This is a genomic window from Mycobacterium sp. SMC-2 (genome assembly GCF_025263485.1).
Classification (GTDB): domain Bacteria; phylum Actinomycetota; class Actinomycetes; order Mycobacteriales; family Mycobacteriaceae; genus Mycobacterium.
This window is the reverse complement of the sequence record NZ_CP079863.1, coordinates 1,432,970-1,545,240: the sequence shown is the minus strand read 5'-3', so window position 1 is coordinate 1,545,240 and position 112,271 is coordinate 1,432,970. Positions and strand designations below refer to the sequence as shown.

Genomic DNA, 112,271 nt, shown 5'->3' with positions numbered 1-112,271 from the left:
TCGACGCGCTGGCGGCCGCCATCGGTAGCGGCGGCGCGCCGACCATGGTCTCGGCGGCCGACCACCTCGACGCCGCCGAAACCCTGGCCCGGCAGCGCGATGGCGAGGCGGGATCACGGGCCCAACCGCGCCCCGATACCCGGCCATTCCTCACCGCGGTACACGCCCTCCGGCAAATCGAGCGCGCCGTCGTGACCGCGGCCACCAACCTCGGCGGGCGCGAAACCGCCGGCGCAGAATTCCACACTGACGGATTTCAGAGGCCGGGTAGGCAGGCCGGGAAATAGCAGGGCTGATTGGGCCCCTGAGCCTTTCGCACCAAGTCGAACAGCGCAAACATGGTTTGCAACAGCCGCAGTTCCACCCCGGGCCGTTGCGCCGGCGGAAGGTTTTGTACGTCGTTGGACACCGTCGTGGCCTGCTGCTGCAGTTGCGCCACCCGTTGCTGTCGTTGCGCCGGGGTGAGGTTGTCCCAGTTGTCGTGCAGGTCGGCCACCTGCCGCTGCAGCTCCGCGACTTCCGATTCGGGGTCGGACTGCGGGGCCGGGGGCGGCTGCAACGGGCGGACGTGGCTCGGGATGGGCGCCGCGGTGACCTCGGCCTGCGCGCAACCGGCCGTCGCCAGCGCGCCGGCGGCGAGGGCGGCCGCCACCATCGCAATGGTTTTCATGGAGGCTTCTTTTCTTCAGGTTTCGGCTTTATGGTGCTGGCAGTAAGACACGCCGGCTTTGCTACCGATCCCAATAGTCGCCAGGAAAAATCCGATGGCCACACCGAACCTCCCGCCGGGTTTTGATTTCACCGACCCCGACATCTACGCCCACCGGCTGCCGGTGCGCGAGTTCGCCGAACTGCGTGCCACGGAACCGATCTGGTGGAACGAGCAGGCGCCCGGTGCGGGCGGGTTCGGCGACGGTGGCTACTGGGCGGTGACCAAGCACCGCGACGTCCGCGACGTCTCGCTGCGCAGCGACGTCTTTTCCTCGGCCACCAAGTCGATCGTCCCCCGGTACCGGGAAGAGTTGGCGGCGGGCCAGATTGAGGCGGGGCGGGCGTCGATGATCATGATGGACAACCCCGAGCACAGCCGGTTGCGCAAGATCGTCTCGCGGGCCTTCACGCCCCGCGCGGTCGAGCGGCTGCGTGCAGAACTGTCCGAGCGGGCGCGGCGCATCGTCACCGAAGCCGCGGCCGCCGGTTCCGGCGACTTCGTCCGCCAGGTCGCCTGCGAGTTGCCCCTGCAGGCCATCTGCGGGCTGCTGGGGGTCCCGCACGAGGACTACGACAAGCTGTTCGACTGGACCAACAACATGATCGGCAGCGACGACCCGGAGTTCGCCGACAACGACGCGCTGACGTCTGCGGGCGAGTTGATGTGGTATGCAATGCAATTGGCCGCGCGAAAACGGGAAAATCCGGGGGACGACATCGTCACCACGCTGATCCGGGCCGACGCCGAGGGGCAGCGCCTGTCGGAGGCGGAGTTCGGCATGTTCGTGGTCACGCTGGCCGTCGCCGGAAACGAGACGACCCGCAACTCGATCACGCAGGGAATGATGGCCTTCACCGACCACCCTGCGCAGTGGGAGGTGTTCAAGGCGCGGCGGCCCAAGACCGCGGCCGACGAGATCATCCGTTGGGCGACACCGATCACGGCGTTTCAGCGCACCGCGTGCGAGGACACCGAGCTCGGCGGGGTTCCGATCAGCAAGGGTCAGCGGGTGGTGCTGTTCTACCGCTCGGCCAACTTCGACGAAGAGGTCTTCGACGACCCGTATGCCTTCAACGTCTCGCGCAGCCCGAACCCGCACGTCGGCTTTGGCGGGACGGGAGCGCACTACTGCATCGGCGCGAACCTGGCGCGCATGACGATCGACCTGATGTTCAACGCGCTCGCCGATCACGTGCCCGACCTGGCCCCGCTGGCGAATCCCGAGCGGCTGCGGTCGTCGTTCATCAACGGCATCAAGCACTGGCAGGTCGATTACCGGGGTTCGCGCGGCCTGGGTCAGCAACGAGTTTGACAACGCGGGTGCGAGCGTAGAGGCCACCATGAGGATCGCCATCAGCGGTGCCGGCGTGGCCGGGGCGGCGCTCGCGCACTGGCTGCACCGGACCGGCCACACGCCGACGCTGATCGAGCAGGCCCCACACTTCCGCACCGGCGGCTACATGATCGACTTCTGGGGCGTCGGCTACCAGGTGGCCAAGCGCATGGGCATCGAGGGGCCGATCCGCGCAGCGGGTTACGAGATGGAACGGCTCCGGTCGGTGGGCTCGCGCGGCGAGGTCAAGGCGGACGTCGACGTCAACGTCTTTCGCCGGCTCCTCGGCACCGACTTCACCAGCCTGCCGCGTGGCGACCTGGCCGCCGCGATTTACACCACCATCGAGGGCAAGGTCGAAACGATCTTCGGCGACAGCATCGCCTCCGTCGACGAGCACGACGACGGCGTCCGGCTCACCTTCGACAGCGGCGGCACCAGGGAATTCGACCTGGTGATCGGCGCCGACGGACTGCATTCAAATGTGCGCCGCCTGGTCTTCGGGGCGGAGCGACAATTCGAGCACTATCTGGGATGCAAGGTCGCGGCCTGCGTGGTCGAGGGCTACCGGCCACGCGACGAGTTGGCCTACGTCACCTACGCCACGCCCGGGCGGCAGCTGGCGCGTTTCGCTCTTCGCGGCGACCGCACCACGTTCTTGTTCATCTTTCGGGCCGAACACGGCGACCCCGGTGTGCCACCAAAAGAACAGTTAGGCAACACCTTTGGCGACTGCGGCTGGGAGGCCAACGGCATGCTGGCTGCGCTCGACGATGTGGACGACCTGTACTTCGACGTCGTCAGTCAGATCAGGATGAACAAATGGTCGCGCGGCCGGGTGCTGTTGATCGGCGATGCGGCGGGATGCATTTCGCTGCTCGGCGGCGAGGGCACCGGCCTGGCGATCACCGAAGCCTATGTGCTGGCCAGCGAACTCACGCGCGCCGGAGGCGACTACCGCCGCGCCTTCGACGCCTACGAAACGCGCCTACGCCCCTTCATTGCGAGCAAGCAGGGCGGCGCGGCCCGCTACATCGGGTTCTTCGCCACCCGGACCCGATTCGGGCTGTGGTTCCGAAACCTGGCGCTGCGCACGATGAATTTCGGTGCCCTGGCAACGCTTTTCGCGGGCAGCGTGCGTGACGACTTCGAGCTGCCGGACTACGGCATCTAGCTACCGGGCCGGTGTCCGTGTGGCCCCGGGCACTGTGGCGGGGACGTCTCTGATCGCCCTCACGCGAATGCGAGCGCCGCGATGCGGCACCAGGACAACGAATTTCAGCTTCTGGCGTTCATCGGCCGCCCCCGTCGTGCACAGCTCGGCGCGGCGCAGAATCTCACGCAACACCACGCGCATCTCGACCATGGCGAAGCCGGCGCCCAGACAGCGGCGGTTGCCGCCGCCGAACGGGAACCAGGTCGTCGGGCTCAGCGTGGCGCCCAGCATGCGGTCGGGGTCGAATCGGTGCGGATCCGGGTACACCGACGCGCTCGTGTGCACCAGCCCCATTCCGGGCGCCACCATGACCCCGGCGGGCAGCCGGTAGCCGGCCACGTCGGCCGGCCCGGTGAGCACCCGCCCCACGTCGAAGACCACCGGACGGATCCGCAACGTCTCCTTCACCAGCGCGTCGAGATACTCGTCGCCGGCCGGATCGCCCGCCGCGCCGGCCTCAGCGGCGGCCACGGCCTTGGCCAGCACGGCCGGGTGGCGGGTCAGTCGCTCGAGCGCCCAGGACAACCCGTTCGCGGTGGTGTCGTGCCCGGCCACCAGCAGCGTCATCAGCTGATCCCGCAGCTCACGGTCGGACATCGTGTGCCCGTCGTCGCCGGCGCGTACCAGCATGGCCAGCACGTCGGTGCGGTCGGCCAGGTCGGGGTCCGCGCGACGCTCGGCGATCTCCGCGTAGAGCAGGCGGTCGGCTTCGGCCATTCGCCGACGCAGCCCTCGCCACGGGAGGTGGCGCTGCAGCTCCGGCTTCGCCAGCGCCAGTGTCGCCCACGAACCCACGGTGAGCAGCCGCGGCATGATCGCGCGGAGCGCCGCGAGCCGGGCCGGGTCCGTGGCGCCGATGACCGTGCGCAGGATCACCTCGAGGGTGATCTCCGCCATTTTGGGGGCGGCCGCGAAGCTCTTGCCCACCGGCCATCCGGCGACGTTCGCCGCGGCGATCTCGGCCATCAGCCCGGCTTGGCGTGCGACGGCGTCGCGATGAAATGGCGGCAGCATCAGACGCCGCCGATCCCGGTGGACGTCTTCGTCGATCACCAGAAGGGAGGTGTCGCCGAGCAACCCGCTGAGCATCGAGTTCGCTTCGCCGGCATGGAAGACGCGCGGATCGCCGGCAAACACCGTCTTGATGTCGGCCGGGTCGGCCAGATACACCACAGTGCCCATTCCCGCGACGCGCAGCGTGAACACACTCCCGTAACGACGGCGGCAGGCGGCGACGAAGTGCGACCCGCGGTACAGCATGAGCGCCGCCTGTACCGCCCGGGGCAGCCGGGGCCCCGGTGGAAGCGCCGTACGTGCGGCTTTGCGCATCGCCGTAATCTTATGACCGGCTTGCGTGGTGAAGCTATGCCTCGGATGACAGCCGCAGCCGGGTGGCCGCCGTTTGGTGGCGCTCGCCGTTAGCGATGAAGTCCTCGATCAGCTCCACCACCTGGTTCGGCGCCTCCACCTGTGCGAAGTGGCCGACGTCGGGCAGGATTTCGAGCCTGGCGTCGGTGCGGGCCTCGTGCGCGGCGTACGCGTGGTCCACGGGGATGATGCCGTCACGCTCGCCCCAGATCGCCATGACCGGTAGGTTCTCACGCAGCCGCAGCCTGTTCAGCGCGCTGACCGCCTGCCCGCGGTAGTCGACCACCGAGCGCAGCGTCCGCAGAAACGACTGGCGCGTCTCGCCATCGGCCAGCGACGAGTAGGCACTCCATAGCTCGGCCCCGCGCGGCGACCGGATGCCCGCGCTTGTCAACCACGTCCTGAGCCGGTTGCCGACGGACAGGACGGGCTTCGGCGCGATGATCGGCAATACCAGCTCCGCCCCGGGCGCCGAGAGCAGCCGCAACACCCAACCGACGTCGGGACCGAGGCCGCCGCTGCTGATTAGGATCAGCCGCTTGGCGTAGTCGGGATGCTGATAGACGAACTGCATCGCGACCCCACCGCCGAGCGACTGACCGACCAGGGTGGCCTGGCTGACGCCGAGTTCGTCGAGCAGGTCACGGAGCCAGACCGCGAAGGCGCCCAACGAATAGTCCGTGCGGGGCTTCGCCGATTCGCCATGGCCGAGCAGGTCCGGGGCGATGACCCGGAATTTCTTCGACAGCGGCGGTATCACCGACCGCCACGTCACCGAACTGCCCGCCATGCCATGGATGAGCAGGAGCACCTCACCGTCGCCCTCGTCACGGTAGGCGACCCGATCGCCATGCAGCTCGAGATACTTCAACTGGCCCATTGGCCATGGGTACCCGCTCTGGCGCTCGTTATGGCCGCGCCGGGACAAATCGTGACGGAAACCGCTTCCGGCCCCCACGGTGCCGGAGACCTCAGCGATGATTTAGTCCATGACCGAACCGGTTGCCGCCCGCGTGGCCGTCTACCTCGACTTCGACAACATCGTGATCTCGCGATACGACCAGGTTCATGGCCGCAGCTCGTTCCAGCGGGACAAAGCCAAGGGCCTTGAGCATTATGCCGAGCGGCTGGACCGGGCCACCGTCGACGTCGGCGCGATCCTCGACTTCGCGTCGTCGTTCGGGACCCTGGTGCTCACCCGCGCCTACGCGGACTGGTCGGCGGACATCAACGCCGGGTACCGCGGGCAGTTGGTGGGCCGCGCGGTCGATCTGGTGCAGTTGTTCCCCGCGGCGGCCTACGGCAAGAACGCCGCCGATATCCGGCTGGCCGTCGACGCGGTCGAGGACATGTTCCGGCTGCCCGACCTGACCCACGTGGTGATCGTGGCCGGCGACTCCGACTACATCCCGCTGGCCCAGCGCTGTAAGAGGCTCGGCCGGTACGTGGTGGGCATCGGGGTGGCCGGCGCGTCGAGCCGGGCGCTGGCGGCCGCCTGCGACGAGTTCGTCATCTACGACTCGCTGCCGGGCGTGCCGGCGCTGCAACCCGCGCCCGCGGACGCCGGCGCCGAGGCGAAGCCGGCCAAGCGTCGGGCCGGGCGCGCCAAGGCGGCGCAGCCCGAGGAACCGGAGCCACCCGATCCGCAGGCCGCCGCCACCGCGCTGCTGACGCGCGCGCTGCAGATCGGCCTGGAGAAGGACGACGCCGATTGGCTGCACAACTCCGCGGTGAAGGCACAGATGAAGCGGATGGACCCGTCGTTCAGCGAAAGGTCTTTGGGATTCCGGTCATTCAGCGATTTCCTGCGTTCGCGATCCGATCTCGCCGAGCTGGACGAGACATCGACAACGCGGATGGTGCGGCTTCGTGCCCCAGAGTGAAATCGCCTCGGGGTCGCGCTGGCTCACCCGCAACGTCCGGGTGCTCTCCGGGGTGTCGTTCCTGCAGGACACCGCCAGTGAGCTGTTATATCCGCTGTTGCCGATCTACCTGACGGCCGTGCTGGGTGCGCCGCCGTCGGTGGTGGGAGCCGTCGAGGGCGCGGCCGAGGGCGCGGCGTCGCTGACAAAACTCGCCGCGGGACCGCTGGGCGACAGGTTTGCCCGGCGCCCGTTGATCGCCACCGGTTACGGGATGGCCGCGCTCGGGAAGGTCATCATCGCGGCGGCCGCGGCGTGGCCGGGGGTGCTGGCCGGTCGCGTCGTCGATCGGCTGGGCAAGGGCGTTCGCGGCGCGCCCCGCGACGCACTGCTGGTGGACGACGTGGACGACGCCCTGCGTGGCCGGGTCTTCGGCTTCCACCGCGCGATGGACACCTTTGGCGCCGTCTTCGGTCCGCTGCTCGGGCTGGCGGGTTACGAGCTGCTGGACCACCGCATCCCGCCGTTGCTGTATGTCGCGATAGTGCCCGCTGTCCTGTCCGTGGCGCTCGTCTTTCTGGTGCGCGAGCGCGGCCGTCACGCTCCGCGAGCGCAGCGGCAGTCGATGTGGGCCGGCGTGGGCTCGTTGCCCCAACCGTACTGGGGGGTGACTGCGCTACTCGTGGTCTTCAGTATGGTGAACTTTCCGGACGCCCTCTTGTTGTTGCGCCTCAACGAGATTGGCTTCTCGGTGGTGGGCGTGATCCTGGCGTATGTCGGATACAACGCGGTGTATGCATTGGCGAGCTACCCGGCCGGCGCGCTCGCCGACCGCATCGGCAGGCCGGCGTTGTTCGGCCTCGGCCTGGCATTCTTCGCGATCGGCTATATCGGCCTCGGACTGACCACCGACACCGTGACGGCATGGCTGCTGATCGGCGCCTACGGGATGTTCACCGGGTGCACCGACGGCGTCGGGAAGGCCTGGATTTCCGGGCTGGTCGACCAGGAGCATCAGGCCAGCGCGCAGGGCGTGTTCCAGGGCGGCATCGGACTGGCCGTGCTGGTGGCGGGGTTGTGGGCGGGATTTTTGTGGGGCTCTAACGGCCAACTGCCACTGCTCATTTCGGGAGTGACCGGCGGCGTCTTCGCCGTGGCGCTGATCGGCGGCCAGCTGCTTCGCGTTGTGCAGCGCAGGTAGCGCGCCCGGGTGCGGTGGCGGTGGCCACACATACGTTCTGCTTTGTATGGCCGACGCCGTTGGGCCTGCCGCCGTCGTTGACATTCAACCCGGCTCGGCCATACATTGTGCGAAAGTTGTCGCGAACCTCGGCGCGACCTTGAGGAGACCCTCATGACCGTCGGTACCGCTCCCACAAGCGTTTTCGACGCCGATCTGCCGACGCTGGACTACGGCCCCGAAGAAACCCCGGCCGACGTCTATCCCCGCCTGCAGGCGGCGCAACGGCGCGCTCCCGTCGCCATCGGACCGCACGGACCCGAAGTCCTCTCCTACCGCCTGGTCCGCTCCGTTCTTCGCGACGCGCGGTTCCAGATCCCGCCCGGGATCAATCTGCTCGTCCAGGGCGTCACCTCGGGCCCGCTGTGGGACAAGGTGACCAACAGCCTGCTGTGTCTGGAGGGCGACGCGCACCATCGGCTGCGCAGCCTGACGTCCAAGGCGTTCACGCCCCGCGCGACCCTGCGGCTGCACGACACGATGGCCGACGTGATGAACGAGCTCGTCGACAGCGTCATCGACGCGGGCCGCTGCGACGTCGTCACCGACCTCGCGCGCCCCTACCCGGTCCCGATCATCTGCGCATTGCTCGGCGCTCCGCGCGAGGACTGGCAACAGTTTTCGTTGTGGGCGGACGACGTCTTCAAGGCCTTCAGCTTCAGCGTCGACCTCCGGGAGGTCGAGCCTGTCGTGATGCGGGCGTGGGGCGAACTCGACGACTACGTCGACGACATGGTGGCGCGGCGGCGGCACAGCCTGACCGATGACCTGCTTTCCGACCTGATTCGCGCCGAGGACGACGGCGACCGGCTCAACACCGCGGAACTGCGGATGCTGGCCGGCGGCCTGCTGCTGGCGGGGACGGACACCACCCGGAACCAGGTGGCCGCCTCGGTGCACCTCCTCTGCGAGCACCCGGGGCAATGGGGCCTGCTCAAGGAGCACCCCGAGCTGGCGATGCGCGCCGTCGAGGAGACCATGCGCCACTCGCCGATCGCGTGCGGAACCGTTCGCCTGGTGGCCGAGGACGCCGAGCTCGACGGCTACCTCTTTCCCGCCGGCACCATGGTCCTGGTGAACACCGCCGCGGCCAACCGTGACCCGGCGGTGTACGACGACCCGGACCGGGTGGACATCACGCGCGAGGCGGCGCCGCCGATCTTGACCTTCGGCGGCGGTGTGCATTACTGCCTGGGCGCCAACCTGGCCCGGCGCGAGCTCGCCGAGGCGCTGAACGTCATCGCAGGCCGGCTGCTCAACCCGCGCGTCACCGGGCCGGTTCCGTGGAAGCCGATGGTGAGCCTGAGCGGCCCGAAGAGCCTGCCCATCGAGTTCGACCGATAGGCGGGCGGGGGCTCCGTGTGACGAAGAACGCCTGACGCAAGTCGCGGTCGGTCCCGGCCCGCTTTACGCTCGTTGGTCACACGAACTTAACGGGGGTGTTGATGAGCGCGTTTGCGGGGCAAACCGTGCCCAAATATGGGCTTGCCCTTGTCGCGTCGGTCGCCTGCCTGGGGGTCGCGTCCTGTTCGGAAACCGCTTCCCCGCCCGCGGCGACGCCGACTACCTCGACCTCTTCGTCGAAAACCGCCACCAGCTCCGTTCCCTCGCCGGCGGCGATAACGGGTCCGCTGGAAAAGGATTGGAAAATCTATGGCGGAACGGCGTACTTCGGTTGTCCCGAGAAATTTGCGTTCGGCAAATCCGCACTCGAGCAGATCCGCCCGAAAGTCTTCGATCCGAAGACCGGGCAATACGTCGCTCCGGCCGTTCCGGCGGTTGCCGCCGGCGAGAACCTCGTCGGCGCCATGTGCGCGCTGACGGGCACCGCCGACGACATGAAGGTCGTCTACATCGTCACGACCGTCAAAACCGCCCAAGCCCAACAACCGGAGGTCACCAAGTCGACCGCGTACGCCTTCGACTCCAAGGCGGGCCAACCGCTGACCACCAAAGAGCTGCAACCGCCGGCCCCGGACCTCAAGTTGACCCCGGCGCAGGACTGGGGGCTGTCCTCCACCGCCGCGGGGGTGGCGTGGATCAAAGCCTTCACCGACGGGCACGCCCCCAATTCGCCGCCGCGGACCGTGCTCCTTTCCGGCGCCGACCTGTCGATGCCGTGGAACGACCCGCAATCCGCACGCGCCTGGCAGGACGTCCTTGCGTTCCAGCGCAACACCGACCCCGCCAAGACCTCGGGCGCCGAGCTGCGCCGGCCCAACGGAGAGACCATCTATCAGGACAACGACATCGGCAGCGTGGACGCCGAATTATCCGACGGGCCAGACAAACTGGTGAAGATCACGCACTGGGATTCCTACAATCCGCCGGTGCGGTCGACCATGTTCTACGACCTGAACGCGAAGGCCGTCATCAAGATCGGCGACTCCGATCGCATCCCCGGTGGCGGGCTGTCCGCGACGTTGTCCGACGGGAAACTGTTTGTCGACGGCCATGATTCGGACAACTCGCCGTTCGGCTTCGGGGTGTGGAACCTGCGCAGCCAGCAGTGGGATTTCTTGAAGACGCGGGATGAGGCGAAGCAGATGTCGATCGCCAAGGTGGCGTTCTTCGAAGACCACCTCTACATCACCAAGGCCGGCAATACGTTTGCCGTCCTGGCGCTGCCCGCCACCGATCCGGTTGCCACCACCTGGTCCGTCCGCCCGTTCGCGCGGATATCGGGCTGGACTCTGGTATGCCGCGGCGAGAATGCCGCGGCGCTGAACGGCGATTGCAAGGACATCGTGATGGTGCAAGACCAGGACGGCCACTTCCCCGGCCCCTGGTCCTGAACTTTTCTCACCCGTTGATCGGGGAATCGGCCTTCGGTGACCTTGGCCCCTACTGAATGGTCGAGCGAATGTCGATGCTCTCGGTATGCGTGGCAGACGACCGGAGCTGCTGCTCGACCAACTTCGTGACGAGCGCGGCCGGCGCGTTGTGCTCGTCTCGCACTGTCTGCTGAACGAGAACACGCGTTACGCCGGCGGCGCAACGCGACCTGGCGCCGTGCCGGAGGCGGTCGAGGAGCTGATCAGCGCGGGTTACGGGATCCACCAGCTGCCGTGCCCCGAGCGGCTGGCGTGGGGCGGGGTACTCAAGCCCCACAGCCTGCTCCTGTACTCCTCCAAGGGAGGCTTGCTGTATCCGCTCCGCGGTCCATTGCTGCGCGCGTTCATGCTCTGGACCCGCCTCGTCTATCGGCGACTGGCACGGCGGGTCGTTCGCGACGTCGCCGACTACGAGCGTTCCGGGATCACGGTCGCCGGCGTGGTCGGGATCGGCGCCTCGCCATCGTGTGGGGTGACCAGCACGTTGGATATGCGGGCCTCGCTGGAGGTGGTCGCGGCCTGTCCGGCCGCCGCCCTCACTCGCGACGTCATGAACGAACGGGCCGTCCTGGGATGCCGCCGTAAGGGTGAGGGCCTGTTCATCGCGGCGCTCGATCGACAGTTGCGCCGCCGGGGATTGGAAGTTCCGGCGCTCGAGCACGACCTCGCGGCGGAGCTTCGCGGTTCGCGGCAGGCGCTGCTCGTCGCGCGGCCGTCGCGGACCCTGGGCAGAAGGGACCGTTAGTTCGGGACGGGCGCCCGTACACGTCGCCGGCGGCACCAGTTCAGCGTGCGATCAGGGCGTCCAGTTCCGGCGTGTCCGTGCCCGTTAGTCGTCGGTGCATGGCCCAGGCGATCCTGGCGCCCTGGGTCTTCGCGCGCTCGGCGATGGGCCCCTCGAACATCGCATCGACCGTGTCGTTCCACACCACCAGCCATCGCACAAAGTGCCGGCCGCTCAACGGAGTTCGGTGATGGACATGCCGGTGGGCCCGCAACGCGCTGCCGCGGTAGAGTCCGGCACCGAAGAGCGCGGTCTCCCAGAAGTCGGCCATCACCGGAATGTGCGAGTCCAGGCCCCTGTCGCGCAACTCGGCGAACGGCTCGCCAAGGGTGTCGTCGAGCATCACCCGGCCGTAGAACCGGCGCAACAGCGCCTCGATATCGGAGCGGTCGGCGAGGTCGGCGACCGCTTGACCGGCCTGCGCGTGCGAGTCAGTCATGCGCGATCACCCGGGCAAGGCACAGTTCGGGTTCGACGAAAGGTTCGAGCTCGGCCCGCATCACCGAACGTGAAGAAGCTGAATCACCCTTGCGGGCAGCAGCATTCGCGAGCAGGCCGCGCAGCATTCCGTGGTGCATGGCGCATGCCACCTCGGGATGCGCGCGGGCCAGATCCCGGACCGGGCAGCTGTGTAGCTGGATGGTCCGCTGCTCGCCGCTCGTCGATGTTTCCGGCTGGGTGAGCTCGGGACCGAATCCCATCCGGTCAAAAACTTTCGCAATCATCGACGCTCGCTCCTCGAGGGCCGTCCTGGGTTCGGCGCCGTCTGAAACCTGTTGTCTCGCCGCATCGTCACTCATGGTGCGGTCGGCCCATCGCCGCCCGGCGGCTTCGGCGCGGCGACGACGCTCGGCGACGGTGTCGCCCAGTTCGAGCGCCAAGATCTCGGCCAGGGTGCGATAGTCCAAGCGCTCCCGCACCGCGAGGTACCCGGTGCGGGGACGACCGACACCGGCCCGCGCGATCCGGATGCGCTCGACGACTCCGTCACCACACAACGCGTCGAGGTGGAAACGCACCGTCGTCTTGTGCAGTCCCAACCGGGCGGCGAGTTCGGCCGCGTCGACCGGCTCGTCGTGTTCACGCACCAGTTCAAGAACGCGTTGGCGCTGCCGGTTGCGACCCGCGCGGTGCGGCTGCACGGCCCCGTCCCCTTAGTGGTCGTCCACCCATACGTCCTCTCGACCTGTTGCTTTTTACCTATTTAAAGGATATTATTCATTAATAATAACACCTGGTCGTCAGGCTAAGTCGTTACCGGGTCCGAGCAGGGAAGGCCCCAGCCATGAGCACTCAATTCCCCGATGCCGAGACGCTCAACGCGGTCCTCACACTGGCCACCCGGGCGCCTTCCATCTACAACACGCAACCCTGGCGGTGGCGGGTGGACCGAACGAGCCTGCACCTCTACTCCGACCCGCGCGTCCAGTTGCCCAACACCGACCCGGACGGCCGTGACGCGATGCTGAGCTGCGGTGCGACGCTGAACCATTGCGTCGTCGCGTTAGCGGCGACGGGGTGGCATGCCGAGGTGCATCGCCTACCCGACCCGGATGACCCCAGCCACCTCGCGGCCATCGAGGTGTCCCCCCGTACCCCCGATCACACCGATGTCGCGCTGGCGGAGGGGATCTCGCGACGCCGGTCTGATCGGCGAATTTACGGCGCCTCTCCGGTGCCGGCGAGTGACATCGCCGCGATGGTTGATCTCGCCACCCGGATGGGGGTCATCTTGCGCCCGGTCGACGCCATGGACAAGCTGACCAAGATCGTGAAGCAAGCTGCGCGGAATCACGCCACCAACCGTGACTACCTCGTCGAGCTCACCATGTGGAGCGGGCGGTACGGCTCGAGGGCGGGTGTCCCGTCCCGCAATATCCCGGAGCACGACTGCAGTGTGCGGATACCCGGCCGCATCTTCGCCGGACCCGGGCTGGCGCAGCCGCTGGGAGCCTCGCCCGCCGCAGACAACGCCGCCATCCTGGCGCTGGGCACCGAGGCCGACGACCGTCTGGCTCAGCTCCGCGCCGGCGAAGCGGCCAGCGCGGTACTGCTGACCGCGACGAGGTTGGGACTGGCGAGTTGCCCGATCACCGAACCCCTGGAGATCCCGACCACCCGGGAAGCGGTCCGCTCCAACGTGTTCGGCGTCGACGGATATCCACAGATGCTGATCCGGGTGGGCTGGGTGCCGGTCAACGTCGATCCGTTGCCGCCAACCCCGCGGCGGAGGCTTTCCCGCGTGGTGGAATGGTCGAAGGAGTCTGAGCAATTAGCGCGCATCGGGTGAGTAGCCGACCGGCCAGTCTCTCGCCGCCTATGCGGGAATTCACCGTCCACCGCAACGGTATTCACCTCTGTTACGAGTGCATCGGCCGCGTCGGGGAACCGTTGCTGTTGATCAGCGGCCTCGCGGCCGACAAGCATTATTGGCACGACGAATTCTGTGCGGCCTTGCTACGGAACGGATTTCACGTCGCACGGTTTGACAACCGCGATTCGGGTCGGTCGACCCACCTGGACGGGGTTCGGGCTCCGTCCCGGCGGAGGGCACGGCGCGATCCGGGCGCCCCCCCCTACGGGCTCGAGGACATGGCCAAGGACGCGGCCGCCGTCCTCGACGCGCTGGGCTGGGCCTCTGCTCACATCGTGGGGCACTCGATGGGCGCCATGATCGCGCAGACACTGGCCATCGACCACCCCACGCGAGTCCGCTCGCTCACCTGCGTCAGCGCGACGCCGTCACCGGACATCGGTCGGCTGAGCGTGATGACCATGCTGCGCCTCTCGCGGACCGTTCCCGGCGTGCTGGGTGGACAACCACCGCGCGGACCCGCCGAGGCGGGCGAACGGCTCGTGCGCCAGCACCGCGTCATCGGTTCGCCCGGCTATCCCCGTGACGAAGCCTGGCTGCGTCACCTCGGCGAACTGATGTATGCCCGGGGAGGATTCGATCCGGCCGCGCGGGCCCGCCAAGCCGCCGCGATGCTGGCCCACACCGACCGCCGACCTGACCTCGCCAGATTGCGCATCCCCGCCGTCGTCCTGCACGGCCGGGACGACCGGCTGATCCGTTGCGCAGGCGGACGCGCGATAGCCGAGGCCATTCCCGACGCGACGCTGGTGCTCCTGCCGGGTATGGGCCATGACCTGCCAAAGCCGCTGTGGCCCAGCATCATCGAAGAGATCAGAACCGTCGCCGATCGCGCCGGGGGCGACACGTGCGCACATCGTTGACCGTGGCTCTGGCCAACGCACCGACGACCGTCTAGAGTTTACACAAATCGAGGTTGTAAAAACTGACCCCCTGGGTCCCGGACGAAGGAGTCGTCGTCGACCATGACCATTGCGGAGCGGAGCACGCAGACCCGGTGGGAGGGTCCGCTGGCGTCGGGGGAAGGAAGGCTGTCGAACGGCAGCAGCGGAGCGCTGGACGGCCTGCCGTTGACCTGGGCCGCCCGAACCGAGCAGCCCGGCGGAAAGACCAGCCCGGAAGAGCTGGCGGCGGCGGCGCATTCGTCGTGTTTCGCGATGGCCTTGTCGTTGAAGCTGGGCGAGAACCACACCCCGCCACAGCGACTGGACGTCGTGGCCACCGTGACCCTGGATGCTGTCGACGGGGTCCCGACGATCACGTCTTCGCGGCTGAAGGTCACCGCGCAGGTCGCCGGCCTGGACGCCGAAACGTTCGCGGCCGTGGTCGACCAGGCCGCTGAGTTGTGTCCGGTGTCGCGATTGTTTGCCGGCGCCGAGATCAGCGTCGACGCCACGCTCGACGAGCTCGAATCGTCCCGCGCGGCGCACTGACGGGCAGGGGCATCACGATGGCCGACCCGGTGTTGTCTGCCGCGTTGGAGCGCGAGCATTACGAAATCGACTCTCAGATAGAGGATTTCATCCGGGAGCTCGACGGTGGCAGCGTGCGGGCCGACGCCTTGACGGTGGCGCTCGACGCGCTGCGCCGGCACATCTATCTCGAAGAAACGTTGCTGTTCCCGCCGATCCGTGAGGCGGGAATGGTCATGCCGATCTTCGTGATGATGCGTGAGCATGGTGAGCTGTGGCAAACCATGGACACCCTGACGCGCCTTCTCGCCGAGGGCGCCGACGGCCGGCAACTGGAGCACACCTGCCGTCAGCTGCTGGATCAACTTCAGCGGCACAACTCCAAAGAGGAACCCATCATTTACCCGCACGCCGACACCGACCTGCCACCGCAGGCCAGCGCGGAATTGAGCCGGTTCATCCGGACCGGCCGGACCCCCGAGGGATGGGTGTGCCAGCAGGCGGGTGCGCAGCATATGCAACCTGCCGAACTCGCATCGAAGGAGGATTCTCATGCGCGTCGTGGTAGACCGTGATCGGTGCGAAGGCAATGCCCTCTGCGTCAAAGCCGCGCCCGAGGTGTTCGCACTCGACGACGATGAGTACGCCGTGGTGATCGCCGACCCGGTCCCCGCCGAACAGGAGGCGCTCGCCGAGAAGGCCATCGCGGACTGCCCGCGCGCGGCGCTGTCCCGCAAAGACTAGGCACCGCCGCGTCGGCGGCCGCCTACCACTTGGTCAGCCGCAGCCGCCACGCCTCCGGCCCACGCTGCTCGTAGTCCACGCCGATCCCGCCCGCAGCGCGTTGGTCGAGTTGGCGCAGCAGGGGAACCGGATCGTGCGGCGCCACCAGCACCAGGGCGCCGCCCACCGGAACGGCGTCGAACGCGCCGAACACGGTGGCGTGCCGGATCGAGTGCGGCACGTCGCGGACGTCGAGCACGGGATCGTCGGTATCGGTTTCGCCGCAGCCGCAGCTGTGCGCCGGCTCGGCACCGGTCGTGGCGTGGTGGTGGCCGAGGAGTTCGTGCATGCCGTGGGTCACCTCGACGAGGGAAACCTCGGGGTCGGCGGCCACGATCGGGAGGATCCGCTCGTTCTCGTCGGTGAGGTGCGCGTCGAACAGCACCCGCAGGGCGTGGCCGGACGCGGCCGCCCGCAGCGGCGGCTCGATGCGGATGCGCTCGACGAGTGAGCCGATGATGCGGTGCACCGCGACCATCGCTTCGACCAGGGGCCGCGCGCGCTCGGTGCGGGCGGCGGCCGGGTACAGGCGCTCCTCTTCGGCGGTGGCGTGCGGCAGCAGCTCGCCGGTCAGGAAGGCCAGGGCGCCTTGTCGCGCCGGCTCGAAGTCCGCACCGCGCTCGACCGCCCACAGCATCGCGTCGGTGAGGACCGCAAGCCGCCCGGCGAGCTGCGCGTGATGACTCTTGATGGCGTCGACCGCCTCGGCGTCCGCGGCTGTGGACGCGACGATCACATCGTTGGCTGGCATGTTGGGTTCCCTCTCGGCGCGCTGTGCTGACGCGAATGTGACTCATTTCCCTATGTGCGTCGCCTTCCAATTTACTACAGTTATTTCCGTGAAAAAAGATCTGGCGGTGTTCGGCCCCGAACCGGCGCCGACACTCGGGGTCCCGGTGCCGCTGTCCGGGCAGCGGCTGCGGGTGCTGGAGTACGTGCGGGCACACTCCCCCGTCCGGGTCGCCGACGCCGCCACCGGTCTCGACCTGCACCCCAATACCGTCCGCGAACACCTCGACGCGGTCGTCGACCTCGGGCTTGTCGAGCGCTCCACCGCGGCCGCCCTCGGACGCGGGCGGCCGGCCACGGTGTATCGGGCGTCGGCCGCCGACCCCGCCGTGGCGATTCGGGACTACGCGGGCCTGGCGACCGCGCTGGCCGGTCACCTCGCGCGCACCAGCGCGCACCCCGAGCGCGACGCGCGGGCCGCCGGCATCGAGTGGGGCCGCGAACTGATCGACGAACACAGCCAAGCCGGCGGCGATCCGCGGCAGTCCGTACTCGAGGCGCTGACGCGCCTCGGCTTCGCACCGGACGACGAGCCGGAGACGCCGGGCGCCCACCGGGGCATCGCCCTGCGGTTCTGCCCCTTGCTCGACGCGGCCCGCCGCTATCCCACCGTCGTCTGTCAGGTCCACCTCGGCATCGTCGAGGGCATGCTCGAGCGACTCGGCGCCCACAGCGTCGGGGGACTCGATCTCATTCCGTTCGCCGAACCCGGTGCCTGCCGGCTGTTCCTGCCCGATCCCGTTGTGCGACATGATGACTGACCGCCGAATCCCGCCCCGGGCACTGCTGCTGGTGCCCGGTGGGTTCGCGCTGCTGGCCGGGCTAGACGCCGCTCTGGTGCTGCTCGGGCTGCCCGCGCCGATCGTCACCACCCGGTTGACCGAGGTGCACGGCATCCTGCTGGTGCTCGGCTTCGTCGGCACGCTGGTCGCGCTGGAACGGGCCGTGGCCGCGCATCGGTGGTGGGCCTACCTGAGCCCGGTGTGCCTCGGCACCGGCGCGGTGGTACTGGTCACCGCGGCACCGGAAAACCTCGGCGGGCTGCTGCTGCTCGCGGGGTCCGCGCTACTGGTTGCGGTGTACGTGCCGCTGTGGCGGCGAACCGCCGACGTGGCGGTGGTGGTCCAGGTCGCCGGCGCCGTGCTGGCCACCGGCGCGGCGCTGCTGTGGGTGGGCGGCGTTCCGATCCCCGACCTGTTGCCCTGGCTGTCGGGTTTCTTGATCCTCACGATCGCCGGGGAGCGCCTCGAGCTCGCCCGCGTGGCGATGCTCGGCACCCGGGCCGAGGCGCTGCTGGTTGCCGTGGCGGTGGCGATGGTCGCGGGCACCGTCGCCGCGCTGTTGTGGCCGATGGCCGGGTACCCGCTGCTGGGCGCGGCGCTGTTGGCGCTCGTCGTGTGGCTGGGCCGGTTCGACGTCGCGCGCCGCACCGTGCGCGCGACGGGACTGACCCGCTACATGGCGGTGTGCCTGGCCGCCGGTTACGGGTGGTTGCTGCTACCGGCGTTGACCTGGTTGCTGGCCGGCCGGGTCCGTTCCGGCGGTGGCTACGACGCGGTGGTGCACGCCGTGATGCTGGGGTTCGTGCTGTCGATGATCATGGCGCACGCGCCCGTGATCCTGCCGGCCGTGCTGCGCCGCCCGCTGCCCTATACCCGTTTCATGTATGGCCCGGTGGCGCTGTTGCACCTGTCGCTGCTGCTGCGGCTGGCGGTCGGCGACGCGCACGGCGTCCACTGGGCACTGCAGGCGGGTGGCGTGCTGAACATCGTTGCCGTGCTCGGATTCATCGCTGTCGCAGGCTATTCCGCGACGCGGGCGGAGAGCCGGGTGCCGGCATGAACCGCTCGGGATGGCACCTGCGCGCCGGGGCGGTCGTGTTCGCCTGGCTCGCCGCACTCGCCGCGGTGGCGGTCGCGCACCGCTTCGTTCCGCTGTCCGGCTGGCTGCTGATCCATCTGCTGGGGCTGGGCGCGGCCGGCAACGCGATCCTGATCTGGAGCCGGCATTTCGCCGATGCGCTGTTGCGCCGGCCGCCGGACCCGGCGCGAACCGCGGAAGTGGCGCGCATCGCGGCGTTCAACGCCGGCGCCGTCACGGTGGTCGCCGGCATGCTCGGCCGGTGGTGGCCGGTCGTGCTGGCCGGCGGTGTCGTCGTCGGCGTCGCCGCCCTGGCACACGGGGCGAGCCTGCTGCGTCAGCTGCGCACCGCGTTGCCGGCCCGATTCGGCGTCACCGTGCGCTACTACGTCGCCGCGACGGTGTGCCTGGCGATCGGCGCGGGACTCGGGGTGGCGATGGCGAATCGGGCGCTGCCCGGCGGGGACCACGAGCGGTTGGTCGTCGCGCACGCCGCGCTGAACCTGTTCGGCTGGGTGGGACTGACCGTGCTCGGCACGCTGGTCACGCTGTGGCCGACGATGTTGCGCACCCGGATGGCCGACGGGGTCGAGGTGGCCGCTCGCCGCGGCCTGCCGGCGCTGCTGGCCGCCCTGGCGGTGGCCACCGGCGGCGCGGTGGCGGGGTCACCACCGGTCGCCGGCGCGGGCGCCCTCGGCTACCTCGCCGCCGCCGGGTTGGTCCTGCGTCCGCACGTCGATGAGGTTCGCCGCAAGCGGCCGGGCGACTTCGCGACCTTGTCGGTGCTGGCGGGTGTGGCCTGGCTGATCGGATCGCTGGCCTACGCCGCAGTCGCACTGGCGCTTTCGCCGACCTGGCCGGCGGCGGTGGCGGCGGCCGGCGACCTCACCGCAGCCCTGCTGGCGGGATTCCTGGTACAGGTGCTGCTCGGGTCGCTCACCTACCTGACCCCCGTCGTGCTGGGCGGGCGCGCCGCCGCCCTGACGGCCGGCACCGAACTGGAGCGCGGCGCTCCGTGGCGGCTGACCGTCGCCAACGCCGGCCTGCTGCTGTGTGTCCTGCCCACGCCCAGCCTGGTGCGGGTCGGCGCGTCGATGCTGGTTCTGGTGTCCTACGCGGCCTTCCTGCCGCTGCTGGTTCGGGCGGTGTGGCGGGCGCGCCGGGAGCGCGGCACTGGTCCGGGGCAACCGCAGCCGGCCCCGCCGCGGCGACGGCTCGGCACCGCCGCCGCCGGGCTCGGGGTCGTCGTGCTGGCGGCCGCGGCCGGGGTGGCCGCCGACCCCGCCTCGGCCGGCATCGGCACCTCGCCGCGGGTGGCCGTGGCCGCGACCGGGCACACCACGGAGGTGTCGGTCCGCATCCGGGGCATGCGCTTCCTGCCGGACACGGTCGAGGTTCCGGCCGGGGACCGGCTGCGGATCACCCTCGCCAACACCGGCACCGACCAGCACGACCTCGTGCTGTCCAACGGCACCCGCACGGGCCGCACGCCGCCGGGCCAGACGGCGGTCCTCGATGCCGGGGTGATCGGCTCGGACCTCGACGGCTGGTGCGCGGTGGCCGGACACCGGCAGATGGGCATGACGTTTTCGGTCCGGGTGACCGGCGCGCCCATGCCCGCAATGCATCCGGATCACCACGGTTCGGCCCCCGTCGCGACGATCCCGCCAGGCGACATCGCCCGCAGCCTGGGCGCCGACCCGGCGCCGGGATTCGCGCCGCGTGACGCCACGCTGCCGCCTGCAACGGCCGATCACCGGATAACCCTGCCGGTGAGCGAGATCCAACGGGAGGTCTCCCCCGGGATCACCCAGCGGCTGTGGACATTCGGCGGCACCGCACCCGGGCCCACCTTGCGGGGCAAGGTCGGTGACGTCTTCGAGATCACCCTCGTCAACGACGGCAGCACCGGGCATTCGATCGACTTTCACGCCGGGGCGCTGGCCCCCGACGCGCCGATGCGCACCATCCAACCCGGCGAGCGCCTGGTGTACCGGTTCACCGCGACGCGAGCGGGCATCTGGCTCTACCACTGCTCGACGATGCCGATGTCCCTGCACATCGCCAACGGCATGTTCGGGGCGGTGATCATCGACCCGCCGGACCTGCCGCGCGTCGACCGTGAGTATCTGATCGTGCAGTCGGAGATGTACCTCGGGGCGCCGGGTGGCTCGGCCGACGCGGACAAGGTCGCCGCCGACAAGCCCGACCTGGTGGTGTTCAACGGCTACGCCCGGCAGTACGACCACGCGCCGCTGGCCGCTCGGGTCGGCGAGCGGGTCCGCATCTGGGTGCTCGCCGCCGGACCGAATCGGGGCACCTCGTTCCACGTCGTCGGTGGTCAGTTCGACACCGTGTGGTCCGAGGGCGACTACCGACTTGGCGGCAAGGGGGACCAGGGTGCCGGCGGCGCCCAGACGCTCGGCCTGTTCGCGGCCCACGGCGGATTCGTCGAACTGACCTTCCCCCAGCCGGGCCGATACCCGTTCGTGTCACACGCGATGGTCGACGCCGAGCGCGGCGCGCACGGCATCATCGAGGTGGCCGGGCGTTAACCGCTTTTGGCGACGGTCAACAGGACGACGGAGTCTTCGACGGCGTGCAGGCCATGCCGGCTGGGCGGGATCACCAGGTGGTCGCCCGGCGTCCCGTCCCAGCTCGTCTCGGAGGCCGTCAACCGGACGCGCCCCTGCAACACCTGCAAGGTGGCCTCGCCGGGGCTGTCGTGGTCGGAGAGCGCCGTTCCGGCCGTCAAGGCGACCATGGTCTGCCGCAGGGTGTGTTCATGGCCCCCGTAGACCGTGTGTGCACTTCGGCCGCTGGCGGCCCGGTGGGCGGCCGCCAACTGCTGGCGAGCAAGAGCGACGAGCGAGATCTTTTCCATCTGGCTACCCCTTCCTCGCCAAAGCATAGGACGCGCCGCAACACCACTGCGATGGAGGCAACGGCCGCACCAGAACGCCCGGCAACCGATGGCCCCCGGCATCAGCGAAACCAATTCCCGCGCAAGTCGTTCCGCGGGGCTCCGATGATCTCAGGCAGTGCTCGAATAGCGCTCGGCACGGATCTGTTCGCGAGGCACGCCGGCCGCGGTCAGCGCGGCGTAGGCCGCCTCGATCATGGGCGGCGGTCCGCACACGTAGACATCGGGGCTTTCGTCGAGCAGTCCTACTTCGGCCGCCGCGAGATCCACGGGATTGCCCGTGGCGCCGGTCCACCGCGGATCCGGTTCCCACACCATGGTGTCGGCCCGAAAGTCGGGTATCGACCCGGCGAGTTCGGCGAGCTCGTCCTGGCCGAAAACCTCCGTGTGACGGGTGATCCCGAAGAACAGCCGGGCGCGCTGCGGGTCGCCCCACTCGGCCATTCGGCGCAGCATCGACAGCAACGGCGACAATCCCGTCCCGCCGCCGAGGAACCAGCGGGGCCGCAGGCCGTTCTCGGCCAGCGTGAACGATCCCTGCGGGCCGGAGACGGTGAGCACGTCGCCGACGGCCGCGTTCTCGGTGAGGTATTGCGACATCAGGCCGCCGGGCAACAGCCGGATGTAGAACTCCAGCTCCCCGTCCCAGTTCGCGACGTTGGCCGGCGAGTAGGCGCGTCGGGCATCGCCGCCCGGGACGGTGATCCGCACGAACTGGCCCGAATCGAAGTCCGCGGACGAGCCGTCCAGCTCGACCTTCAGATGCATCACTTCCTCGGCGACCAGCGTCAAGCCGGTGACCCGGGCCTGTTGCTGTGTCGGCGGCGCGGTGACGACCTGGCTACGGTCGTAGGGCAGCTCGATGCGGCAGTCGCTGCGAGGCACGCTGCAGCACAACAGGATTCCACCCTGGCTCTCGGGTACTTCGACGACGTCCGGATCGTGCTTGCCCATGTCCACCTGTCCGCCGGAGAGCACGGCCGAGCATGCCCCGCACCCACCGGTCTGACAGGTCGACTTCAGCACCATGCCCGCCTGTTCGGCAGCGGCGAGCACGGTGGTCTGCGAATCGCACGAGATCCTCGACTCCTGGCCATCCTTGGTGACCAGGACGACCTCGTGGCCCGACAACTCGGTGTCGGCGGGCAGCGCGATGGTCTCGGTCATCAGGCACCCGCCATCGCGTCGGCCAGGTCCTGCGCGGCATCGCCGATCGGTTTGAGCGCGAACCGCTCGACGAGGATGTCGACCACGGCGGGGCTCAGGAATGCCGGCAGGGTCGGTCCGAGCCGAATGTTGCGGATCCCCAGTGACAGCAGCGTCAGTAGCACCGCTGCGGCCTTCTGCTCGAACCAGGAGACGAACATGCTAAGCGGCAGGTCGTTGACCCCGCAATCGAACGCGTTCGCCAGCGCCAACGCGATCTGCACGGCCGAGTAGCTGTCGTTGCACTGGCCGACATCGAGCAGGCGGGGGATGCCGGCGATGTCACCGAACTCGTGGGTGTTGAACCGGTACTTGTTGCAGCCGAGCGTGAGCAGCACCGTGTCGTCGGGCGCCTGGTCGGCGACGTCGGCGTAGTAGTTGCGTCCCGGTGCGGCGCCGTCGCATCCCCCGATGAGCAGGAAGCGTTTGATCGCACCGTCTTTGACGGCCTGGATCACGGTGTCGGCCACCGACAACACCGCGTCGCGCCCGAATCCGGTGGTGATGGTTTCCGACGGCACCTCGGTGCTGAATCCGGGCAGGGACCGCGCGGCCTTGATGACCAGGGAAACGTCAGCGACATCGAGGTGGCGGATGCCCGGCCAGCCCACCGGCCCCGTGGTGAAGATGCGGTTGCGATAGGCCGGCTGCGGCTCGATCAGGCAGTTGGACGTCATCACGATCGGGCCGGGGAAGGCGGTGAAGTCGCGCTGTTGATCCTGCCAGGCGCCGCCGTAGTTGCCGGCGAGGTGACGGTAGGCGTGCAGCCCGGGATACCCGTGGGCGGGCAGCATTTCGCCATGGGTGTAGACGTTGATCCCGGTGCCCTCGGTGGCCTCCAGGATCTTCTGCAGGTCGTGTAGGTCGTGGCCCGACACCAGGATGGCCTTGCCGACAACGGGAGTGATCCGCACCGGCGTGGGCACGGGGCTACCGAAGCTGCCCGTGTTGGCCGCGTCGAGCAGCTCCATCACCTCGAGGTTCAGCGAACCCAGCTCGAGCGCGTGGCCAAGCAGGTCGTCGGCGTCGCTGGGTGCGCCGGCCAGGAACGCCAGTGCGGATTCGATGCCCGCGTCGGTGTCGTCGGTGCGGTAGCCCAGGGCGTGAGCGTGGTACGCATACGCGCAAACCCCTTTGAGGCCATAAAGATTGAGGTTCCGCAGGCCGACCACGTCCGGGCCGAGCAGGTCCAGGCCGGCGTCCACACCTACGGCGACGCCTTGGGCGACCACCTCCGCGACCGTGGTCGCCGGAACGAACCGGGCGGGGCCGCAGAGGTTTTCGGGTTCGATGCCCGCGGCCCGGGCCGCCGTCTCGTAGGCTGCCTTCGCCTGGTCGCGCATGTCGAGGGCGGCGGAGATCAGGGCCATGAATCGGGTGGGGTTGAAGTTGACGTTCGTCAGCGTGGTGAACAGGTCGAAGCTGGCGTGCGCGGCGAATCGCGGGTCGGCCGCTCCGAGCCGGCGGGCTTCCTGCGCGTATTGTCCGATGCCCAAATTGATGTGGACGAGCACGTCCTGCAGCGCCGCGGTGCTGGCGTCCTTGCCGCAGTTGCCCTTCGTGCTCGCGCACCCGAAGGCCAGCAGATTCGGGCGGTCAGGCGAATCGGTGCGATCGGTCTGTTCGCACTGGTAGCAAAACATTGAGTCTCCTCCGGCGGCGGTGAGCAAGTGACGCGCTCACGCTACGAACCGGCGGAGACGAGGGGTTTGACCTAGATCAAGTCCCGGCTGTGGGTGTGATCACAACGTCGAGACGCTGCGGGCATAGGCATCCAACGCCGCGACATCGGGAATCTGCACCACCGCGCCGTCCGCGCGGATCAGCCCCTTGTCGGTGAGGGCGCGCATGGCACGGGAGAAGGTCTCCGGCGTCATCCCCAACCGTGACGCCAGCACCTGCTTGAGCGCGGGCAATTCGATGCTGGTCGCGGGTTCCTCGGCGCTCGCATCGTTTTCGCCGGCACCGGCTCCCCCGCCCACGTTGTAGGTGCCCGCGCCCACCGCCCCCAGAATGTAGGCCACGATCCGCTGCGTCGCGGATTGCAGGGACAGCATGGCGATGTCCTGGATCTTGCTTTGCAGCCGTCGCGCCATCGACGCCAGCATGATCCGCGCCATCGCCGGGTCCTCCTCGAGGACCCGATCGACCGCCTCGGCGGGGACGAATACCAATTGGGTGTCGGCAAGTGCGGTGGCATCCACCGGGTAGGGCTCGCGCACGAACATCACGGCATGGCCGAAAGCGCCTCCCGGCCTAATGATTTCGACAACCTTCAGGACGCCCTCCGAATTGGAGACGGAAAGCTGCATGAGGCCCTCGTGCACCAGGTAGAACCCGGTCGACGGTGTTCCTTTGCGGAACAGCACCTGCCCCGCGGGCAGGAAGATGTCACGGCTCTGGTCAGCCAGGAAGTCGACGTGGGCGGCGTTCAGCCCGTCGAACATGGGGGCCAGCGCAATGTCCTGGCGCAGGCGGGTCACAACCGCGCGTCGTCGATGATCCGGACGCCGGTGACCATTTCGGGCTGGATCGCGATGATCGTGTCCATCGTCATGTTCACCCACGGCTGCAGCACCCGCTCGTAGCGCGCGATTTCCGCGGGGTCGGTGATCGTGGTCGCCCAGCCGGTCACCACCACACTCCAGCCGGTCCGCCGCTGGGCATCGAGGTCGTCGGCCTCGTACGCCACCACGACACCGGCCTCGCTGCTCTGTCGCACCACCGAGGAGACCGTGGCGGCCAGGCGGGTGCGCACGATGACGCGGCCCCCGTCGACGAGGTGGTTGACCACGCGGATGGCCGGCAATGCCCGGTGGTTGAACACCACCCGCCCGTGGTCGACGCTGGCCAGCAAGCGCATGGCTTCGTCGTGATCGAGTTCGACCACCTCGCGGGCGAGGACGGCGCCGCCGCCCTGGCCGCTCACGCCGTACCGCCTGCGTTGATCGATTCGGGCGCACACATCACAGCGCGGTCTCCCTTTCTTCCCACGTCTCGGCACTTACTTCTGGCGACGCGGTAGCTTGTCTCACCGCCGCCGCTCCCAATAGGGCCGAACGTCACTACCCCGGTGTGGCGCGCGTCACTGGCACAAAGCCACGCTCGCGCGGGCCGGTCCACTGACCTATTATCTGCGTATGCATGCAGGTATGCGGGCAGCGCCGAGATGAGCGTGGCCGGTGGGCACGACCACGACCGCCACGACGGGCATGAGCATCCCCATGGAATTCGCGGCATCGCGGGCCAGCTGCTCCCGCACAGCCACGACGCCGCCGACAGCGTCGACACCGCCCTGGAATCCAGTGCCATCGGCATCCGGGCGGTCAAGCTCAGCCTCATCGGCCTGGCCGCGACGGCGGCCGTGCAGGTGGTCATCGCCGCCGTGTCCGGATCGATCGCGCTGGCCGCCGACACCATTCACAACTTCTCGGACGCGCTGACCGCGGCCCCGCTCTGGATCGCGTTCTCGGTCGGCCGACGCCCGGCGACCCGGCGCTACACCTACGGCTATGGGCGGGTCGAGGACATCGCCGGTCTGTTCGTCATCGGCGTGATCGCCCTGTCGGCGATCGTCGCCGGCTACGAAGCCGCGCTGCGGCTCATCCACCCCATCGCCGTCGAGCACGTCGGCTGGGTTGCCGCGGCCGGCGTCGTCGGCTTCCTCGGTAACGAGGGCGTCGCAAGCTACCGGATCCGGGTCGGCCGCCGGATAGGCTCCGCCGCGCTCGTCGCCGACGGCCTGCACGCGCGAACTGACGGATTCACCTCGCTGGCCGTGCTTTTCGGAGCCATCGGCGTCGCCCTCGGCTACCCGATCGCGGACCCGGTGGTCGGCATGACCATCACGGTGGCGATCGTGGCGGTGCTGTACCGCGCCGTGCGCGATATCTTCCGCCGGCTCATGGATGCGGTGGACCCCGAGCTCGTCGACACCGCCGAGGCATGCCTTGCCGCCCGGCCCGGTGTCCGCAGCGTGCGGAGCATCCGGATGCGCTGGATAGGGCACCAGCTGCACGCCGACGCGGAACTCGACATCGATCCCGACACCAGCCTCGAGGACGCCCACCGAATCGCCCATGACGCCGAACACGAACTGACGCACGCGGTGCCGAGGCTCAACAGCGCACTCGTGCACGCCTACCCGGCGCACGACAACTGAGGGGCCATTTCAGGCGTCGATCACCAGGCGATCGCCTTTCGCCCGCGACACGCAGACCAGTATTTCGCCGTCGCCCTCCGCGGTGCGGCCGCGCCGATCGACTTGGCCCGCAAGTACTTTCACCTTGCAGGTGCCGCAGAAACCCTGCTGGCACGAGTACGCGGTCGTCGGGTCGCCGTCGAGCATGACGTCCAGCGCCGACCGGTTCGCCGGCACGGCGAGCACGCGCCGCGAACGCGCGAGTTCCAGCTCGAACGGGACACCGTCGACGACGGGCGGCGGGCCGAACCGTTCGTAATGCAGCGGCGCGTCGGCGTGTTGGTCGCGCACCGCCCGCACCGATTCGAGCATCGCGGAAGGGCCGCACACGTAGACGGCCGTCGTCGGCCCGGCATCCGCGAGCAGTTCCGCGGCGGTGGGGATGCGGCCGCGCTCGTCGTCGGCCCACACGGTGACCCGGTCCGGCGCCACCGCCAGCAACTCGTCCAGCAGCGGCATGTACTCCCGGCTGCGGCCGGCATACACGGCACGCCAATCCATTCCGTGCTGCTGGGCGAGCCGGACCATGGGCAGGATCGGTGTCACGCCGATGCCGCCGATCACGAACAGCACCTCGCGCTCGTCGGTGACGAGATAGAACGCGTTGCGGGGGCCTTCGAACTCGATCGTGTCACCCACGTCGAAGGTGTCGTGCATTTCGATCGAGCCGCCGCCACCGTCGGCGATCCGGCGCACCGCGATGCGGTAGTCGGCGCGCCGCCCGGGGGGACCGCACAGCGAGTACTGGCGGCGGCGGCCCGAGGCCAGCCGAATGTCGATGTGCGCCCCGGGGGTCCAGACCGGCAGCAATCCGCCTTGCGGGTCGGCGAGCGTCAGCGCGACCACGTCGGGCGTGAGAACTTCGCGCTTGGTGACCACCGCGCTGTTGGTCCGCCGCACGGGCACCACCCGCGACGGGCTCCATCGCGACGCCGAAGCGAAACCCCCGAACAGGGTGCCCACCCCCCACAACGCCGTGTAGAGGCGGTCGTGCTTGCGCCGGCCGTACAGGTCGGCGGGCCTGCTACTCCAAATCGTCGCTGCCACAGCCAATGTCCTACACCTGCCGGATGCCGGTGACCTGGTCGACCCACTCGGCCGTGAGCTGGGCGATGACCTCGGGATGGGAGGACACCACCCAGTGCCCGCCGTCGATCTCGACGACCCGCCCGTTGGGCGGTATCGCCCCGGTGAACCGCTGCAGGGGCGGCGACACGAAATAATCCTTGCGCGCGACCAGGACCTGCACGGGAACTTTGGTCTGCGGCAACTTTTTCCCGGGCGCCAGGAACGGCGCCGGCATGTTGGCGCGGTACAGGTTGAGCCCGTTGAGGTAGTCGCGCGCCGACCGGGTGGTCGCCGCGCGCCGCCGGCCGCCGCCTCGGGGCCGCCCGATGAGTTCGACCGCGGCAAAGACCGTCACGCTGACGCGGGACCAGATCGCCAGCTCCGGTATCCCCGGGCACAGGAAGAACCAGATGTACGACGACGCCAAAGCCTGCTTGAGCACGTCGAATACGCCGCGGGGTGAGCGGGCGGACCGCAGGAACCTGCCCGCGTAGTTCAGGTGGGGACCGGAGATCGACGTGAACGAGGCGACCCTATCCATGACCGCGTCGTCGGTGACCGCGGCCCACGCCTGGATGGAACCCCAGTCGTGCGCCAGCAGGTGGATCTCGTTCACCCCGAGGCTGTCGATCACCGCGTCGATGTCCGAAATCAGTTGCGGCAGACGGTATCCCGAGCGCCGCGCCGGCTTGGACGAATCACCAGAGCCGCGAACGTCGTAGGCCACGAAGTTGTAGCGGCCGCTCAGCGCGTCGGCAACGCCGTCCCACACGTGGTGGTTGTCCGGGTAGCCGTGGATCGCCAAGATCGTCGGGCGCCCTCGGTCGATCTCCGAGCGGGCATGGACGGCCAGCGATACGCCGTCAGAGGCGATTACGTTGGTGGACCGAGTCATTCGCGCATACCCCCGGAACTCAGTGTGCCGCGCGGGCGGCGGGTGATCGGGCCAGGTAGTCGACCGCGCGGCCCACCCCGCCCAGTTTTGAGGGGTGGAAGCTCGGCGTGTAGTAGGCGCCGACGACCCGCAGGAACTGGAAGGGCCCGGGCACCAGGCCCCGCCGCGCGGCGCTGAAGTAGTCGCGCCAGCGCGGTTTGGTGCCCGGCGGTAAGTGCGGGTCGACCGAGTACATGAAGCGCACGCCGCGGATGAACAACCACAGCAGCGCCGGCGTCACGAGCAGCTGGGTGCGCACCTGGCGCCAGTACCCGGCGCGCAGGTGCTTCATGGTGTCGAACGCGACCGCCTTGTGTTCGACCTCCTCCGCGCCGTGCCAGCGCAGCAGGTCCAGCATGGTCGGGTCGGTGCCGAACGCGTCGTGTTGCGGGGTGTCGAGGATCCACTCGCCGAGGATGGCGGTGTAGTGCTCGAGGGCGGCCACCATCGACACCCGTTCGAGCAGCCAGCTCTGCCGTCGCCGCCGGCCCCACCGCGGCCGGTCCCCGATGAGTGGGGAGAACAGCCAGGCCATCTGGTCGGTGAACGGCGTGACGTCGACGCCCTTGGCCGCGAAGTGGTGCAGCACCCCCGAATGCGCCTGGGAGTGCATGGCCTCCTGACTGATGAAACCCTGCACGTCCAGCCGCAGCTGGTCGTCCCTGATCAGGGGCAAGGCGTTCTTGAACGCCTCGACGATGAACTCCTCGCCGGCCGGCAGCAGCAGGTGCAGCACGTTGCAGAAGTGGGTGGTGAAGGGCTCGTCGGGCACGTAGTAGAACGGCAGCCGCGCCCAGTCGAAGTCGACGTCACGCGCCTGCAGGACGATCCGCTCATGGTCGAGCGAGGCGTCATGCGGACCCGTCGCCTGGTCGTCGACGGTGAACATGTGGGACCCCCTCGGGTGGTTAGGCGCTGCGGTGCGCCTCGGCCTCAGCCTCGGTGATCAGGCGCTCACTGCGCAAGAACCGGACGAGATTCTCGACCGTTTCCGTGAGCGCCGGCTCACGAAGGCGCACCGCGGCCAGCGCGCGCGCACGTTGGTAGTGGGTGTTGCCGTAGCGCTTGTCCCGCATCGCCGCGATCTTGCCCGCCGATCGGGTGAGGAAATCGACCAGCGGGTAGACCGGGTCCCGCGTCGTGCACCGGCGGTTCATCTCGGCGGCGAACGATCCGATGTCGTGGTAGACGAAGCGGTAGCCGTAACGCTCGGACAGGATGCGGGTGATGTCGGTCAGGTTGTAGTAGTCGTCGGCGGTCATGTTGAAGACCGTGCCAGCCTCGGCGGGCAGGTCCAGCAGCGCCACGATGTGGTCGGCGATCAGGTCCGCCGGCAGCAGGCTGAGCTGGTTGAGCGCGTTGGCGGCGATGCCGTGCTCGATCATGAACGCCACGGTGCGCACCAGGATGTCGTCCTGGCTGCCGAAGCCCGCGCCGGTCGGTGAGATCAGCGACGGCCGGAAGATGCGCACGTCGAGCCCCTGCCGCTGGGCGGCGAAGGCCAGCTGCTCGGCGACCCACTTGGTCTGCGAGTAGCCGAAGTCCAGGGCGTTCATCTCCAGGTTGGCGTCGGCCTCCCCGACCACCGGCTTGACGCTCCACCCGTAGATGAAGGTGCTGGACACCAGGTGGAAGGCCTTGCGGTGCGCGGTCATGGCCAGGCGCAGCAGCTGGTGCGTCCCGATCACGTTGGCGGGCCGCAGGGCGTCGTAGGTCCTGACGTAGTTGACCAGGGCGCCATTGTGGACGATGGCGTCGACGCTCTCGGCCAACCGCCGGAAACCCGCCTCGCCGAGGCCCAGCTGGGGCTCGGCGAGGTCACCGCAGACCACCCGCACCCGCTCGCGGACCTCGGCTTCTAGAGCCCGGGACCACAGCCGGGCCTTGCGCAGCGACGCGACGATCCGGTCCAGCCCGTGCGCTTCGTCCGTGGCGCGGATCAGCGTGTGGACGGTGAACGACGTCCGCTCCAGCAGGCCGGCGACCAGGAACGGCCCCAGGAACCCGGTCGCGCCCGTCAGCAGGATGTCGGTCGGCGCGCCGGGCCGCGCCGGGGGCAGCGCGGGCAGGGGAAGCCGTGCGTCGGCGCGCATCCGCGCGGTTTCGTAGGCCTCGTAGTCGGCCGAAATCTGGTCCAGCGCCTGACGCAGCGCGTCCAGCGGCCGCCCGGACCCCGCACCGAATTGCCGGATGAGCCGGAAGAATTCGGCCACCGTCAGCCGCTGCAGCAGCCGCGTGTTGACCTCCTCGGCCAGCTCCCCGGCGCCATGCTCTTCCAGCAGGCCCTGCAGGTCGGCGCGCAGCTCGGCCAGCGCCAGGGAGTCGATGCCCAGATCCGCGAAGGAGCAGTCCTCCTGCCCCGTGAGGTCGTAGCTCTCGATCAGGTTGCGGAACCGGTCCAGCGGGCCGAGGTTCGCGTCCGCCCGGTCGTGCGGCTGATGCGCGTAGGTCGACAGCACGGGCAGCTTGCCCTCCCGCCAGAGCTGGCGCGTGGCGGAGCGCCTGATCTTCCCCGAGGTGGTCTTGGGAATGCTGTGCGGCGGTACGAACGCGATGGCGTGCGGGTCGATGTGGCCGTGCCGGCGGATGGCGCGCGCCAATGCCTTGCCGTCCGGCAGCGCCTGCTCGTCGCGGACCTCGGCCACCACTGTCAGCCCCTCCCGGTCGTCGTGCTCCACCGCGAAGGCGGCGACGCAGCCGCCGCGGACCTGCGGGGCCGACCGCTCCACGATGCCCTCGATGTCCGAGGGATAGCAGTTCACGCCGCGCACGATGATCAGGTCCTTGCTGCGGCCGCAGACGAACAGCTCGCCCTCGTACAGGAAGCCGAGGTCGCCCGTTCGCAGGTAGGTGTGCTCGGTGTCGCCGGGGATGCGGGCGGCGAAGGCCTCCGCCGTCAGCCCGGGGCGGTTCCAGTACCCGCCGCCCTTGGACGGCCCGTCCAGCCAGACCTCGCCGACCCGGCCCTCCCCGAGCGCCTGCCCGGATTGCGGGTCGACGATGCGGACCACGTTGCCGTCGATGGGCTTGCCGCAGCTCACCACCGGGGCCTGGTTGCTGTTCTCGGGCTGGGCCTTCTCGACCCGCGCGAGATTCTTCTCCAGCGCACGCTTGTTCAGCGCCAGGGTCTGACGCCCGCGCAACGACACGATCAGGGTGTTTTCGGCCATGCCGTACGCGCCGGTGAGCGCGTTGGGCTCCAGGCCGTAGGGGGCGAAACGCCGCCGGAAGCGCGCGAACGTGCTGGCGCGCAACGGTTCCGCGCCGACGACGATGTTCTGCAGGCTGCTCAGGTCGAGCCCGGCCAGCTCGGACGTGGGCAGCTTGTCCTCGCGCAGGCAGAGCTCGAGGGCGAAGTTCGGCACCGGCGTGTGGGTGGCGCGCACGTCGCTGATGAGCCGCAGCCAGGCCGACGGCCGCTTCAGGAAGTCCAGCGGCGACATCGCGTGCGTGGTCCCGCCCACCAGCAGGATGAACAGGTAGGCGGAGATCAGGCCCATGTCATGGTGTTGCGGGAGCCAGCTGACCAGCACCTCACCACCCGTGAACGCCGAGGCGTTGGCGATCACGTTGGCGTGGCTGACCACGACGCCCTTGGGGTCGCTGGTGGAGCCGGAGGTGTATTGCAGGAAGAGCACCGGTCCGGGCGTATCGGGGACGGGGGCGCCGCCGAATTCCTGCGTGCCGTCGGTTGCGTACCAGGGCAGCTCCGGGGGGCGCTGGGCGTCCGGCCAGGGCGACCCGCCGTCGAGGTGGTTGAGCAGCAGGCGGTAGTCGTACTCGAACTGCTTGGTCGACAGCACGGCCTTGGCCTGGCAGTCCCGCGCGATGAAGCCCAGTTTCGCCAGCCCCGACTCGAACGACATGGGCAGCGGCGGGCTGACCGGCACGGCGATCACGCCGATGCGGGCGCAGGCGTAGAACGCCGCGACCATTTCGAGGCCGGGCGGGTAGATCAGCAGCGCGCGATCGCCCGCACGCAGTCCGGCCTCGGCCGACAGGTAGGCGGCCAGCTCGCGCGTCCGCTCGGAGAAACTCCGGTAGGTGTAGTGCTCCAGTTCGCGGCCGCCGTCGTCGACGAAGCGAAAGAGGGTCTTGTCCGGTGTCCGGGCTTCCCGCATGTGCAGATGATCAATCAGCGTCTCCATCGCCGGAGGCACCCCCTCTTCATTCAATTGATAAGCCCAATGTAACGCCGCCAATGGATTCCAGGCAAAGCGCGGAAGGCAATTTTGGGCACTCCACATTAATTTCACAGCTTGGGTGGAAACTACTTCGCCCGTTGCTTGGTGATCTGTCCGCAATTACTGATTTCAGTAACGATGCTGCGCGCTTAAACAGTGCTTTTAGTGATTGCCCGAGTCCGTAAAGGCGCGGATACTGATTTCCGTATTTGCGCGAATTCTGAATTGTTGACTATAAATGGGACGCCATTCCCGCGTCATTTCATCGCCGCACCGCAAAGGGATATCCGGAAAGGCGGTGAGGGCGCTTCCGGGGTCACGCTCACGGGGAGTGCTGATCTACTGAGATGCGGAGTCAGCCGGTCTGGGCGACGCGGATGCGCGGGCCCGCCCGGGCCACGAGCCGGGTGATACCAACGAACCGTTCGCCGTCGATGATCGGCGAGAGCGGCTCCCCTTCGGCCTCGATGGTCATTTCGCGTCCGTTGACGTCGCGCACCCGGCGACCGCGGAGGGTGCCGTTGGTCAGCGCCGCGGGAAGCTGCGCGACGATGCTCGACGGTCTTACCTCGCCGGCCTGGAAATGCAGCGCGCCGGGATTTTCGGCCTTCGGGAAAAGCCGGAACGGCCCACCGATCCGCAGGTCGATTGCGCCGGCGTGCAGCAGCCGGTGCGTGCGCGTCGGAACCTCTTCGCCGTCGATGACCACCCGCGCGCGCGTCGGCGCGAACAGCACGGACGCGTAATTGGAGTCTTGCGAGCGGCCGACCTTGGCGGCCAGGTAGTCGCGGAACGAGCGGCCGATCACGCGGGCGACCTCCCCGCGGCCATGGTCGGGCTTTCCGTAGTACATGTCGTAGAACCGGTTGCCGACGCCCCCGGCGGCCAGGCCGAAGCACAGGCGATGGAAAGCGGCGCCGTCGGCGGTTTCGCCGTCGAGTTGCAAGGTGTCGAGGCGTATCTCGCTCGGGAGGCGGTCGTTCTCCGCGGCGGCCGCCAGTGCGCGGATGATGGCGTCGGGCCGCCCGCGCACCCGAGCCTTGCGGGCGACGGCGTTGACGCTGCCCCCGTTTGTCGGCACGAATGTCGGCCACCGTTCGGGATCGCTTTCGCACCGCTCGATCTCGTTGATCAACCAGTGCAGCGCGCCGTCGCCGCCGTCGCCGACGAGGTGAGTGACCCGCGGACGGAGCCGGTCCACGGTCTTTCCAAGGTCCTCGATCGAGGCGGTTTCGCACACCTCGCCCCAGGGGCCGACGATGCGGCGCAACTCGGTGACGCGGTCACCGCGCGCACCGCGATTCCTGCGCGCGAGCGGATTGACGATGACCCCTAGATACATCCGTGACGCTCAGGTGACGTTCCGCCGGCCATCCCACGCACGATACCTGCGGCGTTCTGGTGGGCGAGATCACGTAGTTAGGGTGGCTGAATGGCTGGTTGGACCGCAGCAGACCTGCCCTCCTTCGCCGGACGCACCGTCGTGGTCACCGGGGCCAACGCCGGACTGGGCGAGGCCACCGCCCGCGAACTGGCGCGGGTCGGTGCCCGCGTCGTTCTGGCCGTGCGCAACACGGAGAAGGGCAAGGCCGCCGCCGAACGGATGACCGGCGACGTCGAGGTGCGCCAACTGGACCTGCAGGACCTGGGCTCGGTGCGGCGCTTCGCCGACGAGATGGCCGCCGTCGACGTGCTGGTAAACAACGCCGGCATCATGGCCACCAAACATGCGGTGACCGCCGACGGCTTCGAGGGCCAGATCGGCACCAACCACCTCGGCCACTTCGCGCTGACCAACCTGCTGCTGCCCAGGCTCACCGACCGGGTGGTGACGGTCTCCTCGCTGATGCACCACTTCGGCTACATCAGCCGCAAAGACCTGAATTGGCGGTCCCGGCCGTATTCGGCGTGGCTGGCCTACAGCCAGTCGAAGCTGGCCAACCTGCTGTTCACCAGCGAACTGCAACGGCGCCTCGAGACCGCCGGTTCTTCGCTGCGCGCGCTGGCCGCCCATCCCGGCTGGTCGCACACGAACCTGCAGGGCAACTCGGGCCGCAGATGGGGCGACGCGGCGGTACTGGCCGTCGACCGCATCGTCTCCACCGACGCCGACTTCGGCGCCAGGCAGACGCTGTACGCGGTGTCGCAGGATCTGCCGGGCGACACCTTCGTCGGCCCACGATTCGGTCTGTACGGCCGCACCCAGCCGACGTGGCGCAACTGGCCGGCCAAGCGGGCAAGCACCGCACAGGCGCTGTGGGACCTTTCCGAGCAACTCACCGGCACCGAGTTCCCGCTCTAGATTGGTGAGCAACCAGTGACGCGCGTTCGGCGCGAGGAGGTCACCCATGTCGAGCACTGATGTGGCGGCGGTCCTTGCGCTCTGCGCCGCGCTGGCGTCGGCGATCGGCAACGTGGTGCGCCAGCGATCCGCACAGGAGGTCACCGACAAACCGGTCGGGCACCTGGCGCTGTTCGGCATGCTGTTGCGCGATAGGCGTTGGTGGATGGGCGGTCTCGGGGACATCGCCAGCTACGTCTTGCTGGCCGCCGCCCTGGACAGGGGTTCGGTCCTGCTGGTGATGTCGCTGCAGGTGACCGCGCTGCTGTTCGCCCTGCCGATCTACGCGCGGATGAGCCGCCACCCGGTGACCCGCGGGGAGTGGCTGTGGGCGGTGCTGTTGACCACGGCGTTGGTGGTCGTCATCGCGGTCGGCGACCCCGCCGGCGGCCGGCAGCGCGCGCCGGCCGAGGTGTGGCTGATCGTGGCCGTCGTGATGGGCCCGCCCCTGCTGCTCGGATTGCTGGGCGCCCGGGTCTGGTCGGACCGCCCGGTGGCCGCGCTGCTGCTCGCGGCGGTGGCCGGCTCGTTGCTGGCGGTGTTCGCGGTGCTGATGAAGGGCGTCGTCGACATCCTGGAGCGCAACCCTGCAGAACTGTGGCGCTCCCCGGAGTTGTACGGCTGGGTCTTCTGCGCGGCGGCCGGGATGATCTTCCATCAATCGGCGTACCGCGCCGGCGCGTTGACCGCCTCGTTGCCGACGATCATCGCCGCCAAGCCCATCGTGGGCGCGGTCCTCGGGATCACCGTGCTGGGCGAGACGCTGGACGCCCACGGCGCGGATTGGATTGTGCTGGCGGTGGCCGCGGTGTTGGTGATCGTCGCGACGGTGGGCCTGGCCCGCGGCGAGGCCGCGACCGTGTCGGCGGGCGCGGGGCGTGATGTCAGAATCGGCGACGGGCCGAAACCGGTGAAGCCTGCGCTCTGACGAAGATTGGTGGCAGGTACAGGATTCGAACCTGTGAAGCTTTCGCGACGGATTTACAGTCCGCTCCCATTGGCCGCTCGGGCAACCTGCCGCCAGACAGGTTACAACGAGGGGGTAGACAAAGCACAAACGGCCATCACCGGATGAAGGGACGTATCGAATGGCGGACTCATCGTTCGACATCGTCAGCAAAGTCGAGCGCCAAGAGGTCGACAACGCGCTCAACCAGGCCGCCAAGGAGCTGGCCACCCGCTTCGACTTCCGCGGCACCGACACCACCATCGCGTGGAAGGGCGACGAGGCTATCGAGCTGACGTCGTCCACCGAGGAACGCGTCAAGGCGGCCGTCGAGGTCTTCAAGGAGAAGCTGATCCGTCGCGACATCTCGATGAAGGCGTTCGACGCCGGCGAGCCACAGGCGTCCGGCAAGACCTACAAGGTCAGCGGCACCATCAAGCAGGGCATCAGCAGCGAGAACGCCAAGAAGATCACCAAGCTGATCCGCGACGAGGGACCCAAGAGCGTCAAGACGCAGATCCAGGGCGACGAGATCCGCGTCACCAGCAAAAAGCGCGACGACCTGCAGGCCGTCCAAGCGCTGCTCAAGCAGGCCGACCTGGACGTCGCGCTGCAGTTCGTCAATTACCGGTAGCCCGCGGCCGCGAGCGTAACCCCACTGCGAAATCGCACTCGTTTTTTCGCAACCCCGTTACGCTCGCGCTCGAGGAGTGGCCCCACGGATTACTGGCCCGGCCAACCGGTCGGTGCCTAATCTAGTGACCAGTCCCACAATGTGAGCGAGGTTCGCGATGACCCCTAGCGAGGCCGACTACTCCGACGTCATCATCGTGGGCGCCGGCATCTCCGGCATCGATGCGGCCTACCGGATCGGCGAGCGCAACCCGCAGCTGACCTACACCATCCTGGAACGGCGCGCACAGATCGGCGGCACGTGGGACCTGTTCCGCTACCCCGGCGTGCGCTCGGACAGCAGCATCTTCACGCTGTCCTTCCCGTTCGAGCCGTGGACCCGCAAGGAGGGCGTTGCCGACGGTGTGCACATCCGCGAGTACCTGACCGCCACGGCGCGCAAGTACGGCATCGATCGCCATATCCGGTTCAACAGCTACGTCCGCTCGGCCGACTGGGACTCGTCCACCGACACGTGGGCGGTCACCGTCGAACAGGACGGCGCGCGCAAGCTTTACCGCGGCCGGTTCCTGTTCTTCGGCAGCGGCTACTACGACTACGACGAGGGCTACACCCCCGAGTTCCCGGGCATCGAGACGTTCGGCGGCGTCGTGGTGCATCCCCAGCACTGGCCGGAAGACCTGGACTACACCGGCAAGAAAATCGTGGTGATCGGCAGCGGGGCCACCGCGGTCACGCTGCTCCCCTCGCTGGCCGAGCGGGCCGCCAAAGTGACCATGCTGCAACGCTCGCCCACCTATCTCATCTCGGCTTCGAAATACGGCAAGGTCGCCGCCGTCGCGCGGAAAGTGTTGCCGCGCAAGCCCGCTCACCTGACCGTCCGGATGTACAGCGCGCTCACCGAGGCGGTGTTCTTCGCCCTGTCCCGCAAGGCGCCCGGGCTCGTGCGCTGGCTGCTGCGACGCAAGGCGATCGCCAGCCTGCCCGCCGGTTACGACGTCGACACCCACTTCAGGCCGCGCTACAACCCGTGGGACCAGCGGATGTGCCTGATCCCCGACGCCGACCTGTACAACGCCATCACCGCCGGGCGCGCCGAGGTGGTCACCGACCACATCGACCATTTCGACGCGACGGGTATCGCGCTCAAATCCGGCGGGCACCTCGACGCCGACATCATCGTCACCGCCACCGGCCTGCAGCTGCAGGCATTGGGCGGGACCGCGATCAGCCTGGACGGCAACGAGATCAAGGCGAACGACCGCTTCGTCTACAAGGCGCACATGCTCGAGGACGTGCCCAACCTGTTCTGGTGCGTCGGCTATACCAACGCATCGTGGACGCTGCGCGCCGACATCACCGCCCGGGCCACGGCAAAGCTGCTGGCGCACATGGCCTCCCACGGCTACACCCACGCCTACCCGCATCGCGGCAACGAGCCGATGACCGAAAAGCCGTCCTGGGACATCAACGCCGGTTACGTGCTGCGCTCGGCGCATGCGCTGCCGAAATCGGGAACCAGACGGCCGTGGAATGTGCGGCAGAACTACCTGGCCGACGCCATCGATTACCGCTTCGACCGCATCGAGGAGGCCATGGTATTCGGCCGGGCATCCGACCGGGCACTCGCCGGGTGAACTGCTTCTAAATCTCCGGTGTCGGCAATACGCTGATCGCCATGGCAGCTCAGATGCGCGAACCCAACGTCGTTGTCCTCGGTGGCGGTTCCTGGGGAACCACGGTGGCGTCCATCTGTGCGCGCCGCGGGCCGACGCTGCAGTGGGTGCGCTCGGAGGAGTCCGCAACCGACATCAACGAAAACCACCGCAACAGCCGCTACCTCGGCAACGAGGTGGTGTTGAGCGACACGCTGCGCGCCACCACCGACTTCGCCGAGGCGGCCAACTGCGCCGACATCGTCGTGATGGGCGTTCCCTCGCACGGCTTTCGGGGGGTGCTGACCGAGCTGGCCAAGGAACTGAGGCCGTGGGTGCCGGTGGTGTCACTGGTCAAGGGGCTCGAGCAGGGCACCAACATGCGGATGTCGCAGATCATCGAGGAGATACTGCCCGGACATCCGGCCGGCATCCTGGCGGGGCCGAACATCGCGCGCGAGGTGGGTGAGGGCTACGCCGCCGCGGCGGTGCTGGCCATGCCCGACCAGCATCTGGCGACCCGGCTTTCGGGGATGTTCCGTACCCGGCGCTTCCGCGTCTACACCACCGACGACGTCATCGGGGTCGAGATGTCCGGGGCGCTGAAGAACGTCTACGCCATCGCCGTCGGGATGGGCTACTCGCTGGGCATCGGGGAAAACACCCGCGCGCTGGTGATCGCCCGCGCGTTGCGCGAGATGACGAAGCTCGGCGTGGCGATGGGCGGCAATCCCGAGACCTTCCCGGGCCTGGCCGGCCTCGGCGACCTCATCGTCACGTGCACCAGCCAGCGCAGCCGCAACCGTCACGTCGGTGAACAACTCGGCGCGGGCAAGCCGATCGACGAGATCATCGCCTCGATGAACCAGGTCGCCGAGGGCGTGAAAGCGGCCAGCGTGATCATGGAGTTCGCCAACGAGTTCGGCCTCAGCATGCCGATCGCCCGGGAAGTCGACGCGGTGATCAACCACGGATCGAGCGTCGAGCAGGCCTACCGGGGCCTGATCGCCGAGGTCCCGGGGCATGAGGTGTACGGTTCGGGCTTCTGACGTGGGCGCCTGACGCCGCGTATGTCAATTCTTTGCATTCCATATGGGGGCCGGCCCTTCCGCTTGACCCGGGGTTTGCCAGCAAATACCGTCGACGCAGCAGCCAGTGTTCCCGGCCGTGCCACCGTGGGCCCGGTCGGCTCGTAACCGTTTGTGTGCCAAGAGTTTACGCCGACGTAATGCAGCGCAACATGGGGCGATATCGGAACATCCCCCGCTAACACCTGACGAGGGACGCGACCGATGCAAAACATCCAACAGCTCGACAGCCGACCTGACCTTGAGGGCGAGCCCTCACGCAACGACCGGGCGCGATCGATCATCCGCCACGACCTGCCGTCGTCGCTGGTGGTGTTCCTGGTCGCCCTCCCGTTGTCGTTGGGGATCGCGATCGCCTCCAACGCCCCCGTGCTGGCCGGCCTCATCGCCGCGGTCGTCGGGGGCGTCGTCGCCGGCGCCATCGGCGGGTCGCCGCTGCAGGTCAGCGGTCCGGCGGCCGGTCTTACGGTCGTGGTCGCCGACCTGGTGTCCGAGTTCGGTTGGGGCGTCACGTGTTTGATCACCATGGCCGCGGGTGTCGTGCAGGTGGTGTTGGGACTGAGCCGCGTCGCCCGGGCGGCGCTGGCGATCTCGCCGGTGGTCGTGCACGCCATGCTGGCCGGCATCGGCATCACGATCGCGCTGCAACAAGCGCACGTGTTGCTGGGCGGAAAATCCAAGAGCACGGCCTGGCACAACCTCATCGGGCTGCCGGGTCAGATCATCGGCGCGCACCGGCCCGGCGCCATCCTGGGCGTACTGGTGATCGTCATCCTCGTCACCTGGCGGTGGCTTCCCGCCAAGGTGCGCCGCGTTCCGGGGCCGTTGGTCGCGATCGTGGTCGCGACGCTGGTGTCGATCGTCTTCCCGTTCGATGTGCGCCGGATCGACCTCGACGGGTCCCCGCTGGACGCGCTGCAGCTGCCCGACCTTCCACACGGCAACTGGGGTGCGGTGGCGATCGGGGTGATCACCGTCGCGCTCATCGCCAGCGTCGAGAGCCTGCTGTCAGCGGAGTCGGTCGACCGGATGCATAACGGGCCCCGCACCGACTTCAATCGGGAGTTGGTCGGGCAGGGCGCCGCCAACATCGTGTCGGGCACCGTCGGTGGGCTGCCGATCACCGGTGTCATCGTCCGCAGCTCGACCAATGTCATTGCGGGCGCCAGATCGCGCGCCTCGGCCATCATGCACGGCGTGTGGATCCTGTTGTTCACGGTCCCCTTCGCGGGGCTGGTCGAAGAGATTCCCACCGCCGCGCTTGCCGGGCTGCTCATCGTCATCGGCATCCAGCTGCTCAAGCCGGCCCACATCGAAACCGCGATGAAGCACGGCGATCTCGCGGTGTACGTGGTGACCGCCGTCAGTGTCGTCTTCCTCAACCTGCTGCACGGGGTGTTGATCGGGCTGGCGCTGGCCATCGCGCTGACCGGTTGGCGGGTGATCCGGGCCAAGGTCGAGGCCACGCCCGTCGATGGCGAGTGGCAAGTGCACATCGAGGGCGCCGCGTGCACGTTCCTGGCGCTCCCGCGGCTGACGCGCGTGCTGGCGTCCGTTCCCGCCGGACCCGTTGTCACCGTGGATGTTTCGGTGCATTACCTGGATCACGCGGCGCACCAGGCGATCAGCGACTGGCGGCGCCAGCACGAGGCCAACGGCGGCACCGTTCACATCCGGGGAAGGTTCGAGACGGGCCACCATTCCTCTCGCAAGAATGCGAGTGCGGTCCTCGAAGCTGAAAGGCCCGCTGCCTGATCGTCTAGTCGAAGCCGGACAGGCCGAACGTGCTGCTCGGCGTCCGCCCGCTGAGTTTCTGAACGATCCACTGGTTCATCGGCACCCCCTGCTCGGTGGCTTCCAGCGCAAGGCGGGCATGCAACTCCGGCGAGGTTCTGACGAGGATCTTCCCGCTGTAGCGGCGTTCGGAAAGCGGTTCTGGAACGGAGTCTCCGCAGGCACGCAGGCCCTCCACATGCTCCTTGACGGCCTCCTCGATGGCGGCCACGGCTTGTGGCGCGGTTGGCGCTTCGCGCCTCATGTACGGCAATTCGACACACACGCCCAGGTACTCGTTGTAGTCGGGCAACCACTCGGCGCGGTAGGTGTAGCGGTTCACGCGGGATTTGATAGCACGGGCGCTATCGAATCCGGGAGTCACTCATCCCCAGCGAGGACCCCGCGCTCCAGGATGTGGCGGTCCGCGGATTTGATAGCGCGGGCGCTATCAAAATCGGCAGCCCGCACATGCTTGCGGAAAGGCACTGCAGGGCATGCGGCTGTGCGCAGATTTGATAGCGCAGGCGCTATCAAATCTGGCCGCGCGCCATCGCCTCCAGCCGGCGAATACGGTCCTCGATCGGCGGGTGCGTCGAGAACAGGGACCCGATTCGCTCGCCCGCGCGGAACGGGTTGGCGATCATCAAGTGCGCCTGGCTGGCCAACTGCGGCTCCGGCGGCAGCGGGGCGGCCTGGACCCCACCCGAGATCTTGCGCAGGGCCGACGCCAGCGCCAGCGGGTCGCCCGTCAATACCGCGCCCGATTCGTCCGCCTGGTACTCGCGTGACCGGGACACCGCCAGGCGCACCACGGTGGCCGCGATCGGGCCCAGCAACGAAACCAGTAGCAGCGCAAAAGGATTCCCGCCGTCGCGGTTGCCACCGAACATGCCGGCCCACATGGCCATATTGGCCAGAGCGGTGATGACCGACGCCATCGCGCCCGCGATGCAGGAGATGAGGATGTCGCGGTTGTAGACATGGGACAGCTCGTGTCCGAGCACCGCGCGCAGCTCACGCTCGTTGAGGATCCCCAAAATGCCGGTGGTGCAGCACACGGCGGCGTTGCGCGGGTTGCGGCCGGTCGCGAAGGCGTTGGGCGCGTTGGTGTCGCTGATGTACAGCCGGGGCATCGGCTGGTGTGCGGCGGTGGCGAGCTCGCGCACGATCCGGTACATCATCGGCGCCTGCAGTTCCGACACCGGTTGTGCGTGCATCGCGCGCAGCGCCAGCTTGTCGCTGTTGTAGTACGTGTAGACGTTCATCCCGATGGCGAACAGCACCGCCAGGTACATCGCCGTCCTGCCGAACAGCGAGCCCACAAACACGATCAACGCGGACATACCGACCAACAGGGCGAAGGTCTTCAGCCTGTTGGCATGGGGATGCCAGGTCATCGGTGTCCTCCTTGGGAAGACTCAAGCACGCTCAAGTATTGACTACTACAGCCAATTGAACGCCCGAGAGGACGTTTTGGGTTCCCGGCTAGCCGTGCCGGCTGATGGTGTAGTCGACCAGCGTTTGCAGCGCGTGCCGGCCGGGGACGTCGGGCAACAGGGCCAGCTCGTCGCGGGCCTGCGCCGCGTATTCCGCCAGCGTGCGCTTGGCCTTGGCCATCCCCGGGGACGCCCGCAGCAGGGCCAGCGCCTCGGCCACCGCGTCGTCGTCGTAGATGGGCCCGGCCAGCAGCTCGGCCAGCCGGGCCGCCTCGGGTCCGGGTTCGCGCAGCGCGTAGAGCATCGGCAGGGTGTGCACGCCCTCGCGGATATCGGTGCCGGGCAGCTTGCCGGACTCGTGCGAGTCGCTGTCGATGTCGATGATGTCGTCGGAGATCTGGAAGGCGGTGCCCACGATGCCGCCGAGCCGGCTGAGCCGCTCGACCTGCTCGGCGCCGGCGCCCGAGAACATGGCGCCGAACCGGCCCGCCGCGGCGATCAGGCAGGCCGTCTTCTCGTAGACCACCTTCAGGTAGTGCTCGATCGGGTCCGCCCCTGCGGCCGCTCCCGTCAGGCCGCGCGTCTCGCGCATCTGCCCCGTCACCAGCTGGGCGAACGTCTCGGCGATCAGCCGCACCGCCTCCGGTCCCAGCCGCGATACCAGCCGCGACGCGGTGGCGAACAGGTAGTCGCCGGCCAGGATCGCGACGTTGTTCCCCCACCGGACGTTCGCGGTGGGGGCGCCGCGGCGCACCTCCGCCTCGTCCATCACGTCATCGTGGTAGAGCGTGGCCAGGTGGACCAGTTCGATGACCGCGCCGGCGATGGTCACCTCGCGCGCGTCCGGGTTCGGCCCGATCTGGGCGGACAGCACGGTGAACAGCGGCCGGAATCGCTTGCCGCCAGCCTTGAAAAGATGGGTCAGCGAGTCGGTCATCACGTCGTCGGCGCTGCCCAGCTCGGCGTCCATGAGCTGCTCGATTCGCTCGACGCCGGCGCGCACGGTCGCCGCGAAGGCGGCGTCGCCGAAGTCAACGCCCGCCACCACCGTCGCCGGAGTCCTCACTCGACCAACATACTGGTGGGCGTGGAGACCCGAGCCGACCTGGTGGTTGTGGGCGCCGGACCCGCCGGTTCGGCGGCCGCCGCGTGGGCCGCGCGCGCGGGCAACGATGTGCTGGTCATCGACTCGGCCAGCTTCCCCCGGGACAAGGCGTGCGGTGACGGGCTGACCCCGCGCGCGGTCGCCGAGTGCGAGCGGCTGGGCCTGGGCGATTGGCTGGACACCCGCATCCGGCACCGTGGCCTGCGGATGAGCGGGTTCGGCGGCGAGGTGCAGGTCGGCTGGCCGGGCCCGTCGTTCCCCTCGACCGGCAGCGCGGTGGCCCGACTCGAGTTGGACGACCGGATCCGCAAGGTCGCCGAGGATTCCGGCGCGCGGATGATGTTGGGGACGAAAGCCGTTGACGTGCACCATGACTCGTCGCGGCGAGTGGTGTCGCTGACGTTGGCCGACGGCACGGACGTGGGCTGCCGGCAGTTGATCGTGGCCGACGGCGCCCGGTCCTCGCTGGGCCGCAAGCTGGGCCGGCGTTGGCATCAGGAGACGGTGTATGGCGTCGCGGCCCGCGGGTATCTGGCCACTCCGCGCGCCGATGACCCGTGGCTGACGTCGCATCTGGAACTGCGCTCCCCCGACGGCGCGGTGCTGCCCGGATACGGCTGGATCTTCCCGCTCGGCAACGGCGAGGTGAACATCGGCGTCGGGGCGTTGTCGACGTCGAAACGGCCGGCCGATCTGGCGCTGCGACCGCTGATCAACTACTACACCGACCTGCGCCGGGACGAGTGGGGCTTCGCCGGCCCGCCACGGGCCGTGGCGTCGGCGCTGCTGCCGATGGGCGGCGCGGTGTCCGGGGTGGCCGGGCCGAACTGGATGCTGATCGGCGACGCCGCCGCCTGCGTCAACCCCCTCAACGGCGAGGGCATCGACTACGGGCTGGAGACGGGGCGCCTGGCCGCCGAGCTGCTGGACTGCCGCGACCTGTCACGGGTGTGGCCGTCGCTGCTGCAGCGGCACTACGGCCGCGGGTTCTCGGTGGCGCGCCGGCTGGCCCTGTTGCTGACCTTCCAGCGCTTCCTGCCCGCGACGGGACCGATCGCGATGCGCTCCCCGAGGCTGATGACGATCGCCGTACGGGTGATGGCCAACCTGGTCACCGACGACGACGCCGACTGGGTGGCGCGGGCCTGGCGGGGCGGCGGACGGCTGTCCCGGCTGATCGATCGCCGGGTGCCGTTCAGCTGACTGAGCGACGCCGTCGACGTCCGCAAAAGGCCTTTCCGCCCTGGTCGCGGCCGCGGGCAATATTCCGCGCGCCCAGAACGGGAGGTGTATAGTCCGGCTAATGAGGGGAACCAAGCTGGCTACCATCGGCGGCCTGGCCGCCGCCGCGATCGCGCTGGCCGCGCCGGCGCTGGCCTCGCCGCCGCCGTCCAACGACTACGATGCCCCGTTCAAGAACACCGTCAACGGCTTCGGCATCTATCAGCCGCAGGACCAGCTCGCGTGGCTGGGCAAGATCACCTGCGACCGGATCGGCAGGGGTGTCGACGGCGACCCGTACAAGTCGGCCACTTTCATTCAGCGCAACCTGCCGCGGGGCACCACCCAGGGCCAGGCGTTCCAGTTCCTCGGTGCCGCGGTCGACCACTACTGCCCCGACCAGATCCCCTTCGTGCAGCGCGCCGGTACGCACTAGGTCGTTCTCAGCGCAGGGGCTTGTACCCCGCGTGTAGCGCCACGATGCCGCCGGTCAGGTTGCGCCACCGCACCGCCGCCCATCCGGCCCGCGAAATGTCGCGCGCCAGGCGGGCCTGGTCGGGCCACGCCCTGATCGACTCCGCAAGATAGACGTAGGCATCGGGGTTGCTCGACACCGCTCGGGCCACCCGCGGCAGCGCCCGCATCAAGTACTCCTTGTAGGCGGTGGCAAACAGCGCGTTGGTGGGCGTGGAGAATTCGCACACCACCAGTCGGCCGCCCGGACGGGTGACGCGGGCCATCTCGCGCAGCGCCGCCTGCGGGTCGACGACGTTGCGCAGCCCGAAACTGATTGTGACGCCGTCGAATACGTCGTCGCCGAACGGCAGCCGGGTGGCGTCGGCGGCGACCTTGGGCACGTTGCGCCCGGCGCCGGCCGCCAGCATCCCGACCGAGAAGTCGGCCGCCACGCACCATGCCCCCGATTTTTGCAGCTCGGCGGTGGACACCGCCGTGCCCGCGGCAAGGTCTAGCACCTTCTGGCCCGGCCCGATCGCCAGCGCCGACCGGGTGGCCTTACGCCAGTAGCGGTCCTGTCCCAGCGACAGCACGGTGTTGGTCAGGTCATAGCGGCGCGCGACGCCGTCGAACATCGACGCGACGTCCCGGGGGTCCTTGTCCAGCGCCGCGCGACTCACGATCAAGACGCTACCCGGTCAATACTGGCGGTATCTTCGCTGGACGTGTTCCTGGCGGACCCGGATCTGCTCTCGGCGTTCCTCGGCAGAGACGACGCGACTGGTCTCGGGAAGGTTTTCGCGCACGCGCGCCAGCGGGACCTTGGTGACCGACGTTTTCGGCAACTCAGCCGGCGGCGTGGAGTAGGTCCACCGCAGGGTGAGGAACCCCGCGGAATGGCCCGCCGTGTCGAGCCAATTCGGCACACCGGGGTCGGTACCGGCGACCACGTAGCGGAATGTCCCGTCCGTGTCCGGCTCCGACTGAAATCCGTTGAGGCTGCAGGTGTGGTTGGCATAGTCGAGGGATTCGCCCCACAGATTGGACAGGTGAAAGCCCATATAGGCCGGCTGCACCGGCACGACGACTTCGACGACGAGGGCTTCGTCGGCTTGCAGGTCGTAGACGCCGCCGGAGTAGACGTTGGTGCTCTGGCCGCCACCCATGGCGAGGTTGGCCAGCGCGGGTTCGTTCAGGGCGTTGCGCGGCATCAGGGTGAACCCGTCGCCGTTCTTGTCGCCGTGTGCCTCCAGAACGACGTCGTAAAACTCGTTCCAGAACCTCATCTGGTTTTCGACGATGGTGCCGACGCGACGCATGTTCCTCGCCGCGGCGTCGGGATCGACCACCGCGGGCCTGGCGCCCTCGCTGCCGATCCGCACGATGTGCAGGTCCGGCGAGACCTCGTGTTCCCAGTCGTGAAAGAGCATGCGGGCGATGAGGAAACGCGCCGTCTCGGCACCGTCGGTTGTCGCGGTGGCGAGGAAGTTTCCCGTGTGGCCGGTCGGCCGTCGGGGGCCAAGGAGGATCTCGAACCGGCCGTCGTCGTCCACGGCGAGGTCGGAGGAGTCCAGCACGCCGGTGACGACGCGGCCACCCGGCGCGAGCTCGGCGAGGCTGCCGGTGTCTCCGGCATAGACGCTGTGTGCTTCGAAGATGATGTACTGCGGCGCTTTGCCGGCGAGCCGGCCATCCACGCGGTAGCTTTTGGCGCCGTCGATCGACGCCGAAAGGTAGAGGGCGTCCGCGTTGTCGATGGTCGCTTTGTCGAGGGGCTGGATAGCGCGCCGGAAATAGGGGAAATCGGGATGCTCGCAGAAGGCTCTTTCGATGCCACTGAACACGAAGCCCAGCAGGTAGCGGTATCCCTCCGCGAGTCCCTGCGCGGTGATCGGCGGCGCATGCAGCTCGGTGGAGTCCACCGCGTGGCGGGCCCGGTTCAGCGCGTCGATCATGTCGCCCCAGGCGGCGCGGAGCGCCGCTTGGCTTGGTTCAGTGGGCATGCGCGTCTTCTCCTTCGGTGTCCCAGTGGTATTGGTCGAACAGGCCGGCCAGCCGGGTGTGGATCTCGTCGGGGTCGAGGCCGAATTCGTCGAGGCTGTAGCGGTGGGCCGACTCGTGCCCGCCGCGGGCCGCGGCCTCGTCGAACGCCGCGGCGGCTACCGGGCCCAACTCGAGGTCCAGCTCCCGATAGACCCTTCGCATGGTGACCTGGGGTTGCCGGACCAGCTCGCGGTAGTCGACGACGCTCGATCGCACGTCGGGATGTTTGGCCAAGACGTCGAGCGGACGCTGGTAGGAGTCGATCGACTGATCGGCAAGGACACGCAGCGAGTTCGCGATCAGCCGCTCGTCACGTCCACGCAGGCGCCACTCGGTCTGCAGCAGCTTGAGCAGGCTCGGGATCGTCTCATACGGGTTACGCAGGGGCACAACGAATCTTGCGTCCGGAAACGTCTCGATCAGCGCCTCGACGCGACCGCAGAAGGTGGGATTCTTGCTCAGGTGGGTGCCCCCGCCGTTGGCCGCGATCTGGCGCCGGACACATTCTTTGTAGAAGCCCATGGCCCGGTGCCGCTTGCGGTCCGGCCACTCGTCGACGTAGTAGAAGTCGAGCTCGCCCATGAACGGGAACATCAGTATCCAGAATCCCGAACACAGCGACCACGTCAGAAACGCATCGTCCTCCTCCGGGACGAAGAACCCGGTCTTGTGCATGTCGTCGGTGGGGGCGAACCGGCGCTCCTCGATCTCGTCGAGGCGGCGTCGCAGCCGGTTTCCGAAGAGCGCGGCGTCGACGCGAAAAAGCAGGTGCAGCAGCCGCTTTTCCAACAGCGACGGGAAGAACAGCTCATACATCAAGGGATAGCTGAACTGCGGGTCCGCGGCCATCAGCCGGTGCAGGTAGGTGGTGCCGCTACGGGCGTGCCCGACGCAGAATGTCGGGGCCGTCACCCGCGTGCGGCGCAGCGATCCGAACAGCATCGGATCGAGCGCGAAGCACACCGCGTGGATTGCCGCGATGGCCGGCACACCGACCAGGAAGGCAAAGTAGCGACGCCACCGCTTCGATGCGGGCGGGTCTCGGCGCAGCAGCCGAAGCATCGTCCGGTAGTTGGGCCAGTCGAAGTAGAAACGCGCTCCCGACATGAACGCTCCTCAGTGCGAGCCGGTTTCGGACCGTGTGCGCTTGGCCGCGCGCCGAATCGCGGTGCCGAACCCCGGTCAAAAACTATCCGGAGTTACTTGACTATGTCAAGCAGTTGCCGATACGGTCATGCCCGTGCGGGTCTTGGGTTTGGCGGGCGCCGGGAGTCGTCGGTGACGGCCACCCGCAAGCTGGATTCGGTGGACTCGATCAGTGCCACGCTGGCGCGAATCGTGCGGCTCAGCGTCAGTCGTTCCGCGTTCGCGCGTCAGGCCTCGGCCGCGGATGCCGAGCTGTCGCAACCCTCTTACATTCTGCTTCGCGTCTTGATCGACGAGGGACCACTGCCGATCGGGCGCCTGGCAGGCATGGCGCACATGGACCTCGGCATGGCCACTCGCCGGGTGCAAGCCCTGCTCGACGCCGGACTCGTCACGCGACGCACGGATCCAAGCGACGGGCGGGTGTCGATCATCCACGCGACCGCGGCCGGTGAACGCTCCGCAGGAGCGTTACACGAGGTGCGCAGGGATCACCTGGTGCGTGCGCTTTCGGGCTGGTCCGCGGCCGAGCTGCGGCACTTCGATCGGCTCTTGACGAAGTTCCTCGCGGACACGACGAGGACACCGATCGACGGAGGCTAGCCTGACGCGCGTCGCCGTCGCAACGAGGAATCCCGCGCCCGGGCGAACGGCGACAGCACCGCCTCGTAGTGGCCGAGCAGCTCGTCGCAGATGACCGACCAGCTGCGGTGCAGCACGCTGCGCCGGGCGGCCGGCGCGTAGCGGTGGCGTTCGTCGATCAGATGGGTGACGGCCGCGGGCAACTTCGCCTCGAACTCGTCGACGCCCAGTAACAGACCGGTGCGCCACGGCGTGACGAGGTCACGTGGGCCGCCGGCGTCGGGGGCGATCACCGGCAGCCCCGACGCCAGCGCTTCCTGCACGACTTGGCAAAACGTCTCGTGCTCGCCGGTATGCACGAAGACGTCCATGCTGGCGTACGCCGCGGCGAGTTCGTCGCCGTAGAGCGCACCCGTGAAAACCGCGGTCGGCATTGCCTTTTGCAACTTGCCCCGGTCGACGCCGTCACCGACGATGACGAGCTGGACCTCGTCGCGCGCCGCCAGCGGGATCAGCCGCTCGACGTGTTTCTCGGGAGCCAACCGGCCCACGAAGCCGACGATGGGCTTGCCGTGCGGCGACCATCGCCGCCGGAGGTCCCGGTCACGCGCCGAGGGGGCGAACCGCAGCACGTCAACCCCGCGCGCCCAGTGGTGTACCCGTGGGAATCGATGTGCCACAAGCGATTCCATCGTCACACTGGACGGCGCCAGGGTTCGGTCGGCGAGGCTGTGCAGATGCCGGAACCAGGCCCACGCGGCCCGTGCCGTCATCGGGACGCCGTAGCTCGCCGCGAAACCCGGTACGTCCGTTTGGTACACGGCGACCGTCGGCACCCCCAGCCATCGAGCCGCCTTCACCCCGCCGTAGCCCAGTAACGCCGGCGAGGCCAGATGCACGACGTGCGGGTCGAATCCGCGTAACACGCTCACCATCCGGGGCATCGGGACCCCCAGGGGCAGCGTGGTCACCTTCGGAAACATGCGCGACGGCACCCGATGCACGCGAATCCCGTCGTGAACGCGATCCGCCGGGGTCACGCCGGGCGGGGTGTCCGGGGCGATGACGAGGGCCTCGTGACCCGTAGCGCGCAGGTGCTCGAGTACCCGGAGCACCGAGTTGCTGACACCATTGACTTCCGGCAGGAACGATTCGGCGACGATGGCAACGCGCACGACACCACAGTGTCAGCGCCGACTTTCGACAAGGTTGCCTACGGGCATACGTCGCGCGAAATCTGCTGGTCGGGCGTCGCGCGGCGATCCAGCAGCTTGTCCAGCAGCGCCAGGCCTACCAGGAGGACGGCCGCCACCAGCCAACACACCACCGCGATGGAGCCGGCCGGGATGATGGCCAGCCCGGCGTTGCGGTGCTGCACCCGAACCAGATTGGGATCGTTTTTGTTGTACTCGACGTAGATCCGCATTCCGGTGGCAAGGTGCGACGGGTAGAGCACGCCGAGCTCCGGGCGATAGGTGACGCGCTCGGGTGTGACGAATTCGATGGTGGAGCGCCGCGGCCCGGCGCTGAGCACTTCGGCATGCGCGACGCCCATGTTGTGTTGAATCGCAAGGTCGTTGCGCCAGGCGCCGGCGACCAGCAGGATCGACTGCAGCGTGACCAGGCCGGTGACGATGAGCACCGCGATGCGGGCCCACCGCAACACCATCCTGGCCCGGGTGTTCGGCCGCTCATCACTGCGTCCATGAATCAAGATGCGCAGCAATGCTTTCGGCGCCCTCACAAGGCGGCCTTGATGGACGCGTGCAGCTCTCGCAGCGACGACCGGTCGGCCTTGACCTCCAGCACCCGCATACCGGTTCCCGGTTCGTCGAGGGCCGCGCCGAGCTGGTCGGCCTCGATCTGCCGGCTTTCGACGTGGTAGGCGCGGCACAGCGCGCCCACGTCGACGTCGTGCGGCGTCCCGAAGATCCGCGACGACACGTCGGAGAACCGCGGGTCGCCCTGCTCGAGCAACTCGAAGATGCCGCCGCCGTTGTCGTTGGAGACCACGATGGTCAGCCGGCGCGGTGTCGGCTCGGTGGGGCCGATCAGCAGCCCGGAGCTGTCGTGGACGAACGTCAGGTCGCCGATGAGCGCGACGGTGCGTCCCTCATAGGCGAGCGCGGCCCCGATCGCGGTGGAGACCGTGCCGTCGATGCCGGCGACCCCGCGGTTGGAGCGGACCCGGATGCCGTGGGTGTCCAGGCCGACCAGCGCCGCGTCGCGGACCGGGTTCGACGCCCCGAGCACCAGCTGGTCCCCGGGGCGCAGCGCGTCGGCCACGGCCGCCGCCACATGCAGGCCGGTGGTCAGCGGGTGCGCCCTGAGCTGGCCGCGCACCGCCTGGTTCGCGTGCCGGTTGACCTCCGCGCAGCGCCGCAGCCAGGCCGGATTCGGGTTCCCGGTGGTGACCGCCCGCGTCCCGGTGGCCTGGGAGTTGCCCGAGACGTCCGGCCAGCGCGGGCCGGTGGTCAACGCGTACACCGGCACCTTGGGATCGGCCAGCAGCGCCGACACCGGCCGGTGCAGCGTCGGGCGGCCGAGCATGATCACCTGATTGGGGCGCAACAGCGGCAGGGCCAGCGGGTGCAGCGGGTTGGCCGGGGCGGGTGCCGTGGGCTCGGCGACCGTCGGCAACTGCGCGAGGTTGGGATGCGCGCCCGCGCCGTGTCCGGCGATGACGACGGTGTCGGGCGACAGGTCGATGTCCAGCGGCTGGTCGAACGTGACCGGCGGCGTGTAGGTCCACGGCCGTCCGCCGGACCGTCCCTGCGGGATGGCGGCGCCGTGCGGCTCCGGATCCGGCACCAGGGGTTCGCGCAGCGGGATGTCGAACTGCACGGGTCCGGCGTTGGCGGTGCGAGATCCCTTGGCCGCCGCCAACACTCGGCAGGTGGCCGACCGCCAGGTGGCGTTGAGGGCGTCCAGCCGCTCGGGTGCGTCCTCGGCCAGGCCCAGGCTGATCGCGGCGCGGACCTGGGTGCCGAAGTAGCCCAGCTGCTCCATGGTCTGGTTGGCCCCGGTGCCCAGCAATTCATAGGGCCGGTTGGCCGACAACACGACCAGCGGCACCCGCGCGTAGTTGGCCTCCACCACGGCCGGCCCGAGGTTGGCCACGGCGGTGCCCGACGTCATCGCGACACACACCGGGGCGCCGGCGGCGATCGCCAGCCCGATGGCCAGGTAGCCCGCGGTGCGCTCGTCGATGCGCACGTGCAGCCGGATCCGACCGGAGCGATCGGCGTCCTCCAGCGCGAACGCCAGCGGCGCGTTACGCGACCCGGGGCACAGCACCACGTCGCGGACGCCGCCGCGAATCAGCTCGTCGACGACGACGCGCGCCTGTGTCGTCGAAGGGTTCACTTCTACAGCCTGTCACAATCCGCCGAGCGGGCTACGTGCCGGCGAAGAACTTCAGCGCCGCCTCGTTGACGGCGTCCGGCCGCTCGAAGAACCCGAGGTGGCCGGCGTCGGGGATCTGCACGTAACGCCCGTTGGGCAGCGCGTCGGCGACCTCGCGCCCCAGGTAGGGCGGCGTCAACACGTCGTCGGAGAAGCCGATCACCAGCACCGGCGCCGCGATGCTGCGGTAGGCCGACAACCGGTTGGTGTGCGGGGCGACGTCCAGCTGGCAACGCGTTCCCGGGGTGGACTTGTTCGGCCACATGGAAAACATCGCGATCCAGTCCGCGGCGGCGACGTCGTCGTTGAGTGTCTTGTGCGAAAAGTTTTCCAGCAGACGGATTTTCGCGTCGTACGAGTTCGGCAGCTGAACGGCGGCGTCGAGGAGTTCGGCCTCGGCGTCGCGGAAGAACTGGCGGGTCTTGTCCATGCGGCCGCGGGTGCCCATCAGCACCGCCGAGCGCACCAGTTCGGGCCGGGCGAGCATGAGTTCCTGGGCGATGAACGCGCCCATCGACATCCCGACGATGCGGGCCGGGGCGGCGTCCAGTCCTTCGATCAGCGCCGCGGTGTCGGCCACCATGGTCTGCGTCGTGAAACCCTGCGCGTTCTCGGTGGCGCCGATGCCGCGGTTGTCGAACGTGATGACGCGGTATCCGGCCGCCAGGAACGCGGGCACCTGATACGGCTGCCAGGTCCGGCCGGCGCCGCCGTGGCCGCTGATGAACACCACCGCCTCGCCGGAGCCGCGGTCTTCGTAAGCCAGGTTGATCACTCGGACGACGGTACAACGAGCGGGTGGCAGGCCTTAATCCGGTCGATCCACCACTGCCGCCGCTCCGGGGGCGCGGCCAGCGCCCGCAGCCGCGCCGGATCCGGCGTGACCGGCCCGACCGGCAGGGTGCCGTCGACGAGCGCGGGGACGTCGGCCACGTCGTCGACGAACAAGCCGCCGGTGCCCAGCCCGCACGCGTGGCGCAACACCGGCAGGGCCGCCGCGGCGGCCAGCCCGGCGGCGATCCCCACCGCGGAGTCGATGGCGCTGGAGACCACGACCGGGATGTCGATCTGCGCGGCGATCGAAAGCATGGCCGAAACACCGCCCAGCGGAGCGACTTTGAGGACCGCGACGTCGGCGGCCCGGGCGCGGACCACCGCGAGCGGGTCGTCGGCCTTGCGGATGCTCTCGTCGGCGGCGATCGGCACGTCGACCCGCCGGCGCAGGGCGGCGAGTTCGTCGACGGTCGCGCACGGCTGTTCGAGGTATTCCAGCGGGCCGTCGGCGGTCAGGGCGGCCGCCGCCCGCACCGCCTGCTCGACGCTCCAGCCGCCGTTGGCGTCCACCCGCACGGTCGGCACGAGCTCGCGCACGGCGTTGACGCGGTCGACGTCGTCGGCCAGCGTCTGGCCGGGCTCGGCGACCTTCACCTTGGCCGTGCGGGCGCCGGGGAACCGGGCCAGCACCTCGCCCACCCGGGCGGCGTCGACGGCCGGAACGGTGGCGTTGATCGGGATACGGTCGCGCCGCGGCGGCGGCGGCCGGCGGTAGGCGGCCTCGATGCCGGCGGCCAGCCAGTGCGCCGCCTCGGGCGGCGCGTATTCCAGGAAGGCCCCGAACTCCCCCCAGCCCACGGGGCCCTCGATCAGCGCGACCTCCCGGGTGGTGATGCCGCGGAACCGCACCCGCATCGGCAGCGCGACCACGTGCAGTCGGTCCAGCAGGTCGCGCAGCGTGGGGTTCACGCGCCGTAGACCTGCCGGCCCGCCAGAAACGTCGCCCGCACCTCGAGGTCGGCTATCCGCTCGGGCGCCACGGTCCGCGGATCGGCCGACAGCACCACCAGGTCGGCGTACTTGCCGACCTCCAGCGAGCCGATCACGTCGTCGGCGAACAACTGCCAGGCCGCGTCGATGGTCTGCGCGCGGATCGCCTGCTCGACCGTCAGCCGCTCCTCGGGGGCCAGCACCCGGCCGCTGGGGGCCTTCCGTGTCGCGGCCACGCTGATGTTGCGCAGCGGCTCCTCCGGCGTGACCGGGGGGTCGTTGTGCAGCGAGATGCGCATCCCGGTGGCCACCGCGGAACCCGCCGGCATCCAACGGGATCCGTGTTCCGGGCCGAACAGGCCGTCGACGATGATGTCGCCCCAGTAGTGGATCTGGTCGACGAAGATGCTGCAGGTGACCCCGAGGCCGGCGGCCCTTCGGAGTTGATCGGGCCGGATGGCGCCGACGTGCTCGAGCCGCAGCCGGTGGTCGTCGCGCGGGTGGCGGCGCAGGGCCTTTTCGTAGACGTCGAGGATGGTGTCCGCGCCGGCGTCGCCCTGCACGTGGCAGGCCATCTGCCAGCCCAGCGGTAGATAGGCCTCGACGATTTCGGTGAGCTGTTCTTTCGTGTAGTTGGCGCATCCGCAGGAGCCGGGCGGCACGCCGATGGTGCGGGTGGCGGCGGTGTCCAGGTACGGGAAGGACAGGTCGATGTTGCCGACCCATGGGGAGCCGTCCACCCAGATCTTGATGCCGACCTGGCGCAGCATGTCGTCGCCCTGACCGGGGGTGGCGTCGGTGGACATCTGAGGATTGGAGATCTCGTAGGTTCGCAGCCGGACCGTCAGCTCGCCGCTCAGTTGGGAGACCACCGGCCGAAACGCCGGGTCGAAGGCCATCTCCGAGCAGGTGGTCAGGCCGGCGCGGTTCAGCCGGGCGCATTCGGCGCGCAGCATCGCCGGGTACTCGCCCGGCTCGATGGCGCCGCCCAGCAGCGGGAAGACCGCGCCGGTTTCCTCGGCGGTGCCGTCCAGTTCGCCGTGCGTGTCGCGGCCGAATCGGGCGCCCTTGGGGTCGGGGGTGTCGCGGGTCAGGCCGGCGCGCCGGGCGGCGTGCGAATTGAAGTAGGCCTTGTGCCCGGAGTTGTGGATGATGACCAGCGGCCCGTCCGGCGCGGTCTCTTCGAGCCAGGCCCGCGTCGGCTGGGGCAACCCGGGCTGCAGCAGCGGGTCCCAGCCGTTCAGGTAGGCGCCGGCCGCCCCCCGCGTCTTGGCCTCGCGGCGCACCGCGGCGACGACCTGATCCGCGTCGGGCAGCGTGACGGGCCGGATGTCGACGATCCGGTCCGACAACGCCAGGGCCTCCATCAGCGGATGACCATGGGCCTCAACGAATCCCGGCATGACGCAGCCGTCGCCGAGGTCCACGGTCCGGGTCTTCGGGCCGGTCAGCTTGGCCACATCCGAGCGGCTGCCGACGGCCACGATGCGCCCGCCGGCGACGGCGAGCGCCTCGGCGGTGGGCCGCGCGTCGTCGACGGTGAGAACCGTTCCGGTGACGACGAGATCTGCATCGCCCATGTGCAGGGATGCTAGTGGCCCGAGGTGGTGGCTGACCGGAATTGCAACACGTTCTAGTCTTGCCCCATGAGTGACGATCTGCTGCGCCATCCGATTCATTCCGGGCACCTGACGGTCGGTGCGCTCAAGCGCAACAAGAACAAGCCGGTGCTGCATCTCGGCGACACCACGCTGACCGGTGGGCAGCTGGCCGAGCGCATCAGCCAGTACATTCAGGCGTTCGAGGCGCTCGGTGCGGGCACCGGCGCGACCGTCGGGCTGCTGTCGCTGAACCGGCCCGAGGTGCTGATGATCATCGGCGCCGGCCAGACCCAGGGCTACCGGCGCGTGGCACTGCACCCCCTCGGCTCCCTGGATGACCACGCCTACGTGCTGGGCGACGCCGGCGTGACGTCGCTGATCATCGACCCCAACCCGATGTTCGTCGAGCGGGCGCTGGGCCTGCTGGAGAAGGTGCCCGGCCTCAAGCAGGTCCTGACCATCGGCCCGGTCCCCGAAGCGCTGGGCGGTTCCGCGGTGGACCTGGTCGCCGAGGCCGCGAAGTACGCGCCGAAGCCGTTGGTGGCGGCCGATCTTCCGCCCGACCACATCGGCGGGATGGCCTACACCGGCGGCACCACCGGCAAGCCCAAGGGCGTGCTGGGCACCGCGCAGTCCATCACCACCATGACCACCATCCAGCTCGCCGAGTGGGAGTGGCCGGAGAACCCGCGCTTTTTGATGTGCACCCCGCTGTCGCATGCCGGGGCGGCGTTCTTCGTGCCGACGATCATCAAGGGCGGCGAGCTGGTCGTGCTGACCAAGTTCGATCCGGCCGAGGTGCTGCGGGTGATCGAGGAGCAGAAGATCACCGCGACCATGCTGGTGCCTTCGATGATCTACGCGCTGATGGACCACCCGGATTCGCACACCCGCGACCTGTCCTCGCTGGAAACGGTCTACTACGGCGCCTCCGCGATGAACCCGGTGCGGCTGGCCGAGGCGATCCGCCGGTTCGGGCCGATCTTCGCCCAGTACTACGGGCAGTCCGAGGCGCCGATGGTGATCTCGTATCTGGCCAAGAAGGACCACGACGAGAAGCGGCTCACCTCGTGTGGGCGCCCCACGCTGTTCGCCCGCACCGCGCTGCTGGACGCCGACGGCAACCCGGTGCCGCAGGGCGAGGTCGGCGAGATCTGCGTGTCCGGGCCGCTGCTTTCCGGCGGGTACTGGAACCTGCCCGAGGAAACGGCCAAGACATTCAAGGACGGCTGGCTGCACACCGGCGACATGGCGCGCGAGGACTCCGACGGCTTCTGGTTCATCGTCGACCGGGTCAAGGACATGATCGTCACCGGCGGCTTCAACGTGTTCCCGCGCGAGGTCGAGGACGTCGTCGCCGAGCATCCGGCCGTCGCGCAGGTGTGCGTGATCGGCACGCCGGACGAGAAGTGGGGCGAAGCCGTCACCGCGGTGATCGTGCTGCGGCCCGACCATCCCTCCGACGAGGAGTCGGTGGCGCGGGTGACCGTCGAGATCCAGTCCGCGGTCAAGGAGCGCAAGGGTTCGGTGCAGTCGCCCAAGCAGGTGATCATCGTCGAGTCGGTGCCGGTGACCGCGCTGGGCAAGCCGGACAAGAAGGCCGTGCGCGCCCAGTTCTGGGAGGGCGCCGACCGCGCCGTCGGCTGAGTCCTCTGGTGCCGAGCGCCCGGCTGTGCGGGCGCTCGAAGCCCAGCGCCCGGCCAGCCGGGCGTCGGGCGCCTAAGTGGTCGCGGGGTAACGTCGCTGGCTATGGGAAGCGGCAAATCGGTCAAGCCGCCGTGGTGGCTGAAGCCGGCAAACAAGGTCTTCATCGGAATGTCACGGCTGGGAATGAGTTTCGGCGGCGAGAGCCCCGTCGTGTTGACGGTGGCCGGCCGCAAGTCCGGTGCGCCGCGCTCGACACCGGTGACCCCGATGACGGTCGACGGCCGGCAGTACGTCGTCGCGGGCTTCCCGGGCGCCGACTGGGTGGCCAACGCGCGGGCCGCGGGTGCGGCGACGATCGCGCGCGGCCGTCACGTCCACAAGGTGCGGATGGCCGAGCTGTCCCCCGAGGACGCGCGGCCCATCCTGCGGCTCTTCCCGACCGAGGTGCCGACGGGCGTCGGCTTCATGAAGCGGGCCGGACTCGTCACCCAGGGCCGCCCCGAGGAGTTCGAGGCCCTGGCCGGCCGTTGCGCCGTGTTCCGCCTGGACCCGGTATAGGAGTTCGAAAGCCTTGACTGACAATCCATTCGACGCGCAGGCCTGGCGGCCCGTGGACGGGTTCGACGGCCTGACCGACATCACCTACCACCGCCACGTCAGCGACGCGACGGTGCGGGTGGCGTTCGACCGGCCCGAGGTGCGCAACGCCTTTCGCCCGCACACCGTCGACGAGCTCTACCGCGTGCTCGACCACGCCCGGATGTCCCCCGACGTCGGCGTGGTGCTGCTGACCGGCAACGGCCCGTCGCCCAAGGACGGCGGCTGGGCGTTCTGCTCCGGCGGCGACCAACGCATCCGCGGGCGCAGCGGCTACCAGTACGCGAGCGGCCAGACCGCCGACACCGTCGACACCGCCCGCGCCGGCCGGTTGCACATCCTCGAGGTGCAGCGGCTGATCCGGTTCATGCCCAAGGTGGTCATCTGCCTGGTCAACGGGTGGGCGGCCGGGGGCGGGCACAGCCTGCACGTGGTCTGCGACCTCACCCTGGCCAGCCGTGAGCACGCCCGATTCAAGCAGACCGACGCCGACGTCGGCAGCTTCGACGGCGGCTACGGCAGCGCGTATCTGGCCCGCCAGGTGGGACAGAAGTTCGCCCGCGAGATCTTCTTTTTGGGCCGCGCGTACACCGCCGAACAGATGCACCGGATGGGCGCGGTCAACGCCGTCGTCGACCACGCCGGCCTGGAGCAGGCCGGCATCGAGTGGGCCGCCGAGATCAACGCCAAATCCCCTCAGGCGCAACGCATGCTGAAGTTCGCGTTCAACCTGCTCGACGACGGGTTGGTGGGTCAACAGCTGTTTGCGGGCGAGGCCACCCGACTGGCGTACATGACCGACGAGGCCGTCGAGGGCCGCGACGCCTTCCTGGAGAAGCGGCCGCCGGACTGGAGCCGGTTCCCGCGGTATTTCTAGGCCGATTCAGGGGGCGGTTTGCAGCTCGTCCACGCGCACCGGTGGGTCGGGCTCCGACATGGCGCGGGTGACCTCGTCGTCGGGCATCGACATGAGCGTTTCGTAGTTCGCCATGACCATGTGCGGCTTGGACCGGTCGATGGGCGGGTTCGGCACCCGCCCGCCCTCGTCCCGGTAGCGCGCCGGCGCGCGCATGGCGCCCAGCTCGTCGTCGTCGATGCCGCACAGGGCGACGACTTCGGGATCGATCCACGCCCGGTCGTCGATCGGCGCGGCGGACGTGGCGATCTCTAGCGACAGGCACTCGGGTCCGGCGAAGTAAATCGACTGGCACATACCGTGATCGAGCGGGCCGAACACGTTGACGCCGCGGCTTCGGATGCGGTCCCTCAGGGCCAACAGGTCCTCGAGGGTGTCGACGTTGAAGGCGACGTGCTGCATGGTCCCCGGCGCGCACGCACCCGCGGGGTTACCGGCGTGGGTCGCGCCGAGCTCGGTCGGGATGTCCTCGATCGCCGGCATGTGCACGAAGGCGATGTAGCAACTGTCGTTGAGCTTGACGAACGCGTGCTTGGCGCCCGTGACGCCGTGCATCCAGTAGAGGGCCTTCAGCTCGGCTCCGAGCACGTCGGTGAAGAAAGTCAGCTGCGCCTTCATATTTGCGGTCGAGATCGCTAAGTGGTGGACACCGCTGGCCAGTCCCATCAGAAGCCCCAATCGTGAGGTGGTGGGCTAACGGTACGCCCGAAATCCGCGTCGGTGACCCGCTCTGCCTAGACTCGCCACGGTGAGCAAGAGTCCGCTTGGCAGGTTCAAAGACCAGCTCGTGCTGGCGACCATGCGACCGCCCGCGTCGCCGCAAATACTGGTCAACCGGCCCGCCATCAAGCCGGTCGACCTCGACGGCAAGCGCATCCTGCTCACCGGGGCGTCCTCGGGCATCGGCGAGGCCGCGGCCGAACTGCTGGCCCGCGAGGGCGCGACGGTGGTCGTCGTCGCCCGGCGACAGGAACTGCTCGACGCGCTCGCGGAACGGATCACCACGGCGGGCGGCACCGCCCTCGCCATGCCGTGCGACGTCTCCGACATGGAGGCCATCGACGCGCTGGTCGCCGACGTCGAAAAGCGCCTCGGCGGCGTGGACATCCTGATCAACAACGCCGGCCGGTCCATCCGCCGGCCGCTGGCCGAGTCGCTGCAGCGCTGGCACGACGTCGAGCGCACCATCGTGCTCAACTACTACGCGCCGCTGCGGCTGATCCGCGGGCTCGCGCCCGGGATGCTCGAGCGCGGCGACGGCCACATCATCAACGTCTCCACGTGGGGGGTGCTGTCCGAGGCGTCACCGCTGTTCGCGGTCTACAACGCATCCAAGGCGGCGCTGTCGGCGGTGAGCCGCGTCGTGGAGACCGAGTGGGGAAACCGGGGCGTGCATTCGACGACGCTCTACTACCCGCTGGTGGCCACCCCGATGATCGCGCCGACCAAGGCCTACGAGGGCATGCCGGCGCTCACGTCGGAAGAGGCCGCCGAATGGATGCTGACCGCGGCCCGCACCCGGCCGGTGCGCATCGCGCCGCGGATGGCGATCGCCGCCAAGGCGCTGGACACCTTCGGGCCCCGCTTCGTCAACGCGCTCATGCAGCGGCAACGCATCCAGCCCAACCGCGAAGACGGTGGCTGAATCGGCGCATGTGATAGACACGAGGTCGTGGAGATCCTGGCCAGCCGGATGCTGCTCCGGCCGGCGGACTATCAGCAGTCGTTGACCTTCTACCGCGACCTGATCGGGCTCGCGATAGCCCGCGAATACCCCGGCGGCACAGTGTTTTTCGCCGGTCAGTCGTTGCTGGAGCTGGCGGGCTACGGCTCACCGGACCACTCCCGGGGTCCCTTTCCCGGCGCGCTGTGGCTGCAGGTCCGCGACATCGAGGCGACCCAGGCCGAGCTGCAAGGCCGCGGCGTGGCGATCGCCCGCGAGGCGCGCCAAGAACCGTGGGGCCTATTCGAGATGCACGTGACGGACCCGGACGGCATCACGCTGATCTTCGTTCAGATCCCGCCGGGCCACCCGCTGCGCCGCGACACCCGGGGTGAATGAGAGACAAAGTCCGGTTAACTGAGAGGTAACATCTGGCGACGAGTCTTAGTACATCCGCGATTCGGGTCTTGCTGCATTCGACAATGGAATCCCCCTACCACCAGAATCGGGCGCTGTGAACATCCAATTGTTCCTTCTGATCATTGTCGTAATCACGGCACTGGCCTTCGATTTCACCAACGGATTCCATGACACCGGCAACGCGATGGCGACCTCCATCGCCAGCGGCGCGCTCAAGCCCAAGGCGGCGGTCGCCCTGTCCGCGGTGCTGAATCTGATCGGCGCGTTCATGTCCACCGCGGTCGCCGCCACGATCGCCAAGGGCCTGATCGACGGGCACATCGTGACGCTGGAGCTGGTTTTCGCCGGCCTGGTCGGCGGCATCGTGTGGAACCTGCTGACCTGGCTCCTCGGCATCCCCTCGAGTTCCTCACACGCCTTGATCGGCGGCATCGTGGGCGCCACCATCGCGGCCGTCGGCGCGCACGGGGTGATTTGGAAGGGCGTGGTGTCGAAGGCGATCATCCCGGCCGTCATTTCGGCGATCCTGGCCATTGCGGTCGGGGCCGTGGCGACCTGGCTGGTCTACCGGATCACCCGCGGCATCCCGACCAAGCGCACCGAGGCCGGATTCCGGTATGGCCAGTGGGGCTCGGCGTCGCTGGTCTCGCTGGCGCACGGCACCAACGACGCCCAGAAGACGATGGGCATCATCTTCCTGGCGCTGATGTCCTACGGCTCGGTCAGCAAGGACGCCTCCATGCCGCCGCTGTGGGTCATCGTCGGCTGCGCGCTGTCGATGGCGCTGGGCACGTATCTGGGCGGCTGGCGCATCATCCGCACCCTGGGCAAGGGGCTGGTCGAGATCCAGTCGCCACAGGGCATGGCGGCCGAGTCGTCCTCGGCGGCGGTGATTTTGCTGTCCGCCCACTTCGGCTACGCGCTGTCCACCACCCAGGTCTGCACGGGCTCGGTGCTCGGCAGCGGGCTGGGCAAGCCGGGGGGCGAGGTCCGCTGGGGCGTCGCCGGCCGGATGGGCGTCGCCTGGCTGGTGACGCTGCCGCTGGCCGGGCTGGTCGGCGCCGTCACCTACTGGATCGTGCACCTGATCGGCGGGTACCCGGGCGCCATCGTCGGCTTCGCGCTGCTGATCGCGGTCTCGGCCGCCATCTACATCCGGTCGCGCAGGGTCAAGGTGGACCACAACAACGTCAACGCCGAATGGGAAGGCAGCCTGACCGCCGGACTCGAAGGTCCCGACAGACAGCGGCCGCCCTCGGACGCCGGCCCCACGGTCAACACCGCGCCGCCCCGGTTCGACTCCGACGACCCCACGATGAAGGCGAACGCCTGATGAGTCACTTCAGCGACTGGTTCAACTACCAGGCCTCCTTGAAGATCCTGCTCTTCGCCATGCTGGCCGGAGCCGCATTGCCGGGGCTGTTCGCCCTGGGGCTGCGATTCCACGCGGTGGGTGCCGGACAGGCCGGCACCGACGGCGGTTCGGGACAGAAGAACCCGGTGCTGCTGGCACTCGCCTGGGCGATCTATGCGGTGGTGCTCGTGGTGATCGCCTTCGCCCTGTTGTACATCTCCCGGGACTTCATCGCCCATCACACCGGCACCGCCTTCCTTGGGGCCAAACCCAAGTAGCATCGACTGATGCCCACCGCGTTACCGAGCCGGACACCGGGGGGAGCTGTACCAGCGTGAACGGATTTCTCAGTTCCATCGTCTCGTGGCTGCGCGCGGGATACCCGGAAGGCGTCCCGGCGACGGACACCTTCCCGGTGCTCGCGCTGCTGGTCCGCAGGCTGTCCAACGACGAGGTCAAAGACGTGGCCTCCGAGCTGATCCGGCGCGGTGAGTTCGACGACGTCGACATCGGGGTGCTGATCACGCAGATCACCGACGAGCTGCCCGCGCCGGCCGACATCGAGCGGGTGCGGGTGCGGTTGGCGGCCCAGGGCTGGCCGTTCGACGACGCGGACGAGGTCGGGGACCCCGCATAGCCGTACTGCGCGCACTCACCGTCCCGCCGGGATCGGCCGTCTCGTCGCTGTTGCCGGCCCTGGAACGGGTGCTGGATGGCCGCGACTCGGCGCTGGTCGCGCTGGCGCCGTCCGCGGACGCGCTGGGGGCGGCCCTGCGGGTCGGGGAAGACATCGACGACGACGTGGCCCTGGTGGCGACGACGTCGGGAACCACGGGTGCGCCCAAGGGGGCCCTGCTGACCGCGGCCGCGCTGACGTCCAGCGCGGCGGCCACCCACGACCGCCTCGGCGGCCCGGGCAGTTGGCTGCTGGCGCTGCCGCCGTATCACATCGCGGGGCTGCAGGTGCTGGTGCGCAGCGCGCTCGCCGGGTCGGTGCCCGTCGAGCTGGACGTTTCGGGAGGCTTCGATGTCGCCGAATTGCCCAGCGCGATAAGGCGATTGGGATCCGGACGGCGGTACACGTCGCTGGTCGCCGCGCAGCTGGCCAAGGCGCTCACCGATCCCGCCGCCGCGGCCGCGCTGGCCGAACTGGACGCCGTGCTGCTCGGCGGCGGCCCGGCCCCGCAGGTCGTCCTCGCCGCCGCGGCTGCGGCCGGCATCGCGGTCGTCCGCACCTACGGGATGAGTGAAACCGCGGGCGGCTGCGTGTACGACGGCGTGCCGCTGGACGGCGTCCTGGTCCGGGTGGCGGCCGACGGGCGCGTCGTCCTCGGCGGCGCGACCCTGGCCAAGGGCTACCGCAACCCGGTGGATCCCGACCCGTTCGCCGAGCCGGGCTGGTTCCGCACCGACGATCTCGGCGTTGTCGACGACGCGGGCGTGCTGACCGTGCTGGGGCGCGCCGACGATGCGATCGGCACCGGCGGGTTGACCGTGCTGCCGCAGCTGGTCGAGGCCGCGCTGGGCACCCATCCCGCCGTCGCGGACTGCGCCGTCTTCGGCCTCCCCGACGACCGGCTGGGTCAGCGGGTGGTCGCCGCGATCGTGGTCGCCGAGGGCCGGCCGGCGCCGACGCTGGACGCGCTGCGCGCCCACGTGACCCGCACCCTGGACGCCACCGCGGCGCCGCGCGAGCTGCACGTCGTTGGCGCTCTGCCGCGGCGCGGCATCGGCAAGGTCGACCGGGCGGCGTTGGTGCGCCGCTTCGCCGGTTCGGCCGGTCAATAGGCTGGTCCACCGTGAGGGTGGCACGTCGGGAGTTATCGGCCGTCGCGGTCGGGGTGGTGCTGGTGGGTGCGGCGTTCGTGCTGCCGCGGTTGCACTGGGGCGTGCGGCCGCGGACGGACGTCGGCCAGGAGCGGTTCGGCACGCACGCCGGGGCGGCACCGATTTTCGGCGCCTGGGAAATCCACGCCAGCTGGGGCACCGGGCCGGCGATCGCCATCGCGGTGGCCGCAGTGGCGTGGGGACCAATTCTGGCGCAACGGATTTCGTGGCGCGCTCTGACACTGGGCACTTGGGCCACCGCCTGCGGGTGGGCCTTCGCCCTGGCGATGATCGACGGCTGGCAACGCGGCTTCGCCGGCCGGCTGACCACCCGCGACGAGTACCTGTCAGAGGTGCCGGGCATCACCGACATCGGGGCCACGGTGCGCACGTTCGCGAGCCGGATCGTCGACTACCAACCGAACTCGTGGACCACGCACGTCTCCGGGCACCCACCCGGGGCGCTGCTGACGTTCGTCTGGCTGGACCGAATCGGCCTGCACGGGGGCGCCTGGGCCGGGCTGCTGTGCCTGCTGGCCGGATCCAGCGCGGCGGCCGCGGTGCTGGTCGCCGTCCGCGCGCTGGCCGACGAGCAGACCGCGCGGCGCGCCGCGCCGTTCGTGGCCGTGGCGCCGACGGCGATCTGGGTCGCGGTCTCCGCCGACGGCTACTTCGCCGGGGTGGCGGCGTGGGGCATCGCGCTGTTGGCCGTGGCGGTGCACCGGCCGGTCCGGTTTCCCGCCTTGACCGCCGGCGCCGCGGGCCTGCTGCTGGGCTGGGGCGTGTTCTGTAACTACGGGCTGATGTTGATGGGCCTTCCGGCGCTGGCGGTGCTGGTGTCGGCCACCGACTGGCGCGCGGTGCTGCGGGCGCTGGGCCCGGCGACGCTGGCCGCGGTCGCGGTGGCGTCCACCTTCGCGGTCGCCGGGTTCTATTGGTTCGACGGCTATAACCTTGTGCAGCAACGCTATTGGCAGGGCATAGCCAAGGACCGCCCGTTTCAGTACTGGAGCTGGGCCAACCTGGCGTCGGTCGTCTGCGCGATCGGGTTGGGCAGCGTCGCCGGCGTCAGCCGGGTGTTCGATGCGGCGGCCATCCGTCGCCGCTCCGGGTTCCACCTGGTGCTGCTGGCCGTGCTGGCCGCCATCGCCTGCGCGGATCTGAGCATGCTCAGCAAGGCCGAGGTGGAGCGGATCTGGCTGCCCTTCACGATCTGGCTCACCGCGGCGCCCGCGCTGCTGCCCGTCCGGTCGCACCGAATGTGGCTGGCACTCAACGCCGCCGGCGCCCTGCTGGTGAACACCGTCATGGTCACCAACTGGTGATCGAGCGTGCGGGCTTTGGGTGTGCGCTGGCGGCGGCGTTTCGCCGATTTCTCCGCCCAGGGCTCACACGCAGAGCCAAGGATTCACACGCAAAGCCCCGGCTGTGCTCGGCTCACAGTCCGGCCGCGCGGGTGACCTTCGCGAACCGGCTGGCGGGCCCGCACGCCTCGCGCACCGCGGCCACGTCGCCGATGACGTCGATGTCCCCCAACCGCGGGACGAGTTTCGCGTCAATTCCGTTGCCACGCAACGCGTTCAGTGTGAGGTCGCCGGTGTCGGGCTGCGACATCGGGACGGTGCGCAGGCATTCCGCCATGGTTGGCGCGGCCACCCCGAGCACCCACCAACCGCCGTCGTGGGCCAGCCCGAGCACCGCCGGCGCCGCCAGGAGCCGCCGCGCACAATCGGCCAGCAGCTCGGCGGTCACCTGGGGCGTGTCCATCCCGATCTGCAACACCGGATAGCCGTCCGCGGCGTCGGCGTGCGCGTTCGCGAGCCGGTCGGCGAAGTCGTGACCGCGCTGGCGAATCACCGTGAACGACCGCAGCCGTTGGCGAATCTCGGCCGCGCCGGCCGCGGCGCCCAGGTCGCCGGTGAGCGCCACCACCCGTTTGGCCACCGGCGCGGCGGCCACCGCGTCCAGCGTGTCCAGCAGTGCGGCCGCGGCGATTTCGGCGGCGACGAGCTCCCCGACCGTCGCCGCGAGCCGCGTCTTGGCCCGGCCCGGCTCCGGCGCCTTGGCAACCACCAGCAGCGTCACCGGCAGGACGCTCACGAGATCACCTTCCAGAAGTCGAGGATCGCGGTGATGCTCCCCCGCAGCGAACCACTGACCTTCGACTTGCCGCCGGTCCGGGGACCGTAGCTCACGTCGAGTTCGGCCACGCGCCAGCCGGCGGCCGCGGCGCGCACCAGCAGCTCCAGCGGATAGCCCGACCGCCTGTCGACGACGCCCAGGTTCAGCAGCGCCTCGCGCCGGGCCACCCGCATCGGCGCGATGTCGTGCACCGGCAGTCCGTGGCGGGTGCGCAGCCGCCAGCTCATCACCACGGTGCCGACCCGGGCTACCCATGGCCAGTGCAGCCCGGCCACCGGCCGGCGCCGCCCGACCACCAGATCGGCGCCCTGGTCAAGCGCGGCGACCAGCCGGGGCAGGTCACCGGCGTCCATCGACCCGTCGGCGTCGATGACCGCCACGATCGGGGTGGTCGCGGCCACCACGCCCGCGTGCACCGCCGAGCCGTATCCGGCCCGCGGCTCGGCGACCACCTGGGCGCCGTGCCGCAGCGCGACGGCGGCGGTGCCGTCGGTGCTGTTGTTGTCGACGACCAGCGCCCGATATCCGGCGGGTATGGCGGCCAGCACGGCCGGCAGCGACTCCTCTTCGTTGAGACAGGGCAGCACCACCGTGACGGCATCGGACATGGACGCCTCAGGACCCGTGCTGGGTGTGGGGCTGCCGCGGGACGAGCGTCTGCTGGGTCTGCGTGTGCTGCGGCGCCACCGTCGTCGGGTGCGTGCTGGGCGGCGCTACGGTTGCCGGCGTCTCGGTCGACGTGAACGGCGTCTTGGAGCTCGTGGGCGGTTCCGTAGTCGTCACGTGCGGCGGTGTCGTGGTCGTCGGCGTTGTCGTGGTCGGCGTCGTGGTGGACGGCGTTGTCGTGGTCGGCGTCGTGGTCGATGTCGTTGTCGTCGGCGTCGTCGTGGTCGTGGTGGGCGTCGTCGTGGTCGTAATCGTGGTCGTCGTCGTCGTGGTGGTCGTCGGCGAGTTGTACGGCGGTGTGGGGTAGCCGGGGTTCCATCCCGGCACCGGAACGATGACCGGGACCGGAACGGGCACAGCGGGATTCGGGTTGGGCACGAAACCCGGCGTGCCGGGCGGCACCGGGGCGGCCGGCCCGCCCGCGCCGGGCGAGGAAACCCGCGCCGGAAGAAGACCGTTGGCGTCCGGGACGACGCCGCCCTGGAAGCCGGCGTTGGGGTCGTCAGCCGGGGGCGGCGGCACCGGCGCCTGCTGCTGCGTCGGCAACAACGGCATGAACTTGCCCGGCGCGGCGTTCTGGTGTCCCACGACCGGCTGCTGACTCGCGGCGGGACGGACCGCGATGGCCACCGCGGCGGCCAGCGACGCGAATCCGATGATCGCGAAGGCGATTACGGCGTTGCCGACCAGCAACGATCGGCGACTGAGCCGCGAGGGGATGGCCTCGGTCTCGTCGAAGTCGTCCAATTCGTCGAATTCGGCGCCGTACTCGTCGCCGGTGAAAGACCCGGCATCGTCGGTCATCGAGTACGCCAGCTGTGGTTCCTCCACGTCCGGCGGGGGCACGACGGTCGTCTCGTCGCCGGTGGGTCCCACGGCAGGCGCCATCGCGGTGGCATCCCCGGCCGACAATGCCTGCGCCGCCGCGGCCATGGCCGCGCCGCGGGCGAGCGCAAAGGCGGGGTCGTCGGCCACCTGCACCCGCATGGTCGACTCGCCGCGGAACTGGTCGGCGACCCGGGCCAGCTCGGGGGAAGCGCCCACCAGGTACACCTCGCCCGGGGCGTCCGGCCGGGCGTTGAGCTGGGCCATCATCGTGTCGAACGCCGCCGTCGCGTCGCCGGCGAGCGACTCCTTGGCCAGCACGGTCGGCGGGGCGTCCCGGTCTTCGGCGGAACTTGGCACCGACAGGGTCGCCGTCGCGCCGTCCAGCACCAGCGCGGCACCGGGTCGGCCGACCGCGCGCATCAGGGCGGCCACCGCCTGCGGCTCCGAGAGCACGGCGACGTTGGAAACGCCGGAATCTTCCAGCGCTTGCCGGAGTTCGCCGGCGCGCGAATCGTCGCTCCAGCACACCCGGGTGCCGACCAGCCGGTGGTTCTCATCGGCCAGCAGCCGATTGGTGCCGACCACCGTCTCGGTCAGTTTCCCGACCGGGTCGTCCTCGAGATCGACAACGGATTGGTCGATCACGTCGGCGCCCCGTGCGCCCGGCCCGGCAAGGGCCAAGCGCGCGACCGGGCCCGTGACCGCGACCCCCAACACGACGTCCATCCCGGTTCTCCTTCGGCTGGCTACCCCACGACCAGCAATGTCCCGGCATCATTACACTTGCGATACCGTTGGCAGTATCCGTTATTCGGGCGACAAGCTTTGCCTACAGCGCAGCGTAACCAGCTTCTCGAACGACAGGACGGTCGCCAGGGAATCTGCCACGGCGTCCGAACGGAGAATAGTCCTTGATCCCGGGGGGCATGGTGAGCCAGCGCAGCGACGACCCGCCCACGGGGCCCATCCACGGGCAGGCGCAGCAAACCGCGCGGGATTCGACGCAGCACCGGCACCTGGTCAGCGACCTGACCGCCGTCGCGCTGCTCGTCGTCGCCCTGTTCCTGCCGTGGAATCTGTATTTCGGCGTGGGAATCCCCGACAGCAACCGGACCCTGTTCGCGGCGCTGCTCGCGGTGACCGTGCTGTCCGTCATCGCCGTCGCCGTGGCCGGTTCCTGGCGGTCGTCCGGCGCGCGGTTCAACCCCGCGACGGCGGGCCGGCTTCGCCTCGGGCTGAACATCCCCTACGCGCTGCTGGTGCTGGCCTTCGTCGGGTTCGACGCGTTCGAGACCGTCCGGTTCGGCGGCACGGTGAACGTGCCGGGCGGCGTGGGGCCCGGGGCGTGGGTGGGGATCGCCGGCTGCATGCTGAGCGCGCAAGCGGTGAAGGCGGGCGCCCGCTCCGGACCGGTCCCCGAAGGCGGCGAGCACACCGGCTGGCTGAGGTCCGCCCGGCTCATCGGCTACGCGTCGATGGTGTTGGCGGTGCTCAGCTTTGGCTTCAACCTGTACTGGCGCGTGCGCTACGCGCTGCAAAACGCCAGTGGCGCCGCCGAATTCGGCAGGCAAAACGTCGCGGTCATCGTGACCGCGGTGGTGTACGGCGTGGTGGCGTTGGTCGCCGTGCTGGTCGCGGCCAGGTGGTTGCTGCGCGGCAGTAGGGCCGCCCGGCTGGCCACCGTCGCGCTCGGCGCCTCGGCGCTGGTCGCCGGGATCCTGGTGTGGAGCCTGCCACTGGGGCGGGACATCGACGCGTTTCACGGCATCGCGCAGAACACGTCGACCGCCGGGGTCGGGTTCGAGGGCTACCTGGCATGGGCGGCCGCGGCGGCGATGTTCGCGCCGGGAACCCTGTTCGGCCAGCGGAACACCACCGGGGCCGAGGAGAGCGCTTGGCGGACGGCGGCCCGAACTGGCTTGCTGCTGATAGCCATATGGGCCCTGGGCTCGATGGTGATGAGATTTACCGATCTCTTCGTCGCGGTGAGCCTGAACTACCCGTTCTCCCGGTACGACAGCGTGGTGCTGGCCGCGTTCGACCTGGCCACCGCGGTCCTTGCGGTCTGGCTGCGCCTCAACCTGGCCGACGCCGCCCGCTCCGCCCGATTGATCTCGTCGCTGTGCGGGCTGGTCGCCGCGCTGAGCCTTGCCCGGGTCGTGGTGGGCGTGGTGCTGGCGCCGCGGTTCCCGGACTCACCCACTTCGCCCGCGCGGCAACCGGTCTACGGCAACAACCTCGCCCAGCAGATCACCAGCACCTTCGACGTGACGCTGTGCGGCCTGGCCTTGTGCATCCTGGGCGCCGCCATCGTCACCGGTCAGCTGCGCGGACGGCGGCTGCGCCGCCGCCGCACGGTCAGTAAGCCCGCGGCGGCCGGCGCTCCCGCCGAGCCGAGGGCGCGCGTCCCAGTGGGCCACGCCGTCGCGCCGTCGGCCGCGGCGACTACCCGGATCACCTCCGGCCCGCGGCTTTTCCGGGGCGACGACTCCGCGACGCGACAGATACCCGTCGAGAAACCCAAGATCTACCGGCCGCCGCAGGCCTAGTCAGCGCAGCGGGGCGAACGCGAATTCGCGCAAACCCTCGGCCGGGTCGATCGCCGCGCGGAAGCCCAGCACCTCGGCCGCCCGGGTCGGGTCGGCGACGATGTGGCGGACGTCGCCGCTGCGGTACTGGCCGGTGATCACCGGCGAGAGCGAACCGCCGCGCGCGTCACACAGTGCGCCGGCCACCTGCAGGATCGACACGGGCCGCCCCGAACAGACGTTGACCGCAGTGAAGCCGTCGAGCCCCGATGCCGCGGCCGCGACGTTGGCGGCGGCGACGTCGTCGACGTGGACGAAGTCCCGCATCTGACCGCCGTCCTCGAAAACCCTTGGCGGCTGGCCCTTTTCGATCGATGACCGAAAAATGGCCGCCACCCCGGAATAGGGGGTGTCGCGCGGCATCCCGGGGCCGTAGACGTTGTGGTAGCGCAGCGCCACCACCGAGCCGCCCACAGCCTCCGACCACGCCAGCGCGTAGTGCTCCTGCGCGGTCTTGCTGGCGGCGTACAGGCTGCGGGGCCGCAGCGCGGCGTCCTCGTCGACCAGGCGCCACTGCAGCTCCTCGCCCCCGGTCGGGCAGCGGTGTTCGAAAACCCCGGCGTCGAGGTCGGCGCGCCGCCGCGGCAACGGCTCGACGAGCCCGTGCTGCGCGCAGTGATACCGGCCCTGCCCGTACACCACCATCGACGACGCCAGCACCAGCCGGCGCACCCCGGCGGCGAACATCTGCGCCAGCAGCACCGTGGTGCCGAAATCGTTGTGGCCGCCGTAGGCGGGGGCGTCGGCGGCGTCCACACCCGCGCCGACCATCGCGGCCTGATGACAGACCAGGTCCACCCCGTCCAGCAGGGGCGCCAGCGCGTCGGCGTCACGGACGTCGACGCGGTGACATCCCTGCGGCAGCACGGCATTCGGGCCGTGCGCCGCGGGCAGCAACGCGTCGACACCGACCACCTCGTGACCCGCCGCCCGCAGCGCCGCGTCCACCCGCGAACCGATGAAACCGGCCACCCCGGTGAGCAATACCCTCATGGCAACTCGTGCGGCAGCGTGACGCCGGTGTGCGGCAGGCAGTGTTCGCAGTTGCGTTCGCTGGTGACGCGGCCGATCGCCTCGCGCACCAGCTCCTTGAATCCCCCGATGTTCTTCTCGAATTCGGCGAACACCTCGACGGTCGTCACGCCCTGGCCGGACGTGACACCGGCGTCCAGGTCGGTGACCAAAGCGATTGTCGCATAGCACATTTCGAGTTCTCGGGCGAGTACCGCCTCCGGATAGCCCGTCATGTTGACCACCGAGAAACCCGCGGAGGCGAACCACTGGCTTTCCGCCCGGGTGGAAAACCGCGGCCCCTGGATCACCACCATGGTGCCGCCGTCGACCACGCCGGGCAGGCCGGTGACCGCGGCGCGCAGGGTGGGGCAGTACGGGTCGGCGAAGTCGACGTGGACGCCGCCGGAGTCGAAGTAGGTGTCGGGGCGACCGCTGGTGCGGTCGACCAGCTGATCGGGCACCACGACGGCGCCCGGCCCGTGTTCGGGTTTGAGGCTGCCCACGGCGCAGGGGCCGAAGATTCGCCGCACCCCGAGCTTGCGCAGCGCCCACATATTGGCCCGATACGGCACGGTGTGCGCCGAGAACTGGTGGCTGCTCCCATGCCGGGGCAAGAACGCGACCTCGTGTCCGCCGACGGTGCCGATCGTCACCGCGGCGCTGGGCGGGCCGTACGGGGTGTCGACCTCGACGGCGCGGGTGTCGGACTCGAAGAAGGTGTAGAAGCCGCTGCCGCCGATGACTCCGAGCATCCGCCCATTGTGGTGCATGAGGCAGGATGCGTGCGTGGCCAGTTTCAGGCAGTGGATCTCCGGTGCGCGGCCGCGGACGCTGCCCAACGCGGTGGCGCCGGTCGTCGCAGGCACCGGCGCGGCGGCGTGGCTGGGATCCGCGGTGTGGTGGAGGGCGTTGCTGGCGCTGGCCGTCGCGGTCGCGCTGACCGTCGGCGTCAACTACGCCAACGACTACTCCGACGGCGTTCGCGGCACCGACGACGAGCGTGCCGGCCCGGTGCGCCTGGTGGGTTCGCGGCTGGCCACCCCGCGGTCGGTGCTGGCCGCCGCGGTGGCGAGCCTGTCGATCGGGGCGGCCGCCGGGCTCGCGCTAGCGCTGGTCAGCGCGCCATGGCTGATCGCCGTGGGCGCGGTGTGCATCGCCGGAGCGTGGCTGTACACGGGCGGCTCGAAACCCTACGGCTACGCCGGTTTTGGCGAGGTCGCGGTGTTGGTGTTTTTCGGCCTGGTGGCCGTGCTCGGCACCGAGTACACCCAGGCGTTGCGGGTGGACTGGGTGGGGCTCGCGCTGGCGGTGGCGATCGGGGCGGTGTCGTCGTCGGTGCTGGTGGCCAACAACCTGCGCGACATTCCCACCGACGCGAGGTCGGGCAAGATCACCCTGGCGGTGCGGCTGGGCGATGCCCGCACCCGCATCCTGTACCAGGCGCTGCTGGCGACAGCGGGGGTGTTGACCCTGGTGCTGATGGCCGCCACGCCGTGGTGCGCCGTGGGATTCGTGGCCGCGCCGCTGGCGTGGCGCGCCGCTTCCCCGGTGCGGTCGGGGCGCGGCGGCCCCGAGTTGATCCCCGTGCTACGCGACACCGGCCTGGCCATGGTCGCCTGGGCGGTCGCGGTGGCGGCGGCCCTGGCGCTGGCCGGCTGATCGACCGTGCGCCCACGGCCTTGAGCGTGCGCTGACGGTGGGGTCCGTCGGCGTGTCGCCACCGTATATGCACACTCGAGTGAAACGGCGGGACCGGATCCGATAACAATGAGGGACCGGCGTCGGCACCGATGGCCGTTCACAGCGAGCACCGATCGGGGACAGCAATGAAGCAGATCGCCGCGACCACTGGACCGAAGAACATCGGAATGCTCAGTGTCGGGGCCTACCGCCCCGAACGAGTGGTCACCAACGACGAGATATGCGAGAACATCGACTCGTCCGATGAGTGGATCTTCACCAGGACGGGGATCAAGACCCGTCGATTCGCCGCCCGGGAAGAATCCGCCGCGTCGATGGCCACCGAGGCGGGGCGGCAGGCGATCGAGAAGGCCGCGCTGACGCCGTCGGACATCGACTGCGTGATCGTCGCGACCAGCACGCATTTCCTGCAGACCCCGGCGTGCGCCCCGGCGGTCGCCGCCGCCTTGGGCGCCACGGGCGTGCCCGCGTTCGACGTCTCGGCGGGGTGCGCCGGCTTCGGCTACGCGCTCGGCGTCGCGGCCGACATGATTCGCGGCGGCACCGCGGCCAAGGTGCTGGTCCTCGGTTCGGAGAAGCTGTCGCCGACCGTGGACATGCACGACCGCACCAACTGCTTCATCTTCGCCGACGGCGCGGCCGGAGTGGTGGTGGGCGAGACGCCTGACCAGGGCATCGGGCCGACCGTCTGGGGCAGCGACGGTGAACAGGCCCTGGCGATACGCCAGGACATCGACTGGATCGACTACATGGACGCCCCCACGGGGCCCCGCCCCTTCCTGCGGCTGGAGGGCAGCGCGGTGTTCCGCTGGGCGGCATTCGAGATGGGCAAGGTCGGCCGGCAGGCGATGGACGCGGCGGGCATCCGGCCCGACGAGATCGACGTGTTCGTCCCGCACCAGGCCAACAGCCGCATCAACGAGGTCCTGGCCAAGAGCCTGGAGCTGCGGCCGGACGCCGTCGTGGCCAACGACATCGAGCACACCGGCAACACCTCCGCGGCTTCCATTCCCCTGGCGATGGCCGAACTGCTGGCGACCGGGGCGGCCAAGCCGGGCGATCTGGCCCTGCTGATCGGTTACGGCGCGGGCCTCAGCTATGCCGCGCAGGTCGTGCGGATGCCCAACGCCTGATCACGCTTGGTCGCGCCCCTCGTCGGGCGTTTCCTCACCGTGCAACCGGGCCCGCAGTTGTGCGCGCTCCCGGCGCCGGCGCTCACCGGCCAGCGCCAGCGACGCGGTGGCGCGCCGGCGCAGCGGCCCGAACACCCAGATACCCAGGGGCATCGCGATGATCAGCGCGAACAACGCGGCGATGACGAGCGGAAACTGGCTGACTCCGATCAGGCGCGCCACCCCATAGATCGCGGCGGCGAGCACCACCGCGAGCAGCAGCCGCGCCGCCGCGTAGAGCGCAACGTCGACGACCGCCCGACGCCCGGCGCCCTGCGACCGGCCGTCGTCCGCGCCGTCACCGGTGCCGCTGTCGCTAGCTCCTTCTGACACAGGGGAGAGCCTACGACGCGGGTATATTCGTCCAAGGAGGTGTTGAGTGCTCTACCTGCTGCTCGTCCTGATTCTGGGGACGCTGATCTACGTTGGCTGGCGGACGGCGCGGTCACAAATCAATCGGCCGAAGACGCGCGTTATCGGACCCGACGACGATCCAGAGTTCTTGCGGCGGTTAGGCCACGGGGACAACAACCCCCGCTGAGGCTCTACGCGATCCCGGGGTTGCGCTGGTCGCCGGGGAATCCGTCGGCGACGATGGCTGCCAGCTCGGTGAGCGCCTCGCGGGTCTTCCGCTTCAGCCGGTCCAACTCGATTTCGGCGCCCTCCTCGAGGTGCGGGTCGAACGGCACCACCTGGACCGCGCGGCAGCGGCGGGCGAAATGGTCGACCACCTTGTTCATGTCGACCTTGCCCGTCCGCGACCGCACCCCGTTGATGACCGCGATCGAATTGCGCACCATCTCCTGGTAGCCGTGCGCGTCCAACCAGTCCAGCGTTGCCGACGCGCTGCGCGCCCCGTCGATCGATGCGGAGCTGACCACGACGAGCACGTCGGCCTTCTCCAGCACCGAGGACATCACCGAATGCAGCAGACCCGGGCCGCAGTCGGTGAGCACCAGGCCGTAGAACCGCTCCAGGACGTCCAAGACCCGGGTGTAGTCGTCGGCGCTGAACGCCTCCGAGATGGCCGGGTCGGATTCTGAGGCCAGTACTTCCAGCCCGCTCGGGCCCTTCGACGTGTAGCGCCGGACATCGCTGTAGCGCTCGATGCTCGCGGCGTCGTGCAGCAGCTGGCGGACCGTCGCCGACGTCTCCAGCGGGATCCTCTGGCTCAGTGTGCCGCGGTCGGGGTTGGCGTCGACCGCGACCACCCGGTCACCGCGGATGGAGGCGAAGGTGGCGCCCACCATCGCGGTGATCGTCGTCTTGCCGACGCCGCCCTTCAGCGAGACCAGCACGATCCGGTAGCACCCGCGCAGCGGCCGGTTCACCTGTGCCACCAGGTTGTTGTAGCGGGCCGAGCGGGGGCTCTCCCCCAGGTTGACCAGATGCCCGGACAGCTCATAGAGCAGCCGGCGCCAGCCCTCGGACGGCGGCGGTTTGACGGGCCGAAGCAACACGCCGGTGGACAGTTCCGGGTACGGCGTGTGCGGCACGGACTCGGGCCGCGGCGGCGTTTGCGGAGGCGGCGCGTCGGCGGGGCCGGCGTAGTAGGCGCCGTATGCGGTCGGGTCGACGCGCGGTATACCGGTCACCGGGGTGGCATCCCACGGCGGCATCCCCGCGGGCCTGGGCGTGGTGGGCGGCGCCGCCTCCCGCTGCTCGGGGCCGGGCACCCGCCGCTCGGTGCGGAATCCGGCGAAGGCGCGGGTCGGCGCCTCGCCGGCGTCGGACGGCGACTCGTCAGCGTTTTCCGGCGGCGGCGAGGCCGCCGGCTCCTGCGGGGGCAGTTGCGTGGTCGGTTCCTCGGGCGCCCCCACGCCCGTCGTTGGATGGTCGGACACTTGCACTCCCCCTTGTTGTGTTACTTGGGTCGGTCGCTAGCGGTCACCCCACGCCCGCATACGAATGCAGGCCCACCGTGACCAGGTTAACGAAGAACAGGTTGAAGACCATGGCCACGAACCCGGCGACGTTGATCCAGGCCGCCTTCCTGTCCCGCCAGCCCGCCGTCGACCTGGCGTGCAAGTAGGCGGCGTAGATCACCCATGCGACGAAGGACACTGTCTCCTTGGGATCCCAGCCCCAATACCGGCCCCACGCCTCCTCGGCCCAGATCGCGCCGAAGATGACCCCGAAGCCGAAAACGGGGAAGGCGAAGATCGTGGTCCGGTAGGCGACGCGGTCCAGGGTCTGCGCGTCGGGGAATCGCCGCACCATCCGGGCCAGGGCACCGTCGGCCCCGGGATCACTCAGCGCCGAGGTGCGCAGCAGGAACAGAATGCTGGCGATGCCGGCGACCATGAACACCCCGGAGCCCAGGCTGACCACGGACACGTGGATGGGCAGCCAGTAGGACTGCAGCGCGGGCATCACCGGCGCGGCGTTGGTGTAGAGCCAGCGCCCGGACACCGTGAGCAGGATCAGCACCGGCACCAGCAGGAAGACCCACAGCGGGCGGTATAGCGGGCGGCGCAACACGAAAGCCCCGGCCAGCAGCCCGCACATGCAGGTCAGGTTGATGAACTCGTACATGTTGCCCCACGGCGCCCGCAGGGTGGCCAGGCCGCGCAGCACGATGCAGGCGAGCAGCAGCCCGATGCCGAGGTAGACGACGGCCAGCCCGGCCCGCCCGACGCGTTCGTCGAACGGCCGCGCGGGGACGTCCTCCACGATGCCCGGGCTGAAGCTGTCGGAGGAGACCGCACCGGCCAGGACCTGCTCGCGCCGGTCGACGCGGCGGCCGCCCGCATACGCCAGCTCGAAGGCCAGCAGCAGCAGCGCGATGACGAGCGCCACCACGGCCGACGTGAACGCCCAGTCGGAATAGCGCGCCAAGACGATGTTGACGTGCAACGTGTTCATTTGACGTCCACCTGAGAACTCCTTCTGGACGCGGCAGGCTCGCCAAGGCCATCCAGCACCCGCTCGGTCAACCGCTCGAACTCGTCGCCCCACCCGGAGTTGTCGGTGCGCGCCAGCCCGCCCAGTTCGACGTTCACCGTACCGGCCCCCGGGGTGAGCCTGACCCACACCCGGCGACGGCGCACCAGCAGCGACACCAGCAGCCCGGCCATCATCGTGACGGCGAAGACCAGCACCCAGCTTTGGCCGGGGTCGTGGGAGACCTGCAGGTTGACGAACGGCACGGCGCCGTCGAAGCGGACGACGGTGCCCGCCGCCGGGCCCTGGTCGATCCGGACCTCCTGCCCGGCACGCAGATTGACGCGCTTTTCCTTGGTCAGCCGCCCCTGCTGGATCAACCGGGGGTCCAGCGTGAACAGCGATTGGGGCCGCCCGGTGTCCAGGCCAGTGTCGCCGCGGTAGATGTCGACGGCCACCGCGGGGGCGTTCAGGGCCGGGAAACTCGACGACATCAGCGTGCCCTCGAGCTGCTCCGTCGGCGCCAGCAGGCCCTGTATCGCGATCTCGTGCGCGCGGCGCTCGGCGGCGGTGCGATAGCTGCCGGCGGGCGGGTCGATGCGCACCACCCCCGAGCTGAGCAGGGTCTGCGGGTTGTCGGGTCGCCATTGCACGGTCGACGTGCGGGTCTGCCCGTCCGGGAAGGTCACGGTGAAGGTGGGCGCGTAGCCGTGGCCCTGCAGGTACACCCGGTCGCCGCCGACCCGCAGCGGATGGTTGACCTCCAGCAGGTAGTGCCGCCAGTTGTTGGCCGCCAGATCGCGGCCCGCCTGGTAGTCGATGTCGGCGGCGAACGAGGTGGCCTGCCCCGACGGCAGGTAGTGCGCCTGAAAGTCGTTGACGCGGATGCAGATCGGATTGAGCGACGTGCCGTCGACGGTGTTGCCGGCGCGGAACGAGTCGAACGCCGCCGGCGAGGCCGAGCAGAAGCCCGGGCCGGAGTCGGCGATGACGATGACGTTGCCCTCGTAGCCGAACAGCTTGCCGACGGCCACCGCGACCAGCAGGCCCAGCAAGGAGAAGTGGAAGGCGATGTTGCCGAATTCACGCAGGTAGCCCTTTTCGGCGGACACCTCGACGACCTCGCCTTCGTGCCGGATCGCCGTCCGCCAGCCGCGCAGCCGGTCGGTGATCCTGTTCGCCAGGGCGTTCAGCTCGTCGGGGTCGCCTTTCAGCTGAGCGCTGGCGTGCTTGGGCAGCCGGGCCAGGTTGCGCGGGGCGGCCACCGGGGTGGCGCGCAGGCTGCGGGCATGCTCGATCATCCGCGGGGTCAGGCAGCCGACCAGCGAGACGAACAGCAGGACGTAGACGGCGGTGAACCAGAAGCTGGAGAACACGTTGAACGCCTGCAGCCGATCCAGCCACGGCCCGATGACCGGGTGGGCCTTCAGGTAGTCGTCGACCTTGCCGGCGTTGAGGCTGCGCTGGGGCAGCAGCGCCCCGGGTATCGCGCCCAGCGCGAGCAGGAACAGCAGCACCAGCGCGGTGCCCATGGAGGTCAGCGCGCGCCAGGTGTTGCGCCCCCTTTGCGCGAGCAGACGCAAAATCGCACTGGGACGGGTCTTTCCGTGCGATTCTGCGTCTGCTCGCGGCTCTACCGGGGAGCTCAAATCGGCAGCCTCACGTCGGACACGAAGGCGTCGCGCAGCCAGGAGGTGAAGTCGTTCCACACCCCGCTGACCAGCAGGGCACCGACCGTGATCAGCAGCGCGCCGCCGAAGATCTGGATGGCCCGGGTATGGCGCCGCAGCCAGCCCAGCGCCCCGACGGCGCCCGCCGAGCCGAACGCCAACAGCACGAACGGGATGCCCAGCCCCAGGCAGTAGGCGATCACCAGGGCGGTGCCGCGAGCCACGCTCGCGCCGTCGGTGGCCGAGGCCACGGTGATGACGCCGGCCAGCGTCGGCCCCAGGCACGGCGTCCAGCCCAACGCGAACACCGCGCCCAGCAGCGGCGCCCCGGCGACCGTCGTCAGCTGGCGCGGGCTGAACCGGGCCTGGCGCTGCAGCGCCGGGATGAGGCCGACGAAGACCAGGCCCATCACGATCGTCAGCACGCCACCGACCCGCTGTAGCAGCAGCTGGTTGGTGATCAGAGTGGTGGTCATCCCGAGGACGGCGACCGTGCCCAGGACGAACACAGTGGTGAACCCGGCGACGAACAACGCGGCCGAGCCGGCGACCCGCCATCGCGCCGACGGTGGGGCCTTGACCTGGCCGGGCAACGGCTGCTCGTCCACGCCGACGACGGCGGCCAGGTAGGACAGGTAGCCGGGCACCAGGGGCACCACGCACGGCGAGGCGAAGGACACCAGCCCCGCGAGCAGGCACACGCCGAGGGCCACCAGGAGCGGCCCGGCGGCGGCGATCTGGGTGAAGCCGGTCATTCTCGCGCCAGCTTCTGCACCACGGGCTGCAGGTCGGCCGCCAGCATTTCGCGCAGGAACACCGCCGCGACGCGGTGCTGGCGGTCGAGGACGAGCGTGGACGGGATCACGGTGGTGGGGTACTTGCCGCCGAACGCGATCAGGGTGCGCATCGCCGGGTCGTAGATCGACGGGAAGGTCACGTGCCGGTCATTGACGAAGTCCAGCGCCGCCTGGCGGTTGCTGTCGCGCACGTCGATGCCGAGAAAAGACACCCCGGCGTCGCGGGTGGCGTCGTACACCTGCTGCAGCTGGCTGACCTCGGCCCGGCACGGGCCGCACCACTGCCCCCAGATGTTGATGACGACGACCCGGCCGGCGAAGGTCGGATCGTCCAGCGACAGCGGGTGGGCGGGGTCCGCCAGGTCGGGCCCCGACAGCGGGCCGGGGCGGCCACGGCTGGACGGCGGGTTGTAGTAAATGTCGGTCTTCCCGCCGGGCGAGACGAATTCGAAGGTGCCGCCCTGGGCGACCGCGTCGCGACCCGAAGAGCACCCGGCAACCAGGGTCGTCAGCACGACCCCGGCCACCACCAGTCGCCACATGCTCAGAGCGCCGGCTCCCGGTACTCGACGTCGACCAGCCGGTCACCCTCGTACACCAGGGTGGTGATCGAGCACAGGCCGCACTCGCGCCGTCGCGGGTCGTGCCACAGCCGCCGGCCGGTCAGGTGCAGCCGCAGCGTCCATACCGGCAGCTGGTGGCTGACGCACACCACCTCGCGGCCGGCCCCGCGCGCGCGGACCTTGTCCACCGCGGTCGTCATGCGCGCCGCGATCTCGGCGTACGGTTCACCCCACGAGGGGGTGAACGGGTTGCGCAGCTGCCACCAGAATCGCGGGTCGCGCCAGGCGCCGTCGCCCGGGCCGACGCGGCGGCCCTCGAAGAAGTTCGCGGACTCGATCAGGTCGTGATCGGTGTCGACGGCCACGTCGTGCTTGGCGGCGATGGGCGCGGCGGTTTCCTGGGCCCGTTGCAGCGGGGAGGCGACGACGGCGGCGATGTCCCGGCCGGCCAGCGCCTCGGCGACGGCGGCCGCCTGCTCGCGGCCCCGCTCGGATAGGCGGAACCCCGGCAGCCGGCCATAGAGGACGCCGCTGGGGTTGTGCACCTCCCCGTGGCGCACGACGTGGACGCGGGTTTGCTCGGACATCAGGGCTGGTCCTTTTGGGCGGCCGCGCGGGCGGCGGCGGGCAGGGCATCGGCGATCCGGTCGAACGCGGCGTCGTCCAGCGCCGCCGAGACGAACCATGCCTCGAAGGCGCTGCACGGCGGGTAGACGCCCGCGTCCAGCAGCGCGTGGAAGAACGGCGGATAACGCCAGGTCTGGGTGGCCCGCGCGGACGCGAAGTCGGTCACCGGCGTGTCGGCGAAGAACACGCTGAGCATGTTGCCGGCCCGCGAAAGCTGGTGTGGCACACCGGCGTCCGTCAGGGCCTCCGAGAGCAGGGCTGCCAGCCGATCGGCGTTGGCGTCCAGCGCGGCGTAGACGGCGGCGTCGGCGGCACGCAACGTCGCCAGGCCGGCGGCCACCGCCACCGGGTTGCCGGACAGCGTGCCGGCCTGATACACGGGCCCCAGCGGCGCCAGCCGCTCCATCACCTCGGCGCGGCCGCCGAACGCGGCCGCGGGCAGCCCGCCACTCATCACCTTGCCGAAGGTGAACAGGTCGGCGGCGACGGGATCTATTCCGTACCAACCGCTTCGGCTGACCCGGAACCCGGTCATCACCTCGTCGACGATCAGCAGCGCACCGTGTTCGGCGGTGATGGCGCGCAGCGCGGCGTTGTAGCCGGCCAGGGGTGGGACGACGCCCATGTTGCCGGGGCTGGCCTCGGTGATCACCGCGGCGATCTGGTCGCCGAGCTCGGCGAAGGTCCGCCGCACGGCGTCGATGTCGTTGTACGGCAACACGATCGTGTCGGCCGCCGCCGCGCCGGTGACCCCGGGCGAGGACGGCAGGCCCAGCGTCGCCACCCCGGAACCCGCGTCGGCGAGCAGCGCGTCGACGTGGCCGTGGTAGCAGCCGGAGAACTTGACGATCTTGGGCCTGCCGGTGAACCCGCGGGCCAGCCGGATCGCGCTCATCGTGGCCTCGGTGCCGGAGTTGACCAGCCGTATCCGTTCGACGGGCGCCACCCGCCCGATGATCTCGGCGGCCAGCTGGCTCTCCGCCGGCGTGGGCGCACCGAACGACAGGCCGGAAGCGGCGGCCCGGGCGACGGCCTCGACGACGGCCGGGTGCGCGTGCCCCAGGATCATCGGGCCCCAGGAGCAGACCAGGTCGACGTAGCGATTGCCGTCGGCGTCGGTGAGCCGGCACCCGCGCGCCTCGGTGATGAAGCGCGGGGTCCCGCCCACCGCGGTGAAGGCCCGCACCGGCGAGTTCACCCCGCCGGGGATGACCTGGCAGGCATCCTCGAACAGCCGGGCCGACGCCGCCGTCGTGGCGGCGTGCGCGGTCGCCTGGTCACTGCTTCCCATGACGACCAGTGTCCCAGCCTCCGCGGCCGGTTCAACTACAGGGTGTAGCAGGACGGGTCAGGCGTCGCCTTGCCCGTCGGCTTCCTGCGCGGCCTGGAAGTTCTGGCGGGCGGCTTCGCGCTCCCTTTCAGCCGCGCGCCGGTGCGCTTCGACGTCCCCGATGCCCTCGGCCACCGCGCGCTCGTGGACCTCGGCGGCCCGCTCGTGCGCGGCGGCGGCTTGGTAGTGGCGCTGCCGCTCGCGGCGGTGCGCCACCTGGTCTCGCTCGTGGGCGTGCTCGGCACGATCGGCGGCGCGCCCGACGTCTTCGGGGGTGACGGGCTTGTGCGCGGCGAGGTCTCGGCCCCTGCGCTGCAACTCGTCGGCGCGGTCGGCCGCTTCGTCACCTGGCGAGTCACCCATGGCAAAACCCTAGACCCGTTCGCCGGCAAAAGTTTGGTTGATGCGGGGCAGCGGGCGCCGCTCGGGCAAGCCGTACCGCACCCCGGTGAATGTGTTCAGCACCGGCGTCGACGGCAAGCCCGGGGTGGCGATCCTGCTGACCTACGGCCCGGACCGGGACTGGCTGAAGAACCCGACCGGCTGCCGTTCGACGACGCGGTCCTGCTGACGAAGACCGACTGAGCTCTTAGTCCCCGGGGCGCACGGGGAGCCGGCCGCGGGCCCGGGCGGCGAAGTACAGCCCGATCACCACCGCCCACGACAGCAGGCTGAGCCACAGTTGGCTGCGCGCCGAGCGGTCGAACGCCATCTGCACCAGCACGGCGGTGATGCCGGCGAGGGCGAGGATCGAGAGCACCGGGAAGAACCACATCTTGACTCGCAGCTTTTCGGCGGGGGTGCGGCGGCGCAGGCGGATCTGCGACAGCGCGATCAGCCAGTAGACGAACAAGATGACGGCGCCCGACGAGTTGAGCAGGAAGAGGAACACGGTGTTGGGCGCGACGCGCGCCATGATGACGCAGCCGAACCCGACCGCCGAGGAGCACAGGATCGCGATGTGGGGAACGCCGCGCGCGCTCAGCCTGATCAACCGTGTCGGGGCCTCACCCCGGCCGGCGAGCACGAACAGCATGCGCGACGCCGTATACAGCCCTGAGTTCAGGCAGGACAGCACCGCGGTGAGCACCACCGCGTTCATCACCTGATCGGCGCCGCGCAGCCCCAGGTGGTGCAGCGCGGCCACGTACGGCGAGGCGCCGACTTCGACTGAGTCCCATGGCAATATCGCCACCAGCAGGAAGACGGAACCGACGAAGAAGACGCCGATGCGCGCCACCACCGACCGCGTCGCCTTCTGGACCGCGAGTTCGGGGTCCCGGCTTTCGGCGGCGGCCACGGTGACGATCTCGGCGCCGACCATGGAGAAGATCACCACCACGATCGCGGCGAAAACGGCGCCGATGCCCTTGGGGAGGAAGCCGCCGTGCGCGGTGAGGTTGGCCAGTCCGCCCCGATGGCCCGGCACGAGGCCCAGGACGAACGCCGTGCCCACGCCGAGGAAGATCACGATGGTCGCGACTTTGATTCCGGCGAACCAGTATTCGAATTCTCCGAAGGACGACACCGAGAACAGGTTGGTCGCGGTCATCAAGACCATCAGGCACAGCGACAGCAGCCACAGCGGGGCGTGAAACCAGTAGTTGAGGACCTTCCCGCCGGCGACCGCCTCGAAGCCGACCACGATGACCCAGAAGTACCAGTAGAGCCAGGCGACCGAAAAGCCCGCCCAGCCGCCCAGGGCCGTGGCCGCGTAGTCGGCGAACGATCCGGTCGACGGGCTCGCGGCCGCCATCTCGCCCAGCATGCGCATCACGAGGACGATCAGCAGACCGCACAGCGCGTACGTCAGGAACGCGGCGGGGCCGGTGTCGTTGATCACCACGCCGGAGCCGACGAACAGCCCGGCGCCGATGACGCCGCCGAGGGCGATCATGCTGAGCTGGCGCTGCGAGAGCCCTTGGCGCAGTTGCGGAGTGCCAGCCATGCCGGACCGTGCGGCCCTAATCAGTCCAGGCGGGTGGCGACCACGGACCACACCGGAAGGTGCACCCGGTGGTCCTCCAGAAGCGGGTCGATGACGCCGAGCCGGTGCACCAACGGCCGCATCCGCTGCAGGATCTCGCCCTGCTGCTCGGACGCGAACTCCTTCATGGTGTCGAACGTCTCCTTGAGGAAGCGGGCCTGGTAGGTCGTGCCGCCCAGGTAGTCGATGCGCCACCCGTTGGCGCCGAACACCCGCTCGAAGTTGTCGGCGGGGATGGCGGTCCATTGCAGGCCGTTGACGTTGTGCGGGCTGAACTCGAACATGTACAGCCGCGCCCCGGGCCTGGTGGCCCGGTGCAGCGCCTGCGCGTACCGCGTCTGGATGACACCGTCGTTCAGGAACACGTGGTAGAAGGCGCTGTCCACCACCGTGTCGAAGCGGCCCTCGAACCCGTCCAGCTTGGTCGCGTCGGCCACCTGGAAGTCGACCTCGACCCCCGCCCGCTCCGCGTTGCGTTTGGCTTGCTCGATGGCCGATGGGGAGTCGTCGATTCCGGTTGCCGAATACCCGTGCGCGGCAAAGTGAATGGCGTGATGGCCGGGCCCGGTACCGGGATCGAGCACCTCGCCGCGGATCCCGCCGTAGGCCACCAATTGCTGCACCGCCGGCTGCGGGCCACCGATGTCCCACGGGATCCGGCCGCCGGCGTGTTCCGCCTCGTCGTACAGCGGTTCGAAACCGGCGACGTTCGCGTCAGTCATGTCTTCTCGCTTCCTCGCGATCCCCGTCGGGTGCAGCCTAACGAGGAATGCGTTCGTCCACTGCGGAGTCAGCCCGAAGAACTACATCCCGCCCGTGCAAGCATTTCAGCGTGGCGGGACGATCACCCGACATCGGCGTGCCGTGGCCGCCCGCCACCGGCTTCCCCGAATCACCGGATGTTGGCTTCTCTCATTGCGGCGCAATGGGTTTCGATCGGAGTTGTTCGGCAGCGCCACATCGGTCGACGCGATGGCGACGGCCGTATCATGACGAAGCAACTCGGCCGCGAAACGCGTCGTCGGTGCCCCGCAGGTAACCGGTTGGTGACCGGTAGATCACGCCAGATCACACAATGCTTCCATTTCGGCGTGGCTCGCCCGGGAATGCCCGGTCAGGGCGGCATTATTGCGATCATGCCTGACCTGACACGCCGGGCGGTGCTGCGGATGGGGAGCAGCGCCGGCCTGGGAGCCGCTGGCGTGTTCGCCCTGAGTGCCCTGCTCGATCCGGTCAGGCCGCTGGCCGCGACGTTGCCGCGAGCTCCGGCCCCGTTCGAGCCGTCGGCCGCGAGCAGCAACCTGCCGACCAGGCTCACCGGTTCGTTCGTCTCCGCCGCCCGCGGGGGCGTGAAGACCAACTACGTGATCGCCCTGCCGCCGGGCCAAACCGGGACGCTGCGCCCGGTGATCGCGCTGCACGGCAAGGACGGCGACGCGAACATGATGCTGGACTGCGGTGTCGAGAGGGGCCTGGCCCAACTGGTCAAGGAGGGCAAGCCGCCGTTTGCGGTGGTGGGCGTCGACGGCGGCAGCGACTCCTACTGGCACAAACGGGCCGACGGCACCGACTCCGGGGCGATGGTGCTCGACGAGCTGCTCCCGATGCTGTCCTCGATGGGTTTCGACACCTCCCGGGTGGGCTTCATGGGGTGGTCGATGGGGGGATACGGGGCGCTGCACCTGGGCGCCAAGCTCGGGCCGGCGCGGACCGCGGGGATCTGCGCGATCAGTCCGGCGTTGTACACGTCGTTCGCCGATAGCGCCCCCAAGGCGTTCGACAGCAATGACGACTGGGCGCAGAACAGTGTGATGGGCGTGCCGGCTTTGTCGGAGATTCCGCTGCGCGTGGATTGTGGCACCTTCGACCGGTTCTATTCGGCCACTCGGCAATTCGTGAACCAACTGAAGACGCCGCCGGCGGGCAGCTTCTCGCTGGGCGGCCACGACATCGTCTACTGGCGGGCACAATTGCCCGGCGAACTTGCCTGGATGGCGTCCTAGCGGAGACCGATGAGCATCCGGGCGAACGAACCCCCCACCCGCCATTTGGAGCGGGCGGTGAAGCGGACCGTCCCCTGGCGGGTGGGTGAACCGTAATGAACTTCTTCTTGCCCACGAACGTCATATCAGAGAAGGGTTTTGGGAGGTTCCGGGGATGACCACGCTGCTGCTGGCCTGCATTGCAGCCGCCGCTCCGATCGCCGGGCTCGGCTTGCTGAATTTGCAGGCCCGCCTGGAGCGATGGGACTACGAGCGGCACGCCGAGGACTGATCCGCCCGAGCGCCGACTCAGGTCGACAGCTGCGTGCGGATCAGCGGCGCGATCTTGTCCGCCATGTATTGGTGCCCCGCGTCGTTGGGGTGCACGCCGTCCGCGCCGATCAGGTCGGGCCTGCCGACGAACCAGTGTTCGGCGATGGGGTCGACCCACGTTGCCCCCGCGGCCGCGGCCGCCGCGCCGAGCGCGTCGCGAACCTGCAGCATGGGCAGGGGCACGTCAACGGTCGGCCACGGCGGTCCGATCACCAGCAACCGCGCGGACGGCGCCAGGTGGCGCGCCAAATCGAATGCGCTGCGGGCCTTTTCGGCGACCACAGCCGGATCGATGGTCTCGTCGTTGCGGGAGCCGAAGAACACCGCCAGCACATCGTCGGGCTGCACGGCCCTGGCGGTCAGGTCCTCGAAGACGCTGCCGTGGTCGCCCGGCATGCCATAGCCGGCCCGGCCTTCGGCCGCGACGTCGGCCGAAATCCGTTCTCCCCGTGCGGCGAGCCCGTCCCAGGCGCGGGCGGGCCATGACCTCGGGCCCAGCCCACCCTCGCCGGTGCCGGTGGTGTAGGAGTCCCCGATGACGGCGAGGTGGTTCAGCCGGAAGTCCAGGGTCAACGTGTCATACGTGCGCACCCGAGCCGGGTATGCGATGCCAATGCCCGCGAGCAGCGTCAGGCCGATGAGAAAAGTGGCCAGACGACTCACTACTAACCTCCACCGTCAACGGCATCGCCATGTGCCACTGCATTTTCATCGATTATCCGCCACGCGGCTCGCGGCCGGGTGCTAACGCAACCGTCACACGGCGCGGGCCGGAATCGATTCCAGCGAGCGGTCGATCGGATGGACCTTGCCGCTCGGGGGCTCGCCGGGCTCGCTTCTCGCGCTGACGGCTTTGACATCGACCATCTTGCGCATCCAGCGGCGGGCGGGCTCTTCGACGAAGTGATACATCACGATGGAGATGACCACGGCGATGGCAAGCAGGCCGATGAGGTTCCACTTCCACGGATTCTCCTGCGGCCTCAGCTCGAATTGCTCGACGGACCATCCCCAGGCGGTGTGCACCAGCTCGTGAACCATGTACAGGCAAAACGAGATCTGCCCGCCGTACACCATCAACCGGGTTGAGAGCACCCTCGGCAGGCTGCCGACGCCGATCGCCAGCGTGATCACCAGCGGAATGAACAGGATGTCGACCACGCCGCCGCTGTCGTTCTCCACGATTCCGGAGATCGGGTGCGCGTCAAGCCAATAGAGGGCGCCCACCATGACTCCCAACAGAAGCAGGGACACATACCCGGCGACGCGGCGGCCGCGATCGGTCAGCCGCAGCCTGCGCACGGCGGCGCAGGCCAGCGCGCCGGCGGTGAACTGCGTGACGATCCGCGGCAGCCAGCTCCACGGTGTGTAGAAGTGACCACTGGCCAGCAACATCACCACGGGCGGCAGCGCCGCCGCGAACGCCAGCAGCATCAGGCTCCGCGCCCGCGTCGCCTGTTTCATCCGCAATATCACCAGCACCAGAAGGCCGAAGAGCAGGTAGGCCAGCCATTCGGCGCTGATCGACCAGGCCGGCCCATCCCAACTGGAGTCGTCGAAGAAGGGCACGAACCACAACTGCACCAGCAGGATCTGACGGACATAGCTCATCGCGGTGAGCTGACCGGCGTCGGGCGACGGCACGTGGCCGACGTGCAGGGTGAAGATCACCCACAGGGCGGCGAGGTGCAGGGTGAGCAGGTACACCGGCCATACCCTGGCCAGCCGCAGCCACAGGAAGTGCAGGGTCGCGCGCGTCGACCATGACCGGCCCATGCGGTCGAGATAGTTCCAGGTCAGGACGAACCCACTGAGGATGAAGAACAGGTCGACGCCCTGGGCCCCGCAGTTGAGCACCGGCGCGAGGGCGTCGCGGAAGTCGGGCCCGATGTCGCCCACCATCGGCCGGAAGTGAAACAGCACGACCCACAGCGCGGCGACGATGCGGAGCCCCGTCAGGGCCTTGATCTCTCCCTTGATCTCTCGCTCAATGTCTCCGACGCGCACAGCGCTTTCTCTCCGCCTGGACTCTGCCGTTCCGTTCGCCTTGCAGCTCCGTTGACCGGGCGACCACACGCTGTCACAAGCCCCCGCCTCGCAACCGGTAGCCATGGCAGCCTAACAGCGCAACCGCCCCGATGCGCGGACGGTCGTGGTGTGGCATGCGGTCTTTCGCCGGAAATCGGCGCCGGCCGGCCTTTGCTCGGACAGCACGAAAATTGCGCCGAGAATCGCTTCTTAACAAATAGTTAGGTGCGGCTTTCAGCCTCCTTAACCTTGCGGATTAGCGTCGAAGGCACAGCGAGCGCCACGGAGAGTGAGGGGTGCCCATGACGATCGCCGATGTCCTCACGCAGGACCGGAACGGCATCTTTCAGTGCGGCGGCGCCTGGATTCGGGCGCAGCGTCGTCAGCTGGCGACCGTCGTGACGATTCGGGGTGAAATCGACGCCTTCAACGTCGACCAAGTCGGCGAGCACATTCGGCGTTTCATCCTCGGAGAAGACCGCGTGGTGCTCGACATGGGCGACGTGAGCCAATTTGCTGAGGCGGGCATTTCGCTTCTGGAAACCTTCGACGACGACTGCCGCGCCGAAGGGGTGCAGTGGATGCTGGTCGCGAGCCCGGCCGTCGCCGAAATATTGGACGACGGCCCCGATGGGCCCGCATTTTCGAGCAACCGCTCGGTGCACGAGGCACTGCACGACGTGGCCGACGCCATCGCCAGGCGGCGCCGGATGGCCCTGTCGCTCGTCAGGACGTCTTAGAGCGCCGCTCACGGCGCTGTCTGGCGGTCCCGATGACCGCCAGCACCCCTGCGCTCGTCAGCAGCAACAGGGTCAGCAACAGCAACTGCGGGTCGTACACCACCGACGTCGTGAAGGGCTGGCCGTCCGCGATGGGCGCCACCCCCACCGTGTGATGCGAACGCGTCCAGCTCACTCCCGCGCCGACAAGCGCCGCACACGCCAGGCCGAGTTCGACCATCGCCCTGCTACTGCGGTAGCGGGCGCTCACTGCGCGGGCCCGGTGTCGTCGTCACGATCGGCGTCGGCAACGTCGGATCGGGCGGGCTCCACCCGCTCCTGGACCAGCGGGGTCAGCGCCGCGCGCAGCTCACGGTGCCGGCGCGCCCACGCCTGCACGTAGCGATCCCCCGTGAGCTTGAGACCGATGCCGATCCGGCCGCGGGGCACCCCGACCAATTCGCCGAGTGCCCGCGCCGACTGCCAGCGCGCGAGGTCCTTACCGGAGGCTTCGTGGTTCTCGGGTTCGGGATACACCTTGAGGATCTCGCGCACCAGGATGGTTTCGGTGCCCTGACGCAGCGCGTCTTCGGTGAGCTCGACCGAGACGTGAATCCGTGCCGCCTTGACCTGTAACCCGACGAACCCCGACACCAGGACCAAGAAGATCACCGGGATCAGGAACGACACCGGGGCGCCGCTCCAGACTTCGATCAGGATCATCGCGCCCGCGGCGATCGGGCCCCACGCCACCCACCACCAACTGGCGCCCGGTTCGTAGAACAACGGTTTCGGTTCGGCGTCCCTGGCGGTAGTCATCGCAAGCCTCGTCTCACGAAAGCCAACCGGCCGCGTCCGCGGCCCAGTAGGTCAGTACGATATCGGCGCCGGCGCGGCGGATGCTGGTCAGCGACTCGAGCGCCGCCGCGCGCTCGTCGATCCAATTGTTGGCGGCCGCAGCGCAGATCATCGCGTACTCCCCCGAGACCTGGTAGGCGGCCACCGGCACCGGCGAAATGTCCGCCGCGGCCGCCACCACGTCGAGGTAACCAAGCGCGGGCTTGACCATGATGATGTCCGCGCCCTCGTCCGCGTCGAGCCGGACCTCGCGCAGCGCCTCGCGGAAGTTGCCCGCCTCCTGTTGATAGGTGCGCCGGTCCCCGGCCAGGCTGGAACTGACCGCCTCGCGGAACGGGCCGTAGAACGCCGAGGCGAATTTCGCGGCGTAGGCCAAGATCACCACATCGGTGTGGCCGGCGGCGTCCAGGCCGTCGCGGATGGCGGCCACCTGGCCGTCCATCATCCCGCTCGGCCCCACCACGTGCGCGCCCGATTCTGCCTGCGCCACAGCGAGTTTCACGTACCGGGCCAGCGTGGCGTCGTTGTCCACCCGGCCCCTGGCGTCCAGGACGCCGCAGTGGCCGTGGTCGGTGAATTCGTCCAGGCAGGTGTCGGCCATCAACACCGTGGCGTCGCCGAGGTCCTTGGCCAGGTCCCGCAGGGCGACGTTGAGGATACCGTCGGGGTCGGTGCCGGCCGAGCCGGTCGAGTCTTTGTCCTCGTCGCGGGGCACGCCGAACAGCATCAACCCCCCCACCCCGGCGGTGACCGCGTCGGCGGCGGCGCTGCGCAGCGAATCGCGGGTGTGCTGCACCACGCCGGGCATCGACGCGATCGGCCGAGGTTCGTCGATCCCGTCGGCGACGAACATCGGCAGCACCAAATGCCTTGGTTCCAAAGACGTTTGCGCCACCAAACGGCGCAACGCGGGGGTGGAGCGGAGCCGGCGCGGGCGCTGCCGGGGGTAGGCGCTCATCGCGCGGTTCCGTGGGCGCGAGCGTCCACCGACTGCCAGCCCCAGCGGCGTGTCGCAGTACAAACACGGACGCTCGCGGGTATGGCGATCGCCACTAGCGCCTGCGGCTCTTCTTGCGCGGCGGTGGCAGCGCGCCCTCGGCGCGCAACCGGGCGGCGTGTTCGGCCAACGCGTCGACCAGCGGACCGACGGCGGCGGTTTCGGGCTGCACGTCCACCCGCAAACCGAATTCGGCGGCGGTCTCTGCGGTCTTGGGACCGATGCAGGCGATGATCGTCCGCGCGTGCGGCTTGCCGGCGATGCCGACCAGGTTCCGCACCGTGGAGCTGGAGGTGAAGCACACGGCGTCGAACCCGCCGGTCTTGATCATCTCCCGCGTCTCCGCCGGCGGCGGGGCGGCCCGCACCGTCCGGTAGGCGGTGACATCCTCGATCTCCCAACCACGTTCGCGCAGGCCCTCGGCCAGGGTCTCGGTGGCGATGTCGGCGCGCGGCAGCAAGACCCGGTTCACCGGGTCGAAAACGCTGTCGTAGGGCGGGAAGTCGTCCAACAGGCCCAGCGATGACTGCTCGCCCGACGGCACCAGCTCGGGGCTGATCCCGAAAGCGCGCACCCGGTCGGCCGTGGCCTCGCCGACGCAGGCGATCTTCACCCCGGAGAACGCACGGGCGTCCAGACCGAACTCGTTGAACTTCTCCCACACCGCGCGCACCGCGTTGGTGGAGGTGAACACCACCCACTGGAAACGGCCGTCGACCAAGCCCTTGACGGCCCGCTCCATCTGCGCGGGGCTGCGGGGTGGCTCGACGGCGATGGTCGGCACCTCGATCGGCAGCGCGCCGTAGGACGTCAGCCGCTCGCTCATCTCGCCGGCCTGGTCCTTGGTGCGGGGCACCAGCACGGTCCAGCCGTACAGCGCGCGGCTCTCCCACCAGTTCAGCTTCGCCCGGCTGGCCACCGTCTTACCGATGGTCACCACCAGCGGCCCGGTCAACGGGCCCCCGGGGTCCGTCCCGCCCAGGACGGCCGAGTCGGTCAAACCGCCCAGCGTGGTTTCGATCGAACGCTGCTGGCAGGTCGTGCCCTGCGCGGTCACCACGCAGGGGGTGCTCTCGGCCAGCCCGTGCTCGATCAGAGTGCGCGCCGCGTCGGCCAGGTGCGACGCGGTGGCCTGCAGGATCAGCGGGCCGGGGGCCGCGGCCAAAGCCTCCCAATCCACATGCGGGTCGCGCACGTCGGCAACCGTGTGCGACGAACCCAGCGGCAGCCCCGCATAGGTGGGGACGGCGCCGGTCGGCGCCAGGCCGGGCACGATCTCGAGGTGCAGGTGGCTTCGCGCGACGGCGTTCACCTCGGTGATCACCGCGTCGACCGTCAGCGGGTCACCGGCCACCAACCGCACCACGTCGGCGCCGGTACGGGCCTCGGCGACCAGCGTCTTGGCCACCTCGGCCGGCTCGCCCAGCGCCGGGCGTACATCGGGACCGGCCGATATCACCGCGGGCTGCTCCGCCCCGCCGGTGGCCGCCTCGCCGTCGCCGGCCGCGGCATCGGCGGGCGCCGGGCCGGAAACCGGCGGCAGGTCTTTGCCGATCAGCGCCAGCACCGGCTCCGGTACGTCGGGGTCGGTGAATACCAGCGCGGCGTTCGCCAGAACCGTCGCGGCCCGGGTGGTCAAGAGCCCCGGGTCGCCGGGACCGGAACCCACGTACGTGATGCGGCCGGGTCTCGGCTTACGCCCTCGCGTCGTCATTGTCGCTCCCACGTCACTCGCAATTAATTTCCTCGTGCCGGGTCCTGCCGCGCTTCAGCCATCAGCTCTCGGGCGCCGAGCTCGAACAACTCTGCGGCGACCGAAATCCCCAGCTCTCGCGCCCGATCGGTGGTGCCGATGCCGGACGCGCGGATCACGTCGGACCCGTCCAGCGCCGCCACGCAGCCACGCAGCGACAACTCTTCGAAGACCCGCCCGTCCTCATCGATGGACTCGACCACCTCGGCGATCGCGCCCACCGGTGCGGAACAACCGGCCTCCAGTTCGGCCAGCAGGGCTCGCTCCGCGGTGACCGACGCGCGCGTGTCGGCGTCGTCCAACTCCGCCAGCACTGCCGCCAACCCGTCACCGGCGCGGCATTCGACGGCGAGCGCGCCCTGAGCCGGTGCTGGCAACATCTGCACCGGCTCTAGCGTCTCGGTGACATCGTCGAGGCGTCCGAGCCGGGCCAGTCCGGCCCGAGCTACCACGATCGCGTCGAGGTCACCACTGCTTACCCTGTTCAACCTGGTATCTAGGTTGCCTCGAAGGGGGCGGATTTCCAAACCGAGACCCAATGCTCTAAGCTGCGCGGCCCTGCGCGGGGACGACGTGCCCACCAGCGAACCCGGCGGCAACTCCGCCAGCACCAGCCCGCCGCGGGCCACCACCACGTCGCGGGGGTCGTTGCGGGCAGGTATGGCCGCGATGGTGAACCGCGGATCCTCCGCCGTGGGCAGATCTTTGTGGGAGTGCACGGCGGCGTCCACCCGGCCGTCGTTGATGGCCTCGCGCAGCGCGGTGGTGAAGGCGCCGACGCCCAGGGTTTCGATGGGTGCCGAGGAACGGTCGCCGGCGGTGGTGATGATCACCAGCTCCGCGGGATGACCGTTGGCGATCAATGCGTCCCTGATGACACCGGCCTGGGTGGTGGCCAACAGACTGCCCCGGGTACCTATCCGGATCACGTTCGCCAATCGGCTACTCGGTGGAAGGTTCTTGCGTCCCGACATCGAATCCCGTTGATACGACGGGCAATTCACCCGCGGCGACGGCGTTGACGGCGGTCTGGTCAAGTTCGAAGAGTTCGCGCAACGCTTCGGCGTAGCTGTCGCCGCCGGGGGCGCTGGCGAGTTGTTTGATCCGCACGGTGGGCGCATGCAGCAGCTTGTCCACCACCCGCCGCACGGTGCGCGCCACCTCCTCGCGGTGGGCGCTGTCCAGCCCGGGCAGGCGGTTGTCCAAGCGCAGCAGCTCCGCCTCCACCACGTCGGCGGCGCGCTGGCGCAACGCGGTGACCGTCGGGGTGACCTCGGCCATCCGCTGCCCCGCCAGGTAGGCGGCGACTTCGGCCGCCACGATGTGGCGCGCGGCGTGGACGTCGGACGCCGCGGCATGCGCCGACGGCTCATGCTGCACACGGTCCACGTCGACCACCCACACACCGGGCAGACCGGCGACCGCCGGGTCCACGTCACGCGGCATGCCCAGGTCGCAGATCACCAGTGGACGGGTCGACTCGTCGCGGCGCGCGGCGGCCAGCGCGTGGTGCACGTCGGCCAGCGTGACCACCGGGCTCACCGCGCCCGTACAGCTGACCATGACGTCGGCATCCGCGACGGCGTCGGCCAAGCGGTCGAGTGGCATCGTGTCGGCCTGCACAGCGGTTTCGCGGATCTTGCGGGCCAGGCGCTGCGCCCGGGACGACGACCTATTCAGTACGTGCACGTGCCCGATGCCGGCCCGGGTCAGGTGGGCCGCCGCCAGGCTGCCCATCGCGCCGGCGCCGACCAGCACGGCGGACTTGCCTTCCAGGCCGCCCAGCCGCCGTTCGGCCATGTCGAGGGCGACCGACACCACCGAGGCGCCGGCCGCATCGATGGCGGTCTCCGAATGCACCCGCTTCCCCGCCGACAGCGCCCGCTGGGCCAGCTCGTGCAGCACCCGGCCGACGGTGCGGTTGGCTTCGGCGGTGGCATACGCGCGGCGCACCTGGCCGAGCACCTGCTGCTCACCCACCACCGCGGAGTCCAGGCCGCTGGCCACCGCGAACAGGTGCTCGACGGCGGCCTCGCTGTAGCGGACGTAGGCGTACTTGGTCAGGTCCGCCATCGACATTCCGGAGTGATCCGACAGCACCTGCCCGACCGCCGTCAACCCGCCGTGGAACGCGTCCACCACCGCGTAGACCTCGACCCGGTTGCATGTCGACAGCACCATCGCCTCGGTCACCAGCGGCGACTGCAACACCCGGTCGACGATCTTGCCCTGATCGGATTCGTCGATGGTGAGTTGTTCCAGGACGGAGACCGGCGCACTGCGGTGCGAAACCCCGAAAAGCAAGACGCTCACGGCAGCATCACCTGGCCAGCTCCCTTGCTTCCTCCAGTATTGAACTGGTTCCCACGGTAATCGGTTATCAGGTGGGCTACCAAATAATCGACCGACGTTACCCCGCTTGCAGCCGCACTCAGCCGGCGAGATCCGCCCGCAACCGGGCCTCGTCGATGTCCCAGTAACTGTGCTCGTGGCCGTCGAGCAGGACAACGGGCAGCCGGTCGCCGAACTCGGCCCGCAGCGCCGGGTTGCCGGCCGCCGCGGCGGCGTCCACGTCGGTCGTCGACAGGTCGAAGCCCAGCTCATCCGCCAGTGCGCTGAGCCGGGCGTGCACCCGCACGCAGATGGTGCAGCCGTCGCGGGTCAACAGCTCCACCTGCGGCCGCCGGGGGGCTTGCGTCATGCCCACCAGTCTGGCATCGGTGACTTGTGGCACCGTCTACCAGGCGTTACTTTCCGGGGATGGCCGACGAGACGCTGCGGATCGATCCGACGGTGATGCAAAGCCACGCCGTTTCCATCTCCGGCGCGGCCGAGCACCTTTCGGCTGAGCTGGCCCAGCTCGACGGTCAAGTGGGTCAGATGTTGGGCGGCTGGCAGGGTGAGTCGGGCACCGCGTACGCCTCCGCGTGGGCGCTGTGGCACCGGGGCGCCTGCGAAGTGCACCAGGGCCTGTCGATGCTGGCGCAACTGGTGGGCCAGGCCGGCGGTGGCTATCAGAGCAAAGAGGCCGGCTCCGCCCAGGCGGAACGGGCGGTGCGCGGTGGCTGAGGCGTTTCGTGCCGATCCGGAAGCGTTGGCCGACGCGGTGCAGCGGATGGCGGTGTTTCAGCGCCACGCCGAAGACATGATCGCCGAAATCGATTCTCGGGTAACGCGTTTGCACACCACCTGGACGGGTCAGGCCGCGGCCGCTCACGCCGAGGCGCATCAGCGCTGGGTGCGCGGGGAGGCCATGATGCGCGAGGCGCTGGCGCAACTCGAGAAGGCGGCCGCTACGGCGCACGGCAACTACACGGGCGCGATGTCGACGAATCTCGGTATGTGGTGGTGACCGGATGGCGCCGCTGGCGTGTGATCCCACCGTTCTAGACCGCGCCGGCGTCACGGTGGTGGATGCCGGCGAGTCCCTGGGATCGGTGATCTCGGTTCTGGCTGCGGCACTGTCCGGCAGCGCCGGGATGGCCGGAGACGATCCTGTTGGCGCGGCACTCGGTCACAGCTACGACGGCTCGGCCGCCAAGCTGATCCAGGCGATGGTGTACACCCGGAATGGGATCTGCAGCATCGGCGACGGTGTGCGGATGTCGGCGCACAACTACGCGGTCGCCGAGGCGTTGTCCGATGTCACGGGCCAAGCCGCGGGTCTATCCACACCCCACGTGACCGCCCCCATGACCGTAGGGGGGAAGCCGCCGTCCGCGGTCGGCGCCGGTAGCGGAGCCCAGGCGGGCTGGGGTTGGGTGGCCCCGTACATCGGAATGATTTGGCCCAATGGCGATTCGGCGAAGTTGCGAGCCGCCGCGACGGCCTGGGCCACGGCGGGCGCCAACTTCATGGCAGCCGAGACCGCAGCGGGCGGCGCGACGATGGCCGCCATTGGCGGCCAGCAGATCCCGGAGGGCGCCGCCATCAACAAGGCGTTGGCGGATGCCTCCGAGGCCACCATCAACCTCGCACGCCAGTGCCAAACGATCGCCGCGCAGCTCAACAGCTACGCGGCCAAGATCGACCGCGTACACGCGGCGATTCTGGATCTGTTGTCGCGCATCTGTGACCCGCTCACCGGGATCAAAGAGGTCTGGGACCTGCTGACCGACGAAGACGAAGACGAGATCAAAAGGATCGCCGACGACATTCGCACGGTTGTCGACAACTTTGCCCACGAAGCCGAGACGCTGCGCGACCAAATCAACGCCACCGTGTCATCGGCCGCCGCAACGGCGGAGGTTATGGCCCGCTGGGCGAGTAAAGAGTGGGACCACTTTTTGCACGGCACCGACGTGGGCAGGGTCCTCAACCACGTGGGCCGGACGCTGAAGGGTGTCGGCGTGGAGGGCTACGACTTCCTCGGCGGCCTCGCGAAATTCAGTCCGAACCGGCTTCAGACCGATCCCGTTGGTTACGTCAAAGACGTGGCCGGCGCGGTTGCCGGGGAGGCGCCTTTGGTGGGCTTGGGCCCCGACGGTGCGCCCGGAGTCGGCGAGTCCTGGAAGGCGTTGGGTAAGCAGGTCACCCACTGGGACGAATGGGGCTCAAACCCCGACGAAGCGTTCGGAAAGACCCTCTTCGACGTGGGAACTTTGGCGCTGCCCGGCGGCCCGCTGTCAAAACTCGGCAAGCTTGGGCGCGGCCTTGGCGACGCGGCGAGGGGTTTGAAGGCACCGCGGCTGCCGGAAGTGGTGAAACCGCCCTCGGTGAGGCCCCCGGCGGAGCCACCCCCGGCCGCCCCGAAGCCGCCTGAAGGGGCCCAACCCGCATCGTCGGGCAAGCCGGCACCGGGGCCCACCGAGGGCCCTCTGCCGCATAGCCCCACGGAATCCAAGCCGCTGGTCGGCGAGAAGCCCCCCACCGTTGAGCCGCCCCGACGTATCGCCGCGCCGCCGGAGCCCGGTGGCAAGCCGACGGTGCCGGCGCTAGCAGAACAGACGCCGCTACCCCACTCGAAACCGGCCGAGCCCGCGCCAGCCCACGCGCCGCCTGCTCCCGGCGGCGAACCGGCAGCGCCGATTCCCGGCTCGGGTCTCCCGTCGCTACCGGAGTCGCATCCGCCGACGGCGACCTCCCTGCCCGTGGGCGGTGCGCCTGCCGAAGCACCGCGGGGCTTCGAACCGCCGCCCGGCGGGGAATCCGGTATCCACCCGGCCGAGCCGCACGGCGGCGCACCCCACGATGGCGGACCGCCACATCCACCCAGTGACGGCAACTCGCCCCACGACTTGCATCCCGGGGATTTCCGGGATGGGCCTGACGATGGCGGATCGACACATCCGCCGGGCGAAGGATCGCCGCATCCGCCCGATGTGGCTAAAGGGCCGCATGAAGGCAATGGGCGCGGGCCGGACCACCCGAATCCGGAAAGCGGCAGCGACCACCATTTACCACTGCATCCGCTTAACTCGGATGATCTGGCCGCGCTCGCCCACTACACTGGGACCGGATACCAAGACCTAAATTTTGCTCTTAGGGAAGGTGCATTGAACGCATCTCAACAGGCTCGTGTTGAAGCACTGCATAAGGCGTTGGAGAAACTACCACCGTATGAAGGCGCCGTAGTCCGAGGCACAAACCTCCCGGCCGATGTGCTCGAACAGTACAGACCCGGAGAAATAATTACGGAGCCTGCTTTTACTAGCACCTCAACGGACCCCAGTGTGGCTCAGTCACCAACTTTTGCCGGAAACACCGAGTTCAGAATTTGGTCGATTACAGGACGAGATGTTTCTTCCGTGTCAATGTACTCAAGCGAGCAAGAGATATTATTTCCAGCCGGGTCAAAATTTTATATCATAAGCAACACAGTGAATCCAAGGACAGGAAGGACGATAATCGAGATGATCGAACGCTGACCACTACCTGTTCCGCTCGCACCTGTTATGAAGGGAGTTTCAAATGAGCAAAAATATTGCTGGTAAGACTTTCTCGACGCCGGAAGAAGCTGGCGTTACCGCGCCAACAGAAGAAGAATTAGCGCGCGCAAGGAAAGGCTTCGACGATTTCCAGGCAAAGGTCGATGCCGTTGCGCCAGAAGACCGCAAAACAAACGTTTCACCAAAGTTTTGGGATGATATCTCTGGTACCGAGTACGATCCCAACAAGAAAGCTTAGACTCAATTTTCCTTACTGGCGCCATCGATAGATAACGGCGACCTCTTCGCTCTCGCGGTTTGTACCTCCTTTATTTGCTTTCAGTGAGTGGTGCAACACGAGAATCACGTGCGATGGTATCGCGACGATTTTACGTATTGACCACTCACACATAGATTTCAATAAATGGATCATCGGATCCGCAATACGGGTCGTAGAACCTCACGGAGAATCGTTGACTGTCGCGGATTCAGCGGCCAAATTAACACACATCACAAACGACCACAGGCGAATTTTCTCGTTAGTCGTTCCGGCCGAACTGGGCCGTCCAGTCACGAGATCACAACGCGCGATGCCGCCAACGCGACTGCCCGGACCCCGAGGTGTAAACCCGCCCACGCCCCTTCCCGATAGGGTTGGATACCGGGACCCACTGGGTCGCCGGGCAACACAGCGATCTAGGAGGTTTGGCGATGACTTCCTCTGGCCCGGTCAACGGAGACGTCAGTCGCGTTGACCTGGAGTCGCTGGCCGCCGACGCCAGCGCCGCCCGCGCGCTGGAAGGTCTGCGGGCCGAGACCGCCGCCGCCGAGGATCGCCCGCAGCCGCCGATCGACCTGACCGCGGCCGCCTTCTTCGACGTGGACAACACGCTGGTGCAGGGTTCCTCGGCGGTGCACTTCGGCCGCGGGCTCGCCGCACGCAACTACTTCACCTATCGCGATGTGCTCGGCTTCGTCTACGCCCAGGCCAAATTCCAGATCCTCGGCAAGGAGAACAGCAACGACGTCGCCGCCGGCCGGCGCAAGGCGCTCGCCTTCATCGAGGGCCGATCGGTCGAACAGCTGGTGGCTTTGGGCGAGGAGATCTACGACGAGATCATCGCCGACAAGATCTGGCCCGGCACCCGCGAGCTCACACAGATGCACCTCGACGCGGGTCAGCAGGTCTGGTTAATCACCGCCACGCCTTACGAACTCGCGGCGACCATCGCGCGGCGGCTGGGTCTGACCGGCGCCCTGGGCACCGTCGCCGAGTCCGTCGACGGCGTGTTCACCGGCCGGCTGGTCGGCGACATCCTGCACGGCACCGGGAAGGCGCACGCGGTGCGCTCGCTGGCGATCCGGGAGGGACTCAACCTCAAGCGCTGCACCGCCTACTCCGACAGCTTCAACGACGTGCCGATGTTGTCGCTGGTGGGCACCGCGGTCGCCATCAATCCCGACGCGCGCCTGCGCACCCTGGCCCGCGAACGCGGCTGGGAGATCCGCGACTTTCGCACCGCCCGCAAGGCCGCCCGGATCGGAGTGCCGTCGGCTTTGGCGCTGGGAGCGGCCGGCGGCGCACTGGCCGCCGTGGCTTCTCGACGGCAATCCCGCTGATAGGCTGCGCCGCTGAGACCTAATCGAGCGGAGACGACAGCGGCATGACCACCCCCAAAGAAGCCGAGGGACTCATCGGCAGCCATTACCGCGCACCGGATTACTTCCTGGTTGGCCGCGAGAAGATCCGGGAGTTCGCGTCCGCGGTCAAGGACGACCATCCGGCGCACTTCAGCGAGGCCGAGGCCGCCGCTGCCGGGTATGACTCGCTGGTCGCTCCGGTGACGTTCCTCGCGATCGCCGGACGGCGCGTGCAGCTGGAGATCTTCACCAAGTTCAGCATCCCGATCAACATCGCCCGGGTGATCCACCGCGACCAGAAATTCAAGTTTCATCGGCCGATCGTGGCCGGCGACAGGCTTTACTTCGACACCTATCTAGACTCGGTGATCGAGTCCCATGGCACCGTGCTCGCTGAAATCCGCAGCGAGGTGACCGATGCGGATGGGAACCCGCTTATCACCAGTGTCGTCACGATGCTGGGGGAAGCTTCAACTCAAGCCGACACTGACGCAACAGTGGCAGCCATTGCATCCATATCAGCCGGAAAGTAGGTTCGAACCCATGACGCCACAGGGGGAAACGGGTAGCACCCAGCTGAAGCCGCCGGTCGCGGCGGTCCGGTCCCACTACGACAAGTCGAACGAGTTCTTCAAGCTTTGGCTTGACCCGTCGATGACCTACAGCTGCGGTTATTTCGACGAGAATCCGGACCCCCAGCACCTGACCAAGACGCTGGAAGAAGCCCAATACGCCAAGCGCAAGCTCGCCCTGGACAAGCTCAACCTCAAGCCCGGCATGACGCTGCTCGACATCGGTTCCGGGTGGGGCTCGACCATGCGCCACGCCGTCGCAGAATACGACGTCAACGTCATCGGCCTGACGCTGAGCGAAAACCAGTACGCCCACTGTGTGGCCGAGTTCGACAAGATGGACAGCCCCCGCCGCAAAGAAGTGCGGATCCAGGGCTGGGAGGAATTTCCCGACGAACCGATCGACCGCATCGTGTCGCTGGGCGCGTTCGAGCACTTCGCCGACGGAGCGGGTGACGCCGGATACCAGCGTTACGGCGTCTTCTTCAAGAAGTTCTACAACTTGCTGCCCGACGACGGCCGGATGCTGCTGCACAGCATCGTGGTGCCCACCGCGGAGGAGGGCAAAGCGATGGGGTTGAAGACCACGATGAGCCTGCTGCGGTTCATCAGCTTCATCCTGAAGGAGATCTACCCGGGCGGTAGGTTGCCCCAGGTCGAACAGGTCGACAGGTACTCGACCGAGGCCGGTTTCAAGATCGAGCGCCATCACTTCATCGGCAAGAACTACGTTCCGACGTTGACCGCCTGGGCCGACGCTCTTGAGGCGCACAAGGAAGAGGCGATCGCCCTCAAGGGCCAGGAGACCTACGACATCTACCTGAAATATCTGCGGGGCTGCTCGGACCTGTTCCGCGACGGCTACACGAACGTCTGCCAGTTCACACTGGTCAAGTAATTCGCCCGAGAACGCCCCGGAAGCCGTTGGCTCCGGGGCGTTTTCGCGTCGACGAACGAGCCGTACAGCGAAGCGGACAGGGCCAGTAGACGAAGAGTTTCAGCGCCGCTGCGCGCGAACGTCGAGTTGTCGGGCCGAAACCCGAGAGATTCGCCCAACAACTCGACGTTGGACGCGAAATCAGCCGAAGAAGATGTTGCGACGGCCCGCGAGCAGCCGGTACAGCGTCTGCTGGATGGTCTCGCGCACCTGATCGGTCAGCTCGAAGGTGACCATCGGGTCCTCGGCGTCCGAAGCGGCGTAGTCGTTGGTGTAGATCGGCTCACCGAACGCGATGCGCCACTTCGACGGCAGCGGCACCAGCCCGGCCGGCCCGGCCAGCGGGAACAGCGGCGTGATCGGGAAGTAGGGCAGACCGAACAGCCGGGCCAACAGCTTCACATCGGTCAGCATCGGGTAGATCTCTTCCGAACCGACGATCGAGCACGGGATGATGGGTGCCTTGGTGCGCAGCGCAGCGGTGACGAAGCCGCCGCGGCCGAACCGCTGCAACCGATAGCGGTCCTCGAAGCGCTTCCCCAACCCCTTGTAGCCCTCCGGGAACACCGCGGTCAGCTCGCCGGCGGCAAGCAGCCGGTGCGCGTCCGTCGTGCAGGCCATGGTGTGGCCCGCCTTGCGGGCGGCCTCGCCCACGACGGGCAAATCGAACACCATGTCGGCGGCTAGTAAGCGCAGGTCCCGGTGCGCGGGGTGCTCGTCGTGGACGGCCACCGACAGCATCAACCCGTCGAAGGGCAACACCCCGGCATGATTGGCCACCACCAACGCGGCCCCTTCGCTGGGCAGGTTTTCGACACCGCTGACCTCCACCCGGAACCACGACCGGAAGAAGAACCTCAGCAACGGGCGAACGATGGCGCTGTTGAAGTGCGGATCGAAGCCGAATTCGTCAACGGTGTAGTCACCCGTGAGCCGCTGGCGGAGGAACCCGGCCACCGCGGCGACGCGCTGAGCGAGTTCGGTGAGCGGTACCTCCGGGGACCCCTGGCCCGCGGCGCGTCGGTGCTCATCGATCTCGCGGACGACAGCGGCGATCTGTTCGGCCGACGCGCGACCGTTGGGGTCCGAAAGCAAGGAAGGATGTTGGCGAGCTGACTCCGCGCGCTGATCGGCTCTCCTTCGCGCGGCTACCCGACCCCGATTCGTGTGCAGTGGAATGACATTCGCTCTGGATTCACCCGCCACGATACCTACCTAACCCCACCCCACGGAATTGGATTTCGGCTGCTCCAGCGCTGAGCAAAGGATATGGCGCGACCTTCCAAGGAGCGTACCCGATGCGGGTCGATAATGGGAGTCATGCCGCGGCCGCGGACATAGTCGTCGAAGGCCTCGGCCGTCGTCCACTTCGGGCTGTAACCCAACTCCGTGCGCATCCGGGTGGTGTCCATGACCCGGCCGTAACTCAGGTACGCGAACTGATCGCGGCTGATCTCGTTGTAGCGGTTGGCACGCCTCAGCGAATCCAGCGCCCAGACGCCAAAACCCGGCACCGGCAACGGGATACGGCCGGCCCGGCGGATCGCCTGCGACAGCATGATGATCCCCTCGGCGCCGATGTTGAAGGTGCCGGCCTTGCCGGCCATCGCCGCGCGCTCCAGCGCACCCAGCGCATCCTGCTCGTGTAGCAACTGCAGCCGCGCATCGCGGCCGAACATCGTGGGCACCAACGGCCCGGCCAGGTACCGCGACAGCGTGGTGTCCATCGCCGGCCCGATCATGTTGGCCAGCCGCAGGATGGTCACGGCGATGTCGGGCCGGCGTCGTCCCAGCCCGCGCGCGTAGCCCTCGATGTCGAGGCTGTCCTTGGCGAAACCGCCGCGCAGCGGTCGACGGCTGGTGCTGTCCTCGGTGAACATCACCGGGTCGTGTGCGCTGGACCCGTACACCTCGGACGTCGACTTGAGCACGACGCGGCGCACCGAGGGCGCCTTGTGACAGGCGGCGAACAGCTGCATCGCGCCCATCACGTTGATTTCCTTCAGGGCCGCGGTACCGCCGGACCGCGGCGCGTATGAGGCCGCCGCCGCGTGCACCACCGTGTCGACGTCGCCGTTGCGAATCACCTTGGCTATGAAGGGATTACGGATGTCGGCCCGGACGAACTCCGCGCGGCCCATCCGGCGCAGCATGTCCTTGCTGGGCGCGATCGCGTCCACCGCGATCACTCTGTTGATCATCGGGTTCTGTGCGAGCCGGGCCGTCAGGTAGCCGCCCAAAAACCGGCACGCACCGGTAACCAGCACAACCTTGGGGTAGTGCACGGTGTCGCCGGTTCCGGCGCCATCCCCACTCGACTGATCCACCCAAACAGCCTATCGACCGAAAGAGACCGCAGCACTGCGCCGCGGGCGGGCCCTACTTGCCGAGTTTTCTGCGCTGCACCCGGGTGCGGCGCAACAACTTGCGGTGCTTCTTCTTCGACATGCGCTTGCGCCGCTTCTTGATTACTGAACCCATGAACTCCGCTATCTGACCCGTGACCTGCTTGCAGGATTGACCCGGACACTTTACCCGGCGCGACGCACCGAACACCAAACCGGCGTCGATGGCCGCCACGCAATCGCAAAGCGCACGGGCGGCTGGGCGCGCGCTCGGCGCGCGGCCCGTTTCAGGTCAGCCCGCGTCGAAGTACGACGTCTCCAGCATGTCGTGCACCGCCTTGGCGTGCACCCGGAAAGACCGCCCGACCCGGACCGCGGGCAGCTCGCCGTTGTGCACCAGGCGGTACACCGTCATCTTGGAGACCCGCATCAACGCCGCCACTTCGGCGACTGTCAGGAATTGTGTCCTGCCCTGCTGGCCGTCGCCGGGACCGGTGTCCCGCTTACCAGCAGAATCGCGCGCCGATGGCCCGTTCGTAGACGTCATCGCAACCCAATCGTGTCAGGCACCCGCAACGCCAGCGGCTTCCCCTCCGCTGGCACCCACGCGTGCATACAAAGAGGAGAATAGCGGGACTAATGGGGTTACTGGTACTGGTGGGGGACAATCGGTTCAAAATTCTTGGACTACTCCGATGTAATTCTTAGCTGCTCAGAGCGCGTTTTGGCGGCCTGAACGGCCGCATCGACGGCCGCCCGCAGGCCGCCCCTTTCCAGTTCGCGAAGCCCCGCGGCGGTGGTCCCGCCGGGCGAGGTGATGGTCGCCCGCAGCTGCGTTGCGGTGGCGTCCACCCGCAACCCAGGCGCTTCTCCCTCGGCTGGCGGCCGGTCGGCCTCCATCCGTTCCAGCAGCATGGCCGCCGACCCGGCCATCGTCTGCGCCGTCAGGTTGGTGGCCACCTCGCGGCTCAGGCCCGCGGCGACCCCGGCGTCCACCAGAGCCTCGACCATCAAGAAGAAGTAGGCGGGGCCCGACCCCGACAGCGCGGTCACGGCGTCCATTTGGGCCTCCGGCACGGTCAATACGCCGCCCACCGAGTCGAAGAGGGCCGACACCCCCTCGAGCTGCGGGGCGGTGACGAACCGGCCGGCGGCCAGTGCGGTCACCCCCGCGCCGACCAGTGCCGCCGCGTTCGGCATCGCCCGGACCACCGGCGTCCCGGCCGGAAGCTTCGACTCGAAATACGAGATGCTGATCCCCGCCGCGACGGTTACGAAGACCTGCTCGGCGCTGTCGCTCTCGGACGCGGCCGCCGCCCGGGTCAGCTCCGCGGTCACCGGCTCGATATCGCCGGGCTTCACCGCGACCACGACGAAGGACGCGTTCTCCACCGCGTCGGCCACCGAGGTGATCAACACCGAATAGGTGTCGGCCAGATATTGGGCGCGCTCCGGAACCCGCTCGGCCACCACCAGGTCTTTGACACCCCGGCCGGCGCGCAGCAGGCCCGACAGCAGTGCCTCCCCGATGCTGCCGCCGCCGATGATCGCGATTCTTGCCATGCCCGACAGCATCGCAGACACCGGCGCCTACCCAGCGGCAGGGACCAGCGCCAGTTGGCGGGCCTGCACCACGAGGCGGCCCAGGCTGTCGACGACGGTGTGGTCCTCGTCGAACCAGTCATGCCCGATCTCCGTGCAGGTCGCGATGATTCGCAACCACCCGTCGGCGGGCAGGCCGCGCAGGAAGGCGGTCAGCTGGACGGTAGGAGCCCAGCCGGTGCGCTCCACGGCGAACGTCACCGGCGCCGACAGATCCCCGCACATCAGCGCGAACAGCGGGTCCGGGGCCACGCCCCGGGGGCGCGCCCACATCTGGATCACCGGCGGACGCCCGTCGGCCGGCGGCTCAAGACTCGACAGCACCGGCCGCACGTCGCAGCCCTCGCCCAGGTGCACCAGGCCGGCCAGGGGGTGGCCCGGCCCGATCGGCGCGATGTCGTCGGGCGGCTCCGGGGTCATCAGGTCCACCACCGGGTTCGCCGACAGCAGCGGCTTGGCGTCACCGTCGGGCGGAAAGTGCTCCGGCTCGCCGAGGTTGACCACGGCATGCACCGCGGTGCGATCACCCTGGGTGAGCTCGACGTCGACGACGCTGATCCGGCGGCCGCGCTTGCGGATCGAGGTCGCCAGCCGCATCGGCCCCGGGTCCGGGGCCCACAGGAAGCTCGCCGACACCGCGACGGGTTGCTGAGCCGGTTCGAACCCGACCGTCTCGCCCCCGCAGGCGGCGCGGGCGGCGTTGGCGCACAGCGCCAGCATCGCGCCCCCGTGCACCTTGGGACCGATGGTCCAGTGCTTGTTGAGCTCGCCTTCAAAGACCCCTGGGCGGTAGACGGCCGGGTCGACCTCCCGCAATGCCATTGCGGTGGTGAATAACGCGTTCATGGTCTCCTGGATTGTCAGCGCAGCAGGTGCGTGCGGGCGAACTGTAGCGATTCGGCGAGCATGCTTTCGCGCTCATTGGCTGAACGGGCGCTGGACGTGGAAACTTCCAGGATGACGTGGCCCGCGAAGTGGCTGCCGGCCAGCATCTGGCACACCTCGGCGGTGGGCTGGGTGCCGCGTCCGGGCACCAGGTGCTCGTCGGCGGGCAGGCCGCTGCCGTCGCACAGGTGCAGGTGGACCAGCCCGCCGCCCATCCGCTGGGCCATGTCCAGCGAGTCGGTGCCCGCGGTCGAGGTGTGCGACAGGTCCAGCGTGTAGTGCGCGTGGTTGCCGTCGAGCGGGTCGTACGAGGGCGCGAACGCCGAAATCGCCGGCCCCGGGCCGCCGCCACGCCTGCGCATCCGCTCCCGCGACTGGCCCGATCCGAAGAACCGGTCGGCCCGGAACGGGAACATGTTCTCCACCGCGATCAGCACGTCGCTCGATGCTTCCAGCTCGGCGACCTGGTCGCTGAACCCGTCGGCGTAGCGCCGCTGCCAGCGAAACGGCGGATGCACGACGACGGTCTGCGCGCCGAGTTGTTCGGCGGCCCGCACGCTGCGGTTCAGCTTGGGGATCGGATTGGCGCCCCAGACTCGCTGTGAGATCAGTAGGCAGGGCGCGTGCACGGACAACACCGGTACGCGGTAGCGCCGGGACAGTTTTCCGATGGCGTCGATGTCCTGGCTGACCGACTCGGCCCACACCATCAGCTCGACCCCGTCGTAGCCCAGCCGGGCGGCGTACTCGAACGCGGCCTCGGCCCGCAATGGGTACACCGAGGCCGTTGAAAGTCCGACTTTGATAGCTGGGCGCAACGGTCTGTGTGGTCCCCGGTCCGCCTAGCCCGACTGCAGCGACAGCGCCAAGGGGCCAAGGGTGATCAGCGCCCCCACCGCGACGGCGATCAGCGTGCTGGCGATGTCCTCGGTCTTGCGCACCACCCGAACGCCGGCGACCAGCCCAAGGATCACCAGCACCGAGAGCACCAGCGCCACGATGCTGTTCCAGCGCCACAACTGGTCGAAGGCGACGAACAATCCCGCGCCGAACGCGACGGCCAGAATCGACTGGAACACGACCAAGCCGCCGCGCCACAGCGCCTCCAGCCTGCCCGGCGCCGCGTGCACGTCGGTGGCCACGCCCGCGCGACCGGTTTCGCCGTCGGGGTGATCCTCCTCGCGCTGTCCATCCGCCAAGAGCCCGACGGCAAACGCGCCCGCGTCGTCGTCGGCCTCGTCGGTGTCGGTCTGCAGGTAGGAGCGCACGTACGCGGAGTCCTCCAGCGCGGGTTCGGCTTCGCGAACCTCCGAATCCATCACGTCCACCGGGAGATCGCCGTAATGGTCCAGCGGGTCGGGATTCATGCCCTCGGCACTGGATTGCCGCGCGGCCTGGGTCTCCCCCGCCTCGAGATGGCTCAGGGGGCGCGGGTATTCGCTGCGCTCCGGTCCCGACGCCTTCTTGGGCGGCGACGGCGACTTGGGCCAGCGCGGCTCGGGCTGCGACCAGTACGCCGTGGCGGGCTTGTCTTCGGCTTGCTCTTCGGGCGCGGTTTCCTCGGCGACGGGTTCGGCGCTCGGCCGTTCGGCCGTGCGGGGGTCCTCCTGGTCCTCACGGATGACCGGAATCTCGCCGGTCAACTCCGCGACGGTCACCGCGTCGCTGTCGCCGCGCCGCCGGCGCCTGCGCCGCGTGACTGCCGGGGCGCCGATGGTGCCGTTCCTGGCCAGAAGTTCGGCCACCGAGATCGGCCGAGTGCCGGGGCTCTCGGTCTCGGAGTGTGGTCCGGTCATGCTTTGTCGCCTCTCGATCGGTTGCCGTCCCGATCACCTGCCTGGCCTCCAGCATCGCGCACGGATCGCTTCATGAGGGGCGTTCCGTCGGCTTCGCTGTCGAGTTTGCGCAAGATGAGACCTTCCCGTAACGCCCACGGGCAGATATCCACCGATTCGATCGACAGCGCTCGCATACTCGCCTCCGCCACCAGCGCACCCGCCACAATCTGCGGCGCCCGCTCGGCGCTCACCCCTTCCAGTTCTGCCCGGTCAGCGGTCGTCATCCTAGAGATGAAAGATATGAGTTGCCTGAGGCCGTTTGCTGTGAGCGTCCTTTTCACCCGCGGGCCGGCCGCCGACGGCGCCGCGCCGGTGAGCCGCGCCAGCGAGCGAAACGTCTTCGACGTCGCCACCGCCAGGTCCGGCGCGCCGGCCTCCAGCATGGCCACGGCGGCATCGGCGAGCTCGGCGTCCAGCCAATCCCGCAGCATCCCCACCCGGCGCCGGCCGGGCGGGTCGTCGGGCAGCCACTCGCGGGTCAATCTCCCCGCGCCCAGCGGCAGCGACAGCGCCACCTCCGGCTCCTCGTCGACACCGCTGGACATCTCCAGCGAGCCGCCGCCGATGTCGAGGTTGATGATCCGCCCCGCGCTCCACCCGTACCACCGGCGCACCGCCAGGAAGGTCAGCCGGGATTCGTCGACCCCGCTCAGCGCCTCGAGCTCGACACCGGTCTCCTTGCGCACGCGGGCGAGCACGTCGTCGGAGTTCACCGCGTCGCGCAGCGCGGACGTGGCAAAGGCCATCAGCTCGGCGCAGCCCGAGCTGTCCGCGATCTTGGCGAACTCGTCGATCGTGGAGATCAGCTTCTCGGCGCCGCGCTTGGTGATCTTGCCCGAGCTGTCGATCGACTCGGCCAGCCGCAGGGTGGCCTTCGTCGAACTCATGGGCGTGGGATGCCCGCCACGGTGCGCGTCGACCACCAGCAGGTGAACCGTGTTGCTGCCCACGTCGAGCACGCCCAATCGCACGGAAAACAACCTAGTCGGGCGACTTTACGGGCCGCGTTTCGGCCCGCCGCGGAGCACGACAATCTCACACCGCCGACGCCCGAGTGTCAGCGGGTCGCCGAGCCCGAATCGTCGTCTAACGTGGACTGCGTGGCGAATTCCTACCCGGAACCTGGGCAAGAGGTCGAACTGGACTTCGCCCGTGAGTGGGTGGAATTTTACGACCCGGACAATCCCGAGCACCTGATCGCGGCCGACCTCACCTGGTTGTTATCGCGGTGGACCTGCGTGTTCGGCACGCCCGCCTGCCACGGTACGGTGGCGGGCCGCCCGGACGACGGATGCTGCTCGCACGGGGCGTTCTTGTCCGACGACGACGACCGCGCCCGGCTCGACGACGCCGTGAAGCTCCTGACCGATGAAGACTGGCAATTTCGGGAAAAGGGCTTGGGCCGCAAGGGTTATCTGGAACTCGACGAGCACGACGGGCAGCCTCAGTACCGCACCCGCAAGCACAAGGACGCCTGCATCTTCTTGAACCGGCCCGGCTTTCCCGCCGGCGTCGGATGCGCGCTGCACAGCAAGGCCCTCAAGCTGGGCGTCGCGCCGCTGACCATGAAGCCCGACGTCTGTTGGCAGCTACCGATCCGGCGCAGCCAGGAGTGGGTGACGCGGCCCGACGGCACCGAGATCCTGAAAACCACTGTCACCGAATACGATCGGCGCGGCTGGGGTTCCGGGGGCGCCGACCTGCACTGGTACTGCACCGGGGATCCCGGCGCCCATGTGGGCGCCAAGCAGGTGTGGGAGAGCATGGCCGACGAGCTCACCGAGTTACTGGGCGCCAAGGCCTATGCGGAGCTGGCGGCGATGTGCAAGCGCCGGGCCAAGCTAGGGCTCATCGCGGTACATCCGGCGACTCGCCTCGCCGAGTAGCAGCAGTCTTGGTGTAGGACATGATCATTCGCTGCCCGCTGGCGTGCAGGTACGCTTCGATCGCGGCGGCGGCCCCCGCCTCGTCGCCCGCCAGGACGGCGTCGGTGATCGCGGTCAGGCCGGCCACCACGGGCGCGGCGTCGTCATAGGCGGCGGTGAGCTCATGCTCGCGGCCGCCGAAAGCGTGCTCGACCCAGCGATACAGCAACACCAGCGCGCGGTTGCGGCTGTGGTGGATCAGCACCCGGAAGTAGGCGAGGTCGGCGGCCTGACGCGCCGCCGCGCTGTCGGCGTCCCGGACCGCGGCCAGCGCGGCGCGCAGGGCCACGGCGTCCTCGCCGGGACTCCGCCGCGCGGCCGATCGGCCGATCAACGGGCCCAGCGCGGCACGGATCTCGAACAGCTCCACCAGGAACTCGGGCCCCAGCTTGCGGACCAGCGCCTCGACCACCGCGGGATGGGTGAGCGCCTGCGGGTCCGCGACCACGTTGCCGCTACCGTGCCGGGCCTCGATCAGGCCCATGTGCTGCAGCCGGGCCAGACCCTGGCGCAGCGACGTGCGGTTGACGCCGAGCTGTTCGGCCAGTTCGCGCTCGGGCGGCAAGGCCGAGCCCGGCGGAAACGCGCCGTCGAGGATGGCGTCGGTGATCGACGCGGCGATCTGTTCATCGACACGCTGGCGGTCGGGCGGGCGCAGGGGACTTGACTGGTTCATTGGCTCAACCAATATAGTGGACGAATCCACGGAAGGTGAGCAATGGACGGCGACATGCGATCGGCAGTGGCCCCACGCTGGCGCGGCAAGCCGGGCCGCCTGGAGGTCTGGTACGCCACCCTGTCGGACCCGGCGACGCGCGCGGGGTTGTGGGTGCACTGCGAGACGGTGGCGCCGCTCCAGGGCGCCGCCTACGCCCACGGGTGGGCCACCTGGTTCGCCCCCGACGGTCCGCCCCGCACCGAGCGGTTCGGTCCCGTCCCGGCCCGGCCCGCGACCGGCCCCTGGTGGTTCGACGCAGCGGGCGCGCGGGTGGGCGACAAACACCTGAGCGGAGGCGCCGGTTCGCTTGCCTGGCAGCTGTCCTGGACCGACGCCGGCGCACCGCTGTGGACGTTTCCCCGCGCGGCCTGGGACCGCGAGCTGCTGCCGGGCGCCCAAGTCGTCATCGCCCCCACCGCCGACTTCACCGGCTCGCTGACCGTCGCCGACACCACGACCCGGGTCGATGGCTGGCGCGGCGCCGTCGCCCACATCTACGGGCACGGCAACGCCAAGCGCTGGGGATGGGTCCACGCCGACCTCGGCAACGGCGATGTCATGGAGGCGGTCACCGCCGTCTCGCACAAACCGGGGCTGC

The 112,271-nt window shown here is 69.1% G+C and carries 115 protein-coding genes, 1 tRNA gene and 1 pseudogene (2 of these 117 running past the window's edge); 52 read left to right on the top strand and 65 right to left on the bottom strand.

What is annotated here, in order from left to right; all coding sequences use genetic code 11:
- Positions 1-287: the 3' portion of an FUSC family protein gene (locus tag KXD96_RS07300; protein WP_260743885.1), read on the top strand. It extends 1,966 nt beyond the left edge of the window; the window shows 287 of its 2,253 coding nt (coding positions 1,967-2,253); the start codon falls outside the window, past its left edge; it ends in the stop codon at positions 285-287.
- On the opposite strand, the gene KXD96_RS07295 is transcribed toward KXD96_RS07300, so the two are convergent.
- Positions 257-670, bottom strand: a complete 414-nt coding sequence (locus tag KXD96_RS07295) for a hypothetical protein (protein ID WP_260743884.1) — start codon at positions 668-670, stop codon at positions 257-259. The genes KXD96_RS07300 and KXD96_RS07295 overlap by 31 nt on opposite strands.
- A gap of 94 nt (positions 671-764) precedes the next feature.
- On the opposite strand from KXD96_RS07295, the gene KXD96_RS07290 reads away from it, so the two are divergent.
- Both KXD96_RS07290 and KXD96_RS07285 read left to right on the top strand, forming a co-directional pair.
- Positions 765-2,024 (top strand): cytochrome P450, encoded by a 1,260-nt coding sequence (locus KXD96_RS07290; RefSeq protein ID WP_260743883.1) that lies wholly within the window; start codon positions 765-767, stop codon positions 2,022-2,024.
- A 28-nt stretch (positions 2,025-2,052) separates the two neighbouring features.
- A complete protein-coding gene (locus KXD96_RS07285; RefSeq protein WP_260743882.1) occupies positions 2,053-3,219 on the top strand; it encodes an FAD-binding domain in 1,167 nt (388 codons plus the stop codon).
- Here KXD96_RS07285 and KXD96_RS07280 read toward each other — a convergent pair whose 3' ends face one another.
- Positions 3,220-4,590 (bottom strand): cytochrome P450, encoded by a 1,371-nt coding sequence (locus KXD96_RS07280; RefSeq protein ID WP_260743881.1) that lies wholly within the window; start codon positions 4,588-4,590, stop codon positions 3,220-3,222.
- A gap of 34 nt (positions 4,591-4,624) precedes the next feature.
- A complete protein-coding gene (locus KXD96_RS07275) occupies positions 4,625-5,509 on the bottom strand; it encodes an alpha/beta fold hydrolase (RefSeq protein WP_260743880.1) in 885 nt (294 codons plus the stop codon).
- Between the two features lie 109 nt (positions 5,510-5,618).
- Between KXD96_RS07275 and KXD96_RS07270 the strand changes: the two genes are divergently transcribed.
- From KXD96_RS07270 to KXD96_RS07250, 5 genes are all read left to right on the top strand, one after another.
- Positions 5,619-6,512, top strand: a complete 894-nt coding sequence (locus tag KXD96_RS07270) for an NYN domain-containing protein (RefSeq protein WP_260743879.1) — start codon at positions 5,619-5,621, stop codon at positions 6,510-6,512.
- A gap of 1 nt (position 6,513) precedes the next feature.
- Positions 6,514-7,692 (top strand): MFS transporter, encoded by a 1,179-nt coding sequence (locus KXD96_RS07265; RefSeq protein ID WP_260745262.1) that lies wholly within the window; start codon positions 6,514-6,516, stop codon positions 7,690-7,692.
- Between the two features lie 153 nt (positions 7,693-7,845).
- Complete coding sequence (locus tag KXD96_RS07260) at positions 7,846-9,075, top strand: cytochrome P450 (protein WP_260743878.1); 1,230 nt, start codon at positions 7,846-7,848, stop codon at positions 9,073-9,075.
- 101 nt (positions 9,076-9,176) lie between these two features.
- Positions 9,177-10,526: a hypothetical protein gene (locus KXD96_RS07255; protein ID WP_260743877.1), complete on the top strand. Its 1,350-nt coding sequence runs from the start codon at positions 9,177-9,179 to the stop codon at positions 10,524-10,526.
- A gap of 85 nt (positions 10,527-10,611) precedes the next feature.
- Entirely contained in the window at positions 10,612-11,310 is a 699-nt protein-coding gene (locus KXD96_RS07250) for a 2-thiouracil desulfurase family protein (RefSeq protein ID WP_260743876.1), read from the top strand.
- 40 nt (positions 11,311-11,350) lie between these two features.
- On the opposite strand, the gene KXD96_RS07245 is transcribed toward KXD96_RS07250, so the two are convergent.
- Entirely contained in the window at positions 11,351-11,788 is a 438-nt protein-coding gene (locus KXD96_RS07245; protein ID WP_260743875.1) for a group III truncated hemoglobin, read from the bottom strand.
- Positions 11,781-12,491, bottom strand: a complete 711-nt coding sequence (locus KXD96_RS07240; RefSeq protein ID WP_396878158.1) for a metalloregulator ArsR/SmtB family transcription factor — start codon at positions 12,489-12,491, stop codon at positions 11,781-11,783. The genes KXD96_RS07245 and KXD96_RS07240 overlap by 8 nt, the downstream gene beginning before the upstream one ends.
- A gap of 143 nt (positions 12,492-12,634) precedes the next feature.
- On the opposite strand from KXD96_RS07240, the gene KXD96_RS07235 reads away from it, so the two are divergent.
- The 5 genes from KXD96_RS07235 to KXD96_RS07215 all read left to right on the top strand — a co-directional run bounded on the left by KXD96_RS07235 (position 12,635) and on the right by KXD96_RS07215 (position 15,879).
- Positions 12,635-13,639 (top strand): Acg family FMN-binding oxidoreductase, encoded by a 1,005-nt coding sequence (locus tag KXD96_RS07235; protein WP_260743873.1) that lies wholly within the window; start codon positions 12,635-12,637, stop codon positions 13,637-13,639.
- Positions 13,640-13,668: 29 nt separating this feature from the next.
- Entirely contained in the window at positions 13,669-14,586 is a 918-nt protein-coding gene (locus tag KXD96_RS07230) for an alpha/beta fold hydrolase (RefSeq protein WP_260743872.1), read from the top strand.
- Positions 14,587-14,688: 102 nt separating this feature from the next.
- Positions 14,689-15,156 carry an OsmC family peroxiredoxin gene (locus tag KXD96_RS07225; protein WP_260743871.1) on the top strand — a complete coding sequence of 156 codons (468 nt, stop codon included), beginning with the start codon at positions 14,689-14,691 and terminating at the stop codon, positions 15,154-15,156.
- 17 nt (positions 15,157-15,173) lie between these two features.
- A complete protein-coding gene (locus tag KXD96_RS07220; protein WP_260743870.1) occupies positions 15,174-15,710 on the top strand; it encodes a hemerythrin domain-containing protein in 537 nt (178 codons plus the stop codon).
- Positions 15,688-15,879, top strand: coding sequence for a ferredoxin (locus tag KXD96_RS07215; protein WP_260743869.1), 192 nt, complete (start codon positions 15,688-15,690; stop codon positions 15,877-15,879). The genes KXD96_RS07220 and KXD96_RS07215 overlap by 23 nt, the downstream gene beginning before the upstream one ends.
- A gap of 22 nt (positions 15,880-15,901) precedes the next feature.
- Here the strand turns inward: KXD96_RS07215 and KXD96_RS07210 are convergent, their stop codons facing one another.
- On the bottom strand, positions 15,902-16,669 hold the full coding sequence (locus KXD96_RS07210; protein WP_260743868.1) for a DUF2249 domain-containing protein: 768 nt from the start codon (positions 16,667-16,669) through the stop codon (positions 15,902-15,904).
- Between the two features lie 88 nt (positions 16,670-16,757).
- Between KXD96_RS07210 and KXD96_RS07205 the strand changes: the two genes are divergently transcribed.
- The 3 genes from KXD96_RS07205 to KXD96_RS07195 are packed head-to-tail and all read left to right on the top strand — an operon-like array spanning position 16,758 to position 21,122.
- Entirely contained in the window at positions 16,758-17,468 is a 711-nt protein-coding gene (locus tag KXD96_RS07205) for a metalloregulator ArsR/SmtB family transcription factor (protein ID WP_260743867.1), read from the top strand.
- Positions 17,458-18,549 carry a hypothetical protein gene (locus KXD96_RS07200; protein WP_260743866.1) on the top strand — a complete coding sequence of 364 codons (1,092 nt, stop codon included), beginning with the start codon at positions 17,458-17,460 and terminating at the stop codon, positions 18,547-18,549. The genes KXD96_RS07205 and KXD96_RS07200 overlap by 11 nt, the downstream gene beginning before the upstream one ends.
- The gene (locus KXD96_RS07195) at positions 18,546-21,122 is read left to right on the top strand and encodes a multicopper oxidase domain-containing protein (RefSeq protein WP_260743865.1); all 2,577 of its coding nucleotides are present in this window, start codon (positions 18,546-18,548) and stop codon (positions 21,120-21,122) included. Before KXD96_RS07200 ends, KXD96_RS07195 begins: the two co-directional genes overlap by 4 nt.
- On the opposite strand, the gene KXD96_RS07190 is transcribed toward KXD96_RS07195, so the two are convergent.
- The 5 genes from KXD96_RS07190 to KXD96_RS07170 form a co-directional block, all read right to left on the bottom strand.
- Positions 21,119-21,451: a cupin domain-containing protein gene (locus KXD96_RS07190; RefSeq protein ID WP_260743864.1), complete on the bottom strand. Its 333-nt coding sequence runs from the start codon at positions 21,449-21,451 to the stop codon at positions 21,119-21,121. The two genes, KXD96_RS07195 and KXD96_RS07190, sit on opposite strands and share 4 nt — an antisense overlap.
- A 150-nt stretch (positions 21,452-21,601) precedes the next feature.
- Entirely contained in the window at positions 21,602-22,657 is a 1,056-nt protein-coding gene (locus KXD96_RS07185; RefSeq protein WP_260743863.1) for an FAD-binding oxidoreductase, read from the bottom strand.
- Positions 22,657-24,339, bottom strand: coding sequence for a hydroxylamine reductase (gene hcp, locus KXD96_RS07180; protein WP_260743862.1), 1,683 nt, complete (start codon positions 24,337-24,339; stop codon positions 22,657-22,659). The genes KXD96_RS07185 and hcp overlap by 1 nt, the downstream gene beginning before the upstream one ends.
- 99 nt (positions 24,340-24,438) lie before the next feature.
- Positions 24,439-25,179 (bottom strand): Crp/Fnr family transcriptional regulator, encoded by a 741-nt coding sequence (locus KXD96_RS07175; RefSeq protein WP_260743861.1) that lies wholly within the window; start codon positions 25,177-25,179, stop codon positions 24,439-24,441.
- The gene (locus KXD96_RS07170; RefSeq protein WP_260745261.1) at positions 25,176-25,559 is read right to left on the bottom strand and encodes a pyridoxamine 5'-phosphate oxidase family protein; all 384 of its coding nucleotides are present in this window, start codon (positions 25,557-25,559) and stop codon (positions 25,176-25,178) included. The genes KXD96_RS07175 and KXD96_RS07170 overlap by 4 nt, the downstream gene beginning before the upstream one ends.
- A gap of 306 nt (positions 25,560-25,865) precedes the next feature.
- Here KXD96_RS07170 and KXD96_RS07165 point away from each other — a divergent pair, with 306 nt between their 5' ends.
- Positions 25,866-26,858 (top strand): cation diffusion facilitator family transporter, encoded by a 993-nt coding sequence (locus KXD96_RS07165; RefSeq protein ID WP_260743860.1) that lies wholly within the window; start codon positions 25,866-25,868, stop codon positions 26,856-26,858.
- Between the two features lie 9 nt (positions 26,859-26,867).
- Here the strand turns inward: KXD96_RS07165 and KXD96_RS07160 are convergent, their stop codons facing one another.
- From KXD96_RS07160 to KXD96_RS07140, 5 genes are all read right to left on the bottom strand, one after another.
- Positions 26,868-27,950 carry a PDR/VanB family oxidoreductase gene (locus KXD96_RS07160; RefSeq protein ID WP_260743859.1) on the bottom strand — a complete coding sequence of 361 codons (1,083 nt, stop codon included), beginning with the start codon at positions 27,948-27,950 and terminating at the stop codon, positions 26,868-26,870.
- 4 nt (positions 27,951-27,954) lie between these two features.
- Positions 27,955-28,860 carry an alpha/beta fold hydrolase gene (locus KXD96_RS07155; protein WP_260743858.1) on the bottom strand — a complete coding sequence of 302 codons (906 nt, stop codon included), beginning with the start codon at positions 28,858-28,860 and terminating at the stop codon, positions 27,955-27,957.
- A 19-nt stretch (positions 28,861-28,879) separates the two neighbouring features.
- Positions 28,880-29,788 (bottom strand): metal-dependent hydrolase, encoded by a 909-nt coding sequence (locus KXD96_RS07150; RefSeq protein WP_260743857.1) that lies wholly within the window; start codon positions 29,786-29,788, stop codon positions 28,880-28,882.
- Between the two features lie 19 nt (positions 29,789-29,807).
- Positions 29,808-33,047: a thioester reductase domain-containing protein gene (locus KXD96_RS07145; RefSeq protein WP_260743856.1), complete on the bottom strand. Its 3,240-nt coding sequence runs from the start codon at positions 33,045-33,047 to the stop codon at positions 29,808-29,810.
- A gap of 391 nt (positions 33,048-33,438) precedes the next feature.
- Positions 33,439-34,425 carry a diacylglycerol kinase family protein gene (locus KXD96_RS07140; protein ID WP_260743855.1) on the bottom strand — a complete coding sequence of 329 codons (987 nt, stop codon included), beginning with the start codon at positions 34,423-34,425 and terminating at the stop codon, positions 33,439-33,441.
- A 90-nt stretch (positions 34,426-34,515) separates the two neighbouring features.
- Between KXD96_RS07140 and KXD96_RS07135 the strand changes: the two genes are divergently transcribed.
- Positions 34,516-35,385: an oxidoreductase gene (locus KXD96_RS07135; RefSeq protein ID WP_260743854.1), complete on the top strand. Its 870-nt coding sequence runs from the start codon at positions 34,516-34,518 to the stop codon at positions 35,383-35,385.
- 46 nt (positions 35,386-35,431) lie between these two features.
- A complete protein-coding gene (locus tag KXD96_RS07130; protein WP_260743853.1) occupies positions 35,432-36,352 on the top strand; it encodes a DMT family transporter in 921 nt (306 codons plus the stop codon).
- A gap of 7 nt (positions 36,353-36,359) precedes the next feature.
- Here the strand turns inward: KXD96_RS07130 and KXD96_RS07125 are convergent.
- Positions 36,360-36,443: transfer RNA gene (locus KXD96_RS07125), tRNA-Tyr, on the bottom strand.
- A gap of 69 nt (positions 36,444-36,512) precedes the next feature.
- Between KXD96_RS07125 and KXD96_RS07120 the strand changes: the two genes are divergently transcribed.
- The 4 genes from KXD96_RS07120 (at position 36,513) to KXD96_RS07105 (ending at position 41,501) form a co-directional block, all read left to right on the top strand.
- Complete coding sequence (locus tag KXD96_RS07120; RefSeq protein WP_260743852.1) at positions 36,513-37,004, top strand: YajQ family cyclic di-GMP-binding protein; 492 nt, start codon at positions 36,513-36,515, stop codon at positions 37,002-37,004.
- Between the two features lie 157 nt (positions 37,005-37,161).
- On the top strand, positions 37,162-38,640 hold the full coding sequence (locus KXD96_RS07115) for an NAD(P)/FAD-dependent oxidoreductase (RefSeq protein ID WP_260743851.1): 1,479 nt from the start codon (positions 37,162-37,164) through the stop codon (positions 38,638-38,640).
- Between the two features lie 41 nt (positions 38,641-38,681).
- Positions 38,682-39,707, top strand: coding sequence for an NAD(P)H-dependent glycerol-3-phosphate dehydrogenase (locus KXD96_RS07110; protein WP_260743850.1), 1,026 nt, complete (start codon positions 38,682-38,684; stop codon positions 39,705-39,707).
- Positions 39,708-39,950: 243 nt separating this feature from the next.
- Positions 39,951-41,501 carry a SulP family inorganic anion transporter gene (locus KXD96_RS07105; protein ID WP_260743849.1) on the top strand — a complete coding sequence of 517 codons (1,551 nt, stop codon included), beginning with the start codon at positions 39,951-39,953 and terminating at the stop codon, positions 41,499-41,501.
- A 4-nt stretch (positions 41,502-41,505) separates the two neighbouring features.
- Here the strand turns inward: KXD96_RS07105 and KXD96_RS07100 are convergent, their stop codons facing one another.
- The 3 genes from KXD96_RS07100 to grcC1 all read right to left on the bottom strand — a co-directional run bounded on the left by KXD96_RS07100 (position 41,506) and on the right by grcC1 (position 44,024).
- Positions 41,506-41,862, bottom strand: a complete 357-nt coding sequence (locus tag KXD96_RS07100; RefSeq protein WP_260743848.1) for a type II toxin-antitoxin system HicB family antitoxin — start codon at positions 41,860-41,862, stop codon at positions 41,506-41,508.
- Between the two features lie 190 nt (positions 41,863-42,052).
- A complete protein-coding gene (htpX, locus tag KXD96_RS07095; RefSeq protein ID WP_260743847.1) occupies positions 42,053-42,919 on the bottom strand; it encodes a zinc metalloprotease HtpX in 867 nt (288 codons plus the stop codon).
- 88 nt (positions 42,920-43,007) lie between these two features.
- Complete coding sequence (gene grcC1 / locus KXD96_RS07090; protein WP_260743846.1) at positions 43,008-44,024, bottom strand: nonaprenyl/(2E,6E)-farnesyl/geranylgeranyl diphosphat synthase; 1,017 nt, start codon at positions 44,022-44,024, stop codon at positions 43,008-43,010.
- Between the two features lie 15 nt (positions 44,025-44,039).
- Here grcC1 and menJ point away from each other — a divergent pair, with 15 nt between their 5' ends.
- On the top strand, positions 44,040-45,266 hold the full coding sequence (gene menJ, locus KXD96_RS07085; RefSeq protein ID WP_260743845.1) for a menaquinone reductase: 1,227 nt from the start codon (positions 44,040-44,042) through the stop codon (positions 45,264-45,266).
- A gap of 100 nt (positions 45,267-45,366) precedes the next feature.
- Complete coding sequence (locus tag KXD96_RS07080; protein ID WP_260743844.1) at positions 45,367-45,720, top strand: DUF732 domain-containing protein; 354 nt, start codon at positions 45,367-45,369, stop codon at positions 45,718-45,720.
- 7 nt (positions 45,721-45,727) lie between these two features.
- Here KXD96_RS07080 and KXD96_RS07075 read toward each other — a convergent pair whose 3' ends face one another.
- From KXD96_RS07075 to KXD96_RS07065, 3 genes are read right to left on the bottom strand one after another with little or no spacing between them, the layout of a single operon-like run.
- The gene (locus tag KXD96_RS07075) at positions 45,728-46,420 is read right to left on the bottom strand and encodes a demethylmenaquinone methyltransferase (protein WP_260743843.1); all 693 of its coding nucleotides are present in this window, start codon (positions 46,418-46,420) and stop codon (positions 45,728-45,730) included.
- Between the two features lie 18 nt (positions 46,421-46,438).
- Positions 46,439-47,743 carry a DUF1214 domain-containing protein gene (locus tag KXD96_RS07070; RefSeq protein ID WP_260743842.1) on the bottom strand — a complete coding sequence of 435 codons (1,305 nt, stop codon included), beginning with the start codon at positions 47,741-47,743 and terminating at the stop codon, positions 46,439-46,441.
- A complete protein-coding gene (locus tag KXD96_RS07065; RefSeq protein ID WP_260743841.1) occupies positions 47,733-48,890 on the bottom strand; it encodes a sulfotransferase in 1,158 nt (385 codons plus the stop codon). The genes KXD96_RS07070 and KXD96_RS07065 overlap by 11 nt, the downstream gene beginning before the upstream one ends.
- A gap of 171 nt (positions 48,891-49,061) precedes the next feature.
- On the opposite strand from KXD96_RS07065, the gene KXD96_RS07060 reads away from it, so the two are divergent.
- A complete protein-coding gene (locus KXD96_RS07060) occupies positions 49,062-49,532 on the top strand; it encodes a MarR family winged helix-turn-helix transcriptional regulator (RefSeq protein WP_260743840.1) in 471 nt (156 codons plus the stop codon).
- Here KXD96_RS07060 and KXD96_RS07055 read toward each other — a convergent pair.
- Genes KXD96_RS07055 through KXD96_RS07030 form a run of 6 tightly spaced genes read right to left on the bottom strand, consistent with a single transcriptional unit; the run spans position 49,529 to position 56,260 of the window.
- A complete protein-coding gene (locus KXD96_RS07055; protein ID WP_260743839.1) occupies positions 49,529-50,686 on the bottom strand; it encodes a glycosyltransferase family 1 protein in 1,158 nt (385 codons plus the stop codon). The two genes, KXD96_RS07060 and KXD96_RS07055, sit on opposite strands and share 4 nt — an antisense overlap.
- 38 nt (positions 50,687-50,724) lie before the next feature.
- Positions 50,725-51,255 carry a DUF3592 domain-containing protein gene (locus KXD96_RS07050; RefSeq protein WP_260743838.1) on the bottom strand — a complete coding sequence of 177 codons (531 nt, stop codon included), beginning with the start codon at positions 51,253-51,255 and terminating at the stop codon, positions 50,725-50,727.
- Positions 51,252-52,877 carry a 2-succinyl-5-enolpyruvyl-6-hydroxy-3-cyclohexene-1-carboxylic-acid synthase gene (menD, locus tag KXD96_RS07045; protein ID WP_260743837.1) on the bottom strand — a complete coding sequence of 542 codons (1,626 nt, stop codon included), beginning with the start codon at positions 52,875-52,877 and terminating at the stop codon, positions 51,252-51,254. The genes KXD96_RS07050 and menD overlap by 4 nt, the downstream gene beginning before the upstream one ends.
- 31 nt (positions 52,878-52,908) lie before the next feature.
- The gene (locus KXD96_RS07040) at positions 52,909-53,691 is read right to left on the bottom strand and encodes an alpha/beta fold hydrolase (RefSeq protein ID WP_260743836.1); all 783 of its coding nucleotides are present in this window, start codon (positions 53,689-53,691) and stop codon (positions 52,909-52,911) included.
- On the bottom strand, positions 53,688-54,605 hold the full coding sequence (locus KXD96_RS07035; protein ID WP_260745260.1) for an o-succinylbenzoate synthase: 918 nt from the start codon (positions 54,603-54,605) through the stop codon (positions 53,688-53,690). Before KXD96_RS07035 ends, KXD96_RS07040 begins: the two co-directional genes overlap by 4 nt.
- Positions 54,606-54,655: 50 nt before the next feature.
- Complete coding sequence (locus tag KXD96_RS07030) at positions 54,656-56,260, bottom strand: amidohydrolase (RefSeq protein ID WP_260743835.1); 1,605 nt, start codon at positions 56,258-56,260, stop codon at positions 54,656-54,658.
- Between the two features lie 66 nt (positions 56,261-56,326).
- Here KXD96_RS07030 and fadD8 point away from each other — a divergent pair, with 66 nt between their 5' ends.
- The 3 genes from fadD8 to KXD96_RS07015 all read left to right on the top strand — a co-directional run bounded on the left by fadD8 (position 56,327) and on the right by KXD96_RS07015 (position 59,402).
- Positions 56,327-57,928 (top strand): fatty-acid--CoA ligase FadD8, encoded by a 1,602-nt coding sequence (gene fadD8, locus KXD96_RS07025; protein ID WP_260743834.1) that lies wholly within the window; start codon positions 56,327-56,329, stop codon positions 57,926-57,928.
- Positions 57,929-58,030: 102 nt separating this feature from the next.
- The gene (locus tag KXD96_RS07020) at positions 58,031-58,486 is read left to right on the top strand and encodes a nitroreductase family deazaflavin-dependent oxidoreductase (RefSeq protein WP_260743833.1); all 456 of its coding nucleotides are present in this window, start codon (positions 58,031-58,033) and stop codon (positions 58,484-58,486) included.
- Positions 58,487-58,499: 13 nt separating this feature from the next.
- Positions 58,500-59,402: a 1,4-dihydroxy-2-naphthoyl-CoA synthase gene (locus KXD96_RS07015; protein ID WP_260743832.1), complete on the top strand. Its 903-nt coding sequence runs from the start codon at positions 58,500-58,502 to the stop codon at positions 59,400-59,402.
- 6 nt (positions 59,403-59,408) lie between these two features.
- Here the strand turns inward: KXD96_RS07015 and KXD96_RS07010 are convergent, their stop codons facing one another.
- Positions 59,409-60,059 carry a VOC family protein gene (locus tag KXD96_RS07010; protein ID WP_260743831.1) on the bottom strand — a complete coding sequence of 217 codons (651 nt, stop codon included), beginning with the start codon at positions 60,057-60,059 and terminating at the stop codon, positions 59,409-59,411.
- A gap of 130 nt (positions 60,060-60,189) precedes the next feature.
- Between KXD96_RS07010 and KXD96_RS07005 the strand changes: the two genes are divergently transcribed.
- From KXD96_RS07005 to KXD96_RS06975, 7 genes are all read left to right on the top strand, one after another.
- Entirely contained in the window at positions 60,190-61,086 is an 897-nt protein-coding gene (locus KXD96_RS07005) for an SDR family oxidoreductase (RefSeq protein ID WP_260743830.1), read from the top strand.
- A 27-nt stretch (positions 61,087-61,113) separates the two neighbouring features.
- Positions 61,114-61,503, top strand: a complete 390-nt coding sequence (locus KXD96_RS07000) for a VOC family protein (protein ID WP_260743829.1) — start codon at positions 61,114-61,116, stop codon at positions 61,501-61,503.
- 115 nt (positions 61,504-61,618) lie between these two features.
- Positions 61,619-62,857, top strand: coding sequence for an inorganic phosphate transporter (locus tag KXD96_RS06995; protein ID WP_260743828.1), 1,239 nt, complete (start codon positions 61,619-61,621; stop codon positions 62,855-62,857).
- On the top strand, positions 62,857-63,156 hold the full coding sequence (locus KXD96_RS06990) for a hypothetical protein (protein ID WP_260743827.1): 300 nt from the start codon (positions 62,857-62,859) through the stop codon (positions 63,154-63,156). Before KXD96_RS06995 ends, KXD96_RS06990 begins: the two co-directional genes overlap by 1 nt.
- 56 nt (positions 63,157-63,212) lie before the next feature.
- Positions 63,213-63,515, top strand: coding sequence for a DUF3349 domain-containing protein (locus KXD96_RS06985; RefSeq protein WP_260743826.1), 303 nt, complete (start codon positions 63,213-63,215; stop codon positions 63,513-63,515).
- Between the two features lie 68 nt (positions 63,516-63,583).
- On the top strand, positions 63,584-64,666 hold the full coding sequence (gene menE, locus KXD96_RS06980; RefSeq protein ID WP_260745259.1) for an o-succinylbenzoate--CoA ligase: 1,083 nt from the start codon (positions 63,584-63,586) through the stop codon (positions 64,664-64,666).
- A gap of 11 nt (positions 64,667-64,677) precedes the next feature.
- A complete protein-coding gene (locus tag KXD96_RS06975) occupies positions 64,678-66,030 on the top strand; it encodes a hypothetical protein (RefSeq protein ID WP_260743825.1) in 1,353 nt (450 codons plus the stop codon).
- Between the two features lie 112 nt (positions 66,031-66,142).
- On the opposite strand, the gene KXD96_RS06970 is transcribed toward KXD96_RS06975, so the two are convergent.
- The 3 genes from KXD96_RS06970 to KXD96_RS06960 are packed head-to-tail and all read right to left on the bottom strand — an operon-like array spanning position 66,143 to position 69,067.
- A complete protein-coding gene (locus tag KXD96_RS06970) occupies positions 66,143-66,805 on the bottom strand; it encodes a DUF2064 domain-containing protein (protein ID WP_260743824.1) in 663 nt (220 codons plus the stop codon).
- Positions 66,802-67,455 (bottom strand): glycosyltransferase family 2 protein, encoded by a 654-nt coding sequence (locus KXD96_RS06965; protein WP_260743823.1) that lies wholly within the window; start codon positions 67,453-67,455, stop codon positions 66,802-66,804. Before KXD96_RS06965 ends, KXD96_RS06970 begins: the two co-directional genes overlap by 4 nt.
- Before the next feature lie 7 nt (positions 67,456-67,462).
- Positions 67,463-69,067: a hypothetical protein gene (locus KXD96_RS06960; protein ID WP_260743822.1), complete on the bottom strand. Its 1,605-nt coding sequence runs from the start codon at positions 69,065-69,067 to the stop codon at positions 67,463-67,465.
- A gap of 200 nt (positions 69,068-69,267) precedes the next feature.
- On the opposite strand from KXD96_RS06960, the gene KXD96_RS06955 reads away from it, so the two are divergent.
- Positions 69,268-70,890, top strand: a complete 1,623-nt coding sequence (locus tag KXD96_RS06955) for a hypothetical protein (RefSeq protein ID WP_260745258.1) — start codon at positions 69,268-69,270, stop codon at positions 70,888-70,890.
- Here the strand turns inward: KXD96_RS06955 and KXD96_RS06950 are convergent, their stop codons facing one another.
- Positions 70,891-71,922 (bottom strand): NAD-dependent epimerase/dehydratase family protein, encoded by a 1,032-nt coding sequence (locus tag KXD96_RS06950; RefSeq protein ID WP_260743821.1) that lies wholly within the window; start codon positions 71,920-71,922, stop codon positions 70,891-70,893. It abuts the gene before it with no gap.
- Positions 71,919-72,695, bottom strand: a complete 777-nt coding sequence (locus KXD96_RS06945; RefSeq protein ID WP_260743820.1) for an S-methyl-5'-thioadenosine phosphorylase — start codon at positions 72,693-72,695, stop codon at positions 71,919-71,921. Before KXD96_RS06945 ends, KXD96_RS06950 begins: the two co-directional genes overlap by 4 nt.
- A gap of 34 nt (positions 72,696-72,729) precedes the next feature.
- Between KXD96_RS06945 and KXD96_RS06940 the strand changes: the two genes are divergently transcribed.
- Positions 72,730-73,602: a 1,4-dihydroxy-2-naphthoate polyprenyltransferase gene (locus KXD96_RS06940; RefSeq protein WP_260743819.1), complete on the top strand. Its 873-nt coding sequence runs from the start codon at positions 72,730-72,732 to the stop codon at positions 73,600-73,602.
- A 167-nt stretch (positions 73,603-73,769) separates the two neighbouring features.
- Positions 73,770-74,777 (top strand): beta-ketoacyl-ACP synthase III, encoded by a 1,008-nt coding sequence (fabH, locus tag KXD96_RS06935; RefSeq protein ID WP_260743818.1) that lies wholly within the window; start codon positions 73,770-73,772, stop codon positions 74,775-74,777.
- Here fabH and KXD96_RS06930 read toward each other — a convergent pair whose 3' ends face one another.
- Complete coding sequence (locus KXD96_RS06930) at positions 74,778-75,038, bottom strand: DUF4229 domain-containing protein (RefSeq protein ID WP_260745257.1); 261 nt, start codon at positions 75,036-75,038, stop codon at positions 74,778-74,780. It lies immediately after the preceding gene.
- 157 nt (positions 75,039-75,195) lie between these two features.
- On the opposite strand from KXD96_RS06930, the gene KXD96_RS06925 reads away from it, so the two are divergent.
- Positions 75,196-75,357 carry a hypothetical protein gene (locus KXD96_RS06925; protein WP_102418829.1) on the top strand — a complete coding sequence of 54 codons (162 nt, stop codon included), beginning with the start codon at positions 75,196-75,198 and terminating at the stop codon, positions 75,355-75,357.
- A 4-nt stretch (positions 75,358-75,361) separates the two neighbouring features.
- Here the strand turns inward: KXD96_RS06925 and KXD96_RS06920 are convergent, their stop codons facing one another.
- The 8 genes from KXD96_RS06920 to KXD96_RS06885 form a co-directional block, all read right to left on the bottom strand.
- Entirely contained in the window at positions 75,362-76,660 is a 1,299-nt protein-coding gene (locus KXD96_RS06920; protein WP_260743817.1) for a MinD/ParA family protein, read from the bottom strand.
- Between the two features lie 43 nt (positions 76,661-76,703).
- Positions 76,704-77,681: a c-type cytochrome biogenesis protein CcsB gene (gene ccsB / locus KXD96_RS06915; RefSeq protein WP_260743816.1), complete on the bottom strand. Its 978-nt coding sequence runs from the start codon at positions 77,679-77,681 to the stop codon at positions 76,704-76,706.
- The gene (locus tag KXD96_RS06910; protein ID WP_260743815.1) at positions 77,678-79,231 is read right to left on the bottom strand and encodes a cytochrome c biogenesis protein ResB; all 1,554 of its coding nucleotides are present in this window, start codon (positions 79,229-79,231) and stop codon (positions 77,678-77,680) included. Before KXD96_RS06910 ends, ccsB begins: the two co-directional genes overlap by 4 nt.
- Before the next feature lie 113 nt (positions 79,232-79,344).
- A complete protein-coding gene (locus tag KXD96_RS06905) occupies positions 79,345-80,124 on the bottom strand; it encodes a cytochrome c biogenesis CcdA family protein (RefSeq protein WP_260743814.1) in 780 nt (259 codons plus the stop codon).
- Positions 80,121-80,708, bottom strand: a complete 588-nt coding sequence (locus KXD96_RS06900) for a TlpA disulfide reductase family protein (RefSeq protein ID WP_260743813.1) — start codon at positions 80,706-80,708, stop codon at positions 80,121-80,123. The genes KXD96_RS06905 and KXD96_RS06900 overlap by 4 nt, the downstream gene beginning before the upstream one ends.
- Positions 80,709-80,710: 2 nt before the next feature.
- Positions 80,711-81,316 carry a histidine phosphatase family protein gene (locus KXD96_RS06895; RefSeq protein ID WP_260743812.1) on the bottom strand — a complete coding sequence of 202 codons (606 nt, stop codon included), beginning with the start codon at positions 81,314-81,316 and terminating at the stop codon, positions 80,711-80,713.
- Entirely contained in the window at positions 81,316-82,647 is a 1,332-nt protein-coding gene (gene hemL / locus KXD96_RS06890; RefSeq protein WP_260743811.1) for a glutamate-1-semialdehyde 2,1-aminomutase, read from the bottom strand. The genes KXD96_RS06895 and hemL overlap by 1 nt, the downstream gene beginning before the upstream one ends.
- A gap of 57 nt (positions 82,648-82,704) precedes the next feature.
- On the bottom strand, positions 82,705-83,049 hold the full coding sequence (locus tag KXD96_RS06885; protein ID WP_260743810.1) for a hypothetical protein: 345 nt from the start codon (positions 83,047-83,049) through the stop codon (positions 82,705-82,707).
- A gap of 52 nt (positions 83,050-83,101) precedes the next feature.
- Between KXD96_RS06885 and KXD96_RS06880 the strand changes: the two are divergent.
- Positions 83,102-83,227 (top strand): annotated as a pseudogene (locus KXD96_RS06880) (nitroreductase family deazaflavin-dependent oxidoreductase); the annotation flags it as partial.
- Positions 83,228-83,275: 48 nt separating this feature from the next.
- Here KXD96_RS06880 and KXD96_RS06875 read toward each other — a convergent pair.
- A complete protein-coding gene (locus tag KXD96_RS06875; protein ID WP_260743809.1) occupies positions 83,276-84,634 on the bottom strand; it encodes an amino acid permease in 1,359 nt (452 codons plus the stop codon).
- A 20-nt stretch (positions 84,635-84,654) separates the two neighbouring features.
- Positions 84,655-85,395: a class I SAM-dependent methyltransferase gene (locus tag KXD96_RS06870; RefSeq protein WP_260743808.1), complete on the bottom strand. Its 741-nt coding sequence runs from the start codon at positions 85,393-85,395 to the stop codon at positions 84,655-84,657.
- Between the two features lie 405 nt (positions 85,396-85,800).
- Between KXD96_RS06870 and KXD96_RS06865 the strand changes: the two genes are divergently transcribed.
- Entirely contained in the window at positions 85,801-86,676 is an 876-nt protein-coding gene (locus KXD96_RS06865; RefSeq protein ID WP_313901653.1) for an alpha/beta hydrolase family protein, read from the top strand.
- A 288-nt stretch (positions 86,677-86,964) separates the two neighbouring features.
- Here KXD96_RS06865 and KXD96_RS06860 read toward each other — a convergent pair whose 3' ends face one another.
- Entirely contained in the window at positions 86,965-87,651 is a 687-nt protein-coding gene (locus KXD96_RS06860) for an Rv0518 family GDSL lipase (protein WP_260743807.1), read from the bottom strand.
- 93 nt (positions 87,652-87,744) lie between these two features.
- Positions 87,745-88,995 carry an acyltransferase gene (locus KXD96_RS06855; protein ID WP_260743806.1) on the bottom strand — a complete coding sequence of 417 codons (1,251 nt, stop codon included), beginning with the start codon at positions 88,993-88,995 and terminating at the stop codon, positions 87,745-87,747.
- Between the two features lie 323 nt (positions 88,996-89,318).
- Between KXD96_RS06855 and KXD96_RS06850 the strand changes: the two genes are divergently transcribed.
- Positions 89,319-89,756, top strand: coding sequence for an STAS domain-containing protein (locus KXD96_RS06850; protein WP_260743805.1), 438 nt, complete (start codon positions 89,319-89,321; stop codon positions 89,754-89,756).
- Here KXD96_RS06850 and KXD96_RS06845 read toward each other — a convergent pair.
- From KXD96_RS06845 to KXD96_RS06815, 7 genes are all read right to left on the bottom strand, one after another.
- Positions 89,743-89,976, bottom strand: a complete 234-nt coding sequence (locus tag KXD96_RS06845; protein WP_260743804.1) for a hypothetical protein — start codon at positions 89,974-89,976, stop codon at positions 89,743-89,745. The two genes, KXD96_RS06850 and KXD96_RS06845, sit on opposite strands and share 14 nt — an antisense overlap.
- 26 nt (positions 89,977-90,002) lie before the next feature.
- Entirely contained in the window at positions 90,003-90,554 is a 552-nt protein-coding gene (locus KXD96_RS06840) for a DUF3093 domain-containing protein (protein WP_260743803.1), read from the bottom strand.
- A gap of 13 nt (positions 90,555-90,567) precedes the next feature.
- Complete coding sequence (gene hemB, locus KXD96_RS06835) at positions 90,568-91,551, bottom strand: porphobilinogen synthase (protein ID WP_260743802.1); 984 nt, start codon at positions 91,549-91,551, stop codon at positions 90,568-90,570.
- A 94-nt stretch (positions 91,552-91,645) separates the two neighbouring features.
- Entirely contained in the window at positions 91,646-93,304 is a 1,659-nt protein-coding gene (locus KXD96_RS06830) for a uroporphyrinogen-III synthase (protein ID WP_260743801.1), read from the bottom strand.
- 23 nt (positions 93,305-93,327) lie between these two features.
- Positions 93,328-94,272 (bottom strand): hydroxymethylbilane synthase, encoded by a 945-nt coding sequence (gene hemC, locus KXD96_RS06825; protein ID WP_260745255.1) that lies wholly within the window; start codon positions 94,270-94,272, stop codon positions 93,328-93,330.
- A gap of 13 nt (positions 94,273-94,285) precedes the next feature.
- Complete coding sequence (locus tag KXD96_RS06820; RefSeq protein ID WP_260743800.1) at positions 94,286-95,656, bottom strand: glutamyl-tRNA reductase; 1,371 nt, start codon at positions 95,654-95,656, stop codon at positions 94,286-94,288.
- Between the two features lie 118 nt (positions 95,657-95,774).
- Positions 95,775-96,044 carry a glutaredoxin family protein gene (locus KXD96_RS06815; protein ID WP_260743799.1) on the bottom strand — a complete coding sequence of 90 codons (270 nt, stop codon included), beginning with the start codon at positions 96,042-96,044 and terminating at the stop codon, positions 95,775-95,777.
- Positions 96,045-96,103: 59 nt separating this feature from the next.
- On the opposite strand from KXD96_RS06815, the gene KXD96_RS06810 reads away from it, so the two are divergent.
- The 7 genes from KXD96_RS06810 to cmaA2 all read left to right on the top strand — a co-directional run bounded on the left by KXD96_RS06810 (position 96,104) and on the right by cmaA2 (position 102,321).
- Positions 96,104-96,412 carry a WXG100 family type VII secretion target gene (locus tag KXD96_RS06810; RefSeq protein WP_260743798.1) on the top strand — a complete coding sequence of 103 codons (309 nt, stop codon included), beginning with the start codon at positions 96,104-96,106 and terminating at the stop codon, positions 96,410-96,412.
- A complete protein-coding gene (locus KXD96_RS06805) occupies positions 96,405-96,695 on the top strand; it encodes a WXG100 family type VII secretion target (RefSeq protein ID WP_260743797.1) in 291 nt (96 codons plus the stop codon). The genes KXD96_RS06810 and KXD96_RS06805 overlap by 8 nt, the downstream gene beginning before the upstream one ends.
- 4 nt (positions 96,696-96,699) lie before the next feature.
- Positions 96,700-99,210 carry an ADP-ribosyltransferase gene (locus KXD96_RS06800; protein WP_260743796.1) on the top strand — a complete coding sequence of 837 codons (2,511 nt, stop codon included), beginning with the start codon at positions 96,700-96,702 and terminating at the stop codon, positions 99,208-99,210.
- A gap of 43 nt (positions 99,211-99,253) precedes the next feature.
- The gene (locus KXD96_RS06795; protein WP_260743795.1) at positions 99,254-99,469 is read left to right on the top strand and encodes a hypothetical protein; all 216 of its coding nucleotides are present in this window, start codon (positions 99,254-99,256) and stop codon (positions 99,467-99,469) included.
- A 452-nt stretch (positions 99,470-99,921) separates the two neighbouring features.
- Entirely contained in the window at positions 99,922-100,830 is a 909-nt protein-coding gene (locus KXD96_RS06790) for an HAD family phosphatase (RefSeq protein WP_260743794.1), read from the top strand.
- 44 nt (positions 100,831-100,874) lie between these two features.
- On the top strand, positions 100,875-101,384 hold the full coding sequence (locus tag KXD96_RS06785; RefSeq protein WP_260743793.1) for a MaoC family dehydratase N-terminal domain-containing protein: 510 nt from the start codon (positions 100,875-100,877) through the stop codon (positions 101,382-101,384).
- Positions 101,385-101,394: 10 nt separating this feature from the next.
- A complete protein-coding gene (gene cmaA2 / locus KXD96_RS06780) occupies positions 101,395-102,321 on the top strand; it encodes a cyclopropane mycolic acid synthase CmaA2 (RefSeq protein WP_260743790.1) in 927 nt (308 codons plus the stop codon).
- Positions 102,322-102,501: 180 nt separating this feature from the next.
- On the opposite strand, the gene KXD96_RS06775 is transcribed toward cmaA2, so the two are convergent.
- From KXD96_RS06775 to KXD96_RS06735, 9 genes are all read right to left on the bottom strand, one after another.
- Positions 102,502-103,566, bottom strand: a complete 1,065-nt coding sequence (locus KXD96_RS06775) for a lysophospholipid acyltransferase family protein (RefSeq protein ID WP_260743788.1) — start codon at positions 103,564-103,566, stop codon at positions 102,502-102,504.
- A 5-nt stretch (positions 103,567-103,571) separates the two neighbouring features.
- A complete protein-coding gene (locus KXD96_RS06770) occupies positions 103,572-104,687 on the bottom strand; it encodes an SDR family oxidoreductase (protein WP_260743786.1) in 1,116 nt (371 codons plus the stop codon).
- Between the two features lie 52 nt (positions 104,688-104,739).
- Positions 104,740-104,841: a 30S ribosomal protein bS22 gene (locus KXD96_RS06765; RefSeq protein WP_003402602.1), complete on the bottom strand. Its 102-nt coding sequence runs from the start codon at positions 104,839-104,841 to the stop codon at positions 104,740-104,742.
- A 156-nt stretch (positions 104,842-104,997) separates the two neighbouring features.
- Complete coding sequence (locus KXD96_RS06760; RefSeq protein ID WP_085240837.1) at positions 104,998-105,252, bottom strand: cell division/environmental response transcriptional regulator; 255 nt, start codon at positions 105,250-105,252, stop codon at positions 104,998-105,000.
- Positions 105,253-105,392: 140 nt separating this feature from the next.
- Entirely contained in the window at positions 105,393-106,268 is an 876-nt protein-coding gene (proC, locus tag KXD96_RS06755) for a pyrroline-5-carboxylate reductase (RefSeq protein ID WP_260743781.1), read from the bottom strand.
- Between the two features lie 27 nt (positions 106,269-106,295).
- Positions 106,296-107,153, bottom strand: coding sequence for a thioesterase family protein (locus KXD96_RS06750; protein WP_260743779.1), 858 nt, complete (start codon positions 107,151-107,153; stop codon positions 106,296-106,298).
- Between the two features lie 14 nt (positions 107,154-107,167).
- On the bottom strand, positions 107,168-108,010 hold the full coding sequence (locus tag KXD96_RS06745; protein WP_260743778.1) for a sugar phosphate isomerase/epimerase: 843 nt from the start codon (positions 108,008-108,010) through the stop codon (positions 107,168-107,170).
- A 24-nt stretch (positions 108,011-108,034) separates the two neighbouring features.
- Complete coding sequence (locus KXD96_RS06740; RefSeq protein WP_260743776.1) at positions 108,035-108,988, bottom strand: hypothetical protein; 954 nt, start codon at positions 108,986-108,988, stop codon at positions 108,035-108,037.
- Positions 108,985-110,001 (bottom strand): Ppx/GppA phosphatase family protein, encoded by a 1,017-nt coding sequence (locus KXD96_RS06735; RefSeq protein WP_260743774.1) that lies wholly within the window; start codon positions 109,999-110,001, stop codon positions 108,985-108,987. Before KXD96_RS06735 ends, KXD96_RS06740 begins: the two co-directional genes overlap by 4 nt.
- 120 nt (positions 110,002-110,121) lie before the next feature.
- Here KXD96_RS06735 and KXD96_RS06730 point away from each other — a divergent pair, with 120 nt between their 5' ends.
- Positions 110,122-110,916: a hypothetical protein gene (locus KXD96_RS06730; protein WP_260743772.1), complete on the top strand. Its 795-nt coding sequence runs from the start codon at positions 110,122-110,124 to the stop codon at positions 110,914-110,916.
- On the opposite strand, the gene KXD96_RS06725 is transcribed toward KXD96_RS06730, so the two are convergent.
- The gene (locus tag KXD96_RS06725) at positions 110,879-111,631 is read right to left on the bottom strand and encodes a FadR/GntR family transcriptional regulator (protein WP_260743770.1); all 753 of its coding nucleotides are present in this window, start codon (positions 111,629-111,631) and stop codon (positions 110,879-110,881) included. The genes KXD96_RS06730 and KXD96_RS06725 overlap by 38 nt on opposite strands.
- A gap of 42 nt (positions 111,632-111,673) precedes the next feature.
- On the opposite strand from KXD96_RS06725, the gene KXD96_RS06720 reads away from it, so the two are divergent.
- A protein-coding gene (locus KXD96_RS06720; protein WP_313901625.1) for a hypothetical protein crosses the window boundary here: on the top strand, positions 111,674-112,271 show its 5' portion. 353 nt of this gene lie beyond the right edge of the window; only the first 598 of its 951 coding nucleotides appear in the window; the start codon lies at positions 111,674-111,676; the stop codon falls past the right edge of the window.

Excerpts from the sequence above, each read along its gene's own strand:
- KXD96_RS07295 (WP_260743884.1), bottom strand. The coding sequence starts at position 670 with ATGAAAACCATTGCGATGGTGGCGGCCGCCCTCGCCGCCGGCGCGCTG.
- KXD96_RS07290 (WP_260743883.1), top strand. The coding sequence starts at position 765 with ATGGCCACACCGAACCTCCCGCCGGGTTTTGATTTCACCGACCCCGAC.
- KXD96_RS07285 (WP_260743882.1), top strand. The coding sequence starts at position 2,053 with ATGAGGATCGCCATCAGCGGTGCCGGCGTGGCCGGGGCGGCGCTCGCG.
- KXD96_RS07280 (WP_260743881.1), bottom strand. The coding sequence starts at position 4,590 with ATGCGCAAAGCCGCACGTACGGCGCTTCCACCGGGGCCCCGGCTGCCC.
- KXD96_RS07275 (WP_260743880.1), bottom strand. The coding sequence starts at position 5,509 with ATGGGCCAGTTGAAGTATCTCGAGCTGCATGGCGATCGGGTCGCCTAC.
- KXD96_RS07270 (WP_260743879.1), top strand. The coding sequence starts at position 5,619 with ATGACCGAACCGGTTGCCGCCCGCGTGGCCGTCTACCTCGACTTCGAC.
- KXD96_RS07260 (WP_260743878.1), top strand. The coding sequence starts at position 7,846 with ATGACCGTCGGTACCGCTCCCACAAGCGTTTTCGACGCCGATCTGCCG.
- KXD96_RS07255 (WP_260743877.1), top strand. The coding sequence starts at position 9,177 with ATGAGCGCGTTTGCGGGGCAAACCGTGCCCAAATATGGGCTTGCCCTT.
- KXD96_RS07250 (WP_260743876.1), top strand. The coding sequence starts at position 10,612 with ATGCGTGGCAGACGACCGGAGCTGCTGCTCGACCAACTTCGTGACGAG.
- KXD96_RS07245 (WP_260743875.1), bottom strand. The coding sequence starts at position 11,788 with ATGACTGACTCGCACGCGCAGGCCGGTCAAGCGGTCGCCGACCTCGCC.
- KXD96_RS07235 (WP_260743873.1), top strand. The coding sequence starts at position 12,635 with ATGAGCACTCAATTCCCCGATGCCGAGACGCTCAACGCGGTCCTCACA.
- KXD96_RS07230 (WP_260743872.1), top strand. The coding sequence starts at position 13,669 with ATGCGGGAATTCACCGTCCACCGCAACGGTATTCACCTCTGTTACGAG.
- KXD96_RS07225 (WP_260743871.1), top strand. The coding sequence starts at position 14,689 with ATGACCATTGCGGAGCGGAGCACGCAGACCCGGTGGGAGGGTCCGCTG.
- KXD96_RS07220 (WP_260743870.1), top strand. The coding sequence starts at position 15,174 with ATGGCCGACCCGGTGTTGTCTGCCGCGTTGGAGCGCGAGCATTACGAA.
- KXD96_RS07215 (WP_260743869.1), top strand. The coding sequence starts at position 15,688 with ATGCGCGTCGTGGTAGACCGTGATCGGTGCGAAGGCAATGCCCTCTGC.
- KXD96_RS07210 (WP_260743868.1), bottom strand. The coding sequence starts at position 16,669 with ATGCCAGCCAACGATGTGATCGTCGCGTCCACAGCCGCGGACGCCGAG.
- KXD96_RS07200 (WP_260743866.1), top strand. The coding sequence starts at position 17,458 with ATGATGACTGACCGCCGAATCCCGCCCCGGGCACTGCTGCTGGTGCCC.
- KXD96_RS07195 (WP_260743865.1), top strand. The coding sequence starts at position 18,546 with ATGAACCGCTCGGGATGGCACCTGCGCGCCGGGGCGGTCGTGTTCGCC.
- KXD96_RS07190 (WP_260743864.1), bottom strand. The coding sequence starts at position 21,451 with ATGGAAAAGATCTCGCTCGTCGCTCTTGCTCGCCAGCAGTTGGCGGCC.
- KXD96_RS07185 (WP_260743863.1), bottom strand. The coding sequence starts at position 22,657 with ATGACCGAGACCATCGCGCTGCCCGCCGACACCGAGTTGTCGGGCCAC.
- hcp (WP_260743862.1), bottom strand. The coding sequence starts at position 24,339 with ATGTTTTGCTACCAGTGCGAACAGACCGATCGCACCGATTCGCCTGAC.
- KXD96_RS07170 (WP_260745261.1), bottom strand. The coding sequence starts at position 25,559 with ATGCGCTTGCTGGCCAGCGTCGACCACGGGCGGGTGGTGTTCAACCAC.
- KXD96_RS07165 (WP_260743860.1), top strand. The coding sequence starts at position 25,866 with ATGAGCGTGGCCGGTGGGCACGACCACGACCGCCACGACGGGCATGAG.
- KXD96_RS07155 (WP_260743858.1), bottom strand. The coding sequence starts at position 28,860 with ATGACTCGGTCCACCAACGTAATCGCCTCTGACGGCGTATCGCTGGCC.
- KXD96_RS07150 (WP_260743857.1), bottom strand. The coding sequence starts at position 29,788 with ATGTTCACCGTCGACGACCAGGCGACGGGTCCGCATGACGCCTCGCTC.
- KXD96_RS07145 (WP_260743856.1), bottom strand. The coding sequence starts at position 33,047 with ATGGAGACGCTGATTGATCATCTGCACATGCGGGAAGCCCGGACACCG.
- KXD96_RS07140 (WP_260743855.1), bottom strand. The coding sequence starts at position 34,425 with ATGTATCTAGGGGTCATCGTCAATCCGCTCGCGCGCAGGAATCGCGGT.
- KXD96_RS07135 (WP_260743854.1), top strand. The coding sequence starts at position 34,516 with ATGGCTGGTTGGACCGCAGCAGACCTGCCCTCCTTCGCCGGACGCACC.
- KXD96_RS07130 (WP_260743853.1), top strand. The coding sequence starts at position 35,432 with ATGTCGAGCACTGATGTGGCGGCGGTCCTTGCGCTCTGCGCCGCGCTG.
- KXD96_RS07120 (WP_260743852.1), top strand. The coding sequence starts at position 36,513 with ATGGCGGACTCATCGTTCGACATCGTCAGCAAAGTCGAGCGCCAAGAG.
- KXD96_RS07115 (WP_260743851.1), top strand. The coding sequence starts at position 37,162 with ATGACCCCTAGCGAGGCCGACTACTCCGACGTCATCATCGTGGGCGCC.
- KXD96_RS07110 (WP_260743850.1), top strand. The coding sequence starts at position 38,682 with ATGGCAGCTCAGATGCGCGAACCCAACGTCGTTGTCCTCGGTGGCGGT.
- KXD96_RS07105 (WP_260743849.1), top strand. The coding sequence starts at position 39,951 with ATGCAAAACATCCAACAGCTCGACAGCCGACCTGACCTTGAGGGCGAG.
- htpX (WP_260743847.1), bottom strand. The coding sequence starts at position 42,919 with ATGACCTGGCATCCCCATGCCAACAGGCTGAAGACCTTCGCCCTGTTG.
- KXD96_RS07080 (WP_260743844.1), top strand. The coding sequence starts at position 45,367 with ATGAGGGGAACCAAGCTGGCTACCATCGGCGGCCTGGCCGCCGCCGCG.
- KXD96_RS07070 (WP_260743842.1), bottom strand. The coding sequence starts at position 47,743 with ATGCCCACTGAACCAAGCCAAGCGGCGCTCCGCGCCGCCTGGGGCGAC.
- KXD96_RS07065 (WP_260743841.1), bottom strand. The coding sequence starts at position 48,890 with ATGTCGGGAGCGCGTTTCTACTTCGACTGGCCCAACTACCGGACGATG.
- KXD96_RS07035 (WP_260745260.1), bottom strand. The coding sequence starts at position 54,605 with ATGCGGGTGCGGTTCCGCGGCATCACCACCCGGGAGGTCGCGCTGATC.
- KXD96_RS07030 (WP_260743835.1), bottom strand. The coding sequence starts at position 56,260 with ATGGGCGATGCAGATCTCGTCGTCACCGGAACGGTTCTCACCGTCGAC.
- fadD8 (WP_260743834.1), top strand. The coding sequence starts at position 56,327 with ATGAGTGACGATCTGCTGCGCCATCCGATTCATTCCGGGCACCTGACG.
- KXD96_RS07020 (WP_260743833.1), top strand. The coding sequence starts at position 58,031 with ATGGGAAGCGGCAAATCGGTCAAGCCGCCGTGGTGGCTGAAGCCGGCA.
- KXD96_RS07010 (WP_260743831.1), bottom strand. The coding sequence starts at position 60,059 with ATGAAGGCGCAGCTGACTTTCTTCACCGACGTGCTCGGAGCCGAGCTG.
- KXD96_RS06990 (WP_260743827.1), top strand. The coding sequence starts at position 62,857 with ATGAGTCACTTCAGCGACTGGTTCAACTACCAGGCCTCCTTGAAGATC.
- KXD96_RS06965 (WP_260743823.1), bottom strand. The coding sequence starts at position 67,455 with ATGTCCGATGCCGTCACGGTGGTGCTGCCCTGTCTCAACGAAGAGGAG.
- KXD96_RS06960 (WP_260743822.1), bottom strand. The coding sequence starts at position 69,067 with ATGGACGTCGTGTTGGGGGTCGCGGTCACGGGCCCGGTCGCGCGCTTG.
- KXD96_RS06955 (WP_260745258.1), top strand. The coding sequence starts at position 69,268 with ATGGTGAGCCAGCGCAGCGACGACCCGCCCACGGGGCCCATCCACGGG.
- KXD96_RS06950 (WP_260743821.1), bottom strand. The coding sequence starts at position 71,922 with ATGAGGGTATTGCTCACCGGGGTGGCCGGTTTCATCGGTTCGCGGGTG.
- KXD96_RS06945 (WP_260743820.1), bottom strand. The coding sequence starts at position 72,695 with ATGCTCGGAGTCATCGGCGGCAGCGGCTTCTACACCTTCTTCGAGTCC.
- fabH (WP_260743818.1), top strand. The coding sequence starts at position 73,770 with ATGAAGCAGATCGCCGCGACCACTGGACCGAAGAACATCGGAATGCTC.
- ccsB (WP_260743816.1), bottom strand. The coding sequence starts at position 77,681 with ATGAACACGTTGCACGTCAACATCGTCTTGGCGCGCTATTCCGACTGG.
- KXD96_RS06910 (WP_260743815.1), bottom strand. The coding sequence starts at position 79,231 with ATGGGCACCGCGCTGGTGCTGCTGTTCCTGCTCGCGCTGGGCGCGATA.
- KXD96_RS06905 (WP_260743814.1), bottom strand. The coding sequence starts at position 80,124 with ATGACCGGCTTCACCCAGATCGCCGCCGCCGGGCCGCTCCTGGTGGCC.
- KXD96_RS06900 (WP_260743813.1), bottom strand. The coding sequence starts at position 80,708 with ATGTGGCGACTGGTGGTGGCCGGGGTCGTGCTGACGACCCTGGTTGCC.
- KXD96_RS06895 (WP_260743812.1), bottom strand. The coding sequence starts at position 81,316 with ATGTCCGAGCAAACCCGCGTCCACGTCGTGCGCCACGGGGAGGTGCAC.
- hemL (WP_260743811.1), bottom strand. The coding sequence starts at position 82,647 with ATGGGAAGCAGTGACCAGGCGACCGCGCACGCCGCCACGACGGCGGCG.
- KXD96_RS06885 (WP_260743810.1), bottom strand. The coding sequence starts at position 83,049 with ATGGGTGACTCGCCAGGTGACGAAGCGGCCGACCGCGCCGACGAGTTG.
- KXD96_RS06875 (WP_260743809.1), bottom strand. The coding sequence starts at position 84,634 with ATGGCTGGCACTCCGCAACTGCGCCAAGGGCTCTCGCAGCGCCAGCTC.
- KXD96_RS06870 (WP_260743808.1), bottom strand. The coding sequence starts at position 85,395 with ATGACTGACGCGAACGTCGCCGGTTTCGAACCGCTGTACGACGAGGCG.
- KXD96_RS06850 (WP_260743805.1), top strand. The coding sequence starts at position 89,319 with ATGACGATCGCCGATGTCCTCACGCAGGACCGGAACGGCATCTTTCAG.
- KXD96_RS06845 (WP_260743804.1), bottom strand. The coding sequence starts at position 89,976 with ATGGTCGAACTCGGCCTGGCGTGTGCGGCGCTTGTCGGCGCGGGAGTG.
- KXD96_RS06840 (WP_260743803.1), bottom strand. The coding sequence starts at position 90,554 with ATGACTACCGCCAGGGACGCCGAACCGAAACCGTTGTTCTACGAACCG.
- hemB (WP_260743802.1), bottom strand. The coding sequence starts at position 91,551 with ATGAGCGCCTACCCCCGGCAGCGCCCGCGCCGGCTCCGCTCCACCCCC.
- KXD96_RS06830 (WP_260743801.1), bottom strand. The coding sequence starts at position 93,304 with ATGACGACGCGAGGGCGTAAGCCGAGACCCGGCCGCATCACGTACGTG.
- KXD96_RS06815 (WP_260743799.1), bottom strand. The coding sequence starts at position 96,044 with ATGACGCAAGCCCCCCGGCGGCCGCAGGTGGAGCTGTTGACCCGCGAC.
- KXD96_RS06810 (WP_260743798.1), top strand. The coding sequence starts at position 96,104 with ATGGCCGACGAGACGCTGCGGATCGATCCGACGGTGATGCAAAGCCAC.
- KXD96_RS06800 (WP_260743796.1), top strand. The coding sequence starts at position 96,700 with ATGGCGCCGCTGGCGTGTGATCCCACCGTTCTAGACCGCGCCGGCGTC.
- KXD96_RS06795 (WP_260743795.1), top strand. The coding sequence starts at position 99,254 with ATGAGCAAAAATATTGCTGGTAAGACTTTCTCGACGCCGGAAGAAGCT.
- KXD96_RS06790 (WP_260743794.1), top strand. The coding sequence starts at position 99,922 with ATGACTTCCTCTGGCCCGGTCAACGGAGACGTCAGTCGCGTTGACCTG.
- KXD96_RS06785 (WP_260743793.1), top strand. The coding sequence starts at position 100,875 with ATGACCACCCCCAAAGAAGCCGAGGGACTCATCGGCAGCCATTACCGC.
- cmaA2 (WP_260743790.1), top strand. The coding sequence starts at position 101,395 with ATGACGCCACAGGGGGAAACGGGTAGCACCCAGCTGAAGCCGCCGGTC.
- KXD96_RS06765 (WP_003402602.1), bottom strand. The coding sequence starts at position 104,841 with ATGGGTTCAGTAATCAAGAAGCGGCGCAAGCGCATGTCGAAGAAGAAG.
- KXD96_RS06760 (WP_085240837.1), bottom strand. The coding sequence starts at position 105,252 with ATGACGTCTACGAACGGGCCATCGGCGCGCGATTCTGCTGGTAAGCGG.
- proC (WP_260743781.1), bottom strand. The coding sequence starts at position 106,268 with ATGGCAAGAATCGCGATCATCGGCGGCGGCAGCATCGGGGAGGCACTG.
- KXD96_RS06750 (WP_260743779.1), bottom strand. The coding sequence starts at position 107,153 with ATGAACGCGTTATTCACCACCGCAATGGCATTGCGGGAGGTCGACCCG.
- KXD96_RS06740 (WP_260743776.1), bottom strand. The coding sequence starts at position 108,988 with ATGACCGGACCACACTCCGAGACCGAGAGCCCCGGCACTCGGCCGATC.
- KXD96_RS06725 (WP_260743770.1), bottom strand. The coding sequence starts at position 111,631 with ATGAACCAGTCAAGTCCCCTGCGCCCGCCCGACCGCCAGCGTGTCGAT.